We start from the raw sequence: 112,726 nt of genomic DNA, 5'->3' as shown, positions 1-112,726 counted from the left end.
GGGCCGGGGAACTTCTCGCCCCGGCCCTCGCCGCTTCTCCGTCGTACGTGCCCGGGTCAGCCCGCCGGGAGTGTCTCGGGGTCCTCGGTGCCCTTGCCCGTCTCACGGCCACCGTCACTCAACGTATCGGCCTGGGCCAAGGCTGCGGCGTCGGACGCGGTCTTGATCGTGGCGTCGGCGAGGGCCTCCCCGGCCGGGAAGCCGCCCTCCGGGGCGAGCGCCACCCCGCGCCACCACGGCTCGGACGGGACGGTCTCGGCCGTGGGCTCGAAGGGCTCACCGGGACGGGGCAGGGCGACACCGGCGCCCTGGGCGCGGGCGGCCTCGAGGGTGCCCTCACCGGGATCCGCCCACGGGTGCGTCGCCAGGTTGAAGGTGGCCCAGTGGATCGGCAGCATCGGGCCGTGCTCCGGTCCGCCCTGGAGGTCCAGGTGGGCGCGCATGCCCTCCTCGGGGGTCATGTGGATGTCGGGCCAGAAGTCGGAGTAGGCGCCGATCTGGATCATCGTGGCGTCGAACGGCCCGTGCTCGGCGCCGATCTCCTTGAAACCGTCGAAGTAACCGGTGTCGCCGCTGTGGTAGATCCGGTGCTCCTCACCGGTGACGACCCAGGAGGCCCACAGGGTGTGCTGGGTGTTGCGCAGACCGCGACCGCAGAAGTGCCGGGCCGGGGTGGCGGTCAGGGTGAGGCCGCCGGTCTCGGTGGACTCGTGCCAGTCCAGCTCGCGCAGCCGGCCCGCGGAGACGCCCCAGCGCTCCAGGTGCGCGCCGACACCGAGGGGCACGGCGAACAGGGTGTCCGTGCCCGCGAGGGCCTTGATGGTCGGCATGTCCAGGTGGTCGTAGTGGTCGTGCGAGATCACCACGACGTCGACCGGCCCGAGGGCGGCCAGCGGCAGCGGCACGGGGTGCAGCCGCTTGGGACCCGCGAAGGAGAAGGGGGAACAGCGCTCGCCCCACACCGGGTCGAACAGGACACGCCGGCCGTCGATCTCCGCGAGGACGCTGGAGTGCCCCATCCAGGTCAGCCTGAGGCCGGTGGCGGGGGGCCGGGCGATGTCGGCGAGGGTGGTGGAGTGCACCGGGACGGCGCCCTTCGGGGCGCGGCGGGGCCGGGTCTCCTTGTCGAAGCAGACCTTCGCGAAGTCCACGGTGGAGCCCGAGGGCCGGGTCCGCGCGGGGCCGCCGGGGTTCTGGAAGACCCCGTCCTTGAAGTGGGGCGATCTGCGGATGCGCGCCATGCGCTCACCGCTCGGATCCGCGCCGAACGCCCCGGGCCGGAGCGCGCGGAGCCCGGAGCTCAGGGTACGGAAACCGGCCACGGTACCTCCAGGTGGAGTCGGTCAGGCTTTCCATTATGGTCGGCCCCTCCGACATCACGGGATCACAGGGGCCACACCGGGGGCCGGCCGGAGGCGATACTGACCGGTGATTCAGTTACTCGTGTGGCGAAGGAGTCCGTATGGCCGCCCCCCTGCTGTCCCTGACCTGGACCGATCACCTCACGGGACGGCAGGGTTTCCTGGTCGTGGACCGGCTGGTGCGCGGGGTCGCCAGCGGCGGTCTGCGGATGCGGGCCGGCTGCACCCTGGACGAGGTCACCGGCCTGGCCCGCGGCATGACCCTCAAGGAGGCCCTGCACTACGACCCGGCGAACCGGTACGTCCCCCTCGGCGGCGCCAAGGGCGGCATCGACTGCGACCCCCGGGACCCCGAGGCGTACCCGCTGCTGGTGCGCTACCTGCGCGCGATGCGGCCGTACATGGAGAGCTGCTGGACGACGGGCGAGGACCTGGGACTCACCCAGGACCTGGTCGACCGGGCGGCGGCCGAGGCGGGTCTGGTCTCCTCGATCCAGGCCGTGTATCCCCTGCTGGACGACGAGGACGAGGCCCGGGCGCGCCTGCGGGACGCGTTCGCCGTCGAGGTCGACGGCATCGGTCTGGACGAGCTGGTCGGCGGCTGCGGTGTGGCCGAGGCGGCCCTGACCGCCCTGGACCGGGCCGGTGTGCCGCGCACCGGGACGCGGGTGGCTCTCCAGGGTCTCGGCACCATGGGCGGCGCCACCGCGCGCTTCCTCGCCCGCGCGGGGCTCACGGTCGTGGCCGTCGCCGACCTCAAGGGCACCGTCGCCAACGCGGCGGGCCTCGACGTCGAGGCGCTGCTCGCGGCCAGGGACGCCCACGGCACGGTCGACCGCTCCGCGCTGCGCCCCGGCGACCGCGAACTGCCGGGCGAGGCCTGGCTGTCGGCCGACGCGGACGTGCTGATACCGGCCGCCGTGTCGTACGCGATCGACGACGCCAACCAGGAGCGGATCACCGCCCGTTGGGTCGTGGAGGCCGCCAACATGCCCGTGCGCCCGGAGGCGGAGCTGCTGCTGGCCGCGCGCGGGGTGACCGTGCTGCCGGACGTCGTGGTCAACTCGGGTACCAACGCCTGGTGGTGGTGGACGCTGTTCGGGGACGTCGGCGCCGACGCCGAGGAGGCGTTCGCCCACACCCGCCGGTCGATGCGTGCCCTGGTCGAACGGATGCTGGACCGCGCACGCGCCGAGGGGACGACACCGCGGGCCGCCGCCCACGCGATCGCGGCCGACCGGCTGCCGCTGATCGCGGAGCGCTTCGGCTGGTTCCGCTGAGGCAGCCGCCAGGACCCGCGCCGACGTCCGTGGCGGGCCCCGCCGGACCGGCCGGAACACCCCGTCGAGGGGCCGCACGCGCGTGGGTAGGGTGACGGCGTGACGAGAGTCCGGTTGAGTGTGGCCGAGCGGCGCGGGGATCTGCTGCGGGCCGCCATCGAGCAGATCGAGGCGAGGGGTGTGGCGGCGGTCAGGATCGCCGACGTGGCCTCGGCGCTCGGCGTGAGCAACGCGCTGGTCCTCTACCACTTCTCGACGAAGGAGCAGCTGGTCGCCGCGGCGTTCCGGCACGCGGCGGAGGGCGATCTGGCCCATCTGCGCAGGCTGCTGGGCCGCCGTTCGCCCGCACTGCGCCGGCTGCGGTCGGCCGTACGGTGGTACGCCCCGACGGGGCAGGCCAAGGGCTGGCGCCTGTGGATCGAGGGCTGGGCGGCGGCGCTGCGCGACCCGGCGCTGCGGGAGGTCGCCCAGGATCTCGACCGGCAGTGGAAGGCGGCCCTGGCCGAGGTGATCGCGGAGGGTGTGGCGGCGGGTGAGTTCCGCTGTCCGGACCCGGCCGGCACGGCCCTGCGGCTGACCGCTCTCCTCGACGGCCTGGCCGTCCAGTTGACGTCCTACGCCGGGGCGGTGCCGCGCACCCGGGCCCAGCAGTGGGTGGAGGAGGCGCTGGCCCGCGAACTGGGTCTGGCACAGGAGCGGCCGGCTCCCTAGGGGGCTGCGCAAAGCGCCGCCCGCCCCGCGAGGCCCGGCACGCCCTCTCGCCGCGCCGGGCGCGACGTCCCCGCCCGTGCGGGCCGGGCCGGTGTTCCGCCCGGCGCGGCCCGCACGGGCGGGAGCCGCTCTCACGCCACCGCCGCGATCCGCATCCTGATGTCGTCCGGCGACAGCGCGCCCTTGGCCGTCACGTGGTCGCCCGACGACTGCCCGCGCAGCCGGCGCCCGATCCACGGCACCAGGAACTCGCGTGCCCAGGCGACGTTGTCCCGCCGCACGTCGAGCGCACCGCGCGGGGGCGGCGGCGGCCACGCCTGCTCGGGGTCGGCCGGCACGTCGAGGCCGAGCACCTGGCCCGCGCGCAGCGCCACGCGCGTGTGCCCCTCGGGCGACAGGTGCAGCCGGTCGGCGTCCCAGGCCCGGCGGTCCTGCACGCTGCGCAGGGACCACAGGTCGAGCACCGGGCAGCCGTACCGGTCGGCGATGGCCCGCACATGTCCGTTGTACGTGGCGATCTTGCCGCGCAGATGCCTGAGCACGGGCACCCCGCGGGTGTCGAACCCGGTCGTCACCATGACCGTGCCGGACACGGCGGTGAGCTGGGCCAGCGCCCGTTCGAAGCGCTCGGCCACCTCGTCCGGGTCGGTGCCGGGCCGGATGATGTCGTTGCCCCCGGCGCAGAACGAGACGAGGTCGGGGGCCATGTCGACGGCCCGCGGAACCTGGTCCGCCACGATCTGGTCGAGGAGCTTTCCGCGTACGGCGAGATTGGCGTACCGGAAGTCTCCCTCGGGCCTGCGGTCGGCGAGCAGGACGGCGAACCGGTCGGCCCAGCCGACGAATGCCCCGTCGGGGCCGGGATCACCGACGCCCTCGGTGAAGCTGTCCCCCAGCGCCACGTACGACCCGATCACTGCTCTGCTGTCACTCTTCGAATCGTCTGCCACAGCAGCTCATGATTCACCTTTGAATGTGACTTACGCGACCGTAGGAAAGGATTGACGGGCGGTGAGATAAGCCACTCCTCAAGTGTTCGCCAACTCCGGAATACCCCGCTTGTCACGGATGTTTCGGGGTGAGCCGTCAGACCCGGAACCCGCTGATCCGGAAAAGGCCCCGGACGGACCGGCAGGCCATCGGGACGTGCGCACACCGAAGGCCGGACCCGGGGATCGGGGTCCGGCCTTCGGAGGCGTGTCAGGCAGGTGGTCGTGCGGTGGGTCAGCCGACGGAGACGCCGTGCGAGCGCAGGAAGGCGACCGGGTCCACGTCCGAGCCGTAGTCCGGCGTGGTGCGGATCTCGAAGTGCAGGTGCGGTCCGGTCACGTTGCCGGTCGCCCCGGAGAGGCCGACCTGCTGTCCGGCGGTGACGCTCTGGCCGGCCGACACGGAGAGCTGCGACAGGTGGGCGTACTGGGCGTAGTGACCGTCGTTCAGCTTGATGACGACCTGGTTGCCGTAGGCCCCGCCCCAGCCGGCGGAGACGACCGTGCCGGCGCCGACGGCCTTGAGGGACGTGCCGGTCGGGACGACGAAGTCGACACCGGTGTGGTAGCCGCTGGACCACATGCTGCCGGACATGTGGTACGGGGTGCCGACCGCGGCACCGGCCACCGGCAGCGTGTAGCCGGTGGAGTTGCTCTCGGCGGCGGGCTGGGCGGCGGCCGGCTTCGCGGCGCTCTGCGCCTTCGGGGCCGACTCGGCGGCGGAGGGCTTCGGGGCCGAGGTCTTCGGGGCCGAGGTCTTCGGGGCGGCGGGGGCGGAGGCCTTCGGGGCGGTCGCCGCCTTCTTGCCGATCGAGAGCTTCAGGCCCGGGTGGATCAGCGAGGGGTCGGAGCCCACGGCATCACGGTTGTCCGCGTAGAGCTTCTTCCAGCCGCCGCTGACGTTCTGCTGGTCGGCGATCCGGGCGAGGTAATCGCCGGCCTTCACGGTGTAGGTCTGGGCGCCATCGTTCTTTTCGGCGGCCTTTTTCCCGGCGACCGGAGCGGACTGGACGGCCTTTTCCGGAGCCGACTGCGGCGTCGCGGCATGGGCGCCGGCGGCCCCCATGAGCGGCAGGGCGAGGGCGGCTCCACCGGTTCCGGCGACGGCGATGGAGCGGGTGAAACGCTGGGTCTTGGGACGGCGGTGCTTACCCTTCGCGGGCATGGCGAATTCCTCTCCGTCGCCTGCGAGGTGAGCTGTCGGGTGCGGGCTGGAGATGCCCGGCCGCGCCGGGGCGCGGCTTAACCCCAAGCCGTTCCGGGAACCGGAACAGGCGTCTTACCTGTGGGTCCCCCGCTCCTGCCGTGCGTCGGGTCAGTGTGTGCGGGCTCCGGGCGGCGGCAGGATTAGGCGTCCGTCCGGATTGGTGTGGAACGTAAGCGACCGAGACGCAAAGGGACAAGCTTGCGGTTGCGCGTGAGGCCGTTTTTTCCCGACACATGGGCACGTGTGCTGTCACCGAGCGTGGATGACCGATCTCCCGCTTCGCGCAATAACCCTGCTCCGTGCGGGGATTACGTGAACATGGCGACAGCGGATCGTCACGAATATGACGATGGTCACGCGCCCCGATTCCATCTCCTTTACGATCGGGGCACGTTAGGCCTTAGCGGCCGTAATTCCCTATTCGGACAGAACGGCTACTTCCGCTTAAGCCGGACGACCGCGGCGTCCAGGTCTCCGCGCAGGCCGACGCGCAGCCCGTGGTGCAGAAGGAGCGCTCCGCGGTGAACTTCGCCCGTTTCGAGGCATTCGTACGATGCTGCCGGATCGAGGCCGCGCAGCCGGAGCGCCGGCACCGGCTCGCCGTAGCGCTGCGCCTGGAGCCAGGCGAGGACGACCGTCTCGTCGCCGAGGACGTACTGCACGGCGCTCAGCCCGCCCTGCGGGGGCCGCAGCCGGTACAGGTCACCGCGCTGCACCAGGGGCCGGATCTCCTTGTACAGCGCCACCCACTCGCCCGCCTCGGCGAGTTCCGCGGGCGTCCACCCGGTGAGGTCACCGCCGACTCCGAGCACCCCGGCCATGGCGCTGACGAAGCGGAACCGCAGCGAGCTGGCCCGGTGGTTGAGCATGGCGTTCGGGCTGTCCGTGACCCAGGCGGCCATGACCCGGGCCGGATGGATCTGGCTGAAGCCGTGCTGGATGGCGAGCCGGTCCAGGGGGTCGGTGTTGTCGGAGGTCCACACCTGGTCCGTGCGGCTCAGCACACCGAGGTCGATCCGCCCGCCGCCGCCCGAGCACGACTCGAAGGCCACCCCCGGATGGGCGGCCCGCAGCCGGTCCAGCAAGGCGTACAGCCCGTGGACATGGTCGGCCCACAGCCGTTGCGGATAGGCGTCGTCCGGCCATCCGGCATCCGTGAAGCAGCGGTTGAAGTCCCACTTCACGTAGTCGATCGGCGCACCGGAGAGGAGCCCGTCGAGCCGCTCCCACAGATACTCCCGGACATCCTCGCGGGCGAGGTTCAGTACGAGCTGATTGCGGAACTCCGTCCGCTTTCGCCCTGTTTGATACTGAACCCAGTCGGGGTGTTCCCGGTACAGGTCGCTGTCCGGGTTGACCATCTCGGGCTCCACCCAGATCCCGAACTGCATGCCGAGGCCGTGCACATGGTCGGCGAGCGGCTTCAGTCCGCCCGGGAATCGGTCGGGGTTCGGGGTCCAGTCGCCGAGGCCGGCCCGGTCGCTGGTGCGGGCCCCGAACCAGCCGTCGTCGACCACGAACAGTTCGACACCCAGGGCCGCGGCCCGCTCGGCGAGCGCCCGCTGCTGCTCCTCGGAGATGTCGAACTCGGTGGCCTCCCAGGAGTTGAAGAGCACCGGCCGGTCTCGTCCGGCGTCAGGGATCACATGGGTCCGCTGGTAGGCGTGCCAGGCGCGGCTCGCCCCGCCGAAGCCGCCGTCGCTCCAGAGCCCGGCGAAGACGGGGGTCGTGTACGACTCCCCCGTGCCCAGCATCAGCAGGCCGGAGTCGTCGTGGCCGGCCCCGCCGGTGATCTGCACGCGCGCGTCCGGGAGCTGGGCCACGGCGATGCGCCAGGACCCGGACCAGCCCAGGGCGCAGCTGTAGACCTCGCCGTGCTCCTCGGTGGCCTCGGTGTCGAGGGCGACCCACGGCAGGTGCTGGTGGGAGGTGTGGCCGCGACGGCTGCCGATGACCTTCTCGCCGTGGGTGAGGACGGAGCGGGTCAGCCGGGACTCGGCGCCCCAGCGGCCGTGCAGCTGGGAGAGCCGCCAGGTGTCGCGGTCGGGCAGGGTCCAGGTGGCGGAGTCGGCGCGCAGCAGTTCGACGGCCGGTCCCCGGTTGGCCAGCGTCACCCAGCGCTCGACGACGTCCGTCGAGGGGCGCATCCGGTAGTGCAGCGTGATGTCCAGGTCGCCGTCGCGAAAGCGCAGCCGCAGCTCGCCGTCCTCGGCGTCGTGCCCCTGGTAGGCCCACTCGGTGCCCCGCCGCTCGGCCGTGCGTACCGACAGGGCGGGGCGTACGAAGCGGGGGCCGCCTTCGACCGGGTACTCCTCGCGCCCGTCGAGCGGCGATTCGAAGGGCCAGTAGTCCGGCAGCGGCCGCAGGGCGAGGGCCTCGGCGTCGGCCGGGCCGATGCGGGGGCCCCAGTGCAGGTGCAGCAGCTCGTCCCGGTCGGTGACGTGGACGGCGTAGCTGCTGGCCGGCCCGGAGAGCACCCATGTACGACCGTCTTCGGAGATGTCCAGCATCATGCCCTCACAGACTCGAACAAGCCCGACCAGGTGCGACCAGGCGGCAACATCATCGAGTGCCGTGGGGGCTCCGGGCAACGCCTGTGGACAACTCATTGCCCCAGGCAGGCATGTCGTATCGTCGTGTGACGCCCGTCGACGAGCCGCGCCGGCGGCGCCGAAGGGGAGGAGCCCTCGTGACACAGCAGGTCCCGTCGACCGAGCCCGAGCTGGCCGGAGTGCGCAACTTCCGCGATGTGGGCGGACTTCCGACCGTCGACGGGCGGCGGGTGCGCCAGGGCGTGCTGTTCCGCAGCGGCCACCTCGCCCACGCGACCGGGGAGGACGCCGCGTTCCTGACCGGTCTGGGCCTGCACACGATCTTCGACTTCCGCAACGCGGCCGACCAGAAGCTGGAAGGGCCGGACGTCGAGCTGCCCGGCGTGCGCAATGTGAACCTGCCGCTGAGCGACCCCGCCGACGGCGCCGAGTTCTGGAAGATGGTGCGCGACGGCGACCTGGACCAGCTGCGCGAGATCCTCGCCGACGGCAAGGGCGCGGGCCGCATGATCGCCTCGTACCGCACGATCATCAAGCACCGCACCGGCGAGCACTCCCGGGTGCTGCATGCGCTCGCGCAGGACAGCGTGCCCGCGCTCATGCACTGCGCGGCGGGCAAGGACCGCGCGGGCCTGTCGATCGCCGTGACGCTGCTCGCCGTGGGGGTCGAGCGCGAGGCGATCGTCGAGGACTACCTGAAGTCGAACGCCAAGCACCGCCGCTACAAGGTGCACCGCTCCAGCTCCGCCGCCTCGGCCTACTCCCCCGAGGTCATGGAGCTGCTCAGCCCCCTGTTCGACGCGCGTGCCGAGTACCTGACGGCGGCCTTCGACACCATCGAGGAGACCTGGGGAGGCGTCGACAGCTACCTGGAGAAGGGCCTCGGTCTCTCCGCGCAGACGCGGGAGCGACTGCGCGAGCGGCTCCTCGACTGAGCCGCGCGGGCGGGGGCTACTTCGCCCCGACCTCGAACAGCAGGTACACGAAGGCGGCGAAGATGTGCCCGGCGATGAGGTAGACGAACAGCCTCACCCACAGGGCCCGGGGGAACTTCTCCTCCAAGTTGCTCATGTCATGTCTCCGGGGTCGGAGCCCAGGCACAGGGCGGCCGTGGGGCTCTGCAGCAGGGTGTGGACGAAAAGCAGGTCGACGCCGTCGTGGTCCTCGGCGGCGATCCGGTGCGGGGTGAGCGAGTCGAAGTGGGCGCTGTCGCCGGCCGCGAGCCGGTGGGTGGCGTCCCCGAGGCGCAGCCGCAGCCGGCCGCGCAGCACGTGGAGCCACTCCTCTCCGGGATGGACCCGCACGATGTCGCCCTGGGAGCCGTGCGGGACGTGGACGCGCAGGGCCTGCATCCCGCGGCCGGGGGCGCCGGCCTGCCAGTAGGTCCAGCCGCCCGCCGCGGTCGCTTCCATGTCGGCGGCGCGGATGACGGCGTCCCGTTCGGCTACCGTCTCGCCGAGCAGTTCGGAGACCGTCGTACCGTAGATGCGGGCGAGGGCCAGCAGCATCGGCAGCGAGGGCTGGCGCTGCCCGGTCTCCAGCCGGGAGAGGTGGGCGGGTGACAGCCCGGCGGCACGGGCCGCGGCCTCCAGCGTCAGGGAGGCCTGGCGCCGCAGGGCCCGCAGCCGGGGCGCCACCTCGGAGGGCAGCGCACCGTTCGCCCGGTCGGCCGGCGAGTCGGCCCCTCGGGGCCGCTCGGTCTCGGAGGAGCTCATGCCTCCATTCAGCCGCAGACTTGCCTCAGCGGCAAATTTGTTGCCTCAGAGGCAAACCGCTCGCACCGGTCGGGTTCAGCGGTGGGCCACGGCCTGTTTGACGAGGGTCTTGCCGAAGTCCCACACCAGTCCGCCGTCGTGCGCGTCGTCCATGACGGCCGTGAAGGCGTCCACGAACCGGTCGACCTCGCGCTCGCCGATGATCAGCGGTGGGATCAGCTTGATCACCTCCATGTGGTCGCCGGACACCTGGGTGAGGATCCGGTGCCGTTGCAGCAGCGGCACGACGACCATCTGCGCGAAGAGCCCCTTGCGGGCGGCCTGGAGCACGGCCCAGCGGCTGCGCAGCTTCAGGGAGCGGGGCCGTCCGAACTCGATGCCGATCATCAGGCCCCGGCCGCGGACCTCCGCGAGCATCTCGTACCGGTCCGTCAGCGCCGCGAGCCGGGACCTGAGCCGCTCCCCGGTGGCCCGGACATGGGCGACGATCTGCTCGTTCTCCATCACCGACAGCACCGCGAGGCCCGCCGCCATGGCCTGCGCGTTGGACCCGAAGCTCGCCGAGTGGACCAGCACCCGGTCCATCGACGAGTAGACCTTCTTGAAGATCCAGTCCCTGCCGATGGTGGCGCCGACCGGCACATAGCCGCCGGAGAGCGCCTTGGCCACGCACACCAGGTCGGGCTCCACCCCGTCCTCGTGCTGGTAGGCGTAGAAGTCGCCGGTCCGGCCGAGGCCCGTCTGCACCTCGTCGGCGATGAGCAGCGCCTTGTGCCGGCGCAGCAGCTCCTGGGCGGCCCCCAGCCAGCCCGGCGGGCCCGTCAGGACGCCCTTGCCCTGGATCGGCTCCACGATCAGCGCGGCGACGTCGCCCTTCTTCAGCTCCCGTTCCAGCGCGTCGAGGTCGCCGAGCGGTACGGCCGTGTCGGGCAGCAGCGGGGCGAAGCCGTCACGGAAGCCGGACTCGCCGTTGACGGAGAGGGAGCCGGTGGTCAGTCCGTGGAAGGCGTGCGCGCAGTACAGGACCCTGGGCCTGCCCGTGGCGAACCGGGCGAACTTCAGCGCGCCCTCGACGGCCTCGGTGCCGCTGTTGCCGAAGAACACCCGGTCCAGGTGCGGGCTGTGCGCGAGCAGCTTCTCGGCGAGCAGGCCGGGCAGCGGCTGGCAGTCGAACCGGGTGAGATCGGCGAGAGAGGCGTCCAGGACGTCGTGCAGGGCCTTGCGGATCACAGGGTGGTGGCGGCCGAGGCCCATCACCCCGAACCCGGCGAGCATGTCGAGGTAGTCGTTGCCGTCCGCGTCGTAGAAGTAGGCGCCCTCGGCGCGCTCGTAGACCTTGTCGAAGCCGATGGTGTGCAGCATGCGCGGGAGCTGGTGGTTGAGGTACCGGGTGTGCAGCTCGTAGCGCTCGGCTCCGCGTTCGGCCAGCAGCTTGCCGAGGTCGAACTCCCCGGCCTGCGACGACTCCGGCGCGGATTCGGCGGTGGTCATTCCTGTGGCTCCTTGGACAGCTCTTCCTTGACGGCCAGGCTCGCGCCGATCCGTCCGGCGACCTCGACGGGTGTCAGGCCGATGTCGGCGAGCACCTCACCGCGCTTGGCGTGCGCGAGGAACTGCTCGGGGATGCCGAACCGCCGCACGGGTACGTCGACGTCGGCGTCGCCCAGGGCGAGAGCCACCGCGGAGCCGACCCCGGCGGCGCGGCTGTTGTCCTCGACGACGGCGACCAGGCGGTGCCCGGCGGCCAGGCCCGGGAGCGCCGGGTCGACGGGCTTGACCCAGCGGGTGTCGACGACGGTGCAGCCGATGCCGCGGGCTTCGAGCAGCTCGGCGGCCTGGAGGCAGACCGGCGCCATCACGCCGACGGCCACCAGGAGGGCCTGCGGCTCGGGGGAACGGTGCAGCACGTCCAGTCCGCCCACCCGGTCCACCGCCGGGACCGACGGGCCGACGGACTCCTTCGGGAAGCGCACGAGGGTCGGCGCGTCGTCCACGGCGACCGCCTCACGCAACTGGGCGCGCAATTGGTCGGCGTCGCGCGGCGCGGCGATGCGCAGTCCGGGCACGACCTGGAGGACGGACAGGTCCCACATGCCGTTGTGGGAGGCCCCGTCGACGCCGGTGACCCCGGCCCGGTCGAGCACGAAGGTCACTCCGCAGCGGTGCAGGGCCACGTCCATCAACAGCTGGTCGAAGGCACGGTTGAGGAAGGTGGCGTAGACGGCGACGACGGGGTGCAGGCCGCCCGTCGCCAGGCCGGCCGCGGACACGGCCGCGTGCTGCTCGGCGATGCCGACGTCCCACACCCGGTCCGGGAACCGCGCGGCGAAGGCACCGAGACCGACCGGGTGCAGCATGGCGGCGGTGATCGCCACCACGTCGTCCCGTTCCTCGCCGATCCGCACGATCTCCTCGCCGAACACCGAGGTCCAGGAGGGGCCGCCCGACGGGGAGAGCGGTGCGCAGGTCAGCGGGTCCATCACGCCGACGGTGTGGAAGTGGTCCTCCTCGTGGGCGAGGGCGGGCTCGTAGCCGCGGCCCTTCTCCGTGAGGCAGTGCACGAGCACCGGCCCGTGGAAGCGTTTCGCGCGCCGCAGCGCCGACTCCACGGCGCCGGTGTCGTGCCCGTCGATCGGCCCCACGTACTTCAGTCCCAGGTCCTCGAAGAGGCCCTGCGGGGCGAAGGCGTCCTTGAAGCCCTTCTTCGCGCCGTGCAGGGCCTCATAAAGGGTGGTGCCGACCAGGGGCATGCCCTGGAGTACGTCCTTGCCCCAGGCGAGGACCCGCTCGTAGCCGTCGGTGGTGCGCAGCGTGGCGAGGTGGTTGGCGAGGCCGCCGATGGTGGGGGCGTAGGAGCGTTCGTTGTCGTTGACGACGATGATCAGCGGCCGGTCCTTGGCGGCGGCGATGTTGTTGAGCGCCTCCCAGGCCATGCCGCCGGTGAGGGCCCCGTCGCCGATGACCGCGACGACATGGCCCTTCTCGCCCTGCACCTGGCGGGCCTTGGCGAGTCCGTCGGCCCAGCCGAGCGCGGTGGAGGCGTGGCTGTTCTCGATGACGTCGTGCTCGGACTCCTCACGGGAGGGGTAGCCGGACAGGCCGCCCTTGCCGCGCAGTTTGGAGAAGTCCTGGCGGCCGGTGAGCAGTTTGTGGACGTAGCTCTGGTGGCCGGTGTCCCAGAGGATGCGGTCGGCGGGTGACTCGAAGACCCGGTGCAGGGCGATGGTCAGTTCCACCACGCCCAGGTTGGGTCCCAGGTGCCCGCCGGTCCTCGCGACCGCGTGCACCAGGAACTCCCGGATCTCTTCGGCCAGTTCCCCCAGTTCCGCCTCGGACAGCGCCTTCAGGTCGCGTGGTCCCCGGATGGTCTCCAGTATCGTCACGCTCGGGCCCCCTTCGGATTCCGTGCTGTTCAGCTCACGGTGACGGCCGGCTCCCCCGACCCCACGCCGTCCTGCTCCATCTGTTCGGCGATCTTCATCGCCTCTTCGATCAGCGTCTCGACGATCCTGGATTCCGGGACGGTCTTGATGACCTCGCCCTTGACGAAGATCTGCCCCTTGCCGTTGCCGGAGGCGACCCCCAGATCGGCCTCCCGCGCCTCGCCGGGCCCGTTGACCACACACCCCATGACGGCGACCCGCAGCGGCACCTCCATGCCGTCGAGCCCGGCCGTGACCTCCTCGGCGAGCTTGTAGACGTCGACCTGGGCGCGACCGCAGGACGGGCACGACACGATCTCCAGCCGGCGCTCCTTGAGCCCGAGGGACTGCAGGATCTGGAGGCCGACCTTGACCTCCTCGGCCGGCGGCGCGGACAGCGACACGCGGATCGTGTCGCCGATGCCCCGGGACAGCAGCGCCCCGAACGCCACCGCCGACTTGATCGTGCCCTGGAAGGCCGGGCCTGCCTCCGTCACGCCCAGGTGCAACGGGTAGTCGCACTGCTCGGCCAGCTGCCGGTACGCCTCGATCATGACGACCGGATCGTTGTGCTTGACGGAGATCTTGATGTCCCGGAAGCCGTGCTCCTCGAACAGGGACGCCTCCCACAGCGCGCTCTCCACGAGCGCCTCCGGGGTGGCCCTGCCGTACTTCTGGAGCAGGCGCCGGTCCAGCGACCCGGCGTTGACGCCGATGCGGATCGGCGTGCCGTGGTCCTTCGCCGCCTGGGCGATCTCCTTGACCCGGTCGTCGAACTGCTTGATGTTGCCCGGGTTGACGCGGACCGCCGCGCAGCCCGCCTCGATGGCCGCGAACACGTACTTCGGCTGGAAGTGGATGTCCGCGATCACCGGGATCTGCGACTTGCGGGCGATGGTCGCCAGCGCGTCCGCGTCGTCCTGCGTGGGGCAGGCGACCCGGACGATCTGGCAGCCGGACGCGGTCAGCTCCGCGATCTGCTGCAACGTGGAACCGACGTCCGAGGTGCGGGTCGTCGTCATCGACTGCACCGACACCGGGGCCCCGCCCCCCACCGCCACCGGACCGACCTGGATCCGGCGCGAGACGCGCCGCTCGGCGACCGGCCGGGGCGGCACCTCGGGGACGCCCAGCGGAACAGCGGTCATGACATCACTCCCGGTTCCCGGAGACCGTCTCGCGCATGGCGCGCAGCGACTCCTTCAGCGATCCCATGGTGGCGAGGACGGCGGTGGGCTCGTAGCCGCAGTGCGCCATGCAGTTGGCGCAGCGCGGGTCCTTGCCGCGGCCGTACTTGTCCCAGTCGGTGTCCTCGACCAGCTCCCGGTACGTCGGCACGTACCCGTCGCTCATCAGGTAGCAGGGGCGCTGCCAGCCGAAGAGCGAGTAGTTCGGGATCGCCCACGCGGTGCACGGGAAGTCGACCTTGCCCTCCAGGAAGTCCAGGAAGAGCGGCGAGTGGTTGAGCCGCCAGCGCCGCCGGTTGCCGCCGGCGAAGGCCTTCTTGAACAGCTCGCGGGTCTGCTCCACGCCGAGGAAGTGCTCCTGGTCGGGGGCCTTCTCGTAGGCGTAGGCGGGCGAGATCATCATCTCGTCGACCTGGAGGTCGTCGTTGAGGAAGTTCAGCACCTCGATGATCGTCTGCGGGGTGTCGGTGTTGAAGAAGGTCGAGTTGGTGGTGACCCGGAAGCCGCGCCGCTTGGCCTCCTTGATCGCCTCCACGGCCTCGTCGAACACGCCCTCCTTGGCGACGGACTCGTCGTGCCGCTCGCGCAGGCCGTCGATGTGCACCGCGAAGGCGAAGTAGGGCGACGGCGTGAACTTGTCCATCTTCTTGCGCAGCAGCATCGCGTTGGTGCAGAGGAAGACGTACTTGCGCTTGGCCACGAGCTGGCGGACGATCTCGTCGATCTGCGGGTGCATCAGCGGTTCGCCGCCGGCGATGGACACCATCGGGGCGCCGGACTCCATGACCGCCCCCACGGCCTGGGCGACCGGCATCCGCTGCTTGAGCACTCCGGCCGGATGCTGGATCTTGCCGCAGCCCTCGCACTTGAGGTTGCAGGCGAACAGCGGCTCCAGCTCGACGATCAGCGGGAACTTGTCCCGTCGGCGGATCTTCTGTTCAGCCAAGTATGTAGCGACCTTGATGGACTGTCGGAGCGGCATGGCCATCTGGCTCACCTCCTGGGGAGCAGCAAGGAACGGTGCCATTCGAAGAAAGCAGGAAGGACGGAACGAAGAACACGGAAAGCTGATATTCCACCGCGTACCGTGCCGATCCGGACGAGTTCATGTTCAGGAGCGTCCACGACCACCCGGACGGCCGCAACCGGGCGCTCGCCCGCGCGCACGGCGCTCAGGAGCGTGACGGCGGACTCCATGTCGACGGCGATCGCGCCGGTCGCGCGCAGCGCGGCCCGTTCGGGGCCGCGAACGACATGGTCGGAGCCGGTCAGCGGGCCGGTGTGCACCGTGCGCCCGGGGAGCGCACGGGCCAGTTCCTTGACCAGCAGCTCGGTTCCCACGCAGGGGGTCGTGCCGCGCGGATCGCGGGTCTCCTCGGCGACCACCAGATCGCCGGGGTGCATGCCCGGCGCGAGTCCCGCGCAGAAGCCGGTGGCCAGGACGGCGGCGTCGTGCAGGGCCGGGTCGGCCAGCACGCGGGTGACGGCCCGCTCGGCGGCCGCCGGCCCCATGCCCGTCCGCAGCACCGTGACCGGCCCGCCGGCCCCGCCCCGGCCGCCCGCGCGCAGCGCGAACTGCTCGATGCCGAGCGCGCAGGCGATCAGCAGCGGGACCGGAGCGGGCTGGGCGCTCATCAGCTCCCCTCGGCCTCGGCGACAGGCGTGCCGGCGCCGCCCCCGCGGTGTTCGCCGGCCTCGGCGAGCGTCGTGCCGGCGCCGCCCCCGCGGTGTTCGCCGGCCTCGGCGAGCGTCGTGCCGGCGCCGCCCCCGCGGTGTTCGCCGGCCTCGGTGAGCGGCCTGCCGGCCCCGCCACCGCGGTGTTCCCCGGTCCGGCCGCTCCCCCGGAGCCTCTCGGCGAAGGGCTCCCCGTGCAGGTAGCGGCCGAGCGCGGTGAGCGGGAAGACCTGCCGGTAGAGGTGGTAGTTGATCGAGAAGTCCCACGGGAAGCCCGTCCCCGTGAAGTACGGCTCGTCCCAGGAGCCGTCCTCGCGCTGCGTGGCGGCGAGCCACTCGACGCCGCGTGCGACCGCCTTGGAGTCGCGCTCCCCCGCCGCCAGCAGGGCCATCAGCGCCCACGCCGTCTGCGAGGCGGTCGAGGCGCCCTTGCCGCTCCACTCCCGGGCGTACTTGTAGGAGCGCAGGTCCTCGCCCCAGCCGCCGTCGTCGTTCTGGACCGACTCCAGCCAGGCGACCGCCCGCCGGATCGCCGGGTGCGTGCCGGGGAGGCCGGCGGCGGCCAGAGCGGGCACGACGGACCCGGTGCCGTAGACGTAGTTGACGCCCCAGCGCCCGAACCACGAGCCGTCCGGTTCCTGCTCGGCGAGCAGCCACTCGATGCCGCGCCGGGTGCGCGGGTCGTGGGCGAGGCCCTCGACCGCGAGCATCTCGACGACGTGCGCGGTGACGTCGGCGGAGGGCGGGTCGATGACCTCCCCGAAGTCGCAGAACGGCAGCCGGTTCGGGAAGGGACTGGTGTTGTCGACGTCGAACGCGGCCCAGGCGCCGTTCCTCGACTGCATGCCGAGTGTCCAGCGCGTGCCGCGTGCGGCGGCCCTCTCCAGCCGCTCCGGGTCGGGGTGGGCGATCCGGCGCAGCGCGAGGATCACCTCGGCGGTGTCGTCGATGTCGGGGTAGTTGTCGTTGTGGAACTCGAACGCCCAGCCCCCGGGCGGCAGTTGGGGCCGCTGCACGGACCAGTCGCCGGGCCGGACGATCTCCTCGCCCAGCATCCAGTCGGCCGCCTTCACCAACTGCGGGTGATCGGCGGGCAGTCCGGCGTCGACGAGGGCGATCGCGGCCAGGCAGGTGTCCCACACGGGAGACTGGCAGGCCTCGATCATCCGGGCCCCGTCCTCGCGCCACACGGCGAACCGGTCCAGGGACGCCAGCCCCTCGCGCATCACGGGGTGCTCGAGGTCGTAGCCGAGCAGGTGCAGGGCGATGATCGAGTACACGGCCGGGGGCTGGATGCCACCCCAGCAGCCGTCGTTCTCCTGCCGCTCGATGATCCAGCGGGCGGCGCTGTTCATGGCGGCCCTGCGCAGCCGGCGCGGGGCGACCTTCCGCAGGGCGTGCAGGCCCTTGTCCATCCGCTGGAACGCGCCGTCCCAACTGAACGGCGGAGCGAGCGGCTTGGGCGGGTTGGGGTGGGCCGGGTCGGTGTGCAGCTCGTCGAGCGGGAAGGGTGCCGGACGCACCGGCCGCTTCGCGGAGACGATCGTCAGCGGGACGATGGTCTGCCGCGCCCAGCAGCCGAAGTCGTAGATGTTGAGCGGCACCCACTTCGGGAAGAAGACGAGCTCCGGGGGGAGTTCGGGCAGGTCCTCCCACTTCCACCAGCCGAACAGGGCCAGCCAGATCCGGGTGAAGACCCGGGCCGCGGCGATGCCGCCCTGCGCGCGGATCCACGCGGAGGCCTTCGCCATGTGCGGGGCGTCGGGGGCGTCACCGGCCAGGCGGAGGGCGACGTACGCCTCGACGGTGGCGGACAGGTCGCCCGGTCCGCCGTAGAAGGTGGCCCAGGTGCCGTCCTCGCCCTGCTCGCCGCGGATGAAGAGGGCGGCGGCCCGCGTGGTTCCCTCGTCGCGGATGCCGAGGAACTGGCGGAGCAGCAGGTCCTCGGCGTCCATCGTGACGTTGGTCTCGAGGTCGCCCTTCCACCAGCCCTCGGCGTCCTGGAGGGAGAGCAGGAAGTCGGTGGCACGCCGGGCGGCGCGTGCGGCGGCTTCCGGTACCCCGGCCGCCCCGGGGGTGTGCGTGTCGGTGTCGCTGGCCGCGGCGGCTCGGGGTGGCAGGGCCCCGGTGCTTCCGTCGGTCGTCGCTGTCATGGCTTCCCCTTCGTGCAGTGGTGCAAGGTGTGCATCTGCTGTGGGTCCGCCGTCGGCCGGTGCTGCGTGAGGGCTCACGGCACCGGCCGGCGACTACGCGAGAGCTATTCGGCCGATGGTGATCATCTCTTCCGTACGACGACGAAGTCCGCGAGCGCCGTGAACTGCTCCCGCACCCGGTCGGGCATGTCGACGGCGTCGAGGGCCTCGATGGCGATGGTGTGCTGACGGCGGGCCTCGTCGGCGGTCCACTCCCGGCCGCCGGCCTCCTCGATGAGGGCGGCGCGGGCCGCGAACTCCTCCTCGGAGAAGTTCTCGAAGTCGTGGGCCTTGGCGTCGGCGGCGAGGATCTCGCCGAGCCGCTCCGAGGCGGAGCCGCCCGCCGCGAGCGCGGCCACGACCGGCAGGGACTTCTTGCGCTGGCGCAGGTCGCTCCAGGTCTGCTTGCCGGTGGAGACCGGGTCGCCCCAGATGCCGAGCAGGTCGTCGACGGCCTGGAAGGCGAGGCCGAGGTGGTAGCCGTACTTCTCGAGGGTGTCGGCGGTGTGGTCGTCCGCGCCGCCGAGGACCGCGCCGATGGAGCTGGCGCAGGCGAGCAGGGCGCCGGTCTTGTTGCCCTCCATCTCCAGGCACTCCTCGACGCTGACGCGGTCGCGGTGCTCGTAGGAGATGTCCTGGGCCTGACCGTCGATCAGGGCGCGGCTGGCGGTGGTCAGACGGCGGGTGGCGCGCCCGGCCTCGACGGTGCCGAGTTCCAGGAGCACCTCGTTGGCCAGGGCGAACAGGGCATCGCCGACCAGGATGGCCTGGGCGGGGCCGTGCACCTTCCACACCGTGTCGCGGTGGCGGCGCTGCTCGTCGCCGTCCATGAGGTCGTCGTGGAGGAGGGAGAAGTTGTGGACGAGTTCCACGGCGACGGCGCCGGGGACCCCCGTCTCGGGGGCGGCCGACATGACCTCGGCGGAGAGCACCGCGAGCGCGGGGCGCACGGCCTTGCCGCCGTCCCCCTCCGCGGGCCTGCCCTGGGCGTCGATCCAGCCGAAGTGGTAGGCGGCAACAGTGTCCATGGGAGGTGCCAGGCGGTCGACGGCCGCCCGCAGTACCGGAGTGGCCAGGGTCCGGCCGCGCTCGAGCAGCGCGGTCACGTCCACCGCCTCGGCAGTCCTCGAGGCCGGGGGCACAGTGGGCACAGTCTCTCCTCTTGTTGCGGTACCGGGGGTGCGGGGGCCGCCTGCCGCTCCGGCCTGGGCCGGCATCATGCCGCCTCCTCGAACTCGAAGAGGGCGTGCGGACGGGGCCGGCCCAGGGCGCCCAGCACGGCGTCCGCCGCGCTCACACCACTGCGGACCGCACTCTCCATGGTCGCGGGCCACCCGGTGGCGGTCCACGCTCCGGCCAGACAGAGGCCGGATGCCTTGGTGCGGGCGCCGGGCCTGAGGCTTCCGACGCCGGGGGCGGGAGCGAACGTCGCGGTGCGCTCCCGGGTGACGAAGAAGTCCCGTACGGCGGCGCCGCGGGCCAGGGGCAGCAGCCGTTCCAGCTCGGGCAGGTACCGCTCGCGCAGTACGGCCACGGGCTCGTCGATCTCGTCCTGGGCGGCGGACTGGGACACCGCGAGGTACTGCCCCTCGCGCAGGCCGGACGCCTCGGTGCGGTCGAAGACCCACTGCACGGGGCTGCCGAGAGCGGTGAAGAACGGCCGGCCGAGGACCTTGCGGTCGTAGACGACATGGACGTTGAGGATGGGCGCGGTGCCGATCTCCAGCAGCCGCTCGGGTGCGTCGAGGGCGCCCGCGGGCAGCAGATCGTGCGCCTCGCGCTGCGGTACGGCGAGGACCACCGCGTCGGCCTCCAGCGTCTCGCCGGGCACCTGGACGGTCCACTGCCCGTCCCCGGTCCGCGAGACGGAGGTGACGCGGGTGCGCAGTTCGGTGCGGACCCCGGCGGAGTCGAGCGCCTTGCGGGCCAGCCGGTCGTGCAGGTCGCCCAGCGGGACACTCGCCCAGCCGATGTCGGCCGCACCCGGGTCGGACAGCAGACCGGTCTTGAACACCATCGCGGCGAGGGCCAGGGAGGCGTCGGAGGCGACCGCGTTGAGGGTGGCGACCCCGACCAGGTCCCACAGGGCCTCCACGGCACGCGCCGACTGGCCGTGCGCGGCGAGCCAGCTGCCGAAGTCCTGGGCGTCCAGCGCCGGGTCGGTCAGGTCGAGTCCCTTGAGCGCGAGCGCGGCCCGGCCCACCCTGGCGCGGTCGGCGAGCGACAGGTGCGGATAGGAGGCCAGGCTGCGACCCAGGTGCAGCGGCACGGGCAGGGCGTCCCTGCGCAGCCGGCCGAGGCGACGGCCCTCCGGCCGGGCGAGGTCCAGGACGGGGACGTCGAGCCGGTTCTGCAGCGGGGCGAGCGCCGCGCCCTCGATGCGGTCGAGGAACCAGCGGTAGGCGGTGCAGCAGCGCAGGTAGACGTGCTGGCCGTTGTCGACGGTGAGGTCGCCGCGGCGGAAGGAGAAGGCGAGTCCGCCGAGTCGCGGCCTGCCCTCCAGCAGGGTGACGCGCACACCGGCGTCGGCGAGCGCAAGCGCCGTGGTGACACCGGCGAGCCCGCCGCCCACCACGACGGCGTGCCGCGTCTGAGCCGCCGGTCCCCCGGGTCGTGTGCCGTGGGTCATCGCGCGCCCTCCCCCATGGCCGTGGCGTGCCGCTCGAACGGTGCACGACCGGCCGTCTCCGTCAGGGACGCGGCCCCGGGCCGGAGGGTTGCGCGCCGCTTTCCGCCGGTGACGCCTTCGGCCCGCCTCACGCACGCTGCCGTCTGCCTCATGCACGCTGCCGTCTGCCTCACGCCCACGGTCGTCCGCCTCACGCACGCCCGGGTCGCGCGCCGCTGTCCGCCGGTGACGCCTTCGGTCCGCCTCGCGCCCACCGTCGTCCGCCTCACGCACGCTGCCGTCCGCCTCACGCACGCCTCCTGACGGTCCGCCGGGTGACGTGCCGGGCGTCCAGGCCGGACAGGCCGCGCACCGCCACGTAGGCCTTCTCCCGCCCGGGCAGCGAGACGCGGCCGCGCAGCACGGCCTCCGGGTCGCGCTCGATGCGGTCGAGCAGGCGGCGGTAGATGCCCGCCATGGCGGCGACGCAGGCACCGCTGCGCCGGTCGAGCATGGGGAGCAGCCGGTAGCCCTCGGCGAACAGGGCGCGGGCCCGTCGCACTTCGAAGTGCACGAGGCCCGCGAAGTCGGCGCCCTCCGGCGGCCGTGGCCCGCTGAAACCGGCCGAGCAGCCGAACTTGGCGAGGTCGTCGGCGGGCAGGTAGGTCCGCCCGCCCACGGCGTCCTCGCGGACGTCTCTGAGGATGTTGGTGAGCTGGAGCGCGAGCCCGAGCGTGTCGGCGTACTCCGGCGCGCGGTCCACTCCGCGCGCCCCCGGTTCGGTGCCGAAGACGCCGAGCGAGAGCCGCCCGATCGCGCCCGCGACACAGCGGCAGTAGACCTTCAGGTCGTCCCAGGTCTCGTACGTCTCGCCGCGTACGTCCATGAGGACGCCGTCGATGAGCTCGTCCAGGCCGCCCAGCGGGATCGGGAAGGCCCCGGCGGCGTGCGCGAGGGCGACGGCGACGGGGTCGGTGTCGTCCTCGGCGACCCGGTCCTCGCGGATCCGGGTGAGCAGCGCCCGGGTGTCCTCCAGCCGGGCCACCTTGACGTCGTCGTCGAGTGCGCCGTCACCGATGTCGTCGACCCGCCGCGAGAACGCGTACAGCGCGGACATCGCGCGGCGCTGGGGCGTCGGCAGCAGCCGGATGCCGTAGGCGAAGTTCCGCGCCTGGCGTCCGGTGACGGCCTCGCAGTAGCTGTAGGCGGCGAGTACCGGTGCGGACGTGTGTGGTTCCGACTCCACGGCCCGGATCACCCCTCTCCTCGCAGAGTCACGCCCACCTCACGCAGCAACCGGACCTTGCCGGGCCTGGGCGGGCCGGGAAGTACGTCGTATCCGGCGGCGGCGATCGCGTGGACCGCCGCCCTTCCCCCCGCCACGAACCCCGCGAGCAGCAGCTTCAGCCTGCCGTGGACGCTACCCACCAGGGGGGCGCCTTCATTCAGCAGATCCCGGGCCCTTTGCGCTTCGTACGCGATCAGCGCACGCACCGGCGCTCCGGCGGATTCCGTGGCGAGGTCCGCTTCCCGGACGTGGAAACGCTTCATGTCCGTGGCCGGCAGGTACACACGGTCGCGGGCGAGGTCCTCGGCGACGTCCTGGAGGTGCTCGACGATCTGGAGGGCCGTGCAGATCATGTCGGAGCGGCGGACCCGCTCGGGCGTCGAGGTGCCCGTCACCGCGAGCACGAGACGGCCCACGGGGTTGGCGGACAGCTCGCAGTAGGCGAGCAGGTCGTCGTAGGTCTCGTAGCGGCTCACCAGCTGGTCCTGGCGGTTCGCGGCGATCAGGCCGAGGAAGGGCTCGGGGGTCAGCGAGCAGCGGCGTACGGTCGGCTGGAGGCGGCGCAGCAGGGGGTGCCGCGGGGTCGAGTCGAACACCCTGCGCAGGTCTTCCTCGAAGGCGTCGAGCAGCACCAGCCGGTCCTCGGCCTCCTGCGGACGGACGCCGAGCAGGCGGGCGTCGGCGCCGCCGGGGGCGAGGTCGCCGTCGCCGATGTCGTCGACCAGGCGGGCGAAGCCGTAGACGGCCATGAGGTCGGTGCGCCAGGCCCGGGGCAGGAAGAAGGGGGCCACCGGGAAGTTCTCACCGGCGGCCTTGTCGAGCGTGCCGCGCTCCGGATCGAGGGGGCGCGCCGTGCCGGTTCCCGTCACCGCCGACTGCCCGGGGCGGGGACGGCACGTGCTGCGTGGAGCTGGGGAGTTTCCGTAGCCATCGCCGTCACATCTCCCGTTCTACACTGCCGACCCAATACACACTATTTCGGACACGCCGCCCGGCCGTCCGCACGGTGGTCCGACGGGCGGTGTCGCGCATTATCGCCCTGATTGCCGTGTTTCGGGACCGGTACAGCTTACGTTGTACAACGCGACACGGTTCGCCAGGGTGTCCCGCGCATCACGAGAACACACCGATTGGCCCCAAGATTCCTGAGATGGGCCGGAGTTGACGTTTCCTTTGCAGACGCCGGGCCCCGCCGGAGCAGTTCCGTCGGGGCCCTGGCCGAATCCGGACTACTTGCCCGTGAACTTCTCGTACTCCTTGAGCACCTCGTCGGTGGGGCCGTCCATGCGCAGCTCACCGCGCTCCAGCCACAGGACGCGGTTGCAGGTGTCGCGGATGGACTTGTTGTTGTGGCTGACCAGAAACACCGTGCCGGCTTCCTTGCGCAGCTCCCGGATGCGGTCCTCGGAGCGCTTCTGGAACTTGCGGTCGCCGGTCGCCAGGGCCTCGTCGATCATCAGGACGTCATGGTCCTTGGCCGCCGCGATGGAGAAGCGGAGCCGGGCCGCCATGCCGGAGGAGTAGGTGCGCATGGGCAGCGTGATGAAGTCGCCCTTCTCGTTGATGCCGGAGAAGTCGACGATGTCCTGGTAGCGCTCCTTGATCTCCTCGCGGGACATGCCCATGGCGAGGCCGCCCAATATGACGTTGCGTTCGCCGGTGAGGTCGTTCATCAGGGCCGCGTTGACGCCGAGCAGCGAGGGCTGGCCGTCGGTGTAGACCTTGCCCTGCTCGGCGGGGAGCAGCCCGGCGATGGCCCGCAGCAGGGTCGACTTGCCGGAGCCGTTGGAGCCGATCAGGCCGATGGCCTCGCCGCGGTACGCCACGAAGGAGACGCCCCGTACGGCGTGCACCTTGCGCACGCCCCGCTCCTCGCCGCGCTTGAGGATGCGGCTGAGGGCGGCGGTGGCACTGCCCTTGCCGGTCTTTGCGCCGTTGACGCGGTAGACGATGTGCAGGTCGTCCGCGACGACGGTGGGGATGCGTGCGTCCTGCTGCTGCTCAGCCACGGCCGTACCTCTCCTCCGCCTTCCAGAAGTACACGAAGCCGCCCACGGCGAAGAGCACGGCCCAGGCGCCCGCGGCCGCCCAGACGTGGTCGGGCAGGTACTTCGCGCCGTAGTCGTCGATCAGGGCGAAGCGCATCAGGTCCATGTAGATCGCGGCCGGGTTCCACTGCAGGAGGTTCGCGATCCAGGCCGGCTTGTCCTCCAGGAAGATCGGGATGGAGAACATCACTCCCGACGCGTACATCCAGGTCCGCATCACGAACGGCATCAGCTGCGCGAGGTCGGGGGTCTTGGCGCCCGCCCGGGCCATGATCAGCGCGAGGCCGGTGTTGAAGCAGAACTGCAGCACCAGCACCGGCACGATCAGCAGCCAGGACAGATCCGGGTAGTGGCCGAAGCCGATGGTGACGGCGAACAGCACGATCATCGAGAACAGCAGCTGCTGGAGCTGCTGGAGCGCGAAGGAGATCGGCAGGGAGGCGCGCGGGAAGTGCAGGGCGCGGACCAGGCCGAGGTTGCCGGAGATCGCGCGCACGCCCGCCATGACCGAGCTCTGCGTGAAGGTGAACACGAACACGCCCGTGACGAGGAACGGGATGTACACCTCGCGGGGCAGACCCCGGTCGGCCTCCAGGAGCAGGCCGAAGATGAAGAAGTACACGGCCGCGTTCAGCAGCGGCGTCGCCACCTGCCACAGCTGGCCCAGCTTGGCCTGGCTGTACTGCGCGGTCAGCTTCGCCCGGGAGAAGGCGAGGATGAAGTGCCGCCGGTCCCAGAGCTGACGGACGTACTCGGCGAGGGACGGACGGGCGCCGCTCACGGTCAGCCCGTGCTTGGCGGCGAGTTCCCTCGCCGTGAGGCCCTCGTCGGGCGCCGCGGGCGGGGTCACCGCGACCGTGGCGTCGTGCGTTGTCTCACTCACTAGTGGAAACTTTCGTCTTCGAGATGCTCGGCCTGTGCCGGTCCGGCAGGAGCCGGGGCCGGGGTACGCCCCGGGGGTTCCCGGGTGTTCCCGGATACGAGCTTGTCAGATGACGGGGGGCCGGCCCAGCCGGGTCAGCCGCCACACCGTACGCCACTTCATGGGCCTGCGGGGGCCGCACGAGGTGGTCCAGCCCTCGCGGAATCCGCCGAACCAGGCCCGCAGCGCACTGCGGGAGGGACGGCGCACCAGAGTGAGCAGCAGCCATACGCCGAGATAGACCGGGACGAGCGGCGCGGGGAGGTTGCGGCGGGCCAGCCAGACGCGGTTGCGGGCGACCATGCGGTGGTAGACCGCGTGCCGCGAGGGAGCGGTCGTCGGGTGGTAGAGCACCATGTCGGACCGGTAGTCGATCATCCAGCCCGCGTCGAGGGCCCGCCAGGCCAGGTCGGTTTCCTCGTGGGCGTAGAAGAACTCGTCCGGGAGTCCGCCGACGTCGGCGAAGACGCGGGTGCGGACGGCGTTGGCGCCGCCGAGGAAGGTGGTGACGCGCGAGGAGCGCATCGGGTCGGCGGCGCGCAGCCGGGGGACGTGGCGGCGCTGGGTGACGCCGGTCTCGGGGTCGGCTATGCGGAAACTCACGATGCCGAGCTTCGGGTCCGCCTCGAACGCCTTCCGGCACAGCTCGGCGGTGTCGTGGCCCGCGAGCAGGCCGTCGTCGTCGAGGAAGAGCAGGATGTCGACGTCCCGGCCGGAGGGGCCGAAGGCCTCGATGCCGACGTTGCGGCCGCCGGGGATGCCGAGGTTCTCGGACAGTTCGATGGTGCGGACGCCCTCGGGGACGTCCGGGACGGGCGAGCCGTTGCCGACGACGACCACCTCGACCGGGTCGCCGTCCTGCTTGGCGACGGAGTCGAGCAGGGCGCGCAGCTCCTCGGGCCGGTTGCCCATGGTGATGATGACGGCGCCGACCTTCATGCCGCTCACTTCAGCCTGCTGGAGGCGAGGATGGACACGAGGTGCAGCAGGGTCTGCACGAGCGCGATCCCGGCCAGCACCGCCACGCCGAGCCGGGAGAAGAACAGGTCGCCGCGGGCCTGGTCGGCGATCGCCAGGACCAGGATCAGCAGGGACGCCTCGATGCCGAGGATGAGGCGGTGGAACTTCAGGGCGGCGGCGGCCTTGCGGGCCAGCGCCATGCCGGAGGAGCGCATCTCGGCGGCGGTCTCCTGGACCGGCGGCTTGCCGGCCTGGTGCCGGGCGACGCCGACGAGGTCGGTCTCCGCCTTGATCAGGATGGCGCCGAGGGCGGCCAGCGTGCCGAGGAAGGCCCACAGCCAGTCGATGCGGCCGCTGCCCCACAGGTCGGCGGCGCGCAGGCCGAAGCCGGTGAGCACGGCGGCGTCGGTCAGGTAGGCGCCGACGCGGTCCAGGTAGACGCCGTTGAGCGAGTACTGCTTCTTCCAGCGCGCTATCTCGCCGTCGACGCAGTCCAGCAGCAGGTACATCTGGACGCACACCACGCCGAGGACGGCGCCCGCGATCCCCGGCACGAGCAGTGCCGGGGCCGCGAGCACACCGAAGACGGTCATCAGGTACGTGAGCTGGTTGGGCGTGACCCTGGTGTTCACCAGGTAGCGGTCGACCCGCAGGGACACCTCACGCATGTAGAGGCGTCCCATCCAGTGCTCACCGCTGCGCCGGTCCTTCACCCCGGCGGGGTGAACGACGGGGCGTAGTTCAGCTACCGATGGCCTTGACATAGTCGGTGTAGGTGTCCTTGATCTGTTCGGGGTTCAGGTCGAGGTGTTCGAGGATGGTGTAGCGGCCGGGCCGGGTCTCCGGGGCGAACTCGACGGCCTTGACGAACTCGTCCGTCGTGAAGCCGATCTCGTCCGGCAGCACGGGCAGGCCGTGCCGGCGCAGGACCTCCGCCATGTACGCCGACTCCTCGTGCGCCCCGCGCAGCCACATCGCGAAGGCCGCGCCGAGACCGCACTGCTCGCCGTGGGAGGCGGCGCGCTTGGGGAACAGCAGGTCGAAGGCGTGGTTGATCTCGTGGCACGACCCGGAGGCCGGCCGCGAGTCGCCCGAGATCGACATCGCGATGCCGGTGAGGACGAGCGCCTCGGCCAGTACCTGGAGGAAGTCGTTGTCGCCGATTCCGCCCGGGTGCCGGAGCACCGCCTCGCCCGCCTGGCGGGCCATGGCGGCGGCGAGCCCGTCGATCTTCTCGTCCTTGACGCGGTTGGCCAGTTCCCAGTCCGCGACGGCGTTGATGTTGGAGATCGCGTCGCCGATGCCGGCCCGGACGAACCGGGCCGGGGCGTCACGGATGACGTCCAGGTCGATGACGACGGCGATCGGGTTCGGCACACCGTAGGAGCCGCGGCCCGCGTCGTTGTCGAGGGTGGCGACCGGCGAGCACAGGCCGTCGTGCGCGAGGTTCGTGGGCACGGCGACCAGGGGCAGGCCGACGCGTGCCGCGGCGAACTTCGCGCAGTCGATGATCTTCCCGCCGCCGAGACCGACGACCGCGTCGAAGTGGCCGGCCTTTATCTCGCCGGCCAGCCGGACCGCGTCGTCGAGGGTGCCGCCGCCGACCTCGTACCAGGTGGCACCGGGCATGCTCGGCGCGATGCGCTCGCGCAGGCGGGCGCCGGAGCCGCCGCTGACGGCGACGGCGAGGCGGCCGGAGTGCGAGATGCGCTCGTCGGCGAGGACGCACGCCAGGTCGTCGAGGGCACCCGGGCGGATGTCGACGACGAGCGGCGAGGGGATGAGCCGGGTCAGTACTGGCACGCGATCTCCCGTCCGCGGGCGAGGTCGTCGTGGTTGTCGATCTCCACCCACTTGACGTCGCCGATCGGGGCCACGTCGATGCGGAAGCCGCGGTTGACCAGCTCCTGGTAACCGTGCTCGTAGAACTGCTGCGGGTCGGTCTCCCACACGGCCTTGAGGGCGTCGGCCAGCTCGGGGGCGGCGTCGCCCTCGATGAGGGTGACGCCGATGTACTCGCCGGTGGCCTCGGCGGGGTCCATCAGCTTGGTGATCTTCGTCATGCCCTTGGCGGGGTCGACGACGACCTTCATCTCCTCGTCGGCCAGGTGCTTGACCGTGTCCAGGGCGAGGATGATCTTCTTGCCGTCACCGCGGGCGGCCAGCAGCGTCTTCTCGACGGAGACCGGGTGGACGGTGTCGCCGTTGGCGAGGATCACGCCGTCCTTGAGAGCGTCCCGCCCGCACCACAGGGAGTAGGCGTTGTTCCACTCCTCGGCCTTGTCGTTGTCGATGAGGGTGAGCTTGAGGCCGTACTTCTGCTCCAGGGCCTCCTTGCGCGCGTACACGGCCTCCTTGCGGTAGCCGACGATGATCGCGACCTCGGTGAGACCGATCTCGGCGAAGTTGCCGAGGGTCAGGTCGAGGACCGTGGGTTCGCCGTCTATGCCCGCGGGGCCGACCGGCACCAGCGCCTTGGGGAGGCTGTCGGTGTAGGGGCGCAGACGCCGGCCGGCGCCGGCCGCGAGCACGAGGCCGATCATGCGGTTTCTCCTTCATCGTGTACGGCGGATGCGCCGCCCCGGTGGGCGGCCACCCAGAAGCGGATGCTCTCGACGAGCACCACCAGGGCCACGGCCACGGCGAGAACCGTGAGCGCGACCGGGAACTGCGAGGCGGTGAGCAGCGCGGCGAGGACGGTGACGAGCAGCGTCCGCCCTTCCTGCCCTCCGATGGAGCGCACCAGCCAGGCCGGGGGCGCTCCCGCGTCGCCGCGGATGCGGTAGACGGTGTCGTAGTGATGGTAGGCGACCGCGGCCACCAGCCCGAATGCCGCGGGAAGGGCCCCGCCCACGTCCGCCTTGGCCGCCAGGACCAGGACGGTGCCGTACTCGGCGGCGCGCAGGAACGGGGGGACGAGCCAGTCGAGGGCGCCCTTGAGGGGGCGGGCGACGGCGAGGCCGGAGGTCAGGGCGTAGGCGAGGGCCGCGACGAGGGGCCAGGGTCCGCCGAAGTCCGTCAGCGCCGCGGTGAGGACGACGGCAAGGCCACCGAGCAGGGCGATGACGGGGGCGGTGAAGCCGGGCAGCCCGCGGGCGGGCTTCTTGAGCGCCTCCGCGAACCCCTGGGCGAGCGGGCCGCTGTCGGCGAGGTCGGCCAGGGCGGCGGCCGCCCGGTCGGTGCGCCGGGCCTTGCGGGTCAGGGAGCGCAGCACCCGGCCGGCGGTGGTGTACGTCGCGGCGAAGGCGCAGCCGACGAGCAGCGCGTAGAAGGTGATGCGGGGGGTGGTGACCGCCGTGAGCACGGCGATCATCGCCCAGCGCTCGCCGATGGGCAGGACGATCATGCGGCGCACCCACACCGTCCAGCCGACGCTGTCGAGCTTGTCGGAGAGTGCGGCGGTGGGGCTGGTGTTGGCCGTGGCGTCGTGGTTGGCCTCGTTGAAGGAGAAGTCCACGACGTGCCGGCAGGTCTGCAGGACCATGGCGCCGAGGGCGAGGGCCCATACGTCGTCGCCGCCCCGGGCGGCTCCGAGGGCGAGGCCCGCGTAGTAGGCGTACTCCTTGGCCCGGTCGAAGGTGGCGTCGAGCCAGGCGCCGAGCGTGGAGTACTGCAGGGAGTAGCGGGCGAGCTGGCCGTCGGTGCAGTCCAGCACGAAGGACGCGATCAGCAGGACGCCGGCCGCGACGAAGCCGCCGCGGGTGCCGGTGGCCGCGCAGGCCGCCGCTATGAGGGCGGTGATCAGCGATGCGGTGGTGACCTGGTTCGGGGTCAGGCCGCGGCGGGCGCACCAGCGCGCGATGTAGCGGGAGTACGGGCTGATGCAGTAGGTGGTGAAGAAGCCGTCGCGGGCCTTCACGGCCGACTTCAGGCGTACGGCCTCGTCGTCGACGTCCGCGACCGCCTGCCGTGCCTCGTTGCGGGCCTGGGGGTCGGCGGGGACGGCGGCGACGAGACTGCCCAGCTCGGGGCGGTGCACCGCGGTGCCGTCGGCGTCCAGGGCGGTGAGGATGCGGTCGGCGAGGCTGTCGACGAGGGTGGTGCCGCCGCCGGCACTGTTCTCGCGGGCCATCGCCCGGGTCAGCGCCTGGCGGCCCGCGGGCTGGGCGGTGACGGCGCCGGGGATCGCGGCGAGCGGGAACCGGGGGTCGGTGAGGCCGAGGCGCAGCGCGTGGACGTGCCCCACGAAGCGGGCGTCGACCAGCGCGACCCGCTCGTCGCCCGGCACCTCGGCGAGGAGAGTCTCGGCCTCGGCGGCGTCGCTCGCGGTCCGCAGGTCGAACCCGAGGGACCGCAGGTCGGCCTCGATCGACGATCCGGGGACCGGCTGGCCGGTGAGGATGGCGGTCGACAACCGAATTCACTCCCTGGGTACCGGTGCGTCCGCGCCGGTGACGTACATGGTGGGGGCGCCTTCTCCGGTGGCTCCCGGGCGGCATGTCGGCAGAGGCTATCGGATGCCGGGAGGGCCACGTTCACCGCCCGTTCGGCGGATGGATCGACGTGGTTCGCACGAGCCCTTGCCGCGATCATCATCGTGGATCCGGGGCCCGCCCCACAAACCGCGCGCCCTTAAGCGGACAACGGGGACATTGCGCGGGCGGTGTCCGGGGCCGCATAGGGTGGGCGACCATGACGTGGCTGATCACCGGCGGTGCCGGCTATATCGGAGCACATGTGGCCAAGGCCATGACCGAGGCCGGGGAGAGCGTCCTCGCCCTGGACGACCTGTCGGCCGGGGTGCCCGCGCGGCTCCCCGCCGAGGTTCCGCTCGTGCGCGGCTCCTCGCTGGACGGGGACCTGCTGCGGCGTGTCTTCGCCGAGCACGGCGTGACGGGGGTGGTGCACCTCGCGGCGCGCAAGCAGGTCGCCGAGTCCGTCGCGCAGCCCACGCGGTACTACCGGGAGAACGTCGGTGGTCTGGCGACCCTGCTGGACGCGGTCGCCGGGGCCGGGATCGAGCGTTTCGTGTTCTCCTCGTCGGCCGCCGTGTACGGCGACCCGGGCGTGGACCTCATCACGGAGGACACGCCCTGCGCGCCGGTGAACCCGTACGGCGAGACCAAGCTCGCCGGGGAGTGGCTGGTGCGGGCGGCGGGAGAGGCCCACGGGATCTCCACCGTATGTCTGCGCTATTTCAACGTGGCGGGCGCCGCCGCGCCGGAGCTGGCGGACACCGGCGTCTTCAACATCGTCCCGATGGTCTTCGACCGGCTGACACGGGACGAGGCACCCCGGATCTTCGGCGACGACTACCCGACCCCGGACGGCACCTGCGTCCGTGACTACATTCACGTGGCCGACCTGGCCGAGGCCCATCTGGCGGCGGCCCGGCGGCTGGCCGGGGGCGGCGGCAAGGGCGATCTGACGGTCAACATCGGCCGCGGCGAGGGCGTCTCGGTCCGTGAGCTGGTCACGGTCATCGGCGAGGTGACCGGCGACCGCCGGCCCGCGGTCGTCGAGGAGCGCCGCCCCGGGGACGCGCCCCGGGCGGTGGCCTCGGCCGCCCGGGCGGCCGCCGAACTCGGCTGGACGGCCCGGCGCGGGGTGCGCGAGATGACCGAGTCGGCCTGGCGCGGCTGGCTGCTGCACCACGGCTCCCGACGCCTGGACGCGCCCTGACCTGCGCTTCGTTTCCGCAGGTCAGGGCACATGACAACGGTGTTCAGTGCCGCGTTGCAGATACCCCCTCCCCGTAGTTCACTGGGGTGCCCGAGCACGATCAGGCGGACACGGGAGGCTGACTTCTCATGGGGGCTGGGCACGATCACGGGCACGCGCACGGCGCGGCGGCCGGCGGTACGGCGACCTCGGCGTACCGCGGCAGGCTGCGCGTCGCGCTGGCGATCACGCTCGGCATCGTGGTCGTGCAGATCGTCGGCGGTGCTCTCGCCGACTCGCTCGCGCTCGTCGCGGACTCGGCGCACATGGCGACGGACGCCCTGGGCCTCGGCATGGCGCTGCTCGCGATCCACTTCGCGAACCGGCCGCCCAGCGAGCGGGCCACCTTCGGCTACGCCCGGGCCGAGATCCTCGCCGCCTTGGCGAACTGTCTGCTGCTCCTCGGGGCGGGCGGCTACGTCGTGTACGAGTCGGTCCAGCGCTTCATCACCCCGGCGGAGACCGAGGGCCGGCTGGCGCTGCTGTTCGGTGCGATCGGCCTGGTGGCGAACCTGGTGTCGCTGTCGTTGCTGATGCGGGGGCAGAAGGAGAGCCTGAACGTGCGCGGCGCGTTCCTGGAGGTCGCCGCCGACGCCCTGGGGTCGGTCACGGTGATCGTGTCGTCCGTGGTGATCATGCTCACGGGCTGGCAGGCCGCCGACCCGATCGCCTCGCTCGTCATCGCGCTGATGATCGCGCCGCGCACCTGGAAGTTGCTGAGCGAGACGCTGTCCGTGCTGCTGGAGGCCGCTCCCCGGGACGTCGAAATGGCGGAGGTCCGGTCGCACATCCTCGCCACCGACGGGGTGGAGGACGTGCACGACCTGCACGCCTGGACGATCACCTCCGGGATGCCGGTGCTGTCGGCGCACGTCGTGGTCAGCCCGGAGGCCCTGAACGCGATAGGGCACGAGAAGATGCTCCACGAGCTCCAGAGCTGCCTCGGCGATCACTTCGACGTGGAGCACTGCACCTTCCAGCTGGAGCCCAGCGGGCACGCGGAGCACGAGGCGCGGCTGTGTCACTGACGCGGTGGCGAGAGGTGCATGAGGCACATGGGGCGCACGGTGCGGTGCGTGCGCCGGAGGACGCAACCCTCCGCCGTGCGCCCGCGTCCTGAGCCCCACAGAACCGGTGGGGACGATTTCTCGCCTGCCCGGCCGGGCACGATCCTCTACCGGGTCCCTTTCCCGGCGTCCGGCCGGTACCGGCCACGGGTCCGCCTCGCCGCGCGGGACATGCGGGCGGGCCGCGAAGTGCCGGGAGTGCCGGATTCGTACGGCAGACTTGGGGCGCGAAGACCGATGTGAAGGATGGGTATGCCGATCACACCTGCCACCGCGACGCACAACCCGTCGAACGGCACCGCAGACGCGATTTTGCTGGAACTGGTCGACGAGGACGGCGTGACGATCGGCACCGCGGAGAAGCTCGCCGCCCACCAGCCGCCCGGACAGCTGCACCGCGCGTTCTCCGTGTTCCTCTTCGACGAGTACGGCCGGCTGCTGCTCCAGCAGCGCGCGCTCGGCAAGTACCACTCCCCCGGTGTGTGGTCCAACACGTGCTGCGGTCACCCCTACCCCGGCGAGGCGCCCTTCGCGGCGGCGGCGCGGCGCACCTTCGAGGAGCTCGGCGCCTCCCCGTCCCTGCTGGCCGAGGCGGGCACGGTCCGCTACAACCACCCGGACCCGGAGTCCGGTCTGGTGGAGCAGGAGTACAACCACCTCTTCGTCGGCATGGTGCAGGCCGTGGTGCGGCCGGACCCGGAGGAGGTGGCGTCGACGGTGTTCGTGACCCCGCCGGAGCTGGCGGAGCGGCACGCCAAGGACACCTTCTCGGCCTGGTTCATGACCGTCCTGGACGCGGCCCGGCCGGCGATCAGGGAGCTGACGGGCCCCTCGGCCGGCTGGTGACCGGGAGCCCGGCGGCGGGTCCTACGCGAAGCGCGCGGGTTTGAGCGGCAGGGCGGCCCAGATGACCTTGCCGCCGCTCGCGGTGTGATCGACCTCGCACACCCCGCCCGCCTCCCGGGTGATCTCGCGCACCAGGAGCAGTCCCCGCCCGCCGGTCCGGCCGTGGTCGGTCTCCAGGGCGGTGGGCCGGTAGGGGTGGTTGTCCTCTACGGACACCCGGAGCCAGTCGGCGCCGACGGCCAGCTCGACGGCGACCGTCGGCGACAGCACCGCCGCGTGCTTCACCGCGTTCGTCACCAGCTCCGAGACGATCAGCAGCAGCCCCTGGGCCAGGTCGTCCGGGACCGGCACCCCCTGACGCCGCAGCAGGTCCCGTACGGCGTGCCGTGCCTGCGGGACCGAGGCCTCGACCGCCGGCGCGGTGAACCTCCACACCCCTTCGTACGGCAGCGGGTCCGTGGGCGCCGCACCGAGGGGCGCCGCACCGCCCTCCGGGCGCGGACCGAACCCACGCCCCTGGTCGTCCATAGTCCGGTCGCCACCCTCGCGCTCGATTGTCGCCACACCCCGAGTGTTGGGAACGATGCGCCTCGCACCCCGGGACTGAACACAAGTCAGCAGGTATCGAGCACTTCTGACCGTTGGCGTATGACACGGTCAGATGTGGGACTGGTCCTGTCCCTGTTGTGCCGTCTCGGCGAACTATTCGGGTTGTACGGGTTTGGCAGCCGGATAGCATCCGGCGCATGGAGCCGCAGCTGCAGTGCCGTGTGACCGGGTCGGTCGCGACGGTCGTCATACGTCATCCCGAGAAGCGCAACGCCATGACGGCCGCCATGTGGCGCTCCCTCCCGCCGCTGCTGGAGGAGCTCGCGGGCGATACGGGCGTGCGAGCGCTGGTACTGACCGGCGAGGGCGGGACGTTCTGCGCCGGGGCCGACATCTCGACGCTGCGGGGCTCGCCGGAGGAGGCACAGGGGCTGGCCGTGCGGGCCGAGGAGGCCCTGGCCGCGTTCCCGAAGCCGACGCTGGCCGCGGTCCGGGGGCACTGCGTGGGCGGTGGGTCGCAGCTGGCGGCGGCCTGTGATCTGCGGTTCGCCGAGGAGGGGGCGCTGTTCGGAGTGACGCCCGCGAAGCTCGGGATCGTCTACCCGGCGTCCTCGACCCGGCGGCTGGTGTCGCTGGTGGGACCGGCCACCGCCAAGTACCTGCTGTTCTCCGGCGAGTTGATCGACGCGCCGCGGGCGCTGCGCACCGGCCTGGTGGACGAGGTGCTGCCCGGGGGCGAACTCGGCGAGCGGGTGGAGGAGTTCACCCGGATCCTGGTGTCCCGTTCGCAGCTGACGCAGGCGGCGGCCAAGGAGTTCGCGGACGGGCGTACGGACCGGGACGCGCACTGGACCGGGCAGGCGCGCGCGAGCGGCGACACCGCGGAGGGGGTCGCCGCGTTCCTGGAGCGCCGGCAGCCGCGGTTCGGCTGGAGCGTGCCTACGTCAGGATGATCCCGGCGTGCTCGCGGAACAGCTCGACGAGATGCGCGGGGGCCTTCTCGGGCGATCCGGCGTCGTAGGGCGGCTGCGGGTCGTACTCGGTGCCGAGCTGGACGAGGCGCGCGTGGTCGTCGCCCGCGATCCGGCCGAGCAGGGTCAGTCCCATGTCGATGCCGGAGGAGACGCCGGCCGCCGTGACGTACTTGCCGTCGGTGACGACCCGCTCCCCCGTCGGCTCGGCGCCGTGCCGCTTCAGTTCCTCCAGGGCCAGCCAGTGGGACGTGGCGCGGCGGCCCCGGAGCAGTCCGGCCGCGGCGAGCAGCAGGGAGCCGGTGCACACGGACGTGGTCCAGGTGCTGGTGGCGTCGGCGGTGCGCAGCCAGGTGAGCAGCGGGCCGTCGGCCGCGAGAGGGAGCGGGCCCGGGCCGCCGGGGACCACGATGATGTCGGGGCGGGGCACGTCGGCCAGGGCCCGGTCGGCGACGAGCGCGAGGTTCCCCGAGTCGTTGCGCACGGGGCCGGCCTCCTCGGCGACGAAGACGGTCTCCGCGTCCGGGAGGCGGCCGAGGGTCTCGTAGGGGCCGACGGCGTCGAGGGCGGTGAAGCGGTCGTAGAGGACGACGGCGATCTGCACGGGGGCGGGTCCTTTCCGGCGGGCGGAGTCGAGGGTTCAGGGCGTGGTCGCGGGGCGGAAGCGGCGGCGGTACTCGGCCGGGGGCGTGCCCAGGGTCCTGACGAAGGCGCGGCGCATGGCCTCGGGCGTGCCGTAGCCGCTGGTGCGGGCGATCTCCTCGACGCCGTCGGCGGTGTCCTCCAGGAGGCGCCGGGCGTGTTCCAGGCGGACGCGGTCCACGTAGCGGCCCGGTGTCATCCCGGTCTCGGCGCGGAAGGCCCGGGCGAAGTGGCGCGGTGAGAGGCGGGCGCGGGCGGCCAGGGTCTCGACACAGAGATCCGCGTCGGGGTGGTCGGTGATCCAGCACTGGACGTCCCGCAGTGGCTCGCGCTGTGCGGTCTGGGCCGCGAGCTGGGCGCTGAACTGGGCCTGACCGCCGGGCCTGCGCAGGAACACCACGAGGTGGCGGGCGACGGTGAGAGCGGCGTCCCGTCCCAGGTCGTCCTCGACCAGGGCGAGGGCCAGGTCGATCCCGGCGGTGACGCCGGCCGAGGTGGCGATGTACCCGTCGCGCACGTACACGGGGTCGGGGTCGATCGTGACGGCCGGGTGCGCGCGGGCGAGCCGGTCGCAGTAGGCCCAGTGGGTCGTGGCGCGGCGGCCGTCCAGCAGGCCCGCCGCGGCCAGCACGGCGGCGCCCGTGCACACCGAGACCAGGCGCTCCGCACGCGGCCCGCGTTCGCGCACCCAGTCCACCAGGCGCGGGTCGGGCCGCAGGCTGCCCGTGCCGCCGGGGACGAGGAGGATGTCCGGGTCCGCGGCGGTGGTCAGGGACTCGTCGGGGACGAGGGTCAGCCCGCTGGTGGTCCGCACGGGCGCGCCGTCGAGGGAAGCCGTGCGGATCCGGTACGTACCCGGGGCGAGCAGCTCCGCGCCCGCGAAGACCTCCACGGGCCCGGTGACGTCGAGACTCTGCAGACCGTCGAAGAGGACGGCGAGCACGGTGCGGGGGGCCATGCCGTCGATTGTTCGCGTGGCGTGAGCATGACTGCAAGGACGAGTACCCCACCTTTCCTGCCACGGGGCACACGGTCGGCACACGGCCCCCGAGCGACATACCAAGCGGTTGGTAACCTGCCGGGCATGACGACGACCGCTCTGGAGCCGCGCGCCGGCCGGCGCTGCCACACCGTGCTCAACTCCCTGCACGCGACGCACTACTTCTCCCCGGACCTCGGGCGGGAGCTGGGCGCCGTCGGGGTCACCGACCCGCGCGCCGTGAACTTCGCCGTACGGGCCGCCGCCCTCGGACCGGTGGGGGCCGGGGCCGTGACGGCCGCCTTCTACAACTACAAGCACGAGCTCGTGGCCCGGTACGTGCCGGCGGTGTGGGAGACCGCCACTCCCGCGCAGGTCCTCGCGGCTCGCACCCGCGCGGTCGACACGACCCTGCGGCGCCTCCTCGGCGAGGAGGCCCTGGCATCGGCGGAGATGGCCGAGGCGGCACGGCTCGCCCTGCGCGCCGCCGAGGCCGGCTCGCGCGCGGCCCGGCCGCTGTACTCGGCACACGCCGATCTGCCCGTCCCCGCGGAGCCGCACCTCGCCTACTGGCACGCGGCGACCCTGCTGCGCGAGCACCGGGGCGACGGGCACCTGGCCGCCCTGATGTCCGCGGGTCTCGACGGCCTGGAGGCGATGGTGACCCACACGGCGACCGGCAAGGGCATGACCCCGAAGTGGGTGTGCGCCACCCGGGGCTGGAGCCGGGAGGACTGGGACGCGGCGACGGAGCGGCTGCGCGGACGCGGACTGCTGGACGCCTTCGGAGACCTCACCGAGCGGGGCGTCGCCCTGCGCCGGGAGATCGAGGAGGAGACGGACCGTCTGGACCGTGCCCCGTACGAACACCTGGGCCCCGAGGGCGTGGCACGGCTGACCGAACTCGGCGGGACGTTCGCACAGGCCGCGCTCGCGGCCGGGGCGTACCCGGCGGACCTGATCGGCAAAGGTGACGCATAGTGACGCGTTCCTGAGGTACCCGCTCTCCACCGGCCGTCAGGGCCGGGAGCGGAGAAAGGGGAATTTCGTGTTCCGTGCTATCGCAGACGTGCTGCGCCAGATCGGCGGCGCCATCGCCACCGTTGTGACGCTTCCCTTCCGGGCGCTGGCCCGGCTGTTCGGCGGGGCCTCGTCCTCCACCCGCAGGGCCTGATCCGGACCGCGACCTGCCGGGTACCGCCCTGATCCCCGGGTGTCGGTGTCACCTGCCACAATTGCCGCGCAACCTCAGTGGAGAAGGCGGTACGGGATCGTGACGACACCCGGGTCCAACGGGTCCATCAAGGCAGTGTCCATCGAAGGCAGGATCGCCGAGGAGCTCGGCGTACGGGAGCGGCAGGTCAGGGCCGCCGTGGAACTGCTCGACGGCGGTTCCACGGTGCCCTTCATCGCCCGCTACCGCAAGGAAGCGACCGAGATGCTCGACGACGCGCAGCTGCGCACCGTCGAGGAGCGGCTGCGCTACCTCCGCGAGCTGGAGGAGCGGCGGACGGCGATCCTGGACTCGGTGCGCGAGCAGGGCAAGCTCACCGGGGAACTGGAGGCGAGCATCCGGGGCGCCGAGACGAAGGCGCGCCTGGAGGACATCTACCTCCCGTACAAGCCCAAGCGGCGCACCAAGGCGCAGATCGCCCGTGAGGCGGGGCTGGAGCCGCTGGCGGAGGGGCTGCTCGGCGATCCGTCGGTCGACCCCCTCGCCGCGGCTGCCGCGTTCGTTGACGCCGGCAAGGGCGTGGCGGACCCGCAGGCGGCCCTCGACGGCGCCCGGGCGATCCTCACCGAGCGGTTCTCGGAGGACGCCGACCTGATCGGTGAGCTGCGCGAGCGCATGTGGGTGCGCGGGCGGCTGGCCGCCAAGGTGCGGGAGGGCAAGGAGGAGGCGGGGGCGAAGTTCTCCGACTACTTCGACTTCGCCGAGCCGTTCACGGACCTGCCCTCGCACCGGATCCTCGCGATGCTGCGCGGCGAGAAGGAAGAGGTCCTCGACCTCGTCCTGGAGCCCGAGGAGCAGACCGACGGCCCCTCCTCGTACGAGGGGATCGTCGCCCACAGGTTCGGCATCACCGACCGGGGCCGCCCCGGCGACAAGTGGCTGAAGGACACCGTCCGCTGGGCGTGGCGCACCCGCATCCTCGTCCACCTCGGCATCGACCTGCGGCTGCGGCTGCGCACGGCCGCCGAGGACGAGGCCGTGCGGGTCTTCGCGGCGAACCTGCGCGACCTGCTGCTCGCCGCCCCGGCGGGCACCCGTGCCACGCTCGGCCTCGACCCCGGTTTCCGTACCGGGGTGAAGGTCGCCGTCGTCGACGCGACCGGCAAGGTCGTCGCCACGGACGTCATCCACCCGCACGTCCCCGCCAACCGGTGGGACGAGGCCATCGCCAAGCTGGCCCGGCTGGCGAAGGAGCACGCGGTCGAGCTGGTCGCCATCGGCAACGGCACCGCCTCCCGCGAGACCGACAAGCTCGCGGGCGAGCTGATCACCAAGCACCCCGAGCTGAACCTCACCAAGGTGATGGTGTCCGAGGCCGGTGCCTCCGTGTACTCGGCGTCCGCCTTCGCCTCGCAGGAGCTGCCCGACATGGACGTGTCGCTGCGCGGCGCCGTGTCGATCGCCCGCCGGCTCCAGGACCCGCTGGCCGAGCTGGTGAAGATCGACCCGAAGTCGATCGGTGTCGGCCAGTACCAGCACGACCTGTCCGAGGTGAAGCTGTCGCGTTCGCTGGACGCGGTGGTGGAGGACTGTGTGAACGGCGTGGGCGTCGACGTCAACACGGCGTCGGCCCCGCTGCTGGCCCGGGTCTCCGGCATCACGTCCGGGCTCGCCGAGAACATCGTGGCGCACCGCGACCAGAACGGGCCGTTCAAGGCCCGGGGTGAGCTGAAGAAGGTGGCCCGGCTCGGCCCGAAGGCGTACGAGCAGTGCGCGGGCTTCCTGCGGATCCGCGGCGGTGACGACCCGCTGGACGCGTCGAGCGTGCACCCCGAGGCGTACCCGGTGGTGCGGCGCATGGTGAAGACCGCCGGGCAGGAGGTCGCCGCGCTCATCGGCAACACGGCGGTGCTGCGCTCGCTGAAGCCTGAGGACTTCGTCGACGAGTCGTTCGGTCTGCCGACGGTGACCGACATCCTCAAGGAACTGGAGAAGCCGGGACGCGACCCGCGCCCGGCCTTCAAGACGGCCGTCTTCAAGGAGGGCGTGGAGAAGATCTCCGACCTGTCCTCCGGGATGATCCTCGAGGGCGTCGTGACGAACGTCGCCGCGTTCGGGGCGTTCGTCGACGTCGGCGTCCACCAGGACGGCCTGGTGCATGTCTCCGCCATGTCGAAGACGTTCGTGAAGGACCCGCGGGACGTGGTGAAGCCCGGCGACATCGTCAAGGTGAAGGTGCTCGACGTCGACATCCCGCGCAAGCGGATCTCGCTGACGCTGCGGCTTGAGGACGAGGCGGCCCGGCAGGGGCAGCAGGGCGGCGGCTCGGGTGAGCGGCGGCAGCGCGGGGGGCGTCCGCCGCAGCAGCGGCAGGGCGGGCGTGGTGGTGGCGGCGGCCGCGGTGGTGGCGGTTCGCGTCAGGCGCCGCCGCCGGCCAACAGCGCGATGGCCGATGCGCTGCGCCGCGCGGGGCTGGCGGACCCCAAGGGCGGCAGGCGCTGACGGCTTTGCCGTGGGGCCGTGGGCCCGTGGGGATCTGCGGGCCGTTGTGGCTGGTCGCGCAGTTCCCCGCGCCCCTGGGAAAAGGGCGCTTCGCGCCCTTTCCGTTCCAGGGTTGCTGCATGGGTGCCATCACCTGGGAAGTGTCGGGGAGTCAGGGGTTCGAGACCGCCTGGGTTCCGCCTGGGTGTCGATGCCGGACCTGGCCGTGCGGCCGTCGCGGCAGACCTCCACACATCTGCGACCGGGGCGCGTGCGCTTCTCCTCGGGCGACTTCCGCAGCGATCTGGAGTTCGACGAGGAGGGGTTCGTCGTCGACTATCCGCGGCTGGCCGGGCGCCTGACGGCCCGTTAGCGCTCCGTCACCTTGCCGTCCGCCACCTCCAGGCGGCGGGTGACGTGCACCGCGTCCAGCATGCGGCGGTCGTGGGTGACCAGCAGCAGGGTGCCCTCGTAGGCGTCGAGGGCGGACTCCAGTTGCTCGATGGCGGGCAGGTCCAGGTGGTTGGTCGGCTCGTCGAGGACCAGGAGGTTGACGCCCCGGCCCTGGAGCAGTGCCAGCGCGGCCCGGGTGCGCTCGCCCGGGGAGAGGCTCGCCGCGGGGCGCAGGACATGGTCCGACTTCAGGCCGAACTTGGCCAGGAGGGTGCGGATCTCGACCGGTTCGGTGTCCGGGACGGCCGTGCGGAAGGCGTCGAGCAGCGACTCCTCGCCGTGGAACAGCTTGCGGGCCTGGTCGACCTCGCCGAGCAGGACACCCGAGCCGAGCGCGGCGTGCCCGGCGTCCAGCGGGACACGGCCGAGGAGGGCCGCGAGCAGCGTGGACTTGCCGGCGCCGTTGGCTCCCGTCACCGCCACCCGGTCCGCCCAGTCGATCTGCAGGGACACCGGGCCGAGGACGAAGTCACCGCGGCGCACCTCGGCGTCCCGCAGGGTCGCGACGACCGCGCCCGAGCGCGGGGCGGACGCAATCTCCATGCGCAGGTCCCACTCCTTGCGGGGCTCCTCCACGACGTCCAGGCGCTCGATCATGCGCTGGGTCTGGCGGGCCTTCGCGGCCTGCTTCTCGCTGGCCTCGCTGCGGAACTTGCGGCCGATCTTGTCGTTGTCGTTGCCCGCCTTGCGGCGGGCGTTCTTCACGCCCTTGTCCATCCAGGAGCGCTGCATCTGCGCGCGGTCCTGGAGGGCGGCCCTCTTGTCGGCGTACTCCTCGTAGACGTCGCGGGCGTGGCGGCGGGCGACCTCCCGCTCCTCCAGGTACGCCTCGTAGCCGCCGCCGAAGAGGTTGACCTGCCGCTGGGCGAGGTCGAGTTCGAGGACCTTGGTGACGGTGCGGGTGAGGAACTCGCGGTCGTGGCTGACGACCACCGTTCCGGCGCGCAGGCCGCTCACGAAGCGTTCCAGGCGCTCCAGGCCGTCCAGGTCGAGGTCGTTGGTCGGCTCGTCCAGGAGGAAGACGTCGTAGCGGGACAGGAGCAGGGAGGCGAGTCCGGCGCGGGCCGCCTGGCCGCCGGACAGGGACGTCATCGGCTGGTCCAGGCCGACGGCGAGACCGAGGCCGTCGGCGACCTCCTCGGCGCGTTCGTCGAGGTCGGCGCCGCCCAGGCCGAGCCAGCGCTCCAGGCCGGTGGCGTAGGCGTCGTCGGCGCCGGGTGCCCCGTCGACCAGGGCCTGGGTGGCCTCGTCCATGGCCCGCTGGGCCTCGGCGACGCCGGTGCGGCGGGCCAGGAACGCCCGCACGGTCTCACCGGGGCGGCGGTCCGGCTCCTGCGGGAGGTGGCCGACGGTGGCGGTCGGCGGGGACAGGCGCAGTTCCCCCTGCTCGGGTGCGGTGAGTCCGGCGAGCAGCCTGAGCAGGGTGGACTTGCCCGCTCCGTTGGCCCCGACCAGGCCGATCACGTCGCCGGGCGCGACGACGAGGTCGAGTCCGGTGAACAGGGAGCGGTCGCCGTGGCCGGCGGCGAGGTTCTTGGCGACGAGGGTGGCAGTCATCAGAGCGCCGATCCTAACCGCCGGGCCGCTCAGGGGGTCACGGCCGCCACCAGGACGCTTCCGGAGGTGCGCGCCACGACGAACGACCGGCCCCGGACGGCCTTGGTGTCGAGGGCGACGCGGTGGCGGCCGGGTTCGAGGACGCCGTCGAAGACCTCGTGGGTGTGGGTGCGGGAGAGCCGGTCGAGGCGGTACGCGGTCAGCGTGACCCGGCAGGTGGAGGTGACCTCGACGTCGGCGGTGCCGTCGGCCGCGGTGAGGCCGGTGAGGCGGCGCCGGTCGGCCGGGCTGCGGTCCAGGGCGTGTTCGATCTGGGCGACGAGGAGCGGAACGATCGGGGCGAGGCCGTCGACGTGGGCGACCGGGACCCCGGCCCGCTCGAAGGCACGGCGGACGGCGGCGCGTTCCCGCTCCCCGGCCGCGTGGCCGTGGACGACGGCGCCGTAGCCGCGGAGTTCGTCGGCCGGTACGCCGTCGGCGTCCTGGGCGATGTCGGCGCCGACGCCGATCGTGCGTAAGGCGGCGGCCAGTCTGGCGAGGACGGCGACGCGGGCGCCGATCAGCAGGACGCGCCGACGGGGATCGGGCGCGGAGCCGTTCAGCAGGGCGCCGAGCGCCGTCCGGTACTCGGGGCCGCGGAAGCGGAACGGGCCGATGCCGTGGTAGCCGTTGAGCTCCAGGTCGGCGTGGTCGCCGGTCTGCCAGGCGAAGTCCTGCCAGATGAAGTCCTCGCCGTCGCTGCGGATCACCGCGGTGACGGCACCGCAGGCCAGGTCCTCGCACTCGGGGCAGCCGTAGACGACGTAGCGTCCGTCGGGCAGCGGGGCCGGACTCTCCAGGAGCAGGCTGCGGACCTGCGCCGTGAAGATCGCGGGCGGGACGTCGGAGGCGAGCGGGGAGACCGCGTCGAGGTCGGAGAGCTGGAACAACAGGGGACGTCCGTCGACGATGAAGTCGACGAAATCCCGGTGGACCCGGTAACCACCGTCGCTGCTGACTCCCCCGGCCCGCATCGCGGGCGCCAGGCCGAAGGTCGCGTACTCGGCACACATACGGTGAGTATTCCCACACTGCGCGTGATGTGAGCACGGCATGACGGATTCCGCTACGGTCCCGGCATGTCGAGTGAGCCGAGTGACGAGATCGTGGTGGTCGGCGGAGGGGTCATCGGGCTGACGACCGCCCTGGCCCTGGCGGAGCGGGGCCGGCGGGTCCGGGTGTGGACGCGGGACGCCGTGGGGGCGACCACCTCCGCCGTCGCGGGCGCGCTGTGGTGGCCGTACCGGATCGAGCCGCTCGCGACGGCACGGGCGTGGGCGCTGCGGTCCCTGGAGGTGTACCGGGAGCTGGCGGCGGGCACCGAACCGGCCGGCGTACGGATGGCCGAAGGGGTACTGGGCGAGACGCCCCTCGACGAGGCCGACGCGTGGCCGGCGGGCCGGGTGGCGGGGCTGCGGGCGGCCACGCCCGGCGAGTACGCGGGCACGGGCCTGTGGGCGCGGCTGCCGCTCATCGACATGCCGGTCCATCTGCCGTGGCTGCGGGACCGGTTCGTCGCGGCGGGCGGCGTGGTCGAGACGCGTACGGTGGCCTCCTTCGCGGAGGTGGACGCGCCGGTCGTGGTCAACTGCACGGGGCTCGCCGCGCGGGAGCTCGTGCCGGACCCTTCTGTACGGCCGGTGCGGGGCCAGCTGGTCGTCGTGGAGAACCCCGGGGTCGACACCTGGCTGGTCTCCACCGACGCGGCCGGGGACCACGCGTACCTGTTCCCGCAGCCGGGAGGGCTCGTCCTCGGCGGTACCTCCGAGGAGGACGCGTGGTCGCTGGAGCCCGACCCCGCGACCGCCGAGGCGATCGTCCGCCGCTGTGCGGCCCTGCGGCCGGAGGTCGCCGGGGCCCGGGTGCTGGGGCACCGGGTGGGCCTCAGACCCGCCCGGCCCGCGGTCCGGCTGGAGCGGGACACCCTGCCGGACGGGCGGCTCCTGGTGCACAACTACGGCCACGGCGGCGCGGCCGCGAGGATCGTGAGGTTCTGCAGACCGGTCAGCGCATCCCCCTGGCCGCTGCCGACGAGCAGCATGATCGCGGCCACCGCACCGGTGACCACGCCCCAGAACACGACCACGAAGCGGCCGGGTTCGAGCGCGCCCTTCTGCGACAGGGTGCCCATGACGATGGAGGCCGCGTCGGCGCCCGAGACGAAGAAGATGCCGACGAGGATCATCACGAGCAGGCTCGTGACGGTCGCGACGGGGAACTGCTGGAGCACGCCGAAGAGCTGTCCCTCCGGGGTCGCCTCCTTGCTGAGCTGCCCGTCCTCCTGCATCTTCATGGCCGAGCCGCCGAAGATCGCGAACCAGATCAGGCTGACCGTGCTGGGCACGAGGATGACACCGCCGACGAACTGGCGGATCGTGCGCCCCCGGCTGATGCGGGCGATGAACATGCCGACGAACGGCGTCCAGGAGATCCACCACGCCCAGTAGAAGACCGTCCAGCTGCCCAGCCAGTCGGCCACGCCCTCGCCGCCGCTCGCCTCGGTCCGGCCGGCCAGCTGGGGCAGGTCGCCGAGGTAGGCGAAGACGGAGGTGGGCAGCAGGTCCAGGACGATGATGGTCGGGCCCGCGACGAACACGAACAGGGCGAGGATCAGCGCCAGCACCATGTTGGTGTTGGACAGCCACTGAATGCCCTTCTCCACACCGGAGATCGCGGACGCCACGAAGGCCAGGGTCAGCACCGCGATGATCGTGACGAGCAGCCCGGTGCTCACCTTGTCCATCCACTTCAGCTCCTGCACACCGGAGCCGATCTGGAGCGCGCCCAGACCCAGGGAGGCGGCGGAGCCGAAGACGGTCGCGATGATCGCGAGGACGTCGATGGCCCGGCCGACGCCGCCGTTGGCGTTCTTCTCGCCGATGAGCGGGGTGAACACCGCGCTGATGGTCTGCCGGCGGCGCCTGCGGAAGGTGCTGTAGGCGATGCCGAGGCCCACCACGGCGTAGATCGCCCACGGGTGGAGCGTCCAGTGGAACAGGGTGGTGGCCATGGCCGTCTCCATGCGTTCGCCGGAGTCGGCCGGGTTCGTACCCGGCGGGGGCGTGCCGTAGTGGGACAGCGGCTCGCTCACGCCGTAGAACATCAGGCCGATGCCCATGCCCGCGCTGAACATCATCGCAACCCACGACACGGTGCGGAACTCGGGCTCCTCGCCCTCCGCGCCGAGGTGGATCCGGCCGTAGCGGCTGATCGCGAGCCAGAGGGCGAAGACGACGAAGCCGGAGGCGGCCAGCATGAACGCCCAGCCGCCGTTGTGCATCAGGCCGCCGAGCATGCTGGTGGAGACGCTTTCGAGCGAATCGGTCGCCGTGGCGCCCCAGATCACGAAGGCCAGGGTGAGCGCCGCTGTGACGCCGAAGACGATGCGGTCGGTCTGCGGCCGGTCCTGGCCGGGCAGACCCGCTTCCGACCCCGGTAGCGTGGCTCCGTCCGGGGAGCCCTTGTCGGGTGATCGTTCTTGCGTCACAGGCGGCACCTTTCATCGGGACAGCAGGTGAGGACGCGGTCCTCGTAACGCTGCTACCACGTGTGGCGGAATTTCACCCCTCTCAGCATGCGGTTTCGGATGAACCTCCGGTCAGGTGGTACTCGGCCCGGTCGTCGAGCAGCAGTGGCACGAGCGCCCGCAGGGGCTGGCGCAGCGGGACGAGCACCCCGTCGCGGTCCTCGCGCACCCGCACGCCGTGCAGGGCGAGTTCGTCGCCGACCTCGGCGTACTGGGCGGCGGTGAGCCGGTAGCCGCAGGGTGGGTTCGGGATGATTTCATCCGGTTCGGGGGCATCGTTGTCGGCGCCGCCGACGTAGACGGGGCCGGTGTCGGCGTACCCCTCCAGCCGGGCCAGCGCCGTCGTCGTCGCGATACGCGTCCGGCGCTGCTCGGTGTATCCGAACATGCCTCGCAGCGCGTCCAGTTGGGAGTCGACCCGGCGCCGGTTGTTGAGCGCCTCGTCCGCCTTCTCCGCCTCGGTGAGCGGGTCGACGCGGCTTTCGATGAGCAGTCCGACGGAGTGCTTCACACCGGACATGTTGCGCAGAATGCGCTCCTGCCCGTCCCCGGCGACCTGTCTGACCGGCTCGCCGGTCTCGGGGTCGGTCCAGATGCCGTAGGTCCCGGTCGAGCGGCCCGCCTTCCGCGCCGCGGGCCGGACGTACGCCTCGGACAGGGTCCTGGCCTCGTCGTGGACCGCCTCGTCGGTGTTGAGGTTGCGCGGCCACAGGTCGAAGAGGTCCTTGTCGTAGAACCGGGGTGTGGCGCCGTACTCGTGCAGGTCGTAGACGAGGTCGGGGCGCTCGTCGCGCAGGACGGCGGCCAGGGCGCGGCCCTCTGCGGTCCGCAGGGCGAGGTGGTCGCGGTTGATGTCGACGCCGTCGCTGTTGCCGCGCGTGTTCGCGGCCCGGCCGTCGGGGTTGGCGGTGGGCACGACCAGGACCGTGGTGCGGTCGAGGAAGCGCCGGGTGCGGCTGTCACGGGCGTACGCGAGGTCGCGGACGGTGGTCAGACAGGCCTCGCGGCCGGAGGGTTCGTCGCCGTGCTGGCTGCACACGAGCAGCACCTTGGTGGGGCTCGGGCGGTTGCCGGTCCGCACGAGCCGCAGCGGGCGGTCCTGTCTCGTCGTGCCGACGCGGGTCACGGAGACGCGGCTGCTCGACCGGTCGACGGCCGTGAGGAAGTCCTGCTCCTCGCCCTCGGTGGTCCAGCGCGCGCCGTCGGACTGCTCGAAGCCGGTGCGCGGCGGGGAGTCCGGCGCGGCCCCGGCCGGTGCGGTGACCAGGGAGGCCGTGAGGGCGGCGGTGGTCAGGATCAGGGCGCGTGCGCGGGTCACCGGCTCGCCTCCGGGACGCGGTGTGCGGCGCGCGGCTCCCGTACGCCGTCCAGGAACGTGGCGTCGGGCGTGGTGTACGCGGCGCCCGTGGTGGCGCGGGCGAAGGCGGTGGCTCCGCCCACGAAGGGGACGCGGGCCGAGGTGCGGGCGAGGTCGAGTGCGAGTTCCGGCCGGTCGGCGGGAGGGTCGATGAGGCCCTGGTCCGTGCCCCCGACGATCAGGGCGAGCCGGTGGCCCTTCGGGACGACGTGGTCGGTCGCCGCGAGGTCGAGGGTGATCGTGTACCGCTTGCCGGGGGTGAGCGGGGAGCCCTGGTGGCCGGAGGCGTGGTTGCCGAGGTCGGCCCAGCCGCGGCTGACGATCGTGTAGCCGACGTCGGCGGTCTTCGCCTTCGTCTCCTTGAAGCAGGAACTGTCGGCGGTGGTGCTCGGACCCCAGCAGGTGCGGTTCGTGAGGGTCGTGATGCCCTCGCCCGCGTCGGCGTAGTCACGGATGGTGGCGGGGCCGACGTCCACGAGGACGGCGGAGAGGTGGGCCGTCGGGGTGGAGGGCGTGGCGGTGACGGTGACCCGGGAGGAGCCGGCCAGGCGCAGGTCGCGGGTGAGCGCTCCGGTGCTGAAACCGGCCTTCCCGGGTGTCGGCTCGTCGAGCCGCGCGGCCCAGTCGGTCTCGCTCGACCGCGGGTCGTCCGTGAACGTCTCGGTGCCGTGGCCCCGGTGCAGTCCGAGGGTGCCGACGCCGGCCCGGGCGCCCCGGTCGGGACGCAGGGTGGCGGCCCGGGTGCCGCTCGGCGGCCAGGTCCTGGAGGTCTCCCACCGGTCGGGGGCGCGCTCGACATCGGCGACGGGCTCGCGGTCGATGCCGTTGTCGATGCCCATGAGTTCGTGGTCGAACCAGCGGTGCAGCGTCTCGACCCATGCGCCGCGCCGGAAGTCGAAGGGGTCGACATGGCCGGTCTGCGACAGCCAGATCTTGCGCTCGACGCCGTTCTTCGCGAGGGCGTTCCACCACGCGCCGACGTGCTTCATGCGGACGTTGAGGTCCTGCATGCCGTGGACCAGGAAGACGCTGGCCGTGACCTTGCGCGCGGCCTTCACGTAGTCGCGCTCGGTCCACAGCGGGGTCCAGTCGCCGGTGCGCGGGGCGCCGTCGACGAGCTTTTGCTGGACGGCCTGGCACTTGGCGCGGGCCTCGGGGCTGTCGACGTAGTCCGACAGCCACTCGGGGCCGGAGTCGTACAGCGGGGCGCCCTGCTGGAAGTAGTAGTCGTACCAGGAGGAGATGGCGCTGATCGGGACGATGGTCTCCAGGCCCTCGACGCCGGTGGCGGCGACACCGTTGGCGATGGTGCCGTCCCAGCTCTTGCCGATCATGCCGGTGCGGCCGTTGGTCCAGCCGGCCCGGGCGCGGGTGGTGCCGGTGCGGCTCGTGTAGGCCGTGGCGCGCCCGTTCAGCCAGTCGACGACGGCCTTGGCGGACTGGATGTCGGAGCGGCCGCCGACGTCGACGCAGCCGTCGGAGCGATGGGTGCCGGCCAGGTCCACGCCGACGAAGGCGTAGCCGCGCGGCACGAAGTAGTTGTCGTAGTAGAGCGGCATCTGTGCGACACGGCCCTGCGCGTCGTACGTCTTCTTCTGGCTCTCGTTGCCGCGCCCGCAGCAGGAGTAGTACGGGCTGGCGTCCATGATGACGGGGACCTTGCGGCCCTGCCGGGCGGGTTCGCGGGGGCGGACGATGTCGACGGCGACCCGGTCGGTCCTTCCGTCCCGGTCGCCGTCGAGCCCGGTGTCCACCCAGACGGCCTCGCGGATGGCGTTCTCGTAGGAGTGGACGGGGTCGCTCCCGCGCGGGGCGGCCGGTGCCGGCGCGGCCTGTGCGGCCGCGGGGGTGAGCAGCGTGGCCAGGAGGGCGGCCGTGGCCGCCGTCGCGAGCGGTCTCCAGGTCGTGAAGCGCGTGCGTTTCGGCATGCGCCGGACGGTACATCGGTGAACTCCTGCGCAGAAGAGGGCAGCTGACGGACCGGCGTGTCCCGGAGGGGGCCGCGGGAGTGGTGTCCCATGTCGGCCGAATGGCGATCGTGTGACAGCAGGGGCCATGGACATGATCAGGGGCACAGGGAGTCAATAGGCTCCGGACAGACCCCCGGAAGACCTCGGGACCCTACGACTTGGAGCCTTGCGTGCACCGCAGAATCATCGCGCCGGGAGCCCTGGCGGCGGCCGTTCTCCTGCTGGCGACCCCGGCATCGGCCGCGCCCCTCTCCCCCGGCGCGCCGGGTATCGGCGACCCCTACTACCCGGCCTACGGCAACGGCGGATACGACGTCTCGCACTACGACCTCCGGCTGAAGTACCAGCCGGCCACGGACGAACTGGAGGGCACGGCGACGCTCGTGGCCCGCGCGACGCAGGACCTGACGCGCTTCAACCTGGACTTCCTGCTGGACGTCGGCGAGGTGCGCGTCAACGGCGCGAAGGCGGCGCTGCGGACCTCGGGCGAGCAGGAGCTGGAGATCACGCCGAAGACCCCGCTGGCCAAGGGCGCGCCCCTCACGGTCGTCGTGCGCTACCGCGGGGTGCCGTCGTCCGAGCGGGCCTTCGGTTTCACCAGCTGGCACCGCACCCCGGACGGGGGTGTCGCGGCGAACGAGCCGGAGGCGGCCGCGTGGTGGTTCCCGGCCAACGACCATCCGCTGGACAAGGCGACCTACGACGTCTCCGTGCTGGTCCCGGAAGGTACGCAGGCCATCTCCAACGGCACGCTCCAGTCGACGAGTTCGAAGCTCGGCTGGACGCGCTGGAACTGGCGGTCCGACAAGCCGCAGGCCACGTACCTGGCCACGCTCGCGGTCGGGAAGTTCGACATCACGACCGGCACCACCGACGGCGGCATCCCCGTTCTCAACGCCTACAGCAGGGACCTCGGGGCGAACGCCGGGGCGGCACGGGCGAGCATCGAACGCACCGGGGAGATCGCGGACTGGCTGGCCGGGTACTTCGGGCCGTACCCCTACAGCGCGCTCGGCGGATACGTGCCGAACACGAACACCGGGTACGCGCTGGAGACCCAGACCCGGCCGTTCTACAGCCCGCGGCAGTTCGCGAACGGGTCGAACGTGTCGGTCGTCGTCCATGAGCTGGCCCACCAGTGGTATGGCGACGAGGTGTCGCTCAAGGGCTGGAAGGACATCTGGATCAACGAGGGCTTCGCGCGGTACGCGCAGTGGCTGTGGTCCGAGCACGAGGGCGAGGGCACGGCGCAGGAACTCGCCGACTACGTGTACGCCTCGCACCCCGCCGACGACCCGTTCTGGACGGTGAAGCCCGGGGATCCGGGCCCGGAGAACCAGTTCGACATCGCGGTCTACGACCGTGGCGCCCTGGCCGTCCAGGCGCTGCGGAACAAGGTCGGCGACGCGGCGTTCTTCGCGATCCTCAAGGGCTGGCCGTCGAAGTACGCCCACGGCAACGCCTCGGTGGCGGACTTCCGGCGGTACGCGGAGGAGGTCTCGGGCAAGCCGCTGACCGGGCTCTTCGACACGTGGCTGTACCAGCCGTCGAAGCCGGGGGTGCCGGCTGCGCGGGCCGCCGCGGTCGCCAAGGGGGCGAAGGGAGCGCAGGCTGTGTCCCAGCCCAGGTCGTGGAAGCGGATCGCCGCGACGAACGGGGTGCACGGGCACTGACGTCCGGGCGTCGTGCGCAGGTGCACGCGGACCGACGTCCGGGGGGGCGTGCGAAGGTGCACGGGTCGCGCGGGGCGTCGACGTGCTGCCCCGTCAGGGTGACGCCCGGCCTGCTGAACGGGGCCCCGCCGTCTACGGTGGGGCCCATACCCCGTGACGGGTGAGGGCCAGGCTGCTGACGAGGGAGCCGGACGTGCGCAAGCTGGCGATCGTCGAGGCACCGTCCGTGCTCGGGCTGCGCCCCACCGGCGTGGAGGAGCTGCCCGAGGCGCTGCTCGGGGCGGGGCTGGCCGAGGGGCTCGGGGCGGTGCGCGCGGGTCGGGTCGAGCCGCCGCCGTACGACCCGGAGCGGGATCCGGACACGGGGGTGCTGAACGCGGGTGGCATCGCCGCGTACTCCGTCGCTCTGGCCGACGCCGTGGGCGAGGTCCTCGACACCGGCCGGTTCCCCGTCGTGCTCGGCGGCGACTGCAGCGTGCTGCTCGGCACCCTGCTCGCGCTGCGTCGCCGCGACCGGCACGGCCTGCTGTTCCTGGACGGGCACAGCGACTTCTACCAGCCCTCGGCCGAGCCGGCCGGCGAGGTGGCCTCCATGGAACTCGCCCTGGCCACCGGACGCGGCCCCCGCGTGCTGGCCGACCTGGAGGGCCGGGGCCCGCTCGTCAGGGACGGCGACGTCGTCGCCCTGGGTTTCCGGGACGCGGAGGAGTCCGCGGCGTACGGGATGCAGCCGCTGCCGCCCGCCCTGCACGCGATGGAACTGCACACCGTGCGCGCGCTCGGGGCGGCCGAGGCGGCCCGCCGCGCCGTCGGGCTGTTGAGCGGCGGCGGCGCGGACGCCGGGTACTGGATCCACTGCGACGTCGACGTCCTGGACGACGCCGTCATGCCCGCCGTCGACCACCGGCAGCCGGACGGGCTGACCTGGCAGGACCTGGAGAGCGTGCTGCGTACGGCCCTGTCCGCGGGCGGTGCCGTCGGCCTGACGGTCACGATCTTCAACCCGCGCCTGGACCCCGACGGCACCCTCGCCCAGCGCCTCACCGCCTGCCTGACAGCGGCCTTCGACAGCCAGGGCTGAGCCGCCGGCCGCCGATGACCCCGGGCCGTTACTTCGTCAGCCGGGACAGTTCCTGGTCCGCCGTCCGGGAGACCCTGCGGCGGACACCGAACCAGCCGGCGACCAGCATGACGGCGATCACGGGGATGAGCAGGAGGGTCCTGCGGCCGACCTCGGGGTCGTTCCACATCATGCCGAGGCAGGCCAGCAGGAAGACGATCGTGGCGATCTCCGTGACCGGGGTGCCCGGGAGGCGGAAGGAGGGGCGGCTGATCAGGCCCGCCTTGGCGCGGCGGACGAAGACCAGGTGGCACACCATGATGATCACCCAGGTGCTGATGATGCCCAGGGAGGCCACGTTCAGCACGATCTCGAAGGCCTGGGCCGGCACCAGGAAGTTCAGGCCGACGCCGAGCACGCACACCCCGCAGGTCAGCAGGATGCCGCCGTAGGGGACCTGGCTGCGGTTCATGCGGGCGGTGAACTTGGGGGCGGAGCCCGCCATCGCCATGGAGCGCAGGATGCGGCCCGTGGAGTAGAGGCCCGAGTTGAGGGAGGACATGGCGGCGGTCAGGACCACCAGGTTCATCACGTCGCCCGCGGCCGGGACGCCGATCTTCGACAGCACCGTGACGAAGGGGCTCTGGTCGGCCGAGTAGACCGAACCGGGCAGCAGCAGGGCCAGCAGGACGACCGAGCCGACGTAGAACAGGCCCACGCGCCACATGATCGAGTTCACCGCGCGCGGGACGACCTTCTCCGGCTCCGCGGTCTCGCCCGCGGCGACACCGACCAGTTCCAGCGCGGCGTACGCGAAGATCACGCCCTGCATCACCAGGACGACCGGCATCATGCCGTGCGGGAAGACGCCGCCGTTGTCGGTGATGACGCTCATGCCCGGGGTCTGGCCGCCCACCTCGTGCTGCGTGGCGAGCAGGAAGATGCCGATCAGCATGAAGCCGACGAGGGTCGCGACCTTGATGATCGCGAACCAGAACTCCATCTCGCCGAAGATCTTCACCGAGATCAGGTTCACCACCAGGACCACCGCGAGGGCGACCAGCGCGAGCACCCACTGCGGGATGTCGGTGAACAGGCTCCAGTAGTGCGTGTAGAGCGCGATCGCGGTGATGTCGGCGATACCGGTGGTCGACCAGTTCAGGAAGTACATCCAGCCGGCGACGTACGCGCCCTTCTCACCGAGGAACTCACGCGCGTACGACACGAAGGAACCCGACGAGGGGCGGTAGAGCACGAGCTCACCGAGGGCCTTGACGACGAAGAAGGCGAAGATGCCGCACACCAGGTAGGCGATCGCCAGGGCCGGGCCCGCGTTGTGGAGGCGGCCGCCCGCGCCCAGGAACAGTCCGGTGCCGATCGCGCCTCCGATGGCGATCATGTTGACGTGGCGGGCCTTGAGGTCCTTGCTGTAGCCGGCGTCGCCCGCGTCCGCGGGCACTGCGGCCGCATCGGTACGCGGCGTGGCCGCTGCCGTGTTCACGGCGTCCTTGCTCACGGTGGATCCACTCTCTGGTGCGCCCGAGCGGGTCGCGCTCGGCTTCCGGACGTACATAAGGTCCGTGCCCTCGGTAAAGGCACAGACCAAGGGGCCACCTTCCCCCACGCCATGGGGCTCACGCGGTGGCCTACGTCACAGAGCGCTCCTTCTCACACCCCGCTCCCCCTGATCACGCGAGGTTTCACAGCAGTGGTGAGACAGCGATACTGCTGCACATGACGACCGACACCGAGGAGCCGACCCTCACGATCGACGAGCTGGCGGCCCGGGCCGGTGTCACCGTGCGCACCGTCCGCTTCTACGGCACGAAGGGGCTGCTGCCGCCGCCGGTGCTCGGTCCGCGGCGGGTGGGGCACTACGGGCGCGAGCACCTGGCCCGGCTGGCGCTCATCGAGGAGTTGCAGCAGCAGGGCATGACGCTGGCCGGCATCGAGCGCTATCTGCGGCAGCTGCCGCCGGACCTGAGCGCGCACGACCTCGCCATCCACCGGGCCGTGGTGGCCTCCTGGGCGCCGGAGACCGTCGAGACCGTCAGCCGGGCGGAACTGGAGCGGCGGGCCGGGCGGCCGCTCGGTGACGAGGACGTCGAGCGGCTCGTCGCGATGGGCGTGGTCCGGCCCGCGGACGGCGGGTACGAGGCCGACCTCGGTCTGCTCCGGCTGGGCGCCGGGCTGCTGGACGTGCCGCTCTCGCAGGAGGCGATCTCCGCGGCGCGCAAGGTCCTCATCGAGCACGCGCGCGCAGCGGCCCGGGAGATGTCCCAGCTCTTCCGCGGCGAGGTGGCGGAGCGCGACGCGCGGGACGTGCGCTCCTTGTCCGCGCACATGCACCCTCTGGTGGTGCAGGCGCTCCTCACCGCCTTTCAGCGGTCGCTGAAGGAAGAGCTGGGCGATTGGCTCACCGGGCCGTCGGGCTCCGGCGGGTCAGCCGCGGGCTGAGTCGCTGAACCGCTCCCCCTTCTCCGCCTTCTCCACCAGCAGCGCGGGCGGGGTGAAGCGCTCCCCGTACTGCTCGGCGAGTTCCCGCGCCCGGGCTACGAAGCCGGGCAGACCGCCCTCGTAGCCGTTGATGTACTGGAGCACGCCTCCGGTCCAGCCCGGGAAGCCGATGCCGAAGATGGAGCCGATGTTGGCGTCGGCGACGGAGGTCAGCACGCCCTCCTCCAGCAGCCGGACGGTGTCCAGCGCCTCGGAGAACAGCATGCGTTCCTGCATGTCCCGGAACGGGATCCGGTACCCCGGCTCGGTGAAGTGCTCGCGCAGCCCGGGCCACAGGCCGGTGCGCTTGCCGTCGTCGCCGTAGTCGTAGAAGCCGGCGCCGCCGCTGCGGCCGGTGCGGCCGAACTCGTCGACCATGCGGTCGATGACGGCCTCGGCGGGGTGGGCCGTCCAGGTGCCGCCCGCCTCCTCGACCGCCCGCTTCGACTCGGCGCGGATCTTGCGGGGCAGCGTCAGCGTCAGTTCGTCCATCAGGGACAGCACCTTGGCGGGGTAGCCGGCCTGGGCGGCGGCCTGCTCGACCGAGGCGGGCTCGATGCCCTCGCCGACCATGGCGACGCCCTCGTTGATGAAGTGGCCGATGACGCGGGAGGTGAAGAAGCCGCGCGAGTCGTTGACGACGATCGGCGTCTTGTTGATCTGCCGGACCAGGTCGAAGGCGCGGGCCAGGGCCTCCTCGCCGGTACGCTCGCCCTTGATGATCTCCACCAGCGGCATCTTGTCGACGGGCGAGAAGAAGTGCAGGCCGATGAAGTCGGTCTGGCGCTCGACCCCTTCGGCGAGGGCGGTGATGGGCAGGGTGGAGGTGTTGGAGCAGAGCAGCGCGTCGGGCTCCACGACGTTCTGGATCTCCTGGAACACCTTGTGCTTGAGGGAGGTGTCCTCGAAGACCGCCTCGATCACGGCGTCACAGCCGGCCAGGTCCTGGACCTCGGCGGTGGGGGTGATGCGGGCGAGCAGCGCGTCGGCCTTCTCCTGCGGCGTACGGCCCTTGGCGACGGCCTTGGCGCACAGTTTCTCGGAGTACGCCTTGCCCTTGAGCGCCGCCTCCAGGGAGACGTCCTTCAGGACGACGTCGATGCCGGCGCGGGCGCAGGAGTAGGCGATGCCGGCGCCCATCATGCCGGCGCCGAGGACGGCGACCTTGCGGACCTTGCGGGGCTCGATGCCCTGGGGGCGGTTGGCGCCGGAGTTGACGGCCTGGAGGTCGAAGAAGAACGCCTGGATCATGTTCTTCGAGGTCTGGCCGGCCGCGAGGTCCACGAAGTAGCGGGCCTCGATGACCTGCGCGGTCTCGAAGTCGACCTGGGAGCCCTCGACGGCGGCGGCCAGGATGTTGCGCGGCGCCGGGTAGGGGGCGCCGCCCGTCTGCTTGCGCAGGGTGGCGGGGAAGGCGGGCAGGTTCGCGGCGAACTTGGGGTTGGCCGGGGTGCCGCCCGGGATGCGGTAGCCCGGCTTGTCCCAGGGCTGCCGGGACTCGGGGTTGGCGTCGATGAAGGCGCGCGCCTTGGCCAGCATGTCCTCCTGGCTGTCGGCCACCTCGTCGACGAGGCCGTTGTCCAGGGCGCGGCGGGGGCTGTACTGGGTGCCCTGGAGGAGGACCTTCAGCAGGGCGTCGGCGATGCCGAGCATCCGGACGGTGCGGACGACGCCGCCGCCTCCGGGCAGCAGGCCGAGGGTGACCTCGGGGCAGCCGATCTTGGAGCCGGGGGCGTCGAGGGCGACGCGGTGGTGGCAGGCCAGGGCGATCTCGTAACCGCCGCCGAGGGCCGCGCCGTTGAGTGCGGCGACGACGGGCTTGCCGAGGGTCTCGATGCGGCGCAGGTTCCGCTTGATGGCCATGCCGCCGTCGAACAGCTCCTGGGCCGTCTCGGGCGTGACGCGGATGAGGTCGCGCAGGTCGCCGCCGGCGAAGAAGGTCTTCTTGGCGGAGGTGATGATGACGCCCCGGATGGAGTCCTTCTCGGCCTCCAGGCGGTCGGTGACGGCGGCCAGCGAGTCGCGGAACGCCTGGTTCATGGTGTTCGCGGACTGGTCCGGGTCGTCGATGACCAGGGTGACGAGGCCGGTGCGGTCCTGTTCCCAGCGGATGGTGGTGGACTCAGTGCTCATGTGGAGGTGCTCCGTGTGATCCGTCGGGAGGGGGTCAGATGCGCTCGACGATGGTGGCGACGCCCATGCCGCCGCCGACGCACAGCGTGGCGAGGCCGTAGCGCTTGTCCTGGCGCTCCAGTTCGTCGACGAGGGTGCCGAGGATCATCGCGCCGGTCGCGCCGAGGGGGTGGCCGAGTGCGATCGCGCCGCCGTTGACGTTGACCTTGTCCAGGGACAGGCCCATGTCCTTGACGAAGCGCAGGACGACCGCCGCGAACGCCTCGTTGATCTCGACGAGGTCGATGTCGTCGATGGTCAGGCCGGCCTTGGCGAGGGCCTTGCGGGTGGCGGGGGCGGGCCCGGTGAGCATGATGGTGGGCTCGGAGCCGGACACGGCGGCGGAGACGATCCGCGCGCGGGGCGTGAGGCCGTAGCGCTCGCCGACCTCCTTGGAGCCGATCGCGACGAGCGAGGCGCCGTCGACGATGCCGGAGGAGTTGCCCGCGTGGTGGACGTGGTCGATCTTCTCCACCCAGTGGTACTGCTGGAGCGCGACCGCGTCGAAGCCGCCGAGTTCGCCGATGTCGGCGAAGGACGGCTTGAGCTTGGCCAGGGAGTCGGCGGTGGTGCCGGGGCGCGGGTGCTCGTCGTGGTCGAGGACGACGAGGCCGCTGCGGTCCTTGACCGGGACGACGGACCTGTCGAAGCGGCCGTCCTTCATGGCGGTGGCGGCCCGCTCCTGGGAGAGGGCGGCGTACTCGTCGACGTCGCGCCGGGAGAAGCCCTCGATGGTGGCGATGAGGTCGGCGCCGATGCCCTGCGGCACGAAGTTGACCTCGAGGTTGGTCATCGGGTCGTTGAACCAGGCGCCGCCGTCGGAGGCCATCGGCACCCGGGACATCGACTCGACACCGCCCGCGAGGACGAGGTCCTCCCAGCCGGAACGCACCTTGGCGGCGGCCAGGTTGACGGCTTCCAGGCCCGAGGCACAGAAGCGGTTCTCCTGCACACCGGCGACCGTGTCGGGCAGGCCCGCGGCGATGGCGGCGATCCGGGCGATGTCGGAGCCCTGGTCGCCGACCGGGCCGACGACGCCGAGGACGATGTCGTCGACGGCGGCCGGGTCGAGGTCCGGGAACCGGGCGCGGATCTCGTGGATGAGTCCGACGACCAGGTCGATGGGCTTGGTGCCGTGCAGGGCGCCGCCTGCCTTGCCGCGGCCGCGCGGGGTGCGGATCGCGTCGTACACGTACGCTTCGGTGCTCACGAGGGGGCCTTTCACTGAGGGTTTCGGGACGCTGGGAGCAGCCCGGGGACGTCCCACTCCCGGGCGATCTCCGCCGTGTCGGCGCCGGGCCGGGCCGGGCCGGTGCGGACGGAGGTCGGGGTCGCGGAGAAGCGGGGGGCCGGGGCGGGCTGGGTGATGCCGCCGTGGTCGGTGAAGGTGCCGCGGGCGGACAGGTGCGGGTGGTGCGGGGCCTCGCGCAGCGACAGCACGGGCGCCACGCAGGCGTCGGAGCCGTCGAAGACGGCCGTCCACTCGTCCCTCGTCCGGGTCTTGAAGCGGACGGCGATCTCGTCGCGCAGTTCGTCCCAGCGGGTGACGTCCTTACGGGCGTCGGCCCGGTCGCCGGCACCGAGAAGGGCGAGGAACTCGGTGTAGAACTGCGGTTCCAGGGCGCCGACCGCCATGTACCGGCCGTCGGCCGTCTCGTAGGTCCCGTAGTAGGGGCAGCCGCCGTCCAGGAGGTTGGCGCCGCGGCGGTCCTGCCAGCCGCCGGCGGCGAGCATGCCGTGGATCATCGTGGCGAGGTGGGCGGTGCCGTCGACGATGGCGGCGTCGACCACCTGGCCGGTGCCGGACGTACGGGCGTGGTGCAGGGCGGCGAGGACGCCGACGACGAGGTAGAGGGAGCCGCCCGCGTAGTCGCCGAGCAGATTGGCCGGGGCCGGCGGCGCCTGGTCCGGCCGGCCGATCATGCCGAGGGTGCCGGTGGGGGCGATGTACGCGATGTCGTGCCCGGCGCGCCGGGCGAGCGGGCCGTCCTGGCCCCAGCCGGTCATCCGGCCGTAGACCAGGCGCGGGTTGCGGGCGTGGCAGGGCTCGGGGCCGACGCCGAGGCGCTCGGCGACACCGGGGCGGTAGCCCTCGAGCAGGATGTCGGCGCGGGCCGCGAGGCCGAGCACCCGCTCCGGGCCGTCGGCGGACTTCAGGTCGACGACCACCGAGCGCTTGTTGCGGTTGGTGACGTCGTACGCCGGGTCGATCGCGAGCCCGGGGCCGCCGGGCCGGTCCACCCGCACGACGTCGGCGCCGAGGTCGGCCAGGAGCATGGCGGCGAACGGGCCGGGCCCGATGCCGGCCAGCTCGACCACGCGCACGCCGGTGAGCGGGCCGTGTCCTGGCGTCCTTGCCGTGGTCATCCAGCCCCCAGTGCTGTGACACATCTGATGTAACACCAGTGATGCTAAGAACGTGTTCCACTCGGCACAAGAGCTGACCGAGCAAGCGCTTAGCAATCTGCCGGACGGGTCAGCTTCCGTCCAGCTCCACTATCAGCCGCTTCGGGGCTCACCCGGTAGCTCTCCTCCACCCAGTCGCAGAGCACCTCCGCGGACGGGGCGCCCTGCCGCTCCAGGGGGATGCTCACCCAGCCCGCCTTCCCCAGGCCGTACCCGGCGGGTTCGGCGCCCGGGGAGGCCAGCGCGTGGGCGTGCGCCGTCTCGTCCTTGAGCTTCACCGTCACCCCCAGGGGGTAACTGCCGTCCTGCACCCCGAGGAAGACGAAGACCTTGCTGTTGACCTTGGCGACGGACTCACCCCAGGGGAACTCCTCGACGGCGTCCGGCAGCCCCAGTGCGAACGCGCGCACTTTCTCCCACTTCTTCAGGGCATTCCTGGGCACGGCCATCGTCGTCCTCCGGGCTCGTCGTCGGGCTCCGCACTCCTCACGCTAGCCTCGGCCACCGACAGCGGCACGGGCTGCACGACCGAGGGGTGTCATGAGCAGGCAAAGCAGGACGGACCGTCCGTACGACATCGTGCTCTTCGGAGCGACCAGTTTCGCCGGGGCGCTCACCGCGGAGTACCTGGCCGCCCACGCGCCCGAGGGACTGCGCTGGGCGATCGCGGGCCGCAACGCCGGGAAGCTGGAGCGGCTGCGCGAACGACTGCCCGCCGACGCGCGGGTCGAGGTGGAGCGGGCGGACGTCTCCGATCCCGCCTCGCTGCGCGACCTCGCCGAAAAGGCCCGCGTGCTGGCCACGACCGTCGGCCCGTACGTGACCTACGGCGAGGAGCTCGTCGCCGCCTGCGCGGACGCCGGGACCGACTACCTCGACCTGTGCGGCGAGCCGGAGTTCGTGGACCTGATGTACGTCCGGCACGACGCCCGCGCCCGGGAGACCGGGGCGCGGCTGGTGCACGCCGCCGGGTTCGACTCGATCCCGCACGACCTGGGCGTGTACTTCACCGTGCAGCAGCTGCCCGAGGACGTGCCCCTGACCGTGGAGGGCTTCGTCACGGCGGACGCGGCGTTCTCCGGCGGCACCTTCGCCTCCGCGCTGGGCCAGTTCGCCCGGCAGCGGCAGATGGCGGCGGCGGCGCGCGACCGGCGGCGCCACGAGCCGCGGCTGGTGGGCCGGCGGGCGTCGGCGCCGCTCGGCGCGCCGCGGTTCGCCAAGGAGGTCGGCGCGTGGGCGCTGCCGATGCCGACCATCGACCCGCAGATCGTGCGGCGCTCGGCGTCGGCCCTCGACCGCTACGGGCCCGACTTCCGCTACCGGCAGTACGCGGCCGTACGGCGTCTGCCCGTCGCCGTGGGCGGGGTGGCGGCGGTCGGCGCGCTGGTCGCGGCGGCTCAGGTGGCGCCCGCGCGACGCCTGCTGTCGGACCGGCTGAAGCCCGGGGACGGGCCGAGCCCCCAGAAGCGGGCGAAGAGCTGGTTCTCGGTGCGCTTCGTGGGCGAGGGCGGCGGCTCGCGGGTGTACACGGAGGTCTCGGGCGGCGATCCCGGCTACGACGAGACGGCGAAGATGCTCGCCGAGTCGGCGCTGTGCCTGGCCTTCGACGACCTTCCGGAGACGGCGGGTCAGGTCACCACGGCGGTGGCGATGGGCAACGCCCTGATCGGCCGGCTGCGCGCGGCGGGCATCCGGTTCCGCGTGGCGGCGGCCCGCTGAGGCCCGCCGGGAGCTACAGCGGCCACTCGGCGACGGTGTAGATCATCCCGGCGATCCAGCCGAGCCCGGCCAGGACGGCGAGGATCAGTCCTGTGGTGACGGCCCGTTCGACGGTCTGGGCCGGGCCGGGAACGGGCTTGGGGGCGCGGTGTGTTGTCATGCGCCCCAGCCTGCCGACGGCACCGGCCCGGGGCATCCGTACGGGTACTCAGGGCCGGTACTCAGATCGCCGGGTCGCCGTGCGGCCCGTCAGGCCGGGTGCGTCCCCCGCAGCGCCTCGCGGCACAGCGCGTCGGCCCTGCGCGTGGTCTCCGGGAGGCGGTAGGCGGGGGTCAGCGCGAGGGTGTGCGCACAGGCGTTGTCCAGGGTCACCCGGTGTCCGACGGAGACGAAGACCGGCTTGACGGCGTCCCGGGTGCGCAGGGCCCGGCCGACCTCCTCGGAGCCGGCGAGCAGCGGGGAGGCGCTGCCGCGCGGGGTGCCCGGCTCGTCGTGGGTGAAGGTGAACGGGTTCTTCGCGACGCCGATGGTGGGCAGGCCGGTCAGGACGCCGAGGTGGCTGGCGAGGCCGAAGCGGCGGGGGTGGGCGAGGCCGTAGCCGTCGCAGACGACCAGGCCGGGCGGGCAGGGCAGGGCGTCGAGGGCGGCGAGGACCGCGGGGATCTCACGGAAGGCGAGCAGCCCGGGCACATAGGGGAAGGCGACCCGGCCCACGGCGGTCGCCCGGGCGACGACGTCGAGGGTCGACGCGTCGAGCACGACCGCCGCCGCCGCGACGACGTCCCGCTCGTCGTCGTAGGCGACGTCGACCCCGGTCACATGTCCCGTTCCGGGCGGCGGTCCCGGTTCGTCGAGGATCACTCGCGCGCGCAGAGCGTCCTGCACGGCGCGGGCCTGCTCCTCGGTGGCGGGCCAGTCCTGGGGAATGCGTACGGTCGTCATGGTGGGCCCGAGCCTACGGGCTGCCCGGCGGCCGGACGGCCGCCCGGGGGTGGGCTCCCGGTCGCGTTCGTGCCGGAACCGGCGTACACCGCCCCGCTGGAAGCCGTCGACGCCGTGCCGGCGGAGCATGCGGTGTGGCTGGACGAGCAGGACCGGCGGGGGGTCTTCCTCGCGTCCGGGCGCGACAACCCCCGCGACGGCGGGTGATCGTCGCCGACGCGGGGGGATCGTGCGCGGATCGAGGAGATCACCGCGCAGGACCCGTTCGTGACCGCGGGCGTACGCGCCTGCCGCGTCACCGAGTTCACGGCGACCAGGACGGCACCCGCGCCGCGGGCCTGCCGCGAGACCTCCGAGGCGTCCGCCTCACTTGCCGAGGGCGCGCTGCAACTGGCTCTTGTTCATGCTGGAACGGCCCTCGACACCCTTGCGCTTGGCCTCCTGGTACAGCTGGTCGTAGGTGGGTCCCTGGGAACCCTGCCCCGAGCGCTGACCGCCCCGCTTGCCGGGGGACATGTCCTGCGTGGAGGTGCGGCTGGCCGTCCTGGACTCGCCGGAGCGGGCGCGTTCCTTGTTCACCGTGCGCGCGGCGATCTCCTTGGCGCGGCCGGTGCTCTCGCCCCGGTCCTTCGCGCTCTCCTTGATGTGCTCGTACTGGCGCTCCCGCTTGGAGCTCGAACCGCGTGGCATCTCCGCTCACTTCCTTTCCCGATCGGTGAACGGGTACCCACACTGCCGACGATCAGGGCACCCGGCATGCTCACTGCTCCAGGCGGGCGACCCGGCCCTTCTCGCCCGCGGCCCAGCACCCGTGGTCCCGCGTGCAGTCGACGGTGTCGTAGGAGCCGGTGTCCACGGTCCGCCAGGTCCGTCCGGCGTCGGTGGTGAGGTCGGTGCCCGTGGGGCCGACGGCGAGGGCGGCGGTCCTGCTGTGCGGGAGCCAGGCCACGCCGGAGCGGTAGGCGGGCACGGGCGTGACCGCCGGGCGCCAGGTGCGGCCGCCGTCGGCGGTGCGGGCGGCGGCGCGCGGCGAGGGCTGGTCGGGGCGGTAGTCGCCGCCGACGGCGAGGCCCCGGGCGCGGTCGCGGAAGGCCAGCGCGAAGACGCCCCGGGCGGGATCTCCCGCGGGCAGGGGCGCGTCGGTGGCCCGCCAAGTGAGGCCCCGGTCCGCCGAGTGCAAGACCCGGGCGCGGGCCGCCCCGCCGGTGGCGAGCCAGACGTCCTTCGCGCCGGACGTCACCAGGCACTGGCCGCTCGCCGCGAACCCGGCCTCGCCCTCCTGCGCGGCCGGCATGCCCCGGTCCGCCAGCACCGACCAGGAGCGGCCGCCGTCGCCGGTCGACAGGATGCGGAACCTGCCGTCCACCGGATCGCTCATCGCGAGCCCGTGGCGGCTGTCGAAGAAGGCGAGGCAGTCGTAGAACGCCTTGGGGTCGGGGTTGCGGAAGGACTCGGTCCATGTCGTGCCGCCGTCGTCGGTGCGGTAGATCCGGGACGCCTCCCCCTCACCGATGGCCAGCACCACGGCCCGGCGCGCGTCGAACGCCTCCACGTCCCGGAACTGCAACTCCCCCGCGCCGGGCGGCGACACGTTCCGCCAATGCGCGCCGCCGTCGGTGGTGCGCAGAACGGTTCCGGCGGTGCCGGCGACCCAGGCGGTGTTCCGGCTGACGGCGGCGAGGCCCCGGAAACGTGCCTCCGGGGCGCCGGTGTCCTTCAGTTCCCAGTGCGGCGCCCGGTGTTCCGGCTGGCGCGCCTGCGCCGGTACGGCGGTCAGGGCCGCCAGTGCCGCCGCGCAGACCGCCGTCGCGGTCGCCCTGCGCCGTGTCCGTCCCGCCCGTCGCGTGCTCCCCATACGCCTCATGGCGGGCGAAGCTAGCCCACGCCCCGGGAGCCGTCCAGACGGCCTCTGCGGTCACCCGCCCCGCCCCACCCATGCCTGCGGGGCACACGAGGAGAGTCACGTCACTCCGGTGCATGAACGCGGTGACAGAGGTCACTCGCAGTTCGTGTGCACGGATTGGCTGATTCCGTCGTCTCTTCCCATGCCCGGCCTCATCCGCCCGGACGCCCGTCCAGCCGTCACAAGGGAGCAAAGGCGTTGTCCATCGTCATCGAGCAGCCCGTGGAGGCCCGCCTCGTCGCCGCGGCGCCGCGTATGCCGAGCATTCCCGCGACGCTGCACTACGACCGGCGTGATCCGTTCGCGGTCCGCATGACCTTCCCCGCCCCCGCCACACTGGAGGGCGTCGACGTCTGCTGGACCTTCTCCCGCGAGCTGCTCGCCGCGGGTCAGAAAAGCGCCGAGGGGCACGGCGACGTGCGGGTGCGGCCCTACGGCTACGACCGCACGGTACTGGAGTTCCACGCGCCCGAGGGCACCGCCGTGGTGCACGTCCGCTCGAGCGAGATCCGCCGGTTCCTCGAGGCCACGAGCGAGCTCGTGCCCGTCGGCCTGGAGCACCTCCAGCTCGATCTGGACCACGGCCTGGCCGAGCTGATGCGCGACACGTGCTGACCTGACGGGCCCGCCGCGGCAGAGTGGCCGGGCTCGCACTCGGCCACGGGTGGTCTCAGCGCGAGACGGTCACCGCGTTCCCGGCCCTCCGCTCGGTCAGCGCCGTGCTCACCTCGCGGACGACGCGGGCCAGTCCGGGCCTCGCCTCAGCGGCCCGCTCGGTCAGTTCGCGGATGCGCTGTCCGGAAGGGCCGTCGCCGAAGAGGTGCGCGGCTGCCGCGAGGACGGCGACCGCCGCGTCACGGCCGGAGACCGCCGTGGCCGGAACCCGGCCGGTCTCCCCCCGCCGCGGCTCGCGCAGCACCTGCCGTGTCTCCGCCCGCAGCGCCTCCACGACGACCACCCGGTCCAGCGCGTACTCCACGGACGGGAACACGCCGAGCACCCTTCTCTTCTCCGCCCGGACGTACCCCTTCGCCACCAGTTGCTCCCGCACGGCGTCGGAGGTCACCCGCGCCCGCAGTGTCACCCAGGTGCGCCAGGGATGGGGGAAGGACTCGCGGACGAGGTCCAGCAGCCCGTCGAGGACCGGATCGCCCGCACTCGCGTCCAGGTCCACCGGTGTGGCGATGCCGTCCACGTCGGTCAGCAGGCCGCGCCGGGCCAGCTCGACGAGGGCACCGGCCCGCACCAGGTCGGTTCGCGGGGCGGTGCCGGCGGCCGCCGGCCGTCCGGTGTCCCAGGCCAGCAGACAGAGCCTGGCCGGCAGCGAGAGCGGTTCGTTCGGCACACGAGCCTCCTTCGAGCACGAAGACCGGGTTCCCCGTAAAGGCGTTGACATCGCTCACAGCGCCTTCGTACGGTGTACAACGTCCTGTTGCCGCCGATTGGAGAAGGACGTTGCTCGTCTGAGGTCCTGAGACACCGCGTCACACCCCTCGGTGTGTGCGCTGCGTGCGACCTCGGCGTTCGAGCCGTCCTCCCGGTGCAGGGCATTTCGAATTTCATGTCCGTGACGTGCCCACGGAGCCTCCTCCCCTGGTCGCAGGTGTCTCGACACGCGTGTGCCCCTGACCGCTTCGAGCAACCGCGAGCGAGGCCCCCATGTCCGCTTCCATCACCGTCACGTCCCTTGCGTTCGCCTGGCCCGACGGCAGTCCCGTCTTCGAGGGCCTGGACGTCGCGTTCGGCCCCGGCCGGACCGGCCTGGTCGGCGTCAACGGCTCGGGAAAGTCCACCCTGCTCAAGCTGATCGCCGGTGAACTCGCACCGGCCGACGGCACCGTCCGCGTGGCCGGCGAGGTCGGATACCTCCCGCAGAACGTCACGCTCGACACCACCCTGCGCGTCGACCAGGCCCTCGGCATCGCCGCCCGGCGCGCCGCCCTGCACGCCATCGAGTCGGGCGACGCCTCCGAGGCGCATTTCGACACCGTCGGCGACGACTGGGACGTCGAGGAGCGCGCCCTCGCCACCCTGGGTGAACTCGGCCTGGGGCACGTGGAGCTGGACCGCACCATCGGCGAGGTGTCCGGCGGCGAGTCGGTCCTGCTGCGGCTGGCCGCGCTGCTGCTGCGCCGGCCCGACGTGCTGCTGCTGGACGAGCCGACCAACAACCTCGACCTGTACGCCCGGCGGCGGCTGTACGCGGCCGTGCAGTCCTGGCCGGGCGTGATGGTCGTGGTCAGCCACGACCGTGAACTGCTGGACCTCGTCGACCAGATCGCCGATCTGCGCTCCGGTGAGATCAGCTGGTACGGCGGCAACTACTCCGACTACGAGGAGGCGTTGGAGGTCGAGCAGGAGGCGGCCGAGCGCATGGTGCGCGCCGCCGAGTCCGACTTCCGCAAGCAGAAGCGCGAACTGGCCGACGCCCAGGTCAAACTGGCCCGGCGCAAGCGGTACGGGCAGAAGATGTGGGATCAGAAGCGTGAGCCGAAGATCGTGATGGGGGCGCGCAAGCGCGCGGCGCAGGAGTCCGCGGGCAAACACCGCATCCTGCACGAGGAGAAGCTCGCCGAGGCCCGGGAGCGGCTCGACGAGGCGGTGGAGGCCGTACGGGACGACGACGAGATCCGCGTCGACCTGCCGTACACGGCGGTGCCGCCCGGGCGGACCGTCCTCACCCTCCAGGATCTCGGGCTCCGCTACGGCGCCCGGGTGAAGGGCGGCGTCGAGCTGCGCGGACCGGAGCGGGTCGCGTTGATCGGGCGCAACGGCGCGGGCAAGACCACGCTGCTGCGCACGATCACCGGGGAGCTCCCCCCGGAGTCGGGCGAGGTGCGGGCGCACGTCCCGCTGCGGTTCCTGCCCCAGCGGCTCGACGTCCTCGACGGGGAGTTGTCCGTCGTCGAGAACGTGGCCCGGTTCGCGCCGGGCGCCACCAACAACCGGATCCGGGCGCGGCTTGCGCGCTTCCTGTTCCGGGGCGCCCGCGCCGACCGCAAGGCGGCGACGCTGTCCGGCGGCGAACGCTTCCGGGCCGCGCTGGCCGCGCTGATGCTGGCCGAGCCCGCCCCGCAGCTGCTCCTGCTGGACGAGCCCACCAACAACCTCGACATGGCGAGCGTCCGGCAGCTCACCACGGCCCTGGAGTCGTACGAGGGAGCGCTGGTCGTGGCCAGTCACGACCTGCCGTTCCTGGAGTCCGTCGGCATCACGCGCTGGCTGCTGCTGGAGGAAGGAGAACTGCGGGAAATCACGCCAGAGGCTGTCGGGTTTTCCTCCTAGCGTCGGAGGCATGACCGACTTCGCGCACGATGCCATCACCCTGACCGGAGCACGCGAGAACAACCTCAAGGACGTCACCCTGCGGATCCCGAAAGGCCGGCTGACCGTGTTCACCGGCGTTTCGGGGTCGGGGAAGTCGTCCGTCGTCTTCGACACGATCGCGGTGGAGTCGCAGCGCCAGCTGAACGAGACGTACCCGTGGTTCGTCCGCAACCGGCTGCCCAAGTTCGAGCGGCCGCACGCGGACGGCCTGGAGCACCTCACCCCGGCGATCGTCGTCGACCAGCGGCAGGTCGGCGGTCATTCCCGGTCGACCGTCGGCACCATGACGGACGTCTACTCGGTGATCCGGGTGCTGTTCTCCCGGCACGGCACGCCGAGCGCCGGGCCGGCGACGGCGTACTCGTTCAACGACCCGTCGGGCATGTGCACCGAGTGCGACGGCCTCGGCCGGACGGTGCGGCCCGACTGGGACCGGATCCTGGACCCGGCCCGCTCCCTCGCCGGCGGGGCGGTCCGCTTCCCGCCGTTCGCCGCCGGGACCTGGCAGGGCCAGACGTACACCAACAGCACCGAGCTGGACCCGCACAAGCCGGTCGGGCGGTTCACGTCCGCCGAACGGGAGTTCCTGATGTACGGGCGGCCCGGGAGCAAGGTCACCGTCACCGGCAGCGGCGGCACCTGGACCACCGACTACGAGGGGCTGGCGGTCCGCTTCGAGCGGCTGTACCTGAAGCGGGACCTGTCGGGCATGAGCCAGAAGACCCGGGACCTGGTGAGCGCGTACCTGGTGGACGGCACCTGCCCGGCGTGCCGTGGAGCCCGGCTGAACGCGGCGGCGCTCGCGACGCGCGTCAACGGCCGGTCGATCGCCGACTGCACCCGCATGCAGGTCACCGACCTGATCGCCGTGCTGAAGGAGATCGACGACCCGGTGGCCGGGCCGATCGCCTCGGCCGCCGTCACCGCGCTGGAGCGCATCGAGGCGATCGGCCTCGGCTACCTCAGCCTCGACCGGGAGACGGCCACGCTCAGCGGCGGGGAGGGGCAGCGTCTGAAGACGGTGCGGCACCTGGGCTCCAGCCTGACCGGGATGACGTACATCTTCGACGAGCCGAGCGTCGGACTGCACCCGCGCGACGTGGGCCGCCTCGGCGACCTGCTGCTGCGGCTGCGCGACAAGGGCAACACCGTGCTGGTCGTCGAGCACGACCCGGACGTGATCGCGCTGGCCGATCACGTCGTCGACATGGGGCCGGGGGCCGGGGCGGGCGGCGGCACGGTCGTGTTCGAGGGGACGGCTCGGGAGCTGGCGGCGTCCGGCACGCTCACCGGACGGTGCCTGCGCCGCGGCACGGCGGTCAAGGACGAGGTGCGGGAGGCCGCCGGGGAGTTGTGGGTGAAGGGCGCCAGCCGGCACAACCTGCGGGACGTGACCGTGCGGTTCCCGGTCGGTGTGCTCACGGCGGTGACCGGGGTCGCCGGGTCCGGGAAGAGCACCCTGGTCGGGGAGTTCACGGCGGCGCACGACGAGGCCGTGGTCGTCGACCAGTCGTCGATCGGCATCTCGGGCCGTTCCACCCCGGCCACGTATCTGGGGATCATGGACACGGTCCGCAGGATCTTCGCCCGTGAGACGGGGAGGGAGGCGGGTCTGTTCAGCTTCAACTCCGGCGGGGCCTGCGGCACTTGCGAGGGCCGGGGGCTCCTCTGCACCGACCTGGCCTTCATGGACCCGGTGACGACGACCTGCCACGCCTGCGAGGGGCGGCGCTTCAGGGAGGAGGTGCTGCGGCTGACCGTGCGGGGCAAGTCCGTGGCGGACGTCCTGGAGATGACCGCCGAGCAGGCGCTCGACTTCCTCGACGACCCGGGCGTACGGCGCCGGCTGCGCGCCCTGCGGGACGTCGGACTGACGTATCTGACCCTCGGGCAGCCCCTGTCGACGCTCTCCGGCGGCGAGAGGCAGCGGATCAAGCTGGCCACACGGCTGCACCGGAGCGGGGCGGTCTACGTCCTCGACGAACCGACGACCGGTCTGCACATAGCGGACGTGGACGGACTCGTCGCCCTGCTGGACCGGCTGGTGGACTCGGGCAACACGGTCGTCGTGGTCGAGCACAACCTGCACGTGGTCGCCCGCGCCGACTGGGTCATCGACCTCGGCCCGGACGGCGGCCGGGACGGCGGCGAGATCGTCTTCGAGGGGACGCCCCGCCAACTGCTGGAGACGGAGGGATCCTTCACGGCGGAGCATCTACGGCGGGCGGTGCGGCACCACCGGTGAGCGGGGGACGCACGGGGGTCGGGGGGCCCGGGCGCGGGAGGGATCGCCAGGGAGCAGGCCGAGCATGCGGGTGGAGTGCCACCGCCGTGGGGTGAGGTGCCGGGCATGCGGTGGTGCGCCACCGCTGCGGGGGCCGGGCATGCGGGTGGACTACCGGGACCGTCGGATGTTGCCGGGCGCCCGGCTGGGTGCCGGGGCCAGGGGAGGTTGCCGGGCGGCGGGTGGGTGCCGGGGCCGTGGGGTGTTACCGGGCAGGTGAGGGTGCCGGGGCCGTGGGGTGTTACCGGGCAGGTGAGGGTGCCGGGGCCGTGGGGTGTTACCGGGCAGGTGACGGTGCCGGGGCGGTGGGATGAGTTGCCCGGGTGGGTGGTGGGGTACCCGTGGTGCGGTGGGTCGGGTGACTCGGCGGTGATCCGGCCCGCTCCGGCCATCCACGGGGCTGTCCTCTCCCCCGTTCGCCCTGCATGATGGTCGGCCGACGCCCCGACGGGCTCCGGTCGATCCCGGAGACTTCCGTCGGTGCGGTCCCGACACGTCCCATCCGATACGGAGTCCCGCTCGTGCCCAGCAAGAAGGCCCTCGTCCGCCGCCCCAGCCCGCGTCTCGCCGAGGGGCTGGTGACGCACATCGAGCGGGAGCGGATCGACGCCGGTCTCGCCGCCGAGCAGTGGTCGGCGTACGTGGAGGCCCTGCGCACGCACGGCTGGGAGACCATCGAGGTGGACCCGGCGGACGACTGCCCGGACTCGGTGTTCGTCGAGGACACGGTCGTGATGTACAAGAACGTGGCCCTGATCGCGCGTCCGGGAGCCGATTCCCGGCGGGACGAGACCGCCGGGGTCGAGGAGGCCGTGGCCGGTCTCGGCTGCTCGGTGAACTGGATCTGGGAGCCGGGCACCCTGGAGGGCGGGGACGTCCTGAAGATCGGCGACACGGTCTACGTGGGCCGGGGCGGCCGCACCAACGCCGACGGCGTCCGGCAGCTGCGCGCCGCGTTCGAACCGCTCGGCGCGCGGGTCGTCTCGGTGCCGGTGAGCAAGGTGCTGCACCTGAAGTCGGCGGTCACGGCGCTGCCCGACGGCACGGTCATCGGACACATCCCGAAGATGGACACGCCGTCGCTGTTCGGGCGCTTCCTGCCGGTCCCCGAGGAGGCCGGGTCGCACGTGGTGCTGCTCGGCGGTGACAAGCTGCTGATGGCGGCGAGCGCGCCGAAGACCGCCGAGCTGTTCGCCGACCTCGGGTACGAACCGGTCGTCGTGGACATCAGCGAGTTCGAGAAGCTCGAGGGATGTGTGACGTGTCTCTCGGTGCGGCTGCGGGATCTGTACGTCTGAGCGGACCGTGCCCTTCCCCTTCACCCCTTCGACCTGCGGGTCCGGGGGAGCTGCGTCGTGCTCCAGGGCGACCCCGCTGATCAGTGGCCTTTACAGCACCCTTAATCTACGGCTTCGTAACCTACGGAGACGTAGCCTACGATGCCGTAGGTTTACCGCTCACCGCTCGTACGCTTGTCCCCTGGAGAGTCCATGACGATCACCACTCCCCACCTCGGCAGCCCGGCCGGCGCCTGGACCGACGCTCAGCTGCTGTACGCCCTGGAGGAAGTGGTCGAGAAGGAACTCAACCGGCATCTGAAGATCGCCAAGGACTGGATGCCGCACGAGTACGTGCCCTGGAGCGACGGGCGCAACTTCCCCGGTCTGTTCGAGGACGGCGAGGCCTGGGAGAAGGAACAGTCCAAGGTCACCGAGATCGGACGCATCGCGCTCGTCGTCAACCTTCTCACCGAGGACAACCTGCCCAGCTACCACCATGAGATCGCCTCGCTGTTCGGCCGCGACGGCGCCTGGGGCACCTGGGTGCACCGCTGGACCGCGGAGGAGGGCCGGCACGGCATCGTGATGCGGGACTACCTGCTCACCTCGCGCGCCGTGGACCCGGACAAGCTGGAGCAGTTCCGGATGGCCCACATGAGTGAGGGCTTCGAGCACGACCACCGGCACTCGATGCTGCACTCGGTCGCCTACGTGGCCTTCCAGGAGCTCGCCACCCGCGTCTCGCACCGCAACACCGGCCACCAGTCCGGGGACCCGGTCTGCGACCGCATGCTGGCGCGCATCGCCACGGACGAGAACCTGCACATGGTCTTCTACCGGAACCTGCTGAAGGCGGCCTTCGAGCTGGCGCCCGACCTGACGATGATGGCCGTGCGCGACGTCATCGTGAACTTCCGGATGCCCGGCCACGGCATGCCCGGCTTCGAGCGGGCCGCCGCGCAGATGGCGATCGGCGAGATCTACAACATGCGCATCCACCACGACGACGTGCTCCAGCCCGTGCTGCGCTTCCTGAAGATCATGGAGATCGACAACCTGGGCCCCGAGGGCCGCAAGGCGCAGGAGGAGCTCGGTCTGTTCATGGGCGGCCTGGACGCCGAGGCGTCGAAGTTCGACGAGAAGCTGGCCACCCGCAAGGCCCGCATGGCGGCCCGGGCCGGCGCCTGACGCCGACCGGCACGCACGGAGACAGGGCCCCGGCCGCGACGCGCGGCCGGGGCCCTGTGCGGTACCGGTGCCCGGTGCGGTACCGGTGCCCTGTGCGCCCGCGCCGGGCGGCCCAGGGCCGCGGCTACCGCGCCACGCGTCGCAGCTCCAGCCGCTCCTTCTCCGAAAGGCCGCCCCAGACGCCGAAGCGCTCGTCGTGGTCCAGCGCGTACGCCAGGCAGGCCGCGCGGATCGGGCACATACCGCAGATCCGCTTCGCCTCCCGCACCGAACTGCCCGGCTCGGGGAAGAAGAAGTCCGCCCCCGTCTGCGCGCACAACGCCTCTTGCTGCCATTCGAGTTCGGGCGAGGTGATGGTGTCGATGTGCATGCCCGAGAGCGTCGTGGACGGTGAAAAACGTTCGATCAACGCGGGATCAACACCGCGTTCACGGCCCTCCGGCCGCTCGATGATCGCCCGCCGGACAGGACGGCGCACGGCGGCGCGCGGGAACTGCCACCACGCGCACCGGCCGCGCTCCGGCGGCGTTCGTCACCGGGCGGTGCCAGACTCGGCAGTGCAGACGACGGGCCCCTGTGCGAGGAGGGCGACGATGCTCACCACCCGTTACGTCCCCGGCGCTCCGAACTGGATCGATGTCGGCGCTCCCGACATCGACGGCGCCGCCGCCTTCTACGGAGCGCTGTTCGGCTGGCGGTTCCAGCCGGGCGGCCCGGAGGTCGGGGGCTACGGCCTGTTCCGGCTCGGCGGCAGGACGGCCGCCGGAGGCATGCAGACCACGCCGGAGCAGGGCCCGCCCTCCTGGACGGTGTACTTCCACTCGCCGGACGCGGACGCCACGGCGCGGGCGGCCGAGCAGGCGCACGGCGCGGTGACGGTGCAGCCCATGGACGTCCAGGACCTGGGCCGGACGGCGATCCTCGCCGACCGGGCGGGGGCGGCCTTCGGCCTGTGGCAGCCGGGCCGCACCAAGGGGCTGGAGGTCGTCCAGGAGCACGGCTCCCTGTGCTGGGTCGAGCTGCACACGGCGGACGTCCCGGCCGCGGCGGCCTTCTACCACTCCGTCCTGGGCCTGGAGACCTTCGGCGCCGACTTCGCCGGCGGTGCGTACACCACGTTCCACCCCGCCGGGCAGAGCGAGGACGCGATGTTCGGCGGGGTCGTGCCTCTGGCGGAGGCTCCTGCGGAGGACGAGGCGTACTGGCTGCCGTACTTCGAGGTCGCCGACACGGACGCGACGGTCGCCAGGGCCGCGGAGCTGGGCGGCACGGTCCGCCTCCCGGCCACCGACATGCCGTCCGTCGGCCGCCTCGCCGCACTCGCCGACCCCTACGGCGCCCGCTTCGCGGTGATCCACAGCGCGTCACGGCAGGGCTGAGGCCGCCGAGGGCGCCCGTCGGACCGTCCCGTTCGCCGGTCTGTCAGGGGTCTTGCCACTCCGAGCGAGCCGGACGCTCCGAGGGGAGGGACCCCTCAGGCGGATGCGCGTCGCACCAGCGTCGTCGGCAGTACCACGCTCGACGGGGTCGCCCCGACGCCCTCCTGTGGGGCGTCGCGGTCGAGGCCGCGCAGCAGAAGGCGGGCCATCAGGCGGCCCATCTCCTCTATGTCCTGACGGACCGTCGTGAGAGGAGGGTCGGTCTGTTCCGCGACGGGCCGCATGTCGTCGAAGCCGATCACGGCCACGTCGTCGGGGACACGGCGGCACGACGCGCGCAGGACGCGCAGCGCGCCGGAGGCCATGAGGTCGTTCGCGGCGAACACCGCGTCCACGTCCGGGCACCGGTCGAGCAGTTCGCGCATCGCCCGCTCGCCTCCGGCCGGGGTGAAATCCGATGCGGCGATCAGCCGTGGGTCGGCGTCCACCATGACGTCCCGGTAGCCGTCGAGGCGGTCCGCGGCGGAGGTCTGGTCGAGGGGGCCGGTGATGTGCGCGATCCGGGTGCGGCCGAGCCCCGCCAGGTGCCGTACGGCGTCACGGGCGCCGCCGCGGTTGTCGCTGTCGACGTAGACGACGTCGCGCCGGTCCCCGCTCCAGCCGGGCCGGCCGCCGAAGACCGTGGGCACGCCGGCCCGCTGCGTCAGCTCCGGCAGCGGGTCGTCGAGGTGCAGGGAGAAGACGAGGGCGCCGTCGACATGCCCGCCGGCCAGGTACCGGCCGACCCGGGCGTGGTCGTCCCGGCCCTCCGTGAGCAGCAGCACGAGCTGGTTGTCGTGGGCGGTGAGTTCCTTGCTGATACCGCGCAGCTGGAGCGCGAAGAACGGGTCGGCGAAGACCCTGGTCTCCGGTTCGGCGACGACGACCGCGACCGCGTCGTGCCGTCGGGTCACCAGGGAGCGGGCGGCCTGGTTGGGCACGTATCCGAGCTCCTCCACGGCCCTGCGGACGCGCTCCACGAGGACGTCGCGCACGCCGTCTCCGCCGTTGACCACACGGGAGACGGTGGCCCGCGAGACCCCGGCCCGGGCGGCCACGGCCTCCAGCGTGGGGCGTGGCGCTGTGTCGGTCACTTCGGGGCTCCTCACCTGCGGCTGCCGCTCAGGATAGCCCCGGTACGCAGCGTGGTGAGAGCGCTCTCGCCCCTTCGGGGGAGCGCGCGGAGCGCCTGTCAGTGCTGGTGGCCGCCGCCCGTCGGCTCCTCCTCGTGCTCGTGGCCGCCGTCCGCCGGCTCCTCCTCGTGCTCGTGGCCGCCGTCCGCCGGCTCCTCCTCGTGCTCGTGGCCGCCGTCCGCCGGCTCGCCGTGCTCGTGCGGGTCGTACCCCGGGATGGTCCCGTCCGGCTTCTTCACGAGGAACAGTCCCACCATCCCCATGTCGGAGTGGCTCTGCACATGGCAGTGGTACATCCAGGCGCCGGCGCCGACCCCCTCCCCCGCGATCACCTGGAAGCCGAAGGAGTCGGCCGGGCCCGTGATCTTGTTGTCGATGACCTGGCTGGGATCCTCGGGGCCGGTCAGCAGGCCGGTGCGGTTGTCCGCCCAGCGGTGACCGTGCATGTGGAACGTGTGGTAGAACTCGCCGTGCGTGATCACGACGAACTCGACGCGATCCCCCACCGTGGCCTCGAAGTTGGGCCCGGAGTGCGGCGGCTTGTTGTTGATGCGCATGTCGTTGAAGACGACCGTGTGGGTGCGGTCGGGCAGGACGTCGCCCTTGCGGCGGACGACGACCGGGCCGAAGAGGCCCTTCTGCAGGCCCACGGTGCCGTGTTCGGTGCCGACGACGTGGTCGTGGTAGTGCCAGTAGCCCGCGCTGCCCGAGCGCCAGGTGCCGTCCTTGCGGCGACCCGGGGCGTGGGTGCGCCAGGTGTAGGTGCGGGTGCCGCCCGGCTCGACATGACTGCGGTTCAGTTTCGTGCCGTCGCTGGTGATCTCGTAGTCCAGGCCGTGGACGTGCAGGCTGACGTCCACGTCCATGGTGTTCTCGAACTCGACGTGCAGTGTGTCGCCCTCGTTGAGTTCGATCAGCGGGCCCGGGACGGTCGCCTTGCCCTTCTCCAGGCCGTAGCCCATCTGCCCGTCGGGGAGCTTCTCGGCGTACAGCTTGATGCGCTTCACCTCGCCCCCGGCGGGGGCCGTCTTCACCGGTCCGGCTGCGCTCACGGCCTCCGGCGCCACGGACAACGATGTCGCGACGGCCGCGCCGCCCAGCAGGACCCGCCGGTTGAAGCTGCGTCTGTCCATGCGGAACTCCCCACCCTGGTAAGGCATTGACGGAGGCGTACCTGTGATGAACCGGTGCGACGGTACCGGCCGTTCTCCCGTTTATCCACACTCAAGACAAAGTTGACGCCATCCCGGTCATAGGTATTGGCGAGACATGCAAAGGGGTTTAGCTTCCTTGGCGGTGTTGCTGTGACCGAGGAGGTGCCCATGCACTTACGAGGGTGGAGCAAGTCGAGACGCGTCTGGGCGGCGTCCGTCGCCGCCGGGGTCGTGACCGCCGGGCTGCTGTCGGGTCCGGCCGCGCACGCGCGTCCTTTCCCCGAACCCCCGCTGACAACGATGTCGATCAAGTCGCCGCCGGGCGGCGCGAATGTACGGGTGCTGATCTTCCACGGTTCCGCGGCGGCCGGGGAGGAGTCGCCGGTGGTGAACGCCGGGATCGAGGCCATCGAGGACATCGGTCTGACGGGCCCGGCGAACCGCCGCTTCAAGGTGCAGGCCACCGGCGACGCCTCGGTGTTCACCGACGAGACGAAGCTGGGCCGCTTCAACGCGGTCGTGTTCCTGACCGGCGGGGGCGATGTCCTCGACGCGGAGCAGGAGGCGGGCCTGGAGGCGTACATGGAGGCCGGCGGCGGGTTCGTCGGCATTCACGACGCGGCGCGCGCGGAGCCGTACTCGGACTGGTTCACCGGCCTGGTGGGTGCCCGCCCGGCCGCCTCCAGCCCGACGGCCGTGCAGCGCGCGACCGTGGAGGTCGGCGACCGCCGGCACCCCGCCACCAAGGGCCTGCCGATGCAGTGGAAACGCCCGGACCGGTGGCTGAACTGGGTGAAGAACCCCTCCGGGGACGTGCACACGGTGGCCCGGGTGCGCGAGTCGACCTACCAGCCGGGCTCGGGCTCCAACGGCTGGGACCATCCGGTCAGCTGGTGCCGTGACTACGACGGCGGACGGTCCTTCTACACGGGCATGGGCGGGACGGTGTCGTCGTACGACGAGGCCGACTTCCGCGACCATCTGCGCGGCGCGCTGATGTGGACGACCCGGCTGGAGCAGGCCGACTGCAAGGCGACCATCACCGCCCACTACGCGGCGGAGCGGCTGACCAAGCCCAACCAGCCGGGGCAGAACGACCAGATCGGCGAACCGCACGGGATGGTCACCGCGCCCGACGGCCGGGTGTTCTACATCGGCCGGGGCGGCGCCGACTCCTCGCAGCCCGTGATCACGGACTGGAACAACCCCGACATCGGCAAGGGCAGGGGCGAGATCCACGTCTACGACCCGAGGACCAAGCAGGTCACCCTGGCCGGCGCGCTCACCGTCTTCGGCAACAAGGGCGGCGGCGACGAGCTGGTCAAGGTGGAGGAGGGGCTGCTCGGCATCGAACTGGACCCGGGGTTCGCGCAGAACGGCTGGGTGTATCTGCACTACACGCCGCACGAGCGGATCAACCGCGAGACGCGGATGGCGGAGCGGCGGGTCTCCCGCTTCACGCTCGACCGGGCCACGAACAAACTGGACCTGTCCAGCGAGAAGGTGCTGCTGAAGTGGCCGGTGCAGATCCACAGTTGCTGTCACGCGGGTGGCGGCATGGCCTGGGACTCCAAAGGCAACCTGTACATCGCCACCGGTGACAACAACTCCAGCGGCTTCAGTTCCGGTTACTCGGGCAACAACCCGGAGCCGAACTACAAGGGCGTGTCCTTCGCGGACGCCCGCCGCACCGCCGGCAACACCAACAACCTCAACGGCAAGATCCTGCGCATCCACCCGGAGCCGGACGGGACGTACACCCTCCCCCGGGGCAACCTCTTCACCGGCAAGGAGCCCGACGAGGGCGGGGGCAAGACACGCGGCGAGATCTACGTAATGGGCGTCCGCAACCCGGCGCGCATCTCCGTCGACCCGGCGACCGACGTGCTCTACGCGGGCTGGGTCGGACCGGACGCGAGCACGCCCTCGACGACCTGGGGCCCGGCCAAGTACGACACGTTCGCCGCCATCACCGAGGCGGGCAACCGGGGCTGGCCGTACTGCATGGGCAACAAGCAGCCCTACCGGGACCGCAACCTGCCGGATCCGTCCAAGCCGCTGGGCTGGTACGACTGCGACCACCCGAAGAACGAGTCGCCGAACAACGACGGCCTGGTCAATCTGCCGCCGGTGACAGGCAACAACATCTGGTACTCGCCCTCGGGCGGCGGCCCGGACTACCCGCGCGACGCGAACGGCGTCCCGTCGTACAAGCCGGCGGAGGCCACCTACCGGCTGCCCTGGCTGAAGGGCGGCGGGCAGGCCGCGATGAACGGGCCGGTCTACCGGTACGACCGGGTGGCGGCCGACAGTGCCGTGAAGTGGCCGGCGTACTGGGACGGCAAGTGGTTCGTCGGTGACTTCTACGACGCCGACCAGCCGCGCAACGCGGTGCTGATGGACCCGAAGACGCAAGGCGACGGCGGTCTGCCGGTGCACTCGGAGTCGCTGAAGAAGATCGTGCCGGTCGGCAACGACGGCATCAAGAACCTGATGGACTGGAAGTTCGGTCCGGACGGCGCGCTGTACGTCCTCGACTACGGGCGCGGCTTCTTCACCTCGGACTCCAAGTCGGCCCTGTGGCGGGTCACCTACAAGGGCGGCGGGCCCACCCCCGCCGCCGGCCAGTTGGCGAGGGGGACCGAGTGATCCGGCGACGAAGAGTCTGGGCCGCCCTGCTGGCCGCCCTGCTGATGGTGCTCGGCGTGCAGGCCCTGCCCGCCGCCGGGCAGCCAGAGACGAAGGCCGCCGCCGACCAGGTGCTCACCTGGACGGCCGGCAACGACATCGACAAGTACCTCTCGGCGCCGAAGACGGCGGTCGCCGGCCCGGCCACGATCGTCTTCGAGAACAGCGCGGCCACCGGCAACACCACGGGCATGCCGCACACGCTGACGTTCGTGACCAGCGACCCCGAGTTCAACAGCGACGTGCAGCTCAACATCCTGGCCAACCCGAACGACGCCCAGGGCGGCAAGCACACCGCCCAGGTCACGCTCACGCCCGGCCGGTACTTCTACCACTGCACGATCCCTGGTCACGGCCAGATGCAGGGCATCCTGACGGTGGCCGAGGGCACCGGCGAGGACACCACGGCACCCGAGGCGTCGGCGCACGTCAGCGGCACGCAGAACGCGCAGGGCGAGTACGTCGGCTCGGCGAGCGTGGCGCTGCACGCGAGTGACGAAGGCGGCTCCGGCGTCGAGCGGATCGAGTACGCGCTCGGGGAGGCCGGTGCCTGGCAGCCGTACACCGCGCCGGTCGTCGTCGACCAGGTCGGCAGCCACACGGTCCGCTACCGCGCGTTCGACAAGGCGGGGAACGTCTCAGCCGAGAAGAGCGCCGTGTTCACGGTCGTCGCTCCCCCGTCGGACGACACCACCGCGCCGGAGACCTCCGCGACGGTGAGCGGCGAGCGCGACGCCGCCGGTGCGTACATCGACATGGCGACGGTCACCGTCTCGGCCTCCGACACGGGATCCGGGGTCAACACCATCGAGTACGCGGTCGGTTCGGGGGCCTGGCAGCCCTACTCCGGGCCCGTGATGGTCCACCAGGCGGGTGAGCACACCGTCCGCTACCGGGCCACCGACAAGGCGGGCAACGTGGCGGCGGAGAAGAGCGTGAGGTTCACGGTCGTCGCGGCGCCGCCCGCGGACACCACCCCGCCGGTGACGGGCGTGACCGTGGAGGGCACGAAGAACGCGAACGGGGCGTACGTCAACAGTGCCCGGGTGACGGTCACGGCGACCGACGAGCACGGCTCGGGCGTCGAGCGGATCGAGTACTCGCTGGACGGCGGCCCCTACCTGGCGTACTCGGCGCCGGTGGTGGTCGACCGGGCGGGCGCGCACACCGTGGCGTACCGGGCGACGGACAAGGCGGGCAACACCGCCGCGGCCCGCACGGTGACCTTCACCGTCGTCTCCGGGCAGGTCCCGGCACCCGACTGCCCGGAGTACGACGAGCGGTTGACGGTGATCGTCGGCACGGTCGACTCGGGCGTGCGCAACCGGGTCACCGACAACCGCTGCCGGATCGGCGAGCTGATCGAGGACGAGAAGGAGTGGACGTCCCAGGCGCTGTTCCTCAAGCACGTGGACTCCGTCCTGGAGGCGCTGCTGAAGGAAGGGGTGATCGACGAGCGGGAGTCCAAGGCGATCCGCAAGGCCGCCCGGCAGTCGGGCATCGGAAAGCCGGGACAGACCGAGGGCTACCGGGCGCTCTTCGACGGCACGGCCGAGTCCCTGGCCAAGTGGCAGCAGGTGGGCGGCGGTTCGTTCGGGCTGAACCCGGACGGCACGATCACCTCCGGCACCACGACGCCGGGCATGGGCATGCTGTGGTTCCCGCAGCGCAAGTACGGCGACTTCTCGCTGAAGCTCCAGTGGCGTGACGACGCCCCGGGCACCGGCAACGCCAACTCCGGTGTGTTCGTGCGCTTCCCGTGGGTCCACGACCACCCGGAGGAGTCCCGCCCGGAGTGGGTCGCCATCAAGTACGGGCACGAGGTGCAGGTGCTCGACCGGCCCGACGGCGACATGTACAAGACGGGCTCGGTCTACGGGTTCGACCGCGTCGGTCTCGCCGGTGCCGGTGTCACCCAGAAGGGCACCTGGAACGACTACGAGATCCGGGTGGAGGGCCAGCACTACTCGGTGCTGCGCAACGGTGTGCTGATCAACGAGTTCGACAACACCGGCGGCCAGGAGTTCAGCCCGCCGCGCTCGGACGACCCGGGCACGGACGGGCGGCGCTTCGCCTCCGGCTACATCGGGCTCCAGGTCCACAGCACCACGGACGTGGTCTCGTACCGCGACATCCGGATCAAGGAGCTTTAGGAGGTTCCTTCTCCTTGCGGGCCCTGCTCGGCTGTACCCGCCTGGGCTCCCCCGGCATCTTCGGATACTCGGGCGGGTACGGCAGGTCGCCCAGCCCGTGGTCGTGTTCGTCCCGGCGGGCGAGGTCGAGCAGGGCTTCCAGGGAGTAGCGCTTGTCGTCCATGTCCGCGTGCACGTCGCCGAGTTCGGCGAAGCGCGCGGGCATGGTCGCGAGGTCGAAGTCCTGGGGGTGCGCGATGCCGACCTCGTCCCAGCGCAGGGGCGCGGAGACGGGAGCGTGCGGGCGGGGCCGTACGGAGTAGGCGGAGGCGATCGTGCGGTCGCGTGCCGTCTGGTTGTAGTCGATGAAGATGCGCTCGCCGCGCTCCTCCTTCCACCATTTGATGGTCACCTGCTCGGGCATCCGCCGTTCCATCTCCCGGCCGACGGCGATGGCGGCGCGCCGCACCTGGGTGAAGGTCCAGCGCGGTTCGATGGGCACGAAGACGTGCAGGCCCCGGCCGCCCGAGGTCTTGGGGAATCCCCGCAGTCCGCCGAACTCGTCGAGCACGGCCCGCAGTTCGTGGGCGGCGCGGGCGGCGTCGTCGTAGTCCGTGCCGGGCTGCGGGTCGAGGTCGATGCGGAGCTCGTCCGGGTGGTCGACGTCGTCGCGGCGGACCGGCCAGGGGTGGAAGGTGAGGGTGCCGAACTGGGCGGCCCACACGACCGCCCCTGCCTCGGTGGGGCACATCTCGTCGGCGCTGCGGCCGCTGGGGAAGGTGATGTGGGCGGTCGGGATCCAGCCGGGCATGTTCTTGGGCGCGCGCTTCTGGAAGAAGTTCTCGCCGTTCACGCCCTCCGGGTAGCGCTCCAGGGTGGTGGGCCGGTCGCGCAGGGCGCGCAGGATGCCGGGGCCGACGGCGATGTAGTAGCGGGCGAGGTCCAGCTTGGTGAAGCCGCGCTCCGGGAAGAACATCTTGTCCGGGCTGGACAGCCGTACGGTCCGGCCGTCCACCTCCAGTTCCACCGCGTCACCCATGCTGGACACGGTAGGCCGAGCCCTCGCACCTCGCATATCGGGCGGACCGGGGTGTATCAGAGCAGAATCGACCCATGGATCTGCCGGTGATGCCCCCTGTCCTGCCGATGCTCGCCAAATCCGTCGCGGCGATTCCCGAGGGCATGCAGTACGAGGCGAAGTGGGACGGCTTCCGGGCGATCGTGTTCCGCGACGGGGACGAGGTCGAGCTGGGCAGCCGCACCGGGAAGCCTTTGACCAGGTACTTTCCCGAACTGGTGACGGCCGTGCGGGAACGGCTGCCCGAGCGGTGCGTGGTGGACGGGGAGATCGTGATCGCGCGCGAGGGACATCTGGACTTCGACGCGCTGACGGAGCGGATCCATCCGGCGGACTCCCGGGTGCGGATGCTGGCGGAGCGGACGCCGGCCTCACTGGTCGTGTTCGATCTGCTCGCACTGGGCGGCGAGTCGCTGATGGACGCGCCGCTGACCGAGCGGCGGGAGCGGCTCACCGAAGCGCTGTCGGGGGTGCGGGCGCCGGTCCACCTGGCGCCGGCGACCACCGACATCGAGGTGGCGCGGCAGTGGTTCGAGGAGTACGAGGGGGCCGGTCTGGACGGGGTCGTCGCCAAGCCGCCCGCCGTGCGCTACCGGCCGGACCAGCGCGCGATGTTCAAGGTCAAGCACGAGCGGACGGCGGACGTCGTGGTCGCCGGGTACCGCCTGCACAAGAGCGGCCCGGTCGTCGGTTCGCTGCTGCTCGGCCTGTACGACGACCGGGGCACCCTCCAGCACGTGGGGGTGTCCGCCTCCTTCACCATGAAGCGGCGCGCCGAGCTGGTGGAGGAGCTGGAGCCGCTGCGCCTGGACGACGTGAGCGGGCACCCGTGGGCGGCGTGGTCCGAGGAGGCGGCCCATGAGAAGGCCCGGCTGCCGGGGGCGCCGAGCCGCTGGTCGGGACGGAAGGACCTGTCCTGGGTGCCGCTGCGGCCGGAGCGGGTGGCCGAGGTGGCGTACGACCACATGGAGAACGGGCAGCGTTTCCGGCACACCGCCCGTTTCCGCCGGTGGCGCCCGGACCGGACCCCCGAGAGCTGCACGTACGCGCAACTGGAGGAGCCGGTCCGCTACGACCTGGCGCAGATCCTGGGCGCCTAGGGGTCGATGGCGCTCGGGGAGCCCATGGTGGCAGGGTCCTCAGCGGCGCTGTCCTCAGCGGCGCCGGACGGCCCTCACGGCCGGAGTTCCCTCACGGCTGCATGACGACCTTCACCGCGCCGTCCTGCTTGCGCTGGAACATCTCGTACGCGTGGGGGGCCTCCGACAGCGGCACCCGGTGCGTGGCGAAGTCGTCCACGCCGAGGGGGTCGTCGTCGGTCAGGAAGGGGATGATGTCGTCGGTCCAGCGGCGGACGTTGGCCTGCCCCATGCGTATCTGGATCTGCTTGTCGAACAGGGTCAGCAGCGGCAGCGGGTCCGCCATGCCGCCGTAGACGCCGGACAGCGAGATGGTGCCGCCGCGGCGTACCAGTTCGATGGCGGTGTGCAGCGCGGCGAGGCGGTCGACGCTGAACCGCTCGGCGATCGGGCCGCCGAGCTTCCGGGGCAGGATCGCGGCGGCGTTCTGCACCATGCGCGCGGCGGCACTGCCGTGGGCCTCGGTGCCGACCGCGTCGATCACGGCGTCGGGGCCGCGGCCGTCGGTCCGGTCGCGGATGGCCTCGACGAGTTCCTTCTCGTCGTCGAAGGACCTCAGGTCGAAGGTCTCCACACCCCGTGCCTTGGCCCTGCGCAGCCGGTCCGGGACCAGGTCCACGCCGAACACCCGTTCCGCGCCCTGGAGCCGGGCGACGCGGCAGGCCATGTCGCCGATGGGGCCGAGACCGAGCACGGCGACGCTGCCGCCCTTCGGGACGTCGGCGTAGGCGACCGCCTGCCAGGCGGTGGGCAGGACGTCGGAGAGGTAGAGGAACCGGTCGTCGGCCGGACCCTCGGGGACCTTGATCGGCCCGAACTGGGCCTGCGGGACGCGCAGGTACTCGGCCTGGGCGCCGGGCACCGCGCCGTAGAGGCGGGTGTAGCCGAACAGGGCGGCCCCCATGCCCTCGCCCCGCACCTGGGTGGTCTCGCACTGGGTGGGCAGCCCGGTCAGGCACATCCAGCAGTTGCCGCAGGCGATCTGGAACGGGACCACGACCCTGTCCCCGACCTGGAGGTCCTGGACGCCCGCACCGACCTCCTCGACGATGCCCATGGGTTCATGGCCGAGGATGTCGCCGGGGGTCATGAACGGGGTGAGCACTTCGTACAGGTGCAGGTCGGATCCGCACAGCCCGGTGGAGGTGATGCGGATGATCGCGTCCGTCGGTTCCTGGATCGTCGGATCGGGCACGTTCTCCACCCGGACGTCCCGCTTGCCCTGCCAGGTCACTGCCCTCATCGCCTCGCGCTCCCTCCGTCAGCGTGCGCGCCGGTCGTACGGCGACGCCCGGGTACCCGGACACCCCGCGCTGAACCTTGAGCCGATCGGCGGACGCGGCGCGGACACCCGCCCGGCTGGAACGATCGACTATGGCCATCGATGTTCAGATAAGCGCACAATCAAGACACATCGAGGACATGGGGCGCGGTGGCGACGGTGAGCATGAGACGAGGGGCGCGCGCACGGCGCGCCACAAGGGCGGCGGCGCTGCTGGCCGCCGCGGTGACGACCGCCCTGGTGGCGGGCTGCACCGCCGGCAGCGGACCGGGCGACGACGGCCGCGGGGCACCGAAGGACGCGCAGCACAGCACGGCCCCGTCCGCCACCGGGCCCTCCGCGCTCGTCGTCAAGATCGACAACGCCGCCGCGGCCCGCCCGCACACGGGCGTCGACGCCGCGGACGTGGTCTACGCGGAGCAGGTCGAGGGCGGGCTGAGCCGGCTGATCGCGGTGTACGCGACCCGGCTGCCGAAGACGGTCGGGCCGGTGCGCAGCGCTCGCGAGTCGGACCTGGAGCTGCTGCGCCAGTTCGACCGGCCCACGCTCGCGTTCTCCGGGGCGCAGAAGAAGCTGCTCCCGCTGATCGACAAGGCGCCGCTGCGGGCGGAGACGCCGGGCAACGCCGCGGACGCCTACTTCCGCGGCAGCGACAAGCCCGCCCCGCACAACCTCTACCTGAACCCCCGGCGCATCGTGCCCGAGACCCCGGGCAAGGCGGCCCTGACCACCGGCTTCCGCTACGGGACGGCGCCCGCCGGCGGCACGGCGACGGCCTCCCGGACGGTGCGCTACCCGGCGGCCCGCTTCGGCTTCACCTGGTCGGACTCCCGTGAGCGCTGGCTGATCGGCATGGACGGCACCCCCGCGACGACGGCCGACGGCGAGCGGATGACGGCCGCGACGGTCGTCGTGCAGTACGTGAAGGTGCGCGCGTCGTCCTTCCGGGATTTCCTCGGCAACAACACGCCCTACACCGAGACGGTCGGCTCGGGGAAGGCTCAGGTGCTGCGCGACGGGCGTGCCTGGGACGTGCACTGGAAGCGGGAGAAGGCCACGGACGGCACCTCCTTCACGACCGGCGACGGCACGCCGGTGAACTTCGCCGAGGGCCAGGTGTGGGTGGTGTTCGCCGAGGCACCCTGACCGGCCCGGCAACCTCACCGGCCCCGCCGCCCCGGACCCCAGTCAGCGGGGCGCCGCCACGGGCTCCCCGGGATGGCGCAGTCCCTCGGCCGCGTCCGCGACGCGCCGGATGAGGTCGAAGAACACCGTCCGCTCGTCGGCGGTCAGCGGGGCGAGGAACACCTGGTTCATGCGGGCGGTGCGCACGGTCAGCCTGCGGTGCGTGCGCACCCCTTCGTCCGTCAGGCGCAGCAGCGAGCGCCGGCCGTCCTGCGGGTCACGCACCTTGTCGAGCAGCCCGCGCCGGCTCAGCCGGCTGATCACCTCGGCGACGGTGGACCGGTCGAGCCCCACCCGCTCCCCCACCGTGCGCTGGTCCAGGCCGGGCTCGGCGACGAGGGTGTTGAGGACCGCGTACTGGGGCGAGGTGATCTCCTCGGAGACCATCGCGTTCCACAGCAGATAGTGCGCCTGCTGGAGCCGCCGGGCCAGGTGCCCGGGGTGGGTGGTGAGGTCCGCGGCCGCCATGGACACTCCTCGCTCGATTCGTTGGTGCACTGAACACTACTCAGCATCCCGCCCCCTGTCTGCCGAGTGCGCAGAGGTTTACCGCTGCATGGGACGAGGTCTTGACGGCCCCTTCATCACGGTGGCAGCGTGAGGGCAGCTCGCGAAAATACTCAGTGCCCTGATTAATCGGGTCGGATCGCTCGGAAGAGATGGGGCTTCTCGGATGGACAAGGTGGTCGCCACGGCCCTGGAGGCGGTGGCCGACGTGCCGGACGGCGCGTCGCTCGCGGTGGGCGGTTTCGGGCTCAGCGGTGTGCCGAACGTGCTGATCGAGGCGCTGTACGAGCGTGGCGTGACCGGCCTGTCGGTGGTCTCCAACAACTGCGGGGCGATGGAGTCGGGCCTTGCGGTGCTGCTGGCCGCCGGCCGGATCGCCCGGGTCACGGGTTCCTACATCGGCGCCAACAAGGAGTTCGCCCGGCAGTACCTGGCCGGGGAACTGGAGGTGGAGCTGATCCCGCAGGGCACGCTGGCCGAGCGGCTGCGGGCCGGTGGCGCCGGGATCCCCGCCTTCTACACCCCGGCCGGTGTCGGCACCCAGGTCGCCGACGGCGGACTGCCCTGGCGCTACGACGGTCAGGGCGGGGTCGCCCTCGCCTCACCGCCGAAGGAGGTCCGGGAGTTCGACGGCACCGAGTACGTGCTGGAGCGGGGTATCCGCACCGACTTCGCCCTGGTGAGGGCCGCGCGCGGCGACCGGCACGGCAACCTCGTCTTCAACAAGTCCGCCCGGAACTTCAACCCCCTCGCGGCGATGGCCGGGAAGGTCACCATCGCCGAGGTGGAGGAGCTGGTGGAGCCCGGCGGGATCGACCCGGACGCGGTGCACCTGCCCGGCATCTTCGTGCAGCGGGTACTCGCCCTGACCCCCCAGCAGGCGGCGGACAAGAAGATCGAGCAGCGGACGGTGAGGTCCTGATGGCCTGGACACGCGAGGAGATGGCCGCCCGGGCGGCGCGGGAGCTGCGCGACGGTCAGTACGTCAACCTCGGCATCGGCCTGCCCACGCTCATCCCCAACCACCTTCCGCCCGGTGTCGAGGTCGTCCTCGAATCGGAGAACGGCATCCTCGGCACCGGCCCCTACCCCACCGAGGACGCCGTCGACCCGGACCTGATCAACGCCGGGAAGGAGACGGTGACGGTCCTGCCCGGCGCGTCCTTCTTCGACTCGGCGCTGTCCTTCTCCATGATCCGTGGCGGCCACATCGACGTGGCCGTGCTCGGCGCCATGCAGGTGTCCGAGCGGGGCGACCTGGCCAACTGGGCCGTGCCCGGCAAGCTGATCACCGGCATCGGCGGGGCGATGGACCTGGTGCACGGCGCCCGGACGGTCGTCGTCGTCATGACACACACCGCCAAGGACGGCGCGCCGAAGATCCTCACCGACTGCTCCCTGCCGCTGACCGGCAAGGAGTGCGTCAACCGGATCATCACCGACCTCGGCGTCCTCGACGTCACCGACGGCGGGCTCGTCCTGGTGGAGACCGCGCCGGGGGTCACAGCCGGGGAGATCGCCGCCCGGACCGACGCCGCACTGAGCGTGCCGGAGGGTGTGCAGTGAGGGACGTCTACATCGTCGACGCGGTCCGCACGCCGATCGGCCGCTACAACGGCGGACTGGCCTCGGTCCGCCCGGACGATCTGGCCGCGCACGCGATCCGCGAACTGCTCGCCCGCACCCCCGACTTGGAACCGGCCCGCATCGAGGACGTGTACTTCGGCAACGCGAACGGGGCCGGCGAGGAGAACCGCAACGTGGGCCGGATGGCCGCGCTGCTGGCGGGTCTTCCGACGTCCGTTCCCGGCGTGACGGTCAACCGGCTGTGCGCGTCGGGTCTGGAGGCGGTCGTCCAGGCAGCGCGCGCGATCGCGGTCGGGGACGCCTCGATCGCCGTGGCCGGTGGCGTGGAGTCGATGACCCGGGCGCCCTATGTGCTGCCGAAGTCCGACAAGCCCTTCCCGGCCGGGCACACCGAGCTGTACTCCACCACCCTCGGCTGGCGGATGGTCAACCCCCGCATGGAGCCGCAGTGGACGATCCCGCTGGGCGAGTCGGCCGAACTCATCGCCGACCAGCACGGGATCGGCCGCGAGCAGCAGGACGAGTTCGCGCTGGGCAGCCATGAGAAGGCGGCGCGGGCGCGGTCCGAGGGGCTGTTCGACAGTGAGCTGGTGTCCGTGGCGATTCCGCAGCGCAAGGGCGAGCCGGTGGTCGTCGCCGCCGACGAGTGCGTCCGGCCGGATGCCTCCCTGGCGGCGATGGCCGAGCTGAAGCCGGCCTTCCGCAAGGAGGGCGGCACGGTGACGGCGGGCAACGCCTCCCCGCTCAACGACGGTGCGGCCGCGTTGCTGCTCGTGGACGAGGTGGGGCTGAGGGCGACGGGCCGCGAGCCGCTCGCCCGCGTCGGCGCGACGGGTGTCTCGGCGACCGACCCGCAGTACTTCGGGCTGGCGCCCGTGGAGGCGGTGAACCGTGCACTGGCGAAAGCGGGCAGGGGGTTCGGCGACCTGTCCGTACTGGAGCTGAACGAGGCGTTCGCCGCGCAGGTGCTGGGGTGCGTCGCCGAATGGCCCGACTTCGATCCCGCGATCCTCAATCCGCAGGGCGGTGCGATCGCGCTGGGGCATCCGCTGGGCGCGTCGGGGGCGCGGCTCGCCGGCACGGTCGCTCATCAACTGGCCCGGCGCGGCGGTGGTGTGGGGGTGGCCACGCTGTGCATCGGGGTGGGGCAAGGGCTCGCCCTGGTCCTGGAACGCTGAGCGATGCGCACGGCTGCGGGCCGTGCCTGGCCGGTCGCGCGGTTCCCCACACCCCTTCGGGGCACGCCCCCCTGTCCGACAACCGGAAGAACCTTTCAGGGACCCCCATGACTCTCACACAGCACGACATCGATCAGGAGATCGCGGCCGCACGGGCCGCGTACGACAAGCGGCTCGCCGACGGCGGACCCGTCGAGCACCAGCCGCGCCGCGACTACGCGCCGTACCGGTCCTCGGTGCTGCGGCACCCCAAGCAGCCGCCGGTCACCATCGACGTCAGCAAGGACCCCGAGCTGGTGGAGCTGTCCTCCCCCGCCTTCGGGGAACGGGACGTCACCGAGATCGACAACGACCTCACCCGGCAGCACGACGGCGAACCGATCGGCGAGCGCATCACCGTCTCGGGGCGGCTGCTGGACCGCGACGGCCGCCCTGTGCGCGGCCAGCTCGTGGAGATCTGGCAGGCCAACTCGGCGGGCCGCTACGCCCACCGGCGCGAACAGCACGACGCCCCGCTGGATCCCAACTTCACCGGCGTGGGCCGCACCCTCACCGACGACGACGGCCACTACCGCTTCACCACCGTCCAGCCGGGCCCCTACCCCTGGCGCCAGCACGTCAACGCCTGGCGGCCGGCGCACATCCACTTCTCGCTGTTCGGCACGGCGTTCACCCAGCGGCTCGTGACCCAGATGTACTTCCCGGGCGACCCGCTGTTCCCCTACGACCCGATCATCCAGTCCGTGACGGACGACGCGGCGCGGCAGCGGCTGGTCGCGACGTACGACCACAGCCTGTCGGTGCCGGAGTTCTCCCTGGGCTACCACTGGGACATCGTGCTGGACGGCCCGCGGGCCACCTGGATCGAAGAGGGGCGCTGACCTGCCATGACGAGGATCGACACCAGCCGGCCCGACGGCGTGCTGCCCACCCCGTCGCACACCGTCGGCCCGTTCTACGGCCACGCCCTGCCGTTCAGCGGCGGCGAGGACATCGCACCCCTCCGGCACCCGGACACCGTCACCGTGCACGGTCATGTCACCGACGGCGCGGGCGAACCGCTGCCGGACGCCCTGATCGAGCTGTGGGGGCCCGACCCCGACGGCAACCTGCCCACGGCCGACGGCTCGATGCGGCGCGACGCGGCCTCCGGGGGGTTCCTCGGACGCAACGGCGTGGAGTTCACCGGCTGGGGACGCGTCCAGACCGACGCGAACGGCCACTGGTACGCCCGCACCCTGCGGCCCGGTGCGCGGGGCCGCAACGCCCCGTACCTGAGCGTGTGCGTGTTCGCGCGCGGGCTGCTCGTGCACCTGTACACCCGGATCTACCTGCCGGACGACGCGAAGGTGCTCGCGGCCGACCCGCTGCTGTCGGCGCTGGAGGACGCCCGCCGCGACACGCTGATCGCGACGCAGGAGGGCAACGGCACGTACCGTTTCGACATCCGCCTTCAGGGCGAAGGCGAGACGGTCTTCCTGGAGTTCACGTGACGGCGCACCCCGGCGACACCGGCCTGCTCGCCCCCGGCTGGGCCGACTCGGCGGCCGCCTCGGCCACCGGCGACGAGGCGTATCTGCGGGCCCTGCTCGACGCGGAGGCCGCGCTGACCCGCGCCCAGGCCGCGACCGGGCTCGCCCCGGTCGAGGCGGCGACGGTGGTGACCGAGGCCGCCGGTGCCGCCGCCTTCGACCTCCGCTCCCTCGCCGGGCGCGCCCGCGCGGGCGGCAACCCCGTCATCCCCCTGGTCGCGGATCTGACCGAGGCCGTGGGCGAGACATACGGTCCCTACGTCCACCGCGGCGCGACCAGCCAGGACATCATGGACACGGCGACGATGCTGGTCGCCGCGCGCGCCCTGGACGTGGTGCTCGCCGACCTCGGCCGCACCGAGCAGGCACTGGCCCGGCTGGCCGCCGAGCACCGCGACACCGTGATGCCGGGGCGGACCCTCACCCAGCACGCGGTACCGACCACGTTCGGGCTGAAGGCGGCCGGGTGGCGGTCGCTGGTGCTGGACGCGCGGGACCGGGTGCGGGCCGTCCGGGAGTCGCTGCCGGCCCAACTCGGGGGCGCGGCAGGGACGCTGGCGGCCTTCGGGGCGTACGGCGCGAGCGACCCGACGGCACTGCCGGAGGTGTACGCCCGGGAACTCGGCCTGCGGGCACCCGACCTGCCCTGGCACACCCTGCGGACGCCGGTCGCCGACCTCGCCGGGTGTCTGGCCTGCACGGCGGGCGCGCTCGGCAAGCTCGCCGTGGACGTGCTCACCCTGTCGCGTACCGAGATCGCCGAAGTCGCGGAGGGCAGCGGCGGGGGTTCGTCCGCCATGCCGCACAAGTCCAACCCGGTACGGTCCACGCTGATCGCCTCCGCCGCGCGGCGGGCGCCGCAGCTCGCGGCGACCCTGTACGGGGCGATGGCAGCGGAGGACGAACGCCCGGCCGGGGCCTGGCACGCCGAGTGGGAGCCGCTGCGGGATCTGCTGCGGCTGGTCGGCGGGGCCGCCCGGGACGCCGCCGAACTGGTGCGGGGGCTGCGGGTCAGGCCGGAGGTCATGCGGGAACACCTGGACCTGACCCACGGGTTGATCGTCTCCGAGCGGCTCTCCGCCGAGCTCGCCCCGGTCCTGGGCCGTGCCCGCGCCAAGGAACTCCTCACGCGGCTGGCCTCCGCGGGGCAACCGCTGTCCGAGGCACCCGAGTCGGCCGGGGTGGATCTCGACCCGGCTCATTACACGGGCTCTGCCGGAGCCCTCACCGACCGCGCCCTGGAGCGACGTTGACACTCCTGAACCACCATGCCGAAGGGCCCGCCTCCGCGCCCCCGCTGCTGCTCGGCCCCTCGCTCGGCACGTCGTACGCCCTGTGGGACGGTGTGGCGCCCGAACTGTCCCTCACCCATCGCGTGGTGCGCTGGGACCTGCCCGGGCACGGTGGCTCGGCGGCCGGTCTCGTCCGGGCGGGCGCGACGGTCGCTGACCTCGCCGGGCAGGTGCTGACGCTCGCCGACTCGCTGGGCATCGAGCGGTTCGCCTACGCGGGCGTGTCGCTGGGCGGGGCCGTGGGGCTGCATCTCGCGGTGCACCATCCGCGGCGGCTGTCGTCGCTCGCCGTGATCTGTTCGTCGGCGCACTTCAACGGTTCCGGGCCCTGGGAGGAGCGGGCCGCGCTGGTCCGCCGCGAAGGACTCGCCGGGCTGACGGAGAGCGCCGGCGCGCGCTGGTTCGCCGGCGACTTCACCGTGCCCCGCCTGATCCAGGACCACCGGGACGCCGATCCGGAGGCGTACGCCGCCTGTTGTGACGCGCTGGCCGCGTTCGACCTGCGGGAGCGGCTCACGGAGATCACCGTGCCGACCCTGCTGGTCGCCGGCCGGGAGGATCCCGCGACTCCGCCCGCGCACCTGCGGGAGATCGCCGACGCCGTGCCGGGTGCGACGCTGGTGGAGCTGCCGGGCGCTTCCCATCTGGCGCCCGCGCAGTGCCCGGAGGCGGTGCTGACCGCCCTGCGCGCCCACTTCGGCCAGGGCGCGCGGCGGGGCATGGCCGTACGGCGCGCCGTGCTGGGCGACCCGCACGTCGACCGGGCCCAGGCCCGGCAGACGCCGTTCACGGCGCGCTTCCAGGACTTCATCTCGCGCTACGCGTGGGGCGAGATCTGGACCGACCCGACGCTGTCGCGCCGCGAACGCAGCATGATCACCCTCACCGCGCTGGTCGCGCACGGCCACTACGACGAGCTGGCCCTGCACGTGCGCGCGGCCCGCCGCAACGGTCTCACCCCGGAGGAGATCGGGGCGGTGCTGCTGCAGACGGCGGTGTACTGCGGCGTACCGGCGGCGAACTCGGCGTTCGCGACGGCCCAGCGGGTGCTGTCCGAGGACGACGGCACCGCGTGAGAGCCGCGGGGCGGCAGGTCGTGTGCCCCCGCCGGCCGGTTGCTCCGGGTGGGCGTCAGGTCGGGCCCGTACCGGTTCCGAGCGCGGCCCGTGCCCGCTCCGCCAGTCCGTCGGCGCCGCACGAGACCGCCAGGTCGATGCCGCGGTGCAGGTCGGCGGACGAGCGGGCCGCGATGCCGAACTCGATACGGGCGGCGGCGTGTTCGTACTGGCAGGGCGAGGCCTCGAGATAGGTGACCGCCTGGCCGTAGAGCCGGACCGCCCGCTGCCCCGTCTCCAGGTCGGCGGCGCAGCGCAGGGCTTCTCCTATCGCGGTGTCGGTGCCGAAGCGCTCGGCCTGGCGGCGTACGTCGACGGCGAGCCGGGCCGCCCGGGCCGGGTCCTCGGTGCGCAGGGCGCGGGCGAGGTCGGCCGCCCAGGGGACGAGCACGGGGTTGTGGTGGCCGCGGGCCGCCGCCGCCTTCTCGGCGGCCTCCAGTTCGTTGATGCCGTCCTTGGTGCGGCCGACGGCCAGCAGCAGCCTGCCGCGCACGGAGCGCGGGTCGGGCAGCACGATGGTGGACGGGTAGGGCGGTGCGAAGCCGTACCGCTCGGCGACCTCCCAGGCCTGCTGGACGTGACCGCGGGCGAGCAGGGTGTCGACCAGGCTGCAGGTGGCGGACCAGTACAGGGGCAGACCGCGGCCGACACGCTCGGCGAGGCGCAGCGCCTCACGCAGGGACGCCTCCGCCTCATTCAGCCGGCCCCGCCTGCGGTGGCCGATCCCGACGTAGGCGTGGGCGAGGGCGAGGTGGCCGCCGCTCCAGCCGGCCGTCTCGTAGGCGCGCAGCGCTTCGTTGTAGAGGGCCTCGGCGCGGTCGAGGCGGTCGGTGAAGCCGTACGCGTTGGCCAGCATCAGCAGCAGTTCGATGCCCCACTCGGTGTCGGTCCAGCCGAGCCCCGGGGCGAGCCGGCCGTTGACGAGGGCGCGGTCGCACAGTTCGGCGATCTCCTCGGCGTTCTCGCCGTGCATCAGGGCGTCGAAGCCGCGCAGGATGAGCAGGGCGCGTTCGGAGTTGTCCCGGCCGGTGCAGGTGCCGGCGAGTTCGGCGAGGCGCTGGGAGCGGCCGGGTGAGGTGGCCTCGCCCGCGTGGATGCCCTCCCACATGAAGTGCACGGCCTGCAGCCGCATCCGGGCGGGTCCCGGCTGGAGCCGGGCCGCCTCCGCCTCGACCGTGCGGACGGCCTCCTCCAACTGGTTGTTGTGCAGGAGTGCCTGGGAGAGCCGGAAGACGGCGTCCACCCGCTGGTCGCCGTCGAGGCCGCGCATGCCGAGCGCGGTCCGCAGGTGGCCGATGGTGCGGGCGGGCGCGGTGAGGAAGGTGGCCTCGGCGAGTTCGTAGAGGACGTGCGGGTGGGACTCGGGCCGCGGTGGCTCCTTCAGGGCGCGTTCCAGGCAGCGGCGGGCCGCGTCGGGGGCGCCGACGGCGAGGTGCTCGCGGGCTGCCTCGCGCAGTTGCCCGACGAGTTCCTCGTCGTCGTCCGGGTGGACCTCCAGGAGGTGACGGGCGGCGGCCGCGGCGCCGTGCCCCTCGTCGGCGACGATCCGGGCGGCGATGCCGTGCATGGCGGTGCGCAGGGCGTCGGGGATGGAGTTGTAGACGGCGGTCGCGATCAGCGGGTGCACGAACTCCAGGTCGCCCTCGGCGCTGCGGCCGGTCGCCGGGTCGGGCGCGGTGAGGATGCGGGCGGTGCGCAGCAGTTCGGCGCAGCGGCGGGCGTCGTCGGGCCGCAGGGTGGCGAGTTTGGCGACCAGGTCGATGGAGATGCCGGTGCCGAGGATGGCGGCGGCCCAGGCGAACCGGGTGGCGTCGATGCCGAGTTCCTCCAGGCGGGCGACGAGGCCGCCGCCACGCGCGGAGCGGTTCAGGTCGCGCAGTTCGCCGGCCCGGGCCTCGACCGGTTCGAGTTCGCTGTCCTGCACCTTGGCGAGGAGTTCGACGGTCTCGTAGGGGTTGCCGGCGGTGACGGCCCAGACCTCGCGGCAGAAGGCGGCGTCGGCGTGTTCGCCCAGGGTGGCGCGGGTGAGTCCGGCGGTGGCGTCCGGGGTGAGGGCGCTCAGGGTGGTGGCGGGGCCGTCCGCGGCGGCGGCGACCGCGTCGAGGTGGCGGGCGCTCCCGCCGGTGACCTCCTCGGGGCGGCGGGTGACGACGACCAGGACGGACATCTCGTCGAGGCGCTCGGCGAGTCCGGCGAGCCAGTGCAGGGTCTCGTGGTCCGCCCAGTGGGCGTCGTCGATCAGCAGCACCAGCGGCCAGTCCCGGCGGGAGAGCCGCCGCACGGCCGCGACCAGGCCGTCGCACACGCCCTGCGGGTCGGCCTGCCGGTCGCCGGGGTCCGCTATGCCGAGGGCGGGGCCGGCGATGTCGTACCAGTCGCCGAGGTACTCGCGGGCCTCCTCGGGCAGCATCGACACCAGGGCCGGCTGCAGCAACTGCCGTACCACGTTGAAGGGGACCGACCTGAGGGTCTCGCCGCCGCGCGCCGACCAGACCGTGCAGCCGCGTGCCTCGGCGATGCGGCGGGTTTCGGCCAGCAGCGCGGTCTTGCCGAGTCCGGCCTCGCCGCGGAAGAGCAGCAGTGCGCCGGGCGAGGAACGGTCCGTGCACAGGCGGTCGACCGCCCGCTCGACGGCGGCGACCTCCTCGTCGCGCTCCCACAGGGAAGCCGAGGCGGCGGCCGTGGGCCGTACCTCCGTCATCCCGCTACCTCCCCAAGTCGCCCGAACGACGTACAGATGTCGAGCGTAGCCGTCCGATTGCCCGAGTGGAGGGTGGTCGGGGCACCTCTTGCCGTGACGGGTGACATCGGGTACGGCCCGGCGACGCACTTGTCCCGTCACCAGCCGTCTTGAGGTCAACGGCGGGCAAAGTCAGGGGAGGTGACGTTCCCTCAGCGGTGCGGGCGTACGGGTCCGGCGTCCACGGCCGCCCTCTGGCGATCGCCGAGGCGCGGTCCGTCACGCCGAGGGCGTGCGGGCAGGGGACGAGGCTCCGGCGAAGACGCCGTGTCCGCTTCGCGCTCCCGCCTTCCTCCGCCTCGCCGGAGCGGCACATTTCGGCCGCCAGGAGGAGGAAGGGGGCGGGCGGGGCCCGACGCGACCGGTGGTGGAACAGCCGGTTCCGACTCCTCTCATGCCTCTTTCACCGACGCCTCATACGGTGGGGGCATGACGCAGGAGACTCCTCCCGGGTGGTACGCCGATCCCGGACAGACAAGTGACGGGCCCGCCACCGAGCGCTGGTGGGACGGCAAGGCCTGGACGGACCGCATCCGCCCGGCACAGCCGCCCGCGACCTGGGGTCCCCCGACAGGCCCGGCGTCCACGGGCACCGCACCCACGGGCCTCGCACCCACCGGCCGGCCCTCCACCGACCAGCCCCCCGGCGGCACGTCGCCCGCCAAGGCCGTACCCGAGGAGCCGGGGGCCGGGGCGCCGGGGGCCGGGGAGCAGGGGGCCGGAGAGCCGGCCGGCGCAGGATCGCCGGAGGCGGGGAAACCGACCGGCGCCGAGCCCCCGGCGGAGCACCGGGCCGCCGGGCAGCCGGGCAACGCTGGACTGCCGGGCAGCACCGGACTGCCGGGCAACGCCGGGCAGCCGGGCAGCACCGGACTGCCGGCGGGTGCGCAGCAGCCCGGTGGTGGCGGGTACCCGGGCGGCGGCTGGGGGCCGGGGAGCAGCGGGTACCCGGGGTCCGTTCCGCAGCCGGGAATCGGTGGGCACCCCGGCGGCGCCCATCCGGCAGCCGGCGGACATCCCGCCGCCCATCCCGTCTACCCCGCCTATCCCGCCGCCCCTCCGGGCGGGCAGGGGCGGCGGTTGCGCATAGGGGCCGCCGTCGCCGCGGCGGTCGTCGTCCTCACCTGCATCGGTGTGGGCGTGTACGCGCTGGCGGACGACGGCGGCAAGGGCGATTCGCCCACTTCGCAGGCGCCCGGCGGGCCCGGTGCGCCCGGGGGTCCGGGCGGGCCGGGGGGCTCCGGCGGGTCCGGTGGCGACGGCGGGTCCGGCGGGGACGGCGGGTCCGGCGGGCAGAGTCCGCGGCCCGAGCAGTCGCAGCCGCCGAAGATCAGGAGCGGGTCGGTGACCGACACGGTCAGCGGCATCAGTCTGCCGATACCGAAGGGCTGGTACGGCCAGCAGGCCAACGCCGGTGCGCAGGTGACGTCCGACGACTCCTACAAGTGCCCCGGCGACACCTCCTCGACGTGCACGAAGGGCGGCGCCTACTCGGCCCCGGCCCTCCTCCTCGGCGCCAAGGGCACCACCGCCGAGGAGATCGCGAAGGCGGACATCGCGAAGAACGCCGAGGAGTCCTACGGCGGCAAGTCCTACGGCGGCATCACCTCCCACGACGTCCTCGGCTCCAAGGCCGTGACCGTGGCCGGGCAGCGGGGCTACCTGGTCCGCTGGAAGGCCGTCACGAGCAAGGGCGCCGACGGCATCGTGGAGTCGCTCGCGTTCCCCTCCCCCGCGAACACCAAGCAGATGGTGGTCGTACGGTTCGGTGTCGACGCGGACCAGAAGGAGACCGTGCTCGACGAGATCACCAAGGGCATCAAGGTGTCCACGGGCAGCGGCAACGGCCAGGACGTCTGACGCCTCTGCCCCCCCCGGACGCCGGCCGGCCGGGTGGGGCACCCCCGCCGCTCACAGGGGCACCCCACCCGGCCGGGGGTGCGCGCCGCCCCCGTCCCCACGGGTCGGCGCGGTCGGGTCACCGTCCGGTCATCCCACGGACGGCGGCCCGGGTCTCAGGTCAGGCCCAGGGCCGGCAAGACGGCGGCCTCCACGAAGCGGACCAGGTAGTCGGGGTCGGCCCACTCGCCCTCCAGGACGGGCCGCACCCGCAGGACCCCGAGCAGCTGGGCCGGGATGTACTCCAGTGCCGGATGGTCGGCGGGCACCTCTCCGCGTTCGACCCCGCGCCGGATGATCTCCCTCAGCGCGGCGATCTCCGGCTCGATCAGCGTCTCGCGCAGCGCACGCTGCAACTCCGGGTCCTGGCCCGCGGCATGGGCCAGCGCCTGGAGCAGCTTGGTGTCCCGGCCGGACAGCTCGCCGGCCGCCCGGGCCGCCTCGCGCAGGTCGTCGGCGAGCGAGCCGGTGTCGATGCAGCGCGTCCGCCGGTGGGAGCGCAGCGCCGCCGCCACCAGCTGGGGCTTGGTCTTCCACTGGCGGTAGAGCGTGGACTTGCTGCACCGGGTGCTCGCGGCGACGCCTTCCATGGTGACGGAGTCGTAGCCGCACTCCCCCAGTTGTTCCAGCACGGCGTCGTAGAACTCCTGCTCACGCTCCGGCGTGATCTTGGAGCGGCGCGTGGCACCGACCGGCTCGGGCCGGTCCGCAGCCTGCGACGTCATGGCGGTGCTCCTGGCTTGGGTCGGCGGCCGGAAATTCCCGGCCGGAGGTGTGTCGTACGTCTATCGATACACCAGTGTACCGGTACGCAGCCGTATCGGTACACTGGCGTATCGGTACGCTCTCGTACCGATAAGAGCACCACCGTCACCGAAGGGGCCGGGGGATGAATGCCCGCACCGAGCCTGCGCCGGCGGGGTCCGACGCGCTAGCGCGACCGCCGCTCGTCCGGGAGCTCCTGCTCGTCGCAGGGCTCTTCCTCGTCTACAAGTTCGGCCGGCAACTGGCCACGGGCCACACCGGTGAGGCCCTGCGCAACGCACACCGTGTGTGGGACTTCGAACGGACGGTCCGACTGCCCGGCGAGGGGGCGGTGCAGTCCCTGCTCCTGCACGGCGACGGCCTGGTGCACGTCGCGAACACCTACTACGCGGCCGTCCACTTCCCCGCCACCGTCGCCTTCCTGGTCTGGCTCTATCTGCGGCGGCCGGTCCACTACGTCTGGGCGCGCCGCGTGCTGGCCGCCGTCACGGCCGCCGCGCTGGTGCTGCACCTGCTGTTCCCGCTCGCCCCGCCGCGCATGCTCGCCGCGGCCGGCCTGATCGACACGGCGCGGGTGTACGGGCCGTCGGTGTACGGCGACCCCGCGACGGACTCGCTGTCCAACCAGTTCGCGGCGATGCCGTCGCTGCACTTCGGATGGGCCCTGATGGTCGCGGTCGGCCTGATCGTCGCGACCCGCTCGCGGTGGCGGTGGCTCTGGCTCGCGCACCCCCTGCTGACCCTGCTGGTGATCGTCGGCACCGCCAACCACTACTGGCTCGACGCGCTCGTGGCGGCGGCCCTGCTCGCTCTCGCGCTCGCCTTCATTCACCTGCCGCACCGCACGGCGAGCACGGCCGGGCGTGCGCAGGGCGGCCTCGTACCGGCGCAGCGGGACGAGCAGGCACTCGCGGGGGCCGGCCGATGAGCGCCCTCGTGACCGCCGTCGCCCTGTCCCTGGTCTCCGCCGTCGCCTACGCCGCCGCCGCGGTCGCCCAGGAGCGGCTGGCGTCCCGTTCCCGGGGCGCGGGCACGCTGCGGATGCTCGCGGCCGGCGCCTGGTGGTGGTCGGTCGGACTGAACGCGGCGGCCGCCCTCCTGCACGTCGTCGCCCTCCGGTACGGCCCGTTGACCGTGGTCCAGCCGCTCGGCGCGCTCACCCTGGTCGCGGCGGTGCCGATGGGGGCGCGGCTGGCGGGCCGGCGGGTCAGCGCGGTCGAGTGGCGGGGCACCGCTCTGACGCTGCTGGGCCTGGGCGCGATCCTGGTGACGGCGTCCGGTCCGGTGCCGGACGACGTGCTGAGCGTTCCCGAGGCGCTGGCGGTGGCGGGTGCCACGGCGGCGCTCATCGGGATGCTGTCCCGGCCGGGGGCCCGTCCCGGGCTGCGGCACGCGTCGGCGTCCGGTCTCGCCTCCGGGGTCGCCTCGGCCCTCACGCAGACGGTGACGGTGGCCGCGACGGACCGGTCCGGGCCGGTGCTGAGCGTCCAGGTGCTCGGTGTGGCCCTGCTCGTGGCGGCGTTCGCGGCCGGCGGGCTGCTGCTGTCGCAGACCGCGTACCGGGGCGGGCTGGGCGGCCCCCTCGCCATGGTGACCCTGTCGAACCCGATGGCCGCCGCGGTGATCGGCCTGGCGCTGCTGGGTGAACGCCTCCAGGGCGGTCCGGCGGGCCTGCTGCTCGCGGTCGCCGGGGCAGGCCTGGCGTCCCGGGGCGTGGTGCTGCTCACCAGGGCGGCCCCCACGGCCCCCACTGCCTCCCCGGCGGACCACGACCGGGTGCTGAACGAGGACGGTCCGGTGAGCGAGAGCCGTCCGGTGGGTGAGGGCCGTCCGGTGAGCGAGAGCCCTCCCGTGCACGAGGACCGTCCCGTGCACGAGGACCGTCCCGTGCACGAGGACCATCCGGTGGCCGCCGTCCTGGCGCTGGAGCCCGGCTCGGCCACCGCCGAACCGGTGCTGGTGCCCCGGCCGCACGATCCGGGGCACCTCACTCCCGCTACGCGGTGATGATCGCCGGGTCGCTCACGCCCGGCTGCCCGTTCTCGACGTGTCCCGCGAACCGCCGCAGGAACGCCTTGTCGCCCTCGGCGGTGACGGTCAGGTCGTACCAACGGCGGGTGGCGGCAAGGTCCACGGTCCGGTGCAGCCTGGCGCCGGGGCGGACGGTGAGGGTCGAGGGACGGCCGCCGTACCCGCTCACGAGCTTCAGGCGGGCCGTGCCGGAGCCCTTGTTGGTGAAGGTCAGCTCGATGTCGTCGCCGGTGTGGCGGGCCGTGACCTCGCAGCCGGCCGCCCTGTTCGAGCCCTTGAAGACGCGCACGAAGCCGTTCGGGCCGTGCACGGTCAGATCGTAGGAGCCACCGGAGTACGCCGAGTTCCAGGTGTCGGAGAGCGTCTTGCCGGCCTGGGTGGTGTACGTCCAGGGGCCGTCGGTGCGGTTGCCGGACGTGACGTGGAAGGCGCCGCCGGCCTTCGCTCCGGAGGCGAAGGCGAGGGTGAGCTTCCCGGCCGCCGCGTCGACCGAGGCGTCCACGTGCGGGGCGTACTTCAGCGGCCGGGTGCGGCGCGCACCGCGTTCCTGCCGGGGCATGCGCGGGTCGGCCGGCGGGACGGGCTTGTAGTCGGGGTGGCGCTCGCGGTCCTGCGGCTCGTACGCGTCCGTGCCGGGCAGCGGGGCCGGGCGCGCGTCCTTGCGGGAGAAGTCGAACGCGGACGTCAGGTCACCGCAGATCGCCCGGCGCCACGGCGAGATGTTGGTCTCGCGCACGCCGAAGCGGCGCTCCATGAACCGCAGGATCGAGGTGTGGTCGAGCGTCTCGGAGCAGACGTAACCGCCCTTGCTCCACGGCGAGACGACCAGCATCGGCACCCGGGGGCCGAGGCCGTAGGGACCGGCGGTGTTCTTGGCGTTCCCCGGGAAGAGGTCGAGGGAGACGTCGACGGTCGACAGGCCGCGGGAGGCGTCCTTCGGGGGCAGCGGCGGCACGACGTGGTCGAAGAAGCCGTCGTTCTCGTCGTAGGTGATGAACAGGGCCGTCTTGGACCAGACCTCCGGGTTGGAGGTGAGGGCATCCAGGACCTGGGCGATGTACCAGGCGCCGTAGTTCGACGGCCAGTTGGAGTGCTCGGAGAAGGCCTCGGGGGCGGCGATCCAGGAGATCTGCGGCAGCTTGCCGGCCTTCACATCCGCCTTGAGCGCGTCGAAGTAGCCGTCGCCGGCCTTGGCGTTCGTGCCGGTGCGGGCCTTGTCGTACCAGGGGTCGCCGGGCTTGGCGTCGCGGTACTTGTTGAAGTACAGCAGCGAGTTGTCGCCGTAGTTGCCGCGGTAGGCGTCCTGGATCCAGCCCCAGGAGCCCTGGGCGTCGAGACCGTCGCCGATGTCCTGGTAGATCTTCCAGGAGATGCCGGCCTGCTCCAGGCGCTCGGGGTAGGTCGTCCAGCCGTAGCCGAGTTCGTCGTTGCCGAGGACCGGGCCGCCGCCGGTGCCGTCGTTGCCGGTGTAGCCGGACCACATGTAGTAGCGGTTGGGGTCGGTGGAGCCGATGAACGAGCAGTGGTAGGCGTCGCAGACGGTGAAGGAGTCGGCGAGGGCGTAGTGGAAGGGGATGTCCTCGCGGGTCAGGTACGCCATGGTGGTGGTGCCCTTGGCGGGCACCCAGCGGTCGTACTTGCCGCCGTCGTAGGCCTGGTGGCCGTCGGGCCAGGAGTGCGGCAGGCCTTCCAGGAACTGCATGCCGAGGTCGTCGGCGTCCGGGTGGAACGGCAGGATCTCCTTGCCGTCCTTCTCCTGGTGCCAGACCGGTTTGCCGTTGTCGAGGGTGACCGGGCGGGGGTCGCCGAAGCCGCGGACGCCTCCGAGGGTGCCGAAGTAGTGGTCGAAGGAACGGTTCTCCTGCATCAGGACGACGATGTGCTCGACGTCCTCGATCGACCCGGTGCGGTGGTTCGCCGGCAGGGCGGCGGCGCGCTGGATGCTGGCGGACAGGGCGCTGAAGGCCGTGGTGGCACCCGCGAGTTGGAGAAAGCGGCGCCGGTTGACTTCGGACATGAAGGACAGACCTCTCATCCTGAGGTGCGGGATGGCCGGAACGTGACGGAATCTGCGCGGAAGGAGTGTTTCAGGGACACCAAACGTCAAGGAAGGGGCGCGTGACACTCGTGTGAAAGTCGCCGGTACGGACGGTGTGCCGGGGCGTCGGCAGGGGAGGGTGAGGGGCGTGACAGAGACGCAGACGGTTTCCCCGCCGACCGAACGGCCCGTTCGCCAGCTCCTCGCCGCCTCCGTGGGCAACGCGGTGGAGTGGTACGACTGGTACGCCTACACGTTTCTGGCCACCTACATAGCCGCCCAGGTGTTCCCGAAGAGCGCGGACAACTCGCTGGTGCCGCTGCTGTCCACGTTCGCGGTGTTCGCGGTCGGCTTCTTCATGCGGCCGGTGGGCGGCTTGCTGATGGGCGCGGTCGCGGACCGGCACGGGCGGCGGGCCGCCCTCACGGTCACGATCCTGCTCATGGGCGGCAGCAGCCTGCTGGTGGGACTGACCCCGACGTACGCCGCGGTCGGCGTGCTCGCGCCGGTGATCCTCGTCCTCGCCCGGCTGCTCCAGGGCCTGTCCGTGGGCGGCGAGTTCGCCGCCTCGACGACCTTCCTGGTGGAGTCGGCGGGTCCCGGCCGGCGCGGGCTGTTCTCCAGCGTCCAGTACGTGTCGACGACCGTGGGCCAGCTGGTCGCCTCCGGTATCGCGACACTGCTGGTGGACACGGTGGACGACGGACAGATGAACGGCTGGGGCTGGCGGGTGCCGTTCCTGCTCGGGGCCGTGCTGAGCCTTTTCGGCTTCTGGATCCGGCAGGGCGCGCAGGAGACCCGCAGCGCCGAGCAGCAGCAGGCCCCTCGGCCGGGCCTGTTCGAGGCGCTGCGCCGGCACCCGCGCGAGTCGCTCCTCATCGGCGGCATCACGGCGGGCGGCACCATCGCGTACTACACGTGGACGTCGTACCTGCCGACGTACGCCGAACTCAACGCGGGCATCGAGAAGTCGGACGCGCTGCTCGCGGGCACGATCTCACTGGCCCTCTTCGCGCTGCTGCAACCGCTCGGCGGCCTGCTCTCGGACCGCTGGGGCCGCCGCCCCCTCCTGCTCTTCTTCGGCCTGGGCTTCGCTCTGCTCGCCGTGCCGCTGCTGCACGCCCTGCGCGACTCGTTCGCCGTGCTGCTGCTCGTGCAGTGCGCCGGCATGGTGCTGCTGACCGGCTTCACCTCGATCAGCGCGGCGGTGAACGCGGAGATCTTCCCGCCCCGGGTCCGGGCGGCGGGCATCGGCTTCCCGTACTCCCTGACGGTGGCCCTGTTCGGCGGCACGGCACCGTACATGGGCACGCTCTTCAAGGAGCAGGGGCACGCGGGGCTGTTCCCGTGGTACGTCGCGGTGATCTGTCTGGTGTCGTCGGTGGTGTACCTGCGGCTGCCGGAGACGGCTCACGCACCGCTGCGGCGGTGAGGCGGTACGCCGTCGGGGACCGGCTCACCGTCCTTGCCGTCGGCCGCGTGCGGCTCGTCGTGCGGTTCGTCGTGCGGTCCCGCACCGTTGGGTGACCCGGGGCCGGACGCCGGCAGGCCCTCCTTCACGGCGACCCGTTCGGGGTCGACCACGGCGTCGGTGGTCCTGCCCACCTCCGACAGCGTCATCTGGGCGCGGTCGTCGACGAGCCGGGTCACCAGGTGCTGCGCGGCGCCGAAGGCCGCGGCCCAGGCGAGGACCTGCGCCCTGCTGTCGAGGTCGCTGAGTCCGGGGACGAAGGCGCCGCGGATCAGCAACAGCCCGAGGAAGGCCGACAGGGCTCCGGTGGGCAGCTTCAGCACCGCCGACGCCAGGGGCAGCATGTACGGCGAGTCGGTGCCCCGGATGCGCCGCAGCGAGGCGATGACGGTGAGGGCGGCACCGGCGAGTCCGGCGATCTCGACGGTGAGGATGTCCGTGGGGCCGGCCCGTCCGCTGGGGTCGGTGTCGGCCGGTTCGTTGTGGTACTCGGCGGTCGGGCACACGACGGTGACCGCGCCTCCGGAGCCGCCCGAGGGCGAGAAGCACAGGCTCAGCGAGCTGGGTGAGAACCACCCGTAGAGGGCCAGGTTCACCACGCCGATCATCACGAGGACCGTCGCGGCCCAGAGGATGTTGCGCAGGCTGCGCACCCGGGCCAGTTCGTCGTCCAGGCTGCTGTACGCGGCGTCGAGCGCCCGGCCCATGAGGTCCCGGTCGCTCGGGGCCAGGTCGCCGGAGATGATGGACCGCAGTCTCTGGGCGAGCCGCACCCGGCGGGGGTCGTCCGCGGCCAGGTGATCCTTGACCAGTGCCATGACCTCGCCGGCGCGGCCCGCGGCTTCTTCGTCGGACACCAGTTGAATAAGCAACACCTCGGCGTTGCGGATATTCGAGCACACCCCCTCCCGGGCCGCCGATCCGGACCACGGCTTTCGCCAGCCGAAATCCTCGTCCGCGGCTGCGCGGGCTCTGTCGAGATGCCCCCGCATTCCGTTGATGAGCGCTGTCCGGTCGCCGCGGACCCGTCGCGTGCTCTCGCGCTCCAGTTCCGCCTCGAGATAGGCGATACGCGCTCTGGCCCGTGCGCGCCAAGCGGTCCGGGGCGGGCCGGCGCGCGACCCCCTCGTGAACCGCCGGCGCGGACGGGCGGTCCCGCTCCCGGTTCCGATCACTCGTACACGGCGGGTACGTGCAGTCTGTCCCAGGACCGGCGGCCCGGTGTGCCGTCGGCGTCCGGGCCCGAGAAGCCGAGCTTGTGCTGCCACTTCGCGTACGACTTCCGGTCCGCCTCGCTCCACTGCGAGTCGGGTCCGCCGGCGTACGCCGAGCAGCCCTCCTCGATGAGGCGGTAACCCATGGCCTCGATGACGGGACTGGTCACGGAGGACTGGAAGAAGTCGGCACCCGGGAAGGGTTCGTACGCCCCCTGCGTCTCCGGCGCCGAGACGCGAATCCTCTGACCCGGGAAAATGATGTCCGGATTCTCGATCTGTGGATTCCATTCGAGAATTTGGCCCAGCGTCACATGGAACATGGACGCGATCTTGTTGAGGGTGTCACCCCTCTTGACGGTATAGAACTCGGTTGTTGTCTCCATACGTCCACGATAAATCCATCGGCCATCACGGCGTAGTCGGGAATTCTGTTTCGCTTTCACTTTTTGATGCGGAAACCAGAAGGGTGCTCATGGCCACCGCGCGGGGCGATCAGACCCGTCTCGTAGGCGAAGACGACGGCCTGGACGCGATCGCGCAGGTCCAGCTTCGACAGGATGCGGCCGACGTGGCTCTTGACGGTGGTGGGGCTCAGGAAGAGCCGGTCGGCCAACTCGGCGTTGCTGAGGCCCGTGGCCAGCAGGCGGAGCACCTCCAGCTCTCGCGGGGTCAGACCGGACACGTCGCGGTGCGGTGCGACGGTCCGGGGTTCGTCGGGCACGGCGAAGCGTTCGATCAGCCGACGGGTGATCGTGGGCGCGAGGAGGGCGTCGCCGGACTGCACCATGCGCAGGGCGGACACCAGGTGTTCCGGGGTGACGTCCTTGAGCAGGAAGCCGCTCGCACCGGCCGTGAGCGCGGCGTAGACGTACTGGTCGAGGTCGTACGTGGTGAGGATGACGACCCGGGCCTCCTGGGGACCGTCACCGCCGAGGATGCGCCGGGTTGCCTCGATGCCGTCCATCTCCGGCATCCGGATGTCCATGAGGACGACGTCGGGCCGCGTGCGCCGCACCGCTGCGACGGCTTCGGCCCCGTCGGCGGCCTCGGCCGCCACCTCGATGCCGTCCGCGGCGAGGATCATCCTGAAACCGGTGCGCACCAGGGCCTGGTCGTCGGCGATGACGGCGCGCAGCGGCGGCCGCTGCCCGTTCAAGCCGCGCTCCGCGGGATGCGGGCGGCGACCCGGTAGCCGCCGTCCGGCGTCGGACCGGCCGTCAGTTCGCCGTCGTACACGGCCAGTCGCTCGCGCAGACCCATGTGGCCGCGGCCGTTGCTCTCCACCGGCGGGGCGTCCTTCACGCCCCCGGTGTCCGTGACCTCGATCTCCAGGCAGTCGTCGGTGTGTCCGATGGTGACGGACACCTCCGCGTCGCGTGCGTGCTTGAGCGTGTTGGTCAGTGCCTCCTGCACGACCCGGTACGCCGCGAGGTCCACCCCGGGCGGCAGCGGTTGCGGCGGCAGCGACACGCCGACGCGCACGGGCGTCCCGGCGGCCCGTACCCGGGCGACCAGCGCGTCGAGCCGAGCCAGCCCAGGCTGCGGTTCCAGGCCGTCGGAGCTCTCGTTATCCGGGGCCGCCAACAGGCCCATCACATGCCGTAGTTCGGCCATGGCGGCCCTGCCGCCCGCCTCGACGGCGAGCAACGCCTCCTTGGACTGCCCGGGGGCCACGTCCATCACGGTGCGGGCCGCGCCCGCCTGGATGACCATCACGCTGACATTGTGGGTCACGACGTCGTGCAGTTCGGCGGCGATCCGCGCACGCTCCTCCGCGACGGCCCGGCGCATGGCCTCCTCCTGGGCCTGCTGCAGTTCGGCGACCCGGTCCCGGCTGCTCGCAAGTCGCAGGTGCAAGAACCGTACGAGGCTGGCGAGCATCCCGGCCACCAGCAGCACGAAGCCCGGGCTGGACCAGCCCGGGAGCAGGGGGTCGGCGTCGCGGAACGCGTAACCGGACAGCGCGGCGGCCGTCACCAGGACGGCGATCGCCAGTATCCGGTAACGGCTGTACACGATCGCGCTGTAGGCGCCGACGACACAGGCCAGGACGGTGATCCAGGAGGCGGAGCCGCCGATGGCCAGCGCCGCGGCCAGCACCGTCACGAACGTGGCCAGCGGGTACAGGCGCCTCAGACCGAGCGGCAGTGCCGACAGGATGATCATGGCCCAGGGGACGGGCGGAGCGTCTTCCTCCGCGGGCGCCCGGTCGGGGCCGGGCAAAGGCGGCGCGGGCACGCCCGTGCCCGCATCGATCTTGGGAGGGTTCGCATCCACCGGCCCGTTGCCGGGGTACCGCACCGCCACGAACAGAGCGACGGCGGTCAGTACCACCGCCAGCACCACGTCCACGCGCACCGCCCGCTCCGAGTGCGGGGCGGACTTGGCTTCGGGGCGCAGCGCGTCGATGAGCTGGTGAAGCCGGCCGGTCCGGTCTTCGGTCTCCATCCGCCCATTGTGATGCGCTCCGCGCTCGGTCCGCGTCCGCCTGTCCGACCAGGACATGGTCTGCGAGGCCTACTCCTCAGGTAGGACTCCCCGGCCGGCTCGTACGCGAGGAGGGTGCGATGTCGGTTGCGCGGCCGACGCGCCCGGCGTACCGCGGGCCCTACCGTCACGGAACCGGCAACGGAACCGGCAACGGCACATGCCTCTCGTGCCAGTGAGGACGGACGACCGCATGCATCACGTGATCGAGCTGGAAGGCGCGGCGAAGCGCTACGACGCCGCCGGTGCGCCGGCGCTCGGACCGCTCACGCTCAGCGTCGCCAGGGGTGAGGCCGTCGCGGTGACGGGTCCTTCCGGCAGCGGCAAGTCCACGCTGCTGAACCTCATCGCCGGCCTGGACAAGCCGACCGAGGGTTCCGTGCTCGTCGCGGGGCGGCGGATCGACCAGCTGAGCGAGCACGCCCTCGCCAGGTTCCGTCGCGAGCACGTCGGCATCGCCTTCCAGTTCTTCAACCTCCTCGACGACCTCACCGTCACCGACAACATCCAGCTCCCGGCCCAGCTGACCGGGACAAGCCGGCGTGCGGCCGCGGCCCGCGCGGGTGAGCTGATGGAGATGCTGGGCATCCAGCAGCACGCACGCGCCTACCCGGGCCGGCTGTCCGGAGGTGAGCGCCAACGCGTCGGTCTCGCCCGGGCGTTGGTCAACCGTCCCGAGCTGCTGCTGGCCGACGAGCCCACGGGTGCGCTGGATTCCGCTTCGGGCGCCGAGGTGCGCAAGCTGCTGATCGATCTGCACCGCGGTGGACAGACCATCGTGCTCGTGACGCACGACCTGGCCCTGGCCAAGGCGTGCGCCGGCCGCACGATCCACCTGGTGGACGGTCACCTCGCCCTCGACACCCGTACGCAGGCCGTCCGATGAGTCTCTGCGGTAACGGCGCGCTGGGCCGGGTCGTACGCTCCGGGGTCGGCCGGAGGCGGGTGCAGACCCTGGTGATCGCCGTGGCCACGATGATGGCGGTGGCCTCCGCCGTGGTGGCCGGGGCCCTGATGGTCGCCGCGGCCGCTCCCTTCGACGACGCGTTCAGGAAGCAGCGGGGCGCGCACATCACGGCGCAGTTCGACCCGGCCAGGGCGCGTGCGGCGCAGCTGGAGCGCACCGAGGAGCTGGCCGGCGTCACGGCGAGCGCGGGGCCGTACCCGTCCACGGCGTTGCGCCCCGTGGACCGGACGGGCTTGCGGATGCCGACGCTGACGGTGGTCGGACGGTCCGGCGCGGACGCCGACGTCGACCGCGTGGAACTGAAGTCCGGCCGGTGGGCGCAGAAGCCCGGCGAGATCGTGGTCGACGCCTCCTTCCGGGGCCCCTCCGTCGGCATCGGCTCCGCCCTCAAGACGTCGGACAGCCCGAACGCCCCGACGCTGTCGGTCGTGGGGTTCGCCGTGTCGGTCGGCAAGTCCGCCGACGCGTGGGCGACACCGGAGCAGGTCGAAGCGCTGGCGGCGCCGGGCAGCCCCCTCACGACCCAGATGCTCTACCGCTTCGACTCCGCGAGCACGAAGCGGCAGATCCTCGCCGCGCGGGCGAAGCTCGCCTCCGCCGTGGACTCCGGGGCCCTGCTGGGCACGCAGTCCTGGCTGGACACCAAGCGCGCCGCGGACCAAGGCGCGGCGGCGACCGTCCCGTTCGTCATGGCGTTCGGCGTGCTCGGCATCGTCATGTCGGTGATCATCGTCAGCAGTGTGATCAGCGGTGCGGTCGGCACGAGTCTGCGCAGGATCGGCATCCTCAAGGCCATCGGTTTCACGCCGCGCGAGGTCGTCCGCGCGTATGTGGCGCAGGCGCTGATCCCGGCCACGGTCGGCATCGCCCTGGGTGTCGTGGTGGGCAACCTGTCGGCGGTGCCGCTGCTGGCGGACACGGAGTCGGTGTACGGCAACGTCCCGCTGTCGGTGGCCTGGTGGGTGGACGTCGCCGTACCGGCCGCCGCGCTGCTCGTGGTCGGGCTCGCGGCGCTGATCCCCGCGCGGCGCGCCGGACGGCTGAACACCGTCGAGGCCATCGCGGTCGGCCGGGCGCCGCGCCCGGGCCGCGGGCAGTGGGCACACCGGGCCCTGGGACGGCTGCCGCTGCCCCGGCCGGTGACGTACGGCCTCGCCACTGCCTTCACGCACCCGGTGCGTGCCCTCGCGATGCTGCTGGCGGTGGCGTTCGGCACGGTCGCGGCGACGTTCGCGGTGGGACTGACCTCGTCCCTGAATGAGGTCGGCGCGTCCCAGGACCCCGAGAGCCGTGCCGCGGTCTCGGTCACGACGGTCAGGATGAACAACGTCGCTCCGCCGCCGCCCCCACCTCCCGGAGGAGGCGGCGCCGCGGCGGGCCCGTCCCCTGCGGCCCCGAGCCCGGCGGACGGCTCGCCAGGGCCCAAGGTGGCCGACCCGGAGAAGGTACGGGCCGCCGTCACGGCCGAGGCGGGGCTGGAGTCGTACTACGGCAAGCTCCGGACGGAGGTCGCCGTGGCCGGGGTCTCCGGCGCGGTGGAGGCCGGCCTCTACGAGGGCGACTCGCGCTCCGGCAGCCACGCGATGCTCTCGGGGCACTGGATCACCGGGAAGGGCCAGGTGGTCGTCCCCACGCGCTTCCTGGAGCGGACCAGCACCAAGGTCGGCGACACGGTGCGGATGACGCTCGGGAAGGAGAGTGCCGATCTGCGGATCGTGGGTGAGTCCTTCGACACCTCCGGCCATGGGCTGGAGGTCCACGCGGACATGGCCGACTTCCCGTCGGCGCAGCCCGAGACGTTCCTCGTCGACGTGAAGTCCGGCGTCTCGGCGGAAGAGTTCGCCCGGAGGCTCGCTGCGGTGGTGCAGCCGATGGGCGGTGACGCCACGACCGTCGTGGCGTCCGAGCGGAGCGGCGTCATCCTCGTCATGGACGCGATGGCGGTACTGCTGACCCTCATGCTGATCGCCGTGGCCGGTCTCGGCGTGCTCAACTCCGTCCTCCTGGACACCCGCGAACGCGTCCACGACCTGGGCGTGTGCAAGGCGATCGGCATGTCGCCGCAGCAGACGGTGGGCCTCGTGCTCGCCTCGGTGTCCTTGATCGGCGTGGCCGGCGGGCTGCTGGGCGTGCCGGCGGGGTACCTGCTGCACGGCGTGGTCATGCCGGTGATGGGGCGGGCCGTGGGCACCGGTATGCCGTCGCGGGTCCTCGATGTGTACGGGCCGGTCGAGCTGCTCCTGCTGGGACTGGGCGGCGTCGTACTGGCGATGCTGGGCGCCGTGATCCCGGCCGGGTGGGCGGCCCGGGCCCGTACGGCCACCGCCCTGCGGACCGAGTGACGCACCGGGCCTGCTGCCGTGGCCGCACCGGGGCCGGGGCGACCGAGGCGGTGGGCCCCAGCCGCCGGGGGTCAGGACCCGGGGGGTGACGACCGGCGCTGAACAGGCGTTTCGCACTGGTCCTTCCACCGGGCGGAAGTGGTGTTGCGCCCCGGTGAAGCCCTTCCCGACGATGGTCGCCACGACCGAGAGACGGGAGCCGGCACCCATGCCTCACATGACCGCGTTCGCCAGGAACCAGTGGTACGTCGCCGCCTACAGTCACGAGGTGGGGCGGGAGTTGCTCGGCCGGACCGTCCTCGGTGAGACGCTCGTGCTCTACCGGACGGAGGAGGACGGCACGCCGGTCGTCCTGCACGACCGCTGTGTGCACCGCCGTTACCCGCTGTCGGAGGCGCCGACGCGGCTGGACGGGGACCGGATCGTGTGCGGGTACCACGGGTTCACCTACGACACGACCGGCACGTGCGTGTACGTGCCGGGGCAGAAACGGGTGCCGCGCACCGCCCGGGTCGCCTCCTACCCGGTCGTCGAGCAGGACTCGCTGATCTGGGTGTGGATCGGCGACCCGGCGCTCGCCGACCCGCGGTCCATCCCCCGGGCCCGGCACCTGGACTCCCCCGGCTGGGTCACCGTGCGCGGCATGGAGCCCATCGACTGCGACTACGGCCTGCTCGTCGACAACCTCCTCGACCTGTCCCACGAGACGTATCTGCACGGGGGTTACATCGGCACCCCCGAGGTCGCCGAGACGCCGATCACCACCGAGGTCGACGAGGGCGCCGGGATCGTGCGGGTCAGCCGGCACATGGACGACGCCGCGTGCCCGCCGTTCTACGCCGAGTCCACCGGCATCGAGGGCCGGATCACCCGCTGGCAGGACATCGAGTACCACGCGCCCTGCCTGTATCTGCTGCACAGCCGGATCGCCCCGGTCGGGGTGCTGCCCGGGGCGGACGGCAGCGACCCGAACGGCTTCCACACCGAGATCACGTACGCCATCACGCCGTCCGGCGACGGCACGGTGTACGACTTCTGGGCCGTCTCCCGCGACTGGGCGACCGACGACGCCGAGGTCACCGAGTTCCTGCGGGGCAACAACCACACGGTCGTGATGCAGGACGTCACCGCGCTCAACCTGCTGCAAAAGACGCTCGGCACCGAGCGCACCGGCTACCAGGAGCTGAGCATCAACATCGACACCGGTGGTCTGGCCGCCCGCCGCATCCTCGCCCGGCTGGTGGAGCAGGGCGCCAAGCCCGAGGAGACGGTCCGGTGACGGCCGGGACCGGCGAGATCTACCGCATCGCCTGGCTGCCCGGCACCGACACCCTGCACGGCACGTGCCACTGCGGCCGTGAGCACACCGCGCAGGACCCGGTCGAGATGTGGGAGTGGATGCTCGCCCATCCGCGGGGGCACCGGGTCGACGAGCCGCGAGGAAACAGCCGATGAGCATGTACGAGTCCGAACTCGTCGTCGAGCGCAGGGAGTTCGCTGCTGACGGCGTGCTCGCCATGACGTTGCGCCATCCGCTGGGCGAGCCGCTCCCCGCGTGGGAGCCGGGCGCCCATGTCGACGTCGTCCCGGCGCCGGGTCTGGAGCGGCAGTACTCGCTGTGCGGCGATCCGGCGGACCGGTCGGCCTGGCGGATCGCCGTGTTGCGGGAGAACCCCGGGCGGGGCGGCTCGGCCCATGTGCACGAGCACGTGCGGGAGGGCGCCGAGGTACGGGTGCGCGGGCCCCGCAACACCTTCCGTCTGGAGCCCGCCTCCCGGTATCGCTTCGTCGCGGGCGGCATCGGCATCACACCGATCCTGCCGATGCTCGCGGCGGCCGAGGCGGCGGGCGCCGACTGGTCGCTGCTGTACGGCGGGCGCAGTCGCGGGTCCATGGCCTTCGCGGAGGAACTGGCCCGCTACGGGGACCGGGTGACGATCGCTCCCGAGGACGAGTCGGGCCTGCTGGACCTGCCGTCCGTGCTGGACGACCTGCCCGAGGGCACTCTCGTCTACTGCTGTGGTCCGGGGCCGCTGCTCGACGCCGTCGAGGCCCGGTGTCCGTCCGCGGCGTTGCGCCTGGAGCGGTTCCGGCCGAAGGAGCGGGAGACAGGCGCCGCCACCGCGTTCGAGGTGGAACTCGCGCGCAGCGGCACGACGCTCACCGTCGCGCCGGACGTGTCCGTGCTCGACGCGGTGCGTGCGGCGGGGGTGGAGGTGCTGTTCTCCTGCACCGAGGGCACCTGCGGCACGTGTGAGACGGACGTCCTGGACGGCGAGCCGGACCACCGCGACTCGGTGCTGACGGACGACGAGCGCGCGGCGGGCGACACCATGATGATCTGTGTGTCCCGCTGCCGCGGGAAGCGGCTCGTCCTGGATCTGTGAACCGGCCCGCCCGGCCGGCCCGCCCCCGCCCGGCATGTTCAGGGCGCGGCCCACAGGCCCCGGACGTGTCCGAGGTGCCGGGTCATCACGGCGCGGACGGCCTCCTCGTCGCGGGCCAGCAGCG

96 protein-coding genes, 3 pseudogenes and 1 riboswitch (1 of these 100 cut by a window edge) are annotated in these 112,726 nt (G+C 72.3%); of the genes and pseudogenes, 43 read left to right on the top strand and 56 right to left on the bottom strand.

The genetic code is table 11. The features are described 5' to 3' along the window. Positions 1-56: 56 nt before the first annotated feature. Positions 57-1,322, bottom strand: a complete 1,266-nt coding sequence (locus ACFV20_RS10660) for an MBL fold metallo-hydrolase (protein WP_385654875.1) — start codon at positions 1,320-1,322, stop codon at positions 57-59. Between the two features lie 140 nt (positions 1,323-1,462). Between ACFV20_RS10660 and ACFV20_RS10655 the strand changes: the two genes are divergently transcribed. Both ACFV20_RS10655 and ACFV20_RS10650 read left to right on the top strand, forming a co-directional pair. Further along, on the top strand, positions 1,463-2,641 hold the full coding sequence (locus ACFV20_RS10655; protein ID WP_385654872.1) for a Glu/Leu/Phe/Val dehydrogenase dimerization domain-containing protein: 1,179 nt from the start codon (positions 1,463-1,465) through the stop codon (positions 2,639-2,641). A gap of 99 nt (positions 2,642-2,740) precedes the next feature. Further along, complete coding sequence (locus ACFV20_RS10650) at positions 2,741-3,352, top strand: TetR/AcrR family transcriptional regulator (protein WP_385654869.1); 612 nt, start codon at positions 2,741-2,743, stop codon at positions 3,350-3,352. A 131-nt stretch (positions 3,353-3,483) separates the two neighbouring features. Here the strand turns inward: ACFV20_RS10650 and ACFV20_RS10645 are convergent, their stop codons facing one another. From ACFV20_RS10645 to ACFV20_RS10635, 3 genes are all read right to left on the bottom strand, one after another. Continuing rightward, positions 3,484-4,269, bottom strand: a complete 786-nt coding sequence (locus ACFV20_RS10645) for an SGNH/GDSL hydrolase family protein (RefSeq protein ID WP_385654908.1) — start codon at positions 4,267-4,269, stop codon at positions 3,484-3,486. Between the two features lie 307 nt (positions 4,270-4,576). After that, positions 4,577-5,506, bottom strand: a complete 930-nt coding sequence (locus ACFV20_RS10640) for a peptidoglycan DD-metalloendopeptidase family protein (RefSeq protein WP_385654866.1) — start codon at positions 5,504-5,506, stop codon at positions 4,577-4,579. Between the two features lie 4 nt (positions 5,507-5,510). Then, a riboswitch (cyclic di-AMP (ydaO/yuaA leader) is annotated at positions 5,511-5,667 on the bottom strand. Positions 5,668-5,982: 315 nt separating this feature from the next. Continuing rightward, entirely contained in the window at positions 5,983-8,058 is a 2,076-nt protein-coding gene (locus ACFV20_RS10635; RefSeq protein ID WP_385654906.1) for an alpha-galactosidase, read from the bottom strand. Positions 8,059-8,237: 179 nt separating this feature from the next. On the opposite strand from ACFV20_RS10635, the gene ACFV20_RS10630 reads away from it, so the two are divergent. Next, positions 8,238-9,035 (top strand): tyrosine-protein phosphatase, encoded by a 798-nt coding sequence (locus ACFV20_RS10630; RefSeq protein WP_385654863.1) that lies wholly within the window; start codon positions 8,238-8,240, stop codon positions 9,033-9,035. Between the two features lie 16 nt (positions 9,036-9,051). Here the strand turns inward: ACFV20_RS10630 and ACFV20_RS10625 are convergent, their stop codons facing one another. From ACFV20_RS10625 to ACFV20_RS10530, 20 genes are all read right to left on the bottom strand, one after another. Further along, positions 9,052-9,171, bottom strand: a complete 120-nt coding sequence (locus tag ACFV20_RS10625) for a DUF6126 family protein (protein WP_234846817.1) — start codon at positions 9,169-9,171, stop codon at positions 9,052-9,054. After that, positions 9,168-9,815, bottom strand: coding sequence for a helix-turn-helix domain-containing protein (locus tag ACFV20_RS10620; protein ID WP_385654859.1), 648 nt, complete (start codon positions 9,813-9,815; stop codon positions 9,168-9,170). Before ACFV20_RS10620 ends, ACFV20_RS10625 begins: the two co-directional genes overlap by 4 nt. 75 nt (positions 9,816-9,890) lie before the next feature. After that, entirely contained in the window at positions 9,891-11,306 is a 1,416-nt protein-coding gene (locus ACFV20_RS10615) for an aspartate aminotransferase family protein (protein ID WP_385654856.1), read from the bottom strand. Then, positions 11,303-13,198, bottom strand: a complete 1,896-nt coding sequence (dxs, locus tag ACFV20_RS10610; protein WP_385654854.1) for a 1-deoxy-D-xylulose-5-phosphate synthase — start codon at positions 13,196-13,198, stop codon at positions 11,303-11,305. The genes ACFV20_RS10615 and dxs overlap by 4 nt, the downstream gene beginning before the upstream one ends. Before the next feature lie 29 nt (positions 13,199-13,227). Next, complete coding sequence (ispG, locus tag ACFV20_RS10605; protein WP_385654851.1) at positions 13,228-14,385, bottom strand: flavodoxin-dependent (E)-4-hydroxy-3-methylbut-2-enyl-diphosphate synthase; 1,158 nt, start codon at positions 14,383-14,385, stop codon at positions 13,228-13,230. Positions 14,386-14,389: 4 nt separating this feature from the next. Then, entirely contained in the window at positions 14,390-15,412 is a 1,023-nt protein-coding gene (gene hpnH, locus ACFV20_RS10600; RefSeq protein ID WP_031107330.1) for an adenosyl-hopene transferase HpnH, read from the bottom strand. 5 nt (positions 15,413-15,417) lie between these two features. Next, on the bottom strand, positions 15,418-16,059 hold the full coding sequence (locus tag ACFV20_RS10595; RefSeq protein WP_385654847.1) for a 1-hydroxy-2-methyl-2-butenyl 4-diphosphate reductase: 642 nt from the start codon (positions 16,057-16,059) through the stop codon (positions 15,418-15,420). Further along, complete coding sequence (gene shc, locus ACFV20_RS10590) at positions 16,059-18,251, bottom strand: squalene--hopene cyclase (RefSeq protein ID WP_385654845.1); 2,193 nt, start codon at positions 18,249-18,251, stop codon at positions 16,059-16,061. The genes ACFV20_RS10595 and shc overlap by 1 nt, the downstream gene beginning before the upstream one ends. A 122-nt stretch (positions 18,252-18,373) precedes the next feature. Then, positions 18,374-19,441 (bottom strand): polyprenyl synthetase family protein, encoded by a 1,068-nt coding sequence (locus ACFV20_RS10585; RefSeq protein WP_385654842.1) that lies wholly within the window; start codon positions 19,439-19,441, stop codon positions 18,374-18,376. Positions 19,442-19,506: 65 nt separating this feature from the next. Continuing rightward, on the bottom strand, positions 19,507-20,919 hold the full coding sequence (gene hpnE / locus ACFV20_RS10580; RefSeq protein ID WP_385654839.1) for a hydroxysqualene dehydroxylase HpnE: 1,413 nt from the start codon (positions 20,917-20,919) through the stop codon (positions 19,507-19,509). After that, positions 20,916-21,071, bottom strand: coding sequence for a DUF6380 family protein (locus ACFV20_RS10575; protein WP_385654837.1), 156 nt, complete (start codon positions 21,069-21,071; stop codon positions 20,916-20,918). The genes hpnE and ACFV20_RS10575 overlap by 4 nt, the downstream gene beginning before the upstream one ends. Before the next feature lie 134 nt (positions 21,072-21,205). Further along, a complete protein-coding gene (gene hpnD / locus ACFV20_RS10570) occupies positions 21,206-22,156 on the bottom strand; it encodes a presqualene diphosphate synthase HpnD (RefSeq protein ID WP_385654836.1) in 951 nt (316 codons plus the stop codon). Beyond that, positions 22,153-23,055 carry a squalene synthase HpnC gene (gene hpnC, locus ACFV20_RS10565; RefSeq protein WP_385654834.1) on the bottom strand — a complete coding sequence of 301 codons (903 nt, stop codon included), beginning with the start codon at positions 23,053-23,055 and terminating at the stop codon, positions 22,153-22,155. Before hpnC ends, hpnD begins: the two co-directional genes overlap by 4 nt. Positions 23,056-23,415: 360 nt before the next feature. Beyond that, a complete protein-coding gene (locus tag ACFV20_RS10560; RefSeq protein ID WP_385654832.1) occupies positions 23,416-24,195 on the bottom strand; it encodes an ABC transporter ATP-binding protein in 780 nt (259 codons plus the stop codon). Continuing rightward, a complete protein-coding gene (locus ACFV20_RS10555; protein WP_385654829.1) occupies positions 24,188-25,117 on the bottom strand; it encodes an ABC transporter permease in 930 nt (309 codons plus the stop codon). The genes ACFV20_RS10560 and ACFV20_RS10555 overlap by 8 nt, the downstream gene beginning before the upstream one ends. 105 nt (positions 25,118-25,222) lie before the next feature. After that, positions 25,223-26,095, bottom strand: coding sequence for a glycosyltransferase family 2 protein (locus ACFV20_RS10550; RefSeq protein WP_385654828.1), 873 nt, complete (start codon positions 26,093-26,095; stop codon positions 25,223-25,225). A 5-nt stretch (positions 26,096-26,100) separates the two neighbouring features. Beyond that, positions 26,101-26,880, bottom strand: coding sequence for a CDP-alcohol phosphatidyltransferase family protein (locus ACFV20_RS10545; RefSeq protein ID WP_385654826.1), 780 nt, complete (start codon positions 26,878-26,880; stop codon positions 26,101-26,103). Further along, entirely contained in the window at positions 26,858-27,919 is a 1,062-nt protein-coding gene (locus tag ACFV20_RS10540; protein ID WP_385654823.1) for an iron-containing alcohol dehydrogenase family protein, read from the bottom strand. Before ACFV20_RS10540 ends, ACFV20_RS10545 begins: the two co-directional genes overlap by 23 nt. Next, positions 27,907-28,659 carry a sugar phosphate nucleotidyltransferase gene (locus ACFV20_RS10535; RefSeq protein WP_385654821.1) on the bottom strand — a complete coding sequence of 251 codons (753 nt, stop codon included), beginning with the start codon at positions 28,657-28,659 and terminating at the stop codon, positions 27,907-27,909. The genes ACFV20_RS10540 and ACFV20_RS10535 overlap by 13 nt, the downstream gene beginning before the upstream one ends. Continuing rightward, entirely contained in the window at positions 28,656-30,470 is a 1,815-nt protein-coding gene (locus tag ACFV20_RS10530) for a DUF5941 domain-containing protein (RefSeq protein WP_385654818.1), read from the bottom strand. The genes ACFV20_RS10535 and ACFV20_RS10530 overlap by 4 nt, the downstream gene beginning before the upstream one ends. Before the next feature lie 278 nt (positions 30,471-30,748). Between ACFV20_RS10530 and galE the strand changes: the two genes are divergently transcribed. From galE to idi, 3 genes are all read left to right on the top strand, one after another. Continuing rightward, complete coding sequence (galE, locus tag ACFV20_RS10525) at positions 30,749-31,738, top strand: UDP-glucose 4-epimerase GalE (RefSeq protein ID WP_385654816.1); 990 nt, start codon at positions 30,749-30,751, stop codon at positions 31,736-31,738. A 128-nt stretch (positions 31,739-31,866) separates the two neighbouring features. Continuing rightward, on the top strand, positions 31,867-32,805 hold the full coding sequence (locus ACFV20_RS10520; protein WP_385654814.1) for a cation diffusion facilitator family transporter: 939 nt from the start codon (positions 31,867-31,869) through the stop codon (positions 32,803-32,805). 291 nt (positions 32,806-33,096) lie between these two features. Next, positions 33,097-33,690 carry an isopentenyl-diphosphate Delta-isomerase gene (gene idi, locus ACFV20_RS10515; RefSeq protein ID WP_142157065.1) on the top strand — a complete coding sequence of 198 codons (594 nt, stop codon included), beginning with the start codon at positions 33,097-33,099 and terminating at the stop codon, positions 33,688-33,690. Positions 33,691-33,711: 21 nt separating this feature from the next. Here idi and ACFV20_RS10510 read toward each other — a convergent pair whose 3' ends face one another. Continuing rightward, positions 33,712-34,218, bottom strand: a complete 507-nt coding sequence (locus tag ACFV20_RS10510) for an ATP-binding protein (RefSeq protein WP_385654811.1) — start codon at positions 34,216-34,218, stop codon at positions 33,712-33,714. 218 nt (positions 34,219-34,436) lie between these two features. On the opposite strand from ACFV20_RS10510, the gene ACFV20_RS10505 reads away from it, so the two are divergent. Further along, entirely contained in the window at positions 34,437-35,192 is a 756-nt protein-coding gene (locus ACFV20_RS10505) for an enoyl-CoA hydratase/isomerase family protein (protein WP_385654809.1), read from the top strand. Here the strand turns inward: ACFV20_RS10505 and ACFV20_RS10500 are convergent. Beyond that, complete coding sequence (locus ACFV20_RS10500) at positions 35,179-35,814, bottom strand: DJ-1/PfpI family protein (protein WP_385654807.1); 636 nt, start codon at positions 35,812-35,814, stop codon at positions 35,179-35,181. The genes ACFV20_RS10505 and ACFV20_RS10500 overlap by 14 nt on opposite strands. Before the next feature lie 36 nt (positions 35,815-35,850). After that, entirely contained in the window at positions 35,851-36,810 is a 960-nt protein-coding gene (locus ACFV20_RS10495) for a GlxA family transcriptional regulator (RefSeq protein ID WP_385654804.1), read from the bottom strand. Between the two features lie 126 nt (positions 36,811-36,936). On the opposite strand from ACFV20_RS10495, the gene ACFV20_RS10490 reads away from it, so the two are divergent. The 4 genes from ACFV20_RS10490 (at position 36,937) to ACFV20_RS10475 (ending at position 40,859) form a co-directional block, all read left to right on the top strand. Further along, positions 36,937-37,812, top strand: a complete 876-nt coding sequence (locus ACFV20_RS10490) for a hypothetical protein (protein WP_385654802.1) — start codon at positions 36,937-36,939, stop codon at positions 37,810-37,812. A 67-nt stretch (positions 37,813-37,879) separates the two neighbouring features. Then, positions 37,880-38,005, top strand: coding sequence for an LPFR motif small protein (locus tag ACFV20_RS10485; protein ID WP_267889763.1), 126 nt, complete (start codon positions 37,880-37,882; stop codon positions 38,003-38,005). Between the two features lie 99 nt (positions 38,006-38,104). Then, complete coding sequence (locus tag ACFV20_RS10480; RefSeq protein ID WP_385654800.1) at positions 38,105-40,507, top strand: Tex family protein; 2,403 nt, start codon at positions 38,105-38,107, stop codon at positions 40,505-40,507. Continuing rightward, positions 40,458-40,859 (top strand): putative glycolipid-binding domain-containing protein, encoded by a 402-nt coding sequence (locus ACFV20_RS10475; protein WP_385654797.1) that lies wholly within the window; start codon positions 40,458-40,460, stop codon positions 40,857-40,859. Before ACFV20_RS10480 ends, ACFV20_RS10475 begins: the two co-directional genes overlap by 50 nt. Here the strand turns inward: ACFV20_RS10475 and ACFV20_RS10470 are convergent. Both ACFV20_RS10470 and ACFV20_RS10465 read right to left on the bottom strand, forming a co-directional pair. Beyond that, the gene (locus tag ACFV20_RS10470) at positions 40,856-42,496 is read right to left on the bottom strand and encodes an ABC-F family ATP-binding cassette domain-containing protein (RefSeq protein ID WP_385654796.1); all 1,641 of its coding nucleotides are present in this window, start codon (positions 42,494-42,496) and stop codon (positions 40,856-40,858) included. The genes ACFV20_RS10475 and ACFV20_RS10470 overlap by 4 nt on opposite strands. A gap of 29 nt (positions 42,497-42,525) precedes the next feature. Continuing rightward, positions 42,526-43,548 (bottom strand): oxidoreductase, encoded by a 1,023-nt coding sequence (locus tag ACFV20_RS10465; RefSeq protein ID WP_385654793.1) that lies wholly within the window; start codon positions 43,546-43,548, stop codon positions 42,526-42,528. A 66-nt stretch (positions 43,549-43,614) separates the two neighbouring features. On the opposite strand from ACFV20_RS10465, the pseudogene ACFV20_RS10460 reads away from it, so the two are divergent. Continuing rightward, a pseudogene (locus ACFV20_RS10460) lies at positions 43,615-44,547 on the top strand (NAD(P)/FAD-dependent oxidoreductase); the annotation flags it as partial. Here ACFV20_RS10460 and ACFV20_RS10455 read toward each other — a convergent pair. From ACFV20_RS10455 to ACFV20_RS10445, 3 genes are all read right to left on the bottom strand, one after another. Beyond that, on the bottom strand, positions 44,490-46,022 hold the full coding sequence (locus tag ACFV20_RS10455) for a BCCT family transporter (RefSeq protein WP_385654790.1): 1,533 nt from the start codon (positions 46,020-46,022) through the stop codon (positions 44,490-44,492). The pseudogene ACFV20_RS10460 and the gene ACFV20_RS10455 overlap by 58 nt on opposite strands. Before the next feature lie 82 nt (positions 46,023-46,104). Next, complete coding sequence (locus ACFV20_RS10450; RefSeq protein WP_385654788.1) at positions 46,105-47,379, bottom strand: M14 family metallocarboxypeptidase; 1,275 nt, start codon at positions 47,377-47,379, stop codon at positions 46,105-46,107. Continuing rightward, positions 47,376-49,346: a Xaa-Pro dipeptidyl-peptidase gene (locus tag ACFV20_RS10445; RefSeq protein WP_385654785.1), complete on the bottom strand. Its 1,971-nt coding sequence runs from the start codon at positions 49,344-49,346 to the stop codon at positions 47,376-47,378. Before ACFV20_RS10445 ends, ACFV20_RS10450 begins: the two co-directional genes overlap by 4 nt. A 212-nt stretch (positions 49,347-49,558) precedes the next feature. Between ACFV20_RS10445 and ACFV20_RS10440 the strand changes: the two genes are divergently transcribed. Further along, positions 49,559-51,061, top strand: a complete 1,503-nt coding sequence (locus ACFV20_RS10440; protein WP_385654783.1) for a M1 family metallopeptidase — start codon at positions 49,559-49,561, stop codon at positions 51,059-51,061. A 193-nt stretch (positions 51,062-51,254) separates the two neighbouring features. Continuing rightward, the gene (locus tag ACFV20_RS10435; protein ID WP_385654780.1) at positions 51,255-52,142 is read left to right on the top strand and encodes an arginase family protein; all 888 of its coding nucleotides are present in this window, start codon (positions 51,255-51,257) and stop codon (positions 52,140-52,142) included. Positions 52,143-52,170: 28 nt separating this feature from the next. On the opposite strand, the gene ACFV20_RS10430 is transcribed toward ACFV20_RS10435, so the two are convergent. Beyond that, positions 52,171-53,637, bottom strand: a complete 1,467-nt coding sequence (locus tag ACFV20_RS10430) for an amino acid permease (RefSeq protein ID WP_385654778.1) — start codon at positions 53,635-53,637, stop codon at positions 52,171-52,173. Between the two features lie 218 nt (positions 53,638-53,855). Here ACFV20_RS10430 and ACFV20_RS10425 point away from each other — a divergent pair, with 218 nt between their 5' ends. Beyond that, positions 53,856-54,578, top strand: a complete 723-nt coding sequence (locus ACFV20_RS10425) for a MerR family transcriptional regulator (RefSeq protein WP_385654775.1) — start codon at positions 53,856-53,858, stop codon at positions 54,576-54,578. On the opposite strand, the gene ACFV20_RS10420 is transcribed toward ACFV20_RS10425, so the two are convergent. The 4 genes and pseudogenes from ACFV20_RS10420 to ACFV20_RS10405 all read right to left on the bottom strand — a co-directional run bounded on the left by ACFV20_RS10420 (position 54,564) and on the right by ACFV20_RS10405 (position 59,644). Next, the gene (locus tag ACFV20_RS10420) at positions 54,564-56,750 is read right to left on the bottom strand and encodes a 3-hydroxyacyl-CoA dehydrogenase NAD-binding domain-containing protein (protein ID WP_385654773.1); all 2,187 of its coding nucleotides are present in this window, start codon (positions 56,748-56,750) and stop codon (positions 54,564-54,566) included. The genes ACFV20_RS10425 and ACFV20_RS10420 overlap by 15 nt on opposite strands. Before the next feature lie 34 nt (positions 56,751-56,784). Continuing rightward, positions 56,785-57,999: an acetyl-CoA C-acetyltransferase gene (locus ACFV20_RS10415; protein WP_385654770.1), complete on the bottom strand. Its 1,215-nt coding sequence runs from the start codon at positions 57,997-57,999 to the stop codon at positions 56,785-56,787. An 11-nt stretch (positions 58,000-58,010) separates the two neighbouring features. After that, complete coding sequence (locus tag ACFV20_RS10410) at positions 58,011-59,156, bottom strand: CaiB/BaiF CoA transferase family protein (RefSeq protein ID WP_385654767.1); 1,146 nt, start codon at positions 59,154-59,156, stop codon at positions 58,011-58,013. Between the two features lie 109 nt (positions 59,157-59,265). Then, positions 59,266-59,644: pseudogene (locus tag ACFV20_RS10405) on the bottom strand (MmcQ/YjbR family DNA-binding protein). Positions 59,645-59,735: 91 nt separating this feature from the next. On the opposite strand from ACFV20_RS10405, the gene ACFV20_RS10400 reads away from it, so the two are divergent. Then, positions 59,736-60,914 (top strand): saccharopine dehydrogenase family protein, encoded by a 1,179-nt coding sequence (locus ACFV20_RS10400; RefSeq protein ID WP_385654765.1) that lies wholly within the window; start codon positions 59,736-59,738, stop codon positions 60,912-60,914. A gap of 13 nt (positions 60,915-60,927) precedes the next feature. On the opposite strand, the gene mmpA is transcribed toward ACFV20_RS10400, so the two are convergent. Together mmpA and ACFV20_RS10390 are read right to left on the bottom strand one after the other, a co-directional pair. Then, a complete protein-coding gene (gene mmpA / locus ACFV20_RS10395; RefSeq protein WP_385654762.1) occupies positions 60,928-61,074 on the bottom strand; it encodes a morphogenic membrane protein MmpA in 147 nt (48 codons plus the stop codon). Positions 61,075-61,163: 89 nt separating this feature from the next. Then, a complete protein-coding gene (locus tag ACFV20_RS10390) occupies positions 61,164-61,856 on the bottom strand; it encodes an endonuclease V (RefSeq protein WP_385654761.1) in 693 nt (230 codons plus the stop codon). Positions 61,857-61,925: 69 nt separating this feature from the next. On the opposite strand from ACFV20_RS10390, the pseudogene ACFV20_RS10385 reads away from it, so the two are divergent. After that, positions 61,926-62,207 (top strand): annotated as a pseudogene (locus ACFV20_RS10385) (YciI family protein); the annotation flags it as partial. Between the two features lie 15 nt (positions 62,208-62,222). Here ACFV20_RS10385 and ACFV20_RS10380 read toward each other — a convergent pair. After that, the gene (locus ACFV20_RS10380) at positions 62,223-62,546 is read right to left on the bottom strand and encodes a plasmid stabilization protein (RefSeq protein ID WP_385654758.1); all 324 of its coding nucleotides are present in this window, start codon (positions 62,544-62,546) and stop codon (positions 62,223-62,225) included. Positions 62,547-62,616: 70 nt separating this feature from the next. Further along, entirely contained in the window at positions 62,617-63,711 is a 1,095-nt protein-coding gene (locus tag ACFV20_RS10375; RefSeq protein WP_385654755.1) for a WD40/YVTN/BNR-like repeat-containing protein, read from the bottom strand. Positions 63,712-63,957: 246 nt separating this feature from the next. Between ACFV20_RS10375 and ACFV20_RS10370 the strand changes: the two genes are divergently transcribed. Then, entirely contained in the window at positions 63,958-64,374 is a 417-nt protein-coding gene (locus ACFV20_RS10370; protein WP_385654753.1) for an SsgA family sporulation/cell division regulator, read from the top strand. A gap of 55 nt (positions 64,375-64,429) precedes the next feature. On the opposite strand, the gene ACFV20_RS10365 is transcribed toward ACFV20_RS10370, so the two are convergent. Further along, positions 64,430-65,104, bottom strand: coding sequence for a GPP34 family phosphoprotein (locus tag ACFV20_RS10365; protein WP_385654750.1), 675 nt, complete (start codon positions 65,102-65,104; stop codon positions 64,430-64,432). A 314-nt stretch (positions 65,105-65,418) separates the two neighbouring features. Between ACFV20_RS10365 and ACFV20_RS10360 the strand changes: the two genes are divergently transcribed. From ACFV20_RS10360 to ACFV20_RS10345, 4 genes are all read left to right on the top strand, one after another. Beyond that, on the top strand, positions 65,419-67,044 hold the full coding sequence (locus ACFV20_RS10360; protein ID WP_385654748.1) for an ABC-F family ATP-binding cassette domain-containing protein: 1,626 nt from the start codon (positions 65,419-65,421) through the stop codon (positions 67,042-67,044). Between the two features lie 10 nt (positions 67,045-67,054). Next, entirely contained in the window at positions 67,055-69,331 is a 2,277-nt protein-coding gene (locus ACFV20_RS10355) for an ATP-binding cassette domain-containing protein (RefSeq protein WP_385654746.1), read from the top strand. Positions 69,332-69,891: 560 nt separating this feature from the next. After that, positions 69,892-70,668 carry a dimethylargininase gene (gene ddaH, locus ACFV20_RS10350; RefSeq protein ID WP_385654744.1) on the top strand — a complete coding sequence of 259 codons (777 nt, stop codon included), beginning with the start codon at positions 69,892-69,894 and terminating at the stop codon, positions 70,666-70,668. Between the two features lie 192 nt (positions 70,669-70,860). Beyond that, on the top strand, positions 70,861-71,838 hold the full coding sequence (locus ACFV20_RS10345) for an acyl-ACP desaturase (RefSeq protein ID WP_385654742.1): 978 nt from the start codon (positions 70,861-70,863) through the stop codon (positions 71,836-71,838). A gap of 124 nt (positions 71,839-71,962) precedes the next feature. Here ACFV20_RS10345 and ACFV20_RS10340 read toward each other — a convergent pair whose 3' ends face one another. Beyond that, a complete protein-coding gene (locus ACFV20_RS10340; RefSeq protein WP_385654740.1) occupies positions 71,963-72,208 on the bottom strand; it encodes a WhiB family transcriptional regulator in 246 nt (81 codons plus the stop codon). Between the two features lie 223 nt (positions 72,209-72,431). Between ACFV20_RS10340 and ACFV20_RS10335 the strand changes: the two genes are divergently transcribed. After that, complete coding sequence (locus ACFV20_RS10335) at positions 72,432-73,217, top strand: VOC family protein (protein WP_385654738.1); 786 nt, start codon at positions 72,432-72,434, stop codon at positions 73,215-73,217. 95 nt (positions 73,218-73,312) lie between these two features. Here the strand turns inward: ACFV20_RS10335 and ACFV20_RS10330 are convergent, their stop codons facing one another. After that, positions 73,313-74,350 (bottom strand): LacI family DNA-binding transcriptional regulator, encoded by a 1,038-nt coding sequence (locus ACFV20_RS10330; RefSeq protein WP_385654736.1) that lies wholly within the window; start codon positions 74,348-74,350, stop codon positions 73,313-73,315. Between the two features lie 98 nt (positions 74,351-74,448). Further along, complete coding sequence (locus tag ACFV20_RS10325) at positions 74,449-75,522, bottom strand: multicopper oxidase domain-containing protein (protein ID WP_385654735.1); 1,074 nt, start codon at positions 75,520-75,522, stop codon at positions 74,449-74,451. Between the two features lie 189 nt (positions 75,523-75,711). On the opposite strand from ACFV20_RS10325, the gene ACFV20_RS10320 reads away from it, so the two are divergent. Next, positions 75,712-78,192, top strand: a complete 2,481-nt coding sequence (locus ACFV20_RS10320; protein WP_385654731.1) for a ThuA domain-containing protein — start codon at positions 75,712-75,714, stop codon at positions 78,190-78,192. A 44-nt stretch (positions 78,193-78,236) separates the two neighbouring features. Further along, positions 78,237-80,384 (top strand): OmpL47-type beta-barrel domain-containing protein, encoded by a 2,148-nt coding sequence (locus ACFV20_RS10315; RefSeq protein WP_385654903.1) that lies wholly within the window; start codon positions 78,237-78,239, stop codon positions 80,382-80,384. On the opposite strand, the gene ligD is transcribed toward ACFV20_RS10315, so the two are convergent. After that, entirely contained in the window at positions 80,371-81,402 is a 1,032-nt protein-coding gene (gene ligD / locus ACFV20_RS10310) for a non-homologous end-joining DNA ligase (protein ID WP_385654729.1), read from the bottom strand. The genes ACFV20_RS10315 and ligD overlap by 14 nt on opposite strands. A gap of 74 nt (positions 81,403-81,476) precedes the next feature. Between ligD and ACFV20_RS10305 the strand changes: the two genes are divergently transcribed. Continuing rightward, on the top strand, positions 81,477-82,541 hold the full coding sequence (locus ACFV20_RS10305) for an ATP-dependent DNA ligase (RefSeq protein ID WP_385654726.1): 1,065 nt from the start codon (positions 81,477-81,479) through the stop codon (positions 82,539-82,541). Positions 82,542-82,632: 91 nt separating this feature from the next. Here the strand turns inward: ACFV20_RS10305 and ACFV20_RS10300 are convergent, their stop codons facing one another. Further along, the gene (locus tag ACFV20_RS10300) at positions 82,633-83,823 is read right to left on the bottom strand and encodes a zinc-dependent alcohol dehydrogenase (protein ID WP_385654725.1); all 1,191 of its coding nucleotides are present in this window, start codon (positions 83,821-83,823) and stop codon (positions 82,633-82,635) included. Between the two features lie 204 nt (positions 83,824-84,027). Here ACFV20_RS10300 and ACFV20_RS10295 point away from each other — a divergent pair, with 204 nt between their 5' ends. Further along, on the top strand, positions 84,028-85,008 hold the full coding sequence (locus tag ACFV20_RS10295; protein WP_385654901.1) for a DUF3048 domain-containing protein: 981 nt from the start codon (positions 84,028-84,030) through the stop codon (positions 85,006-85,008). Between the two features lie 42 nt (positions 85,009-85,050). Here the strand turns inward: ACFV20_RS10295 and ACFV20_RS10290 are convergent, their stop codons facing one another. Next, on the bottom strand, positions 85,051-85,515 hold the full coding sequence (locus ACFV20_RS10290) for a MarR family winged helix-turn-helix transcriptional regulator (protein ID WP_385654722.1): 465 nt from the start codon (positions 85,513-85,515) through the stop codon (positions 85,051-85,053). 205 nt (positions 85,516-85,720) lie between these two features. Between ACFV20_RS10290 and ACFV20_RS10285 the strand changes: the two genes are divergently transcribed. The 7 genes from ACFV20_RS10285 to pcaD all read left to right on the top strand — a co-directional run bounded on the left by ACFV20_RS10285 (position 85,721) and on the right by pcaD (position 92,219). Beyond that, positions 85,721-86,476 (top strand): CoA transferase subunit A, encoded by a 756-nt coding sequence (locus tag ACFV20_RS10285; protein ID WP_385654719.1) that lies wholly within the window; start codon positions 85,721-85,723, stop codon positions 86,474-86,476. After that, on the top strand, positions 86,476-87,120 hold the full coding sequence (locus tag ACFV20_RS10280; protein WP_385654717.1) for a CoA transferase subunit B: 645 nt from the start codon (positions 86,476-86,478) through the stop codon (positions 87,118-87,120). The genes ACFV20_RS10285 and ACFV20_RS10280 overlap by 1 nt, the downstream gene beginning before the upstream one ends. Continuing rightward, the gene (locus ACFV20_RS10275) at positions 87,117-88,319 is read left to right on the top strand and encodes a thiolase family protein (protein ID WP_385654714.1); all 1,203 of its coding nucleotides are present in this window, start codon (positions 87,117-87,119) and stop codon (positions 88,317-88,319) included. Before ACFV20_RS10280 ends, ACFV20_RS10275 begins: the two co-directional genes overlap by 4 nt. 107 nt (positions 88,320-88,426) lie before the next feature. Further along, a complete protein-coding gene (gene pcaH / locus ACFV20_RS10270; protein ID WP_385654712.1) occupies positions 88,427-89,200 on the top strand; it encodes a protocatechuate 3,4-dioxygenase subunit beta in 774 nt (257 codons plus the stop codon). 6 nt (positions 89,201-89,206) lie between these two features. Further along, positions 89,207-89,812, top strand: a complete 606-nt coding sequence (pcaG, locus tag ACFV20_RS10265) for a protocatechuate 3,4-dioxygenase subunit alpha (RefSeq protein ID WP_385654709.1) — start codon at positions 89,207-89,209, stop codon at positions 89,810-89,812. Further along, positions 89,809-91,104 (top strand): 3-carboxy-cis,cis-muconate cycloisomerase, encoded by a 1,296-nt coding sequence (pcaB, locus tag ACFV20_RS10260; protein WP_385654706.1) that lies wholly within the window; start codon positions 89,809-89,811, stop codon positions 91,102-91,104. Before pcaG ends, pcaB begins: the two co-directional genes overlap by 4 nt. Further along, positions 91,101-92,219, top strand: a complete 1,119-nt coding sequence (gene pcaD / locus ACFV20_RS10255; RefSeq protein ID WP_385654704.1) for a 3-oxoadipate enol-lactonase — start codon at positions 91,101-91,103, stop codon at positions 92,217-92,219. Before pcaB ends, pcaD begins: the two co-directional genes overlap by 4 nt. A 55-nt stretch (positions 92,220-92,274) precedes the next feature. On the opposite strand, the gene ACFV20_RS10250 is transcribed toward pcaD, so the two are convergent. Further along, positions 92,275-94,959, bottom strand: a complete 2,685-nt coding sequence (locus ACFV20_RS10250; RefSeq protein WP_385654703.1) for an ATP-binding protein — start codon at positions 94,957-94,959, stop codon at positions 92,275-92,277. 468 nt (positions 94,960-95,427) lie between these two features. Here ACFV20_RS10250 and ACFV20_RS10245 point away from each other — a divergent pair, with 468 nt between their 5' ends. Further along, positions 95,428-96,858 carry a DUF2510 domain-containing protein gene (locus ACFV20_RS10245; protein ID WP_385654700.1) on the top strand — a complete coding sequence of 477 codons (1,431 nt, stop codon included), beginning with the start codon at positions 95,428-95,430 and terminating at the stop codon, positions 96,856-96,858. Positions 96,859-97,013: 155 nt separating this feature from the next. Here ACFV20_RS10245 and ACFV20_RS10240 read toward each other — a convergent pair whose 3' ends face one another. Next, a complete protein-coding gene (locus tag ACFV20_RS10240) occupies positions 97,014-97,622 on the bottom strand; it encodes a TetR/AcrR family transcriptional regulator (protein ID WP_385654697.1) in 609 nt (202 codons plus the stop codon). Positions 97,623-97,786: 164 nt separating this feature from the next. Here ACFV20_RS10240 and ACFV20_RS10235 point away from each other — a divergent pair, with 164 nt between their 5' ends. After that, on the top strand, positions 97,787-98,590 hold the full coding sequence (locus ACFV20_RS10235) for a phosphatase PAP2 family protein (RefSeq protein ID WP_385654694.1): 804 nt from the start codon (positions 97,787-97,789) through the stop codon (positions 98,588-98,590). Continuing rightward, positions 98,587-99,669: a hypothetical protein gene (locus ACFV20_RS10230; RefSeq protein ID WP_385654693.1), complete on the top strand. Its 1,083-nt coding sequence runs from the start codon at positions 98,587-98,589 to the stop codon at positions 99,667-99,669. Before ACFV20_RS10235 ends, ACFV20_RS10230 begins: the two co-directional genes overlap by 4 nt. Here ACFV20_RS10230 and ACFV20_RS10225 read toward each other — a convergent pair. Then, entirely contained in the window at positions 99,659-101,710 is a 2,052-nt protein-coding gene (locus tag ACFV20_RS10225) for a phosphocholine-specific phospholipase C (RefSeq protein ID WP_385654691.1), read from the bottom strand. The two genes, ACFV20_RS10230 and ACFV20_RS10225, sit on opposite strands and share 11 nt — an antisense overlap. Positions 101,711-101,879: 169 nt before the next feature. On the opposite strand from ACFV20_RS10225, the gene ACFV20_RS10220 reads away from it, so the two are divergent. Further along, positions 101,880-103,163 (top strand): MFS transporter, encoded by a 1,284-nt coding sequence (locus ACFV20_RS10220; protein WP_385654690.1) that lies wholly within the window; start codon positions 101,880-101,882, stop codon positions 103,161-103,163. Here the strand turns inward: ACFV20_RS10220 and ACFV20_RS10215 are convergent. The 4 genes from ACFV20_RS10215 to ACFV20_RS10200 form a co-directional block, all read right to left on the bottom strand. Next, positions 103,142-104,059, bottom strand: a complete 918-nt coding sequence (locus ACFV20_RS10215; RefSeq protein WP_385654689.1) for a hypothetical protein — start codon at positions 104,057-104,059, stop codon at positions 103,142-103,144. The genes ACFV20_RS10220 and ACFV20_RS10215 overlap by 22 nt on opposite strands. Positions 104,060-104,373: 314 nt before the next feature. Further along, a complete protein-coding gene (locus tag ACFV20_RS10210) occupies positions 104,374-104,802 on the bottom strand; it encodes a peptidoglycan-binding protein (protein WP_385654686.1) in 429 nt (142 codons plus the stop codon). A gap of 56 nt (positions 104,803-104,858) precedes the next feature. Continuing rightward, entirely contained in the window at positions 104,859-105,575 is a 717-nt protein-coding gene (locus ACFV20_RS10205; RefSeq protein WP_385654684.1) for a response regulator, read from the bottom strand. Continuing rightward, complete coding sequence (locus ACFV20_RS10200; protein WP_385654682.1) at positions 105,572-106,867, bottom strand: sensor histidine kinase; 1,296 nt, start codon at positions 106,865-106,867, stop codon at positions 105,572-105,574. The genes ACFV20_RS10205 and ACFV20_RS10200 overlap by 4 nt, the downstream gene beginning before the upstream one ends. 232 nt (positions 106,868-107,099) lie before the next feature. Between ACFV20_RS10200 and ACFV20_RS10195 the strand changes: the two genes are divergently transcribed. The 5 genes from ACFV20_RS10195 (at position 107,100) to ACFV20_RS10175 (ending at position 112,602) form a co-directional block, all read left to right on the top strand. Continuing rightward, positions 107,100-107,792: an ABC transporter ATP-binding protein gene (locus ACFV20_RS10195; protein ID WP_385654681.1), complete on the top strand. Its 693-nt coding sequence runs from the start codon at positions 107,100-107,102 to the stop codon at positions 107,790-107,792. Continuing rightward, a complete protein-coding gene (locus ACFV20_RS10190) occupies positions 107,789-110,215 on the top strand; it encodes an ABC transporter permease (RefSeq protein ID WP_385654678.1) in 2,427 nt (808 codons plus the stop codon). Before ACFV20_RS10195 ends, ACFV20_RS10190 begins: the two co-directional genes overlap by 4 nt. A gap of 208 nt (positions 110,216-110,423) precedes the next feature. Then, positions 110,424-111,494: a Rieske 2Fe-2S domain-containing protein gene (locus tag ACFV20_RS10185; RefSeq protein ID WP_385654675.1), complete on the top strand. Its 1,071-nt coding sequence runs from the start codon at positions 110,424-110,426 to the stop codon at positions 111,492-111,494. Next, on the top strand, positions 111,491-111,670 hold the full coding sequence (locus ACFV20_RS10180) for a hypothetical protein (protein WP_385654672.1): 180 nt from the start codon (positions 111,491-111,493) through the stop codon (positions 111,668-111,670). Before ACFV20_RS10185 ends, ACFV20_RS10180 begins: the two co-directional genes overlap by 4 nt. Then, the gene (locus ACFV20_RS10175; RefSeq protein WP_385654670.1) at positions 111,667-112,602 is read left to right on the top strand and encodes a PDR/VanB family oxidoreductase; all 936 of its coding nucleotides are present in this window, start codon (positions 111,667-111,669) and stop codon (positions 112,600-112,602) included. Before ACFV20_RS10180 ends, ACFV20_RS10175 begins: the two co-directional genes overlap by 4 nt. Positions 112,603-112,640: 38 nt before the next feature. Here ACFV20_RS10175 and ACFV20_RS10170 read toward each other — a convergent pair whose 3' ends face one another. Further along, a protein-coding gene (locus tag ACFV20_RS10170) for a GntR family transcriptional regulator (RefSeq protein ID WP_385654666.1) crosses the window boundary here: on the bottom strand, positions 112,641-112,726 show its end. Its footprint extends 586 nt past the window's final position; 86 of the gene's 672 nt are visible here — the last part of the coding sequence; its start codon lies off the right edge, out of view; the stop codon is at positions 112,641-112,643.

The organism is Streptomyces sp. NPDC059696 (assembly GCF_042733745.1).
Taxonomy (GTDB): Bacteria; Actinomycetota; Actinomycetes; order Streptomycetales; family Streptomycetaceae; genus Streptomyces.
Note: the sequence above shows the minus strand (reverse complement) of the source record. Positions and strands in the feature narration are given on the sequence as shown.

Bases quoted from the DNA above. Each gene is read 5' to 3' on its own strand.
- ACFV20_RS10620 (WP_385654859.1), bottom strand. From the start codon at position 9,815: ATGAGCTCCTCCGAGACCGAGCGGCCCCGAGGGGCCGACTCGCCGGCC.
- ACFV20_RS10380 (WP_385654758.1), bottom strand. From the start codon at position 62,546: ATGCCACGCGGTTCGAGCTCCAAGCGGGAGCGCCAGTACGAGCACATC.
- ACFV20_RS10190 (WP_385654678.1), top strand. From the start codon at position 107,789: ATGAGTCTCTGCGGTAACGGCGCGCTGGGCCGGGTCGTACGCTCCGGG.
- ACFV20_RS10325 (WP_385654735.1), bottom strand. From the start codon at position 75,522: ATGGACAGACGCAGCTTCAACCGGCGGGTCCTGCTGGGCGGCGCGGCC.
- ACFV20_RS10615 (WP_385654856.1), bottom strand. From the start codon at position 11,306: ATGACCACCGCCGAATCCGCGCCGGAGTCGTCGCAGGCCGGGGAGTTC.
- ACFV20_RS10640 (WP_385654866.1), bottom strand. From the start codon at position 5,506: ATGCCCGCGAAGGGTAAGCACCGCCGTCCCAAGACCCAGCGTTTCACC.
- ACFV20_RS10535 (WP_385654821.1), bottom strand. From the start codon at position 28,659: ATGATCGGCCTCGTGCTCGCGGCCGGCGCCGGCCGGCGTCTGCGCCCC.
- ACFV20_RS10315 (WP_385654903.1), top strand. From the start codon at position 78,237: ATGGTGCTCGGCGTGCAGGCCCTGCCCGCCGCCGGGCAGCCAGAGACG.
- ACFV20_RS10360 (WP_385654748.1), top strand. From the start codon at position 65,419: ATGTCCGCTTCCATCACCGTCACGTCCCTTGCGTTCGCCTGGCCCGAC.
- ACFV20_RS10420 (WP_385654773.1), bottom strand. From the start codon at position 56,750: ATGAGCACTGAGTCCACCACCATCCGCTGGGAACAGGACCGCACCGGC.
- ACFV20_RS10400 (WP_385654765.1), top strand. From the start codon at position 59,736: ATGAGCAGGCAAAGCAGGACGGACCGTCCGTACGACATCGTGCTCTTC.
- ACFV20_RS10520 (WP_385654814.1), top strand. From the start codon at position 31,867: ATGGGGGCTGGGCACGATCACGGGCACGCGCACGGCGCGGCGGCCGGC.
- ACFV20_RS10545 (WP_385654826.1), bottom strand. From the start codon at position 26,880: ATGTCAAGGCCATCGGTAGCTGAACTACGCCCCGTCGTTCACCCCGCC.
- ACFV20_RS10410 (WP_385654767.1), bottom strand. From the start codon at position 59,156: ATGACCACGGCAAGGACGCCAGGACACGGCCCGCTCACCGGCGTGCGC.
- ACFV20_RS10355 (WP_385654746.1), top strand. From the start codon at position 67,055: ATGACCGACTTCGCGCACGATGCCATCACCCTGACCGGAGCACGCGAG.
- shc (WP_385654845.1), bottom strand. From the start codon at position 18,251: ATGACAGCGACGACCGACGGAAGCACCGGGGCCCTGCCACCCCGAGCC.
- ACFV20_RS10510 (WP_385654811.1), bottom strand. From the start codon at position 34,218: ATGGACGACCAGGGGCGTGGGTTCGGTCCGCGCCCGGAGGGCGGTGCG.
- ACFV20_RS10175 (WP_385654670.1), top strand. From the start codon at position 111,667: ATGAGCATGTACGAGTCCGAACTCGTCGTCGAGCGCAGGGAGTTCGCT.
- ACFV20_RS10575 (WP_385654837.1), bottom strand. From the start codon at position 21,071: ATGAGGCAGACGGCAGCGTGCGTGAGGCGGGCCGAAGGCGTCACCGGC.
- ACFV20_RS10225 (WP_385654691.1), bottom strand. From the start codon at position 101,710: ATGTCCGAAGTCAACCGGCGCCGCTTTCTCCAACTCGCGGGTGCCACC.
- ACFV20_RS10475 (WP_385654797.1), top strand. From the start codon at position 40,458: ATGCGCTGCGCCGCGCGGGGCTGGCGGACCCCAAGGGCGGCAGGCGCT.
- hpnH (WP_031107330.1), bottom strand. From the start codon at position 15,412: ATGGCCATGCCGCTCCGACAGTCCATCAAGGTCGCTACATACTTGGCT.
- ACFV20_RS10320 (WP_385654731.1), top strand. From the start codon at position 75,712: ATGCACTTACGAGGGTGGAGCAAGTCGAGACGCGTCTGGGCGGCGTCC.
- ACFV20_RS10505 (WP_385654809.1), top strand. From the start codon at position 34,437: ATGGAGCCGCAGCTGCAGTGCCGTGTGACCGGGTCGGTCGCGACGGTC.
- ACFV20_RS10490 (WP_385654802.1), top strand. From the start codon at position 36,937: ATGACGACGACCGCTCTGGAGCCGCGCGCCGGCCGGCGCTGCCACACC.
- ACFV20_RS10465 (WP_385654793.1), bottom strand. From the start codon at position 43,548: ATGTGTGCCGAGTACGCGACCTTCGGCCTGGCGCCCGCGATGCGGGCC.
- ACFV20_RS10425 (WP_385654775.1), top strand. From the start codon at position 53,856: ATGACGACCGACACCGAGGAGCCGACCCTCACGATCGACGAGCTGGCG.
- ACFV20_RS10240 (WP_385654697.1), bottom strand. From the start codon at position 97,622: ATGACGTCGCAGGCTGCGGACCGGCCCGAGCCGGTCGGTGCCACGCGC.
- ligD (WP_385654729.1), bottom strand. From the start codon at position 81,402: ATGGGTGACGCGGTGGAACTGGAGGTGGACGGCCGGACCGTACGGCTG.
- ACFV20_RS10335 (WP_385654738.1), top strand. From the start codon at position 72,432: ATGCTCACCACCCGTTACGTCCCCGGCGCTCCGAACTGGATCGATGTC.
- ACFV20_RS10290 (WP_385654722.1), bottom strand. From the start codon at position 85,515: ATGGCGGCCGCGGACCTCACCACCCACCCCGGGCACCTGGCCCGGCGG.
- ACFV20_RS10495 (WP_385654804.1), bottom strand. From the start codon at position 36,810: ATGGCCCCCCGCACCGTGCTCGCCGTCCTCTTCGACGGTCTGCAGAGT.
- ACFV20_RS10340 (WP_385654740.1), bottom strand. From the start codon at position 72,208: ATGCACATCGACACCATCACCTCGCCCGAACTCGAATGGCAGCAAGAG.
- ACFV20_RS10250 (WP_385654703.1), bottom strand. From the start codon at position 94,959: ATGACGGAGGTACGGCCCACGGCCGCCGCCTCGGCTTCCCTGTGGGAG.
- ACFV20_RS10595 (WP_385654847.1), bottom strand. From the start codon at position 16,059: ATGAGCGCCCAGCCCGCTCCGGTCCCGCTGCTGATCGCCTGCGCGCTC.
- ACFV20_RS10230 (WP_385654693.1), top strand. From the start codon at position 98,587: ATGAGCGCCCTCGTGACCGCCGTCGCCCTGTCCCTGGTCTCCGCCGTC.
- ACFV20_RS10295 (WP_385654901.1), top strand. From the start codon at position 84,028: ATGAGACGAGGGGCGCGCGCACGGCGCGCCACAAGGGCGGCGGCGCTG.
- ACFV20_RS10625 (WP_234846817.1), bottom strand. From the start codon at position 9,171: ATGAGCAACTTGGAGGAGAAGTTCCCCCGGGCCCTGTGGGTGAGGCTG.
- ACFV20_RS10200 (WP_385654682.1), bottom strand. From the start codon at position 106,867: ATGGAGACCGAAGACCGGACCGGCCGGCTTCACCAGCTCATCGACGCG.
- ACFV20_RS10285 (WP_385654719.1), top strand. From the start codon at position 85,721: ATGGACAAGGTGGTCGCCACGGCCCTGGAGGCGGTGGCCGACGTGCCG.
- ACFV20_RS10245 (WP_385654700.1), top strand. From the start codon at position 95,428: ATGACGCAGGAGACTCCTCCCGGGTGGTACGCCGATCCCGGACAGACA.
- ACFV20_RS10445 (WP_385654785.1), bottom strand. From the start codon at position 49,346: ATGCCGAAACGCACGCGCTTCACGACCTGGAGACCGCTCGCGACGGCG.
- ACFV20_RS10305 (WP_385654726.1), top strand. From the start codon at position 81,477: ATGGATCTGCCGGTGATGCCCCCTGTCCTGCCGATGCTCGCCAAATCC.
- ACFV20_RS10655 (WP_385654872.1), top strand. From the start codon at position 1,463: ATGGCCGCCCCCCTGCTGTCCCTGACCTGGACCGATCACCTCACGGGA.
- galE (WP_385654816.1), top strand. From the start codon at position 30,749: ATGACGTGGCTGATCACCGGCGGTGCCGGCTATATCGGAGCACATGTG.
- ACFV20_RS10635 (WP_385654906.1), bottom strand. From the start codon at position 8,058: ATGCTGGACATCTCCGAAGACGGTCGTACATGGGTGCTCTCCGGGCCG.
- ACFV20_RS10375 (WP_385654755.1), bottom strand. From the start codon at position 63,711: ATGGGGAGCACGCGACGGGCGGGACGGACACGGCGCAGGGCGACCGCG.
- hpnE (WP_385654839.1), bottom strand. From the start codon at position 20,919: ATGACCCACGGCACACGACCCGGGGGACCGGCGGCTCAGACGCGGCAC.
- ACFV20_RS10195 (WP_385654681.1), top strand. From the start codon at position 107,100: ATGCATCACGTGATCGAGCTGGAAGGCGCGGCGAAGCGCTACGACGCC.
- ACFV20_RS10280 (WP_385654717.1), top strand. From the start codon at position 86,476: ATGGCCTGGACACGCGAGGAGATGGCCGCCCGGGCGGCGCGGGAGCTG.
- ACFV20_RS10550 (WP_385654828.1), bottom strand. From the start codon at position 26,095: ATGAAGGTCGGCGCCGTCATCATCACCATGGGCAACCGGCCCGAGGAG.
- pcaH (WP_385654712.1), top strand. From the start codon at position 88,427: ATGACTCTCACACAGCACGACATCGATCAGGAGATCGCGGCCGCACGG.
- ACFV20_RS10235 (WP_385654694.1), top strand. From the start codon at position 97,787: ATGAATGCCCGCACCGAGCCTGCGCCGGCGGGGTCCGACGCGCTAGCG.
- ACFV20_RS10470 (WP_385654796.1), bottom strand. From the start codon at position 42,496: ATGACTGCCACCCTCGTCGCCAAGAACCTCGCCGCCGGCCACGGCGAC.
- ACFV20_RS10345 (WP_385654742.1), top strand. From the start codon at position 70,861: ATGACGATCACCACTCCCCACCTCGGCAGCCCGGCCGGCGCCTGGACC.
- idi (WP_142157065.1), top strand. From the start codon at position 33,097: ATGCCGATCACACCTGCCACCGCGACGCACAACCCGTCGAACGGCACC.
- ACFV20_RS10300 (WP_385654725.1), bottom strand. From the start codon at position 83,823: ATGAGGGCAGTGACCTGGCAGGGCAAGCGGGACGTCCGGGTGGAGAAC.
- pcaG (WP_385654709.1), top strand. From the start codon at position 89,207: ATGACGAGGATCGACACCAGCCGGCCCGACGGCGTGCTGCCCACCCCG.
- ispG (WP_385654851.1), bottom strand. From the start codon at position 14,385: ATGACCGCTGTTCCGCTGGGCGTCCCCGAGGTGCCGCCCCGGCCGGTC.
- mmpA (WP_385654762.1), bottom strand. From the start codon at position 61,074: ATGACAACACACCGCGCCCCCAAGCCCGTTCCCGGCCCGGCCCAGACC.
- ACFV20_RS10210 (WP_385654686.1), bottom strand. From the start codon at position 104,802: ATGGAGACAACAACCGAGTTCTATACCGTCAAGAGGGGTGACACCCTC.
- ACFV20_RS10185 (WP_385654675.1), top strand. From the start codon at position 110,424: ATGCCTCACATGACCGCGTTCGCCAGGAACCAGTGGTACGTCGCCGCC.
- ACFV20_RS10390 (WP_385654761.1), bottom strand. From the start codon at position 61,856: ATGACGACCGTACGCATTCCCCAGGACTGGCCCGCCACCGAGGAGCAG.